Annotated in this window: 72 protein-coding genes, 1 tRNA gene and 3 pseudogenes; 29 read left to right on the forward strand and 47 right to left on the reverse strand. The window is 43.8% G+C overall.

Features of this window, described 5'->3' with window-relative positions; genetic code table 11:
* Positions 1-38: 38 nt before the first annotated feature.
* Positions 39-437: a hypothetical protein gene (locus AACT18_RS01985; protein WP_064625499.1), complete on the forward strand. Its 399-nt coding sequence runs from the start codon at positions 39-41 to the stop codon at positions 435-437.
* 121 nt (positions 438-558) lie between these two features.
* Here the strand turns inward: AACT18_RS01985 and fabV are convergent, their stop codons facing one another.
* From fabV to AACT18_RS02000, 3 genes are all read right to left on the reverse strand, one after another.
* A complete protein-coding gene (gene fabV, locus AACT18_RS01990) occupies positions 559-1,761 on the reverse strand; it encodes an enoyl-ACP reductase FabV (protein ID WP_026028134.1) in 1,203 nt (400 codons plus the stop codon).
* A 177-nt stretch (positions 1,762-1,938) separates the two neighbouring features.
* Positions 1,939-4,221, reverse strand: coding sequence for an acyl-CoA dehydrogenase (locus AACT18_RS01995; RefSeq protein ID WP_094143557.1), 2,283 nt, complete (start codon positions 4,219-4,221; stop codon positions 1,939-1,941).
* 55 nt (positions 4,222-4,276) lie between these two features.
* Positions 4,277-4,903, reverse strand: a complete 627-nt coding sequence (locus tag AACT18_RS02000) for a TetR/AcrR family transcriptional regulator (RefSeq protein WP_010319039.1) — start codon at positions 4,901-4,903, stop codon at positions 4,277-4,279.
* Positions 4,904-5,350: 447 nt separating this feature from the next.
* On the opposite strand from AACT18_RS02000, the gene AACT18_RS02005 reads away from it, so the two are divergent.
* Together AACT18_RS02005 and AACT18_RS02010 are read left to right on the forward strand one after the other, a co-directional pair.
* Complete coding sequence (locus tag AACT18_RS02005) at positions 5,351-6,244, forward strand: pyridoxal-phosphate dependent enzyme (protein ID WP_094124599.1); 894 nt, start codon at positions 5,351-5,353, stop codon at positions 6,242-6,244.
* Positions 6,245-6,272: 28 nt separating this feature from the next.
* Positions 6,273-6,527: a DUF1496 domain-containing protein gene (locus AACT18_RS02010; RefSeq protein ID WP_017045216.1), complete on the forward strand. Its 255-nt coding sequence runs from the start codon at positions 6,273-6,275 to the stop codon at positions 6,525-6,527.
* A gap of 11 nt (positions 6,528-6,538) precedes the next feature.
* On the opposite strand, the gene AACT18_RS02015 is transcribed toward AACT18_RS02010, so the two are convergent.
* The 6 genes from AACT18_RS02015 to AACT18_RS02040 form a co-directional block, all read right to left on the reverse strand.
* Positions 6,539-7,990: an NAD-dependent succinate-semialdehyde dehydrogenase gene (locus tag AACT18_RS02015; protein ID WP_441351394.1), complete on the reverse strand. Its 1,452-nt coding sequence runs from the start codon at positions 7,988-7,990 to the stop codon at positions 6,539-6,541.
* A 151-nt stretch (positions 7,991-8,141) separates the two neighbouring features.
* On the reverse strand, positions 8,142-9,482 hold the full coding sequence (locus AACT18_RS02020; RefSeq protein ID WP_094144263.1) for a GGDEF domain-containing protein: 1,341 nt from the start codon (positions 9,480-9,482) through the stop codon (positions 8,142-8,144).
* Positions 9,479-10,513, reverse strand: coding sequence for an ABC transporter substrate-binding protein (locus tag AACT18_RS02025; protein ID WP_019280927.1), 1,035 nt, complete (start codon positions 10,511-10,513; stop codon positions 9,479-9,481). The genes AACT18_RS02020 and AACT18_RS02025 overlap by 4 nt, the downstream gene beginning before the upstream one ends.
* A gap of 188 nt (positions 10,514-10,701) precedes the next feature.
* Positions 10,702-10,789 (reverse strand) — tRNA-Ser (locus tag AACT18_RS02030).
* Between the two features lie 168 nt (positions 10,790-10,957).
* A complete protein-coding gene (locus AACT18_RS02035; protein WP_017042265.1) occupies positions 10,958-11,407 on the reverse strand; it encodes an L-alanine exporter AlaE in 450 nt (149 codons plus the stop codon).
* Positions 11,408-11,644: 237 nt separating this feature from the next.
* Positions 11,645-14,068: a hybrid sensor histidine kinase/response regulator gene (locus AACT18_RS02040; RefSeq protein WP_202599063.1), complete on the reverse strand. Its 2,424-nt coding sequence runs from the start codon at positions 14,066-14,068 to the stop codon at positions 11,645-11,647.
* 161 nt (positions 14,069-14,229) lie between these two features.
* Here AACT18_RS02040 and AACT18_RS02045 point away from each other — a divergent pair, with 161 nt between their 5' ends.
* Entirely contained in the window at positions 14,230-14,811 is a 582-nt protein-coding gene (locus AACT18_RS02045) for a UPF0149 family protein (RefSeq protein ID WP_017045210.1), read from the forward strand.
* Positions 14,812-14,922: 111 nt separating this feature from the next.
* On the opposite strand, the gene nadA is transcribed toward AACT18_RS02045, so the two are convergent.
* The 16 genes from nadA to cysS form a co-directional block, all read right to left on the reverse strand.
* Entirely contained in the window at positions 14,923-15,984 is a 1,062-nt protein-coding gene (gene nadA / locus AACT18_RS02050) for a quinolinate synthase NadA (RefSeq protein ID WP_094125734.1), read from the reverse strand.
* A gap of 134 nt (positions 15,985-16,118) precedes the next feature.
* Entirely contained in the window at positions 16,119-16,895 is a 777-nt protein-coding gene (gene ybgF, locus AACT18_RS02055) for a tol-pal system protein YbgF (RefSeq protein WP_019280925.1), read from the reverse strand.
* Between the two features lie 15 nt (positions 16,896-16,910).
* Positions 16,911-17,450: a peptidoglycan-associated lipoprotein Pal gene (pal, locus tag AACT18_RS02060; protein ID WP_013856577.1), complete on the reverse strand. Its 540-nt coding sequence runs from the start codon at positions 17,448-17,450 to the stop codon at positions 16,911-16,913.
* Between the two features lie 30 nt (positions 17,451-17,480).
* Positions 17,481-18,818: a Tol-Pal system beta propeller repeat protein TolB gene (gene tolB / locus AACT18_RS02065; RefSeq protein ID WP_088718023.1), complete on the reverse strand. Its 1,338-nt coding sequence runs from the start codon at positions 18,816-18,818 to the stop codon at positions 17,481-17,483.
* A gap of 27 nt (positions 18,819-18,845) precedes the next feature.
* Entirely contained in the window at positions 18,846-19,916 is a 1,071-nt protein-coding gene (gene tolA, locus AACT18_RS02070) for a cell envelope integrity protein TolA (RefSeq protein ID WP_017048055.1), read from the reverse strand.
* A gap of 12 nt (positions 19,917-19,928) precedes the next feature.
* Entirely contained in the window at positions 19,929-20,372 is a 444-nt protein-coding gene (tolR, locus tag AACT18_RS02075; protein ID WP_013856574.1) for a protein TolR, read from the reverse strand.
* Between the two features lie 3 nt (positions 20,373-20,375).
* Positions 20,376-21,059 (reverse strand): protein TolQ, encoded by a 684-nt coding sequence (tolQ, locus tag AACT18_RS02080; protein ID WP_013856573.1) that lies wholly within the window; start codon positions 21,057-21,059, stop codon positions 20,376-20,378.
* A complete protein-coding gene (ybgC, locus tag AACT18_RS02085; protein WP_020977736.1) occupies positions 21,049-21,468 on the reverse strand; it encodes a tol-pal system-associated acyl-CoA thioesterase in 420 nt (139 codons plus the stop codon). Before ybgC ends, tolQ begins: the two co-directional genes overlap by 11 nt.
* A 179-nt stretch (positions 21,469-21,647) precedes the next feature.
* Entirely contained in the window at positions 21,648-21,950 is a 303-nt protein-coding gene (ybgE, locus tag AACT18_RS02090; RefSeq protein WP_013856571.1) for a cyd operon protein YbgE, read from the reverse strand.
* Positions 21,943-22,050, reverse strand: a complete 108-nt coding sequence (cydX, locus tag AACT18_RS02095; protein ID WP_000270284.1) for a cytochrome bd-I oxidase subunit CydX — start codon at positions 22,048-22,050, stop codon at positions 21,943-21,945. Before cydX ends, ybgE begins: the two co-directional genes overlap by 8 nt.
* Before the next feature lie 11 nt (positions 22,051-22,061).
* On the reverse strand, positions 22,062-23,198 hold the full coding sequence (gene cydB, locus AACT18_RS02100; RefSeq protein ID WP_019283297.1) for a cytochrome d ubiquinol oxidase subunit II: 1,137 nt from the start codon (positions 23,196-23,198) through the stop codon (positions 22,062-22,064).
* A gap of 17 nt (positions 23,199-23,215) precedes the next feature.
* The gene (gene cydA, locus AACT18_RS02105; RefSeq protein ID WP_029189795.1) at positions 23,216-24,802 is read right to left on the reverse strand and encodes a cytochrome ubiquinol oxidase subunit I; all 1,587 of its coding nucleotides are present in this window, start codon (positions 24,800-24,802) and stop codon (positions 23,216-23,218) included.
* Positions 24,803-25,274: 472 nt separating this feature from the next.
* Positions 25,275-26,279 (reverse strand): Holliday junction branch migration DNA helicase RuvB, encoded by a 1,005-nt coding sequence (gene ruvB / locus AACT18_RS02110; protein WP_017042275.1) that lies wholly within the window; start codon positions 26,277-26,279, stop codon positions 25,275-25,277.
* Complete coding sequence (gene ruvA, locus AACT18_RS02115; protein WP_094124575.1) at positions 26,276-26,896, reverse strand: Holliday junction branch migration protein RuvA; 621 nt, start codon at positions 26,894-26,896, stop codon at positions 26,276-26,278. The genes ruvB and ruvA overlap by 4 nt, the downstream gene beginning before the upstream one ends.
* Before the next feature lie 100 nt (positions 26,897-26,996).
* Positions 26,997-27,518: a crossover junction endodeoxyribonuclease RuvC gene (ruvC, locus tag AACT18_RS02120; RefSeq protein ID WP_013856565.1), complete on the reverse strand. Its 522-nt coding sequence runs from the start codon at positions 27,516-27,518 to the stop codon at positions 26,997-26,999.
* Positions 27,519-27,599: 81 nt separating this feature from the next.
* Positions 27,600-28,982 (reverse strand): cysteine--tRNA ligase, encoded by a 1,383-nt coding sequence (gene cysS / locus AACT18_RS02125; RefSeq protein ID WP_094124574.1) that lies wholly within the window; start codon positions 28,980-28,982, stop codon positions 27,600-27,602.
* A gap of 179 nt (positions 28,983-29,161) precedes the next feature.
* On the opposite strand from cysS, the gene AACT18_RS02130 reads away from it, so the two are divergent.
* From AACT18_RS02130 to AACT18_RS02145, 4 genes are all read left to right on the forward strand, one after another.
* Positions 29,162-29,656 (forward strand): peptidylprolyl isomerase, encoded by a 495-nt coding sequence (locus AACT18_RS02130; protein WP_010319203.1) that lies wholly within the window; start codon positions 29,162-29,164, stop codon positions 29,654-29,656.
* Positions 29,657-29,692: 36 nt separating this feature from the next.
* Complete coding sequence (lpxH, locus tag AACT18_RS02135) at positions 29,693-30,427, forward strand: UDP-2,3-diacylglucosamine diphosphatase (RefSeq protein WP_094143532.1); 735 nt, start codon at positions 29,693-29,695, stop codon at positions 30,425-30,427.
* A 102-nt stretch (positions 30,428-30,529) separates the two neighbouring features.
* Positions 30,530-31,744: an EAL and HDOD domain-containing protein gene (locus tag AACT18_RS02140; RefSeq protein WP_094143534.1), complete on the forward strand. Its 1,215-nt coding sequence runs from the start codon at positions 30,530-30,532 to the stop codon at positions 31,742-31,744.
* 67 nt (positions 31,745-31,811) lie between these two features.
* Positions 31,812-32,279 carry a YchJ family metal-binding protein gene (locus tag AACT18_RS02145; RefSeq protein ID WP_064625528.1) on the forward strand — a complete coding sequence of 156 codons (468 nt, stop codon included), beginning with the start codon at positions 31,812-31,814 and terminating at the stop codon, positions 32,277-32,279.
* A 62-nt stretch (positions 32,280-32,341) separates the two neighbouring features.
* Here the strand turns inward: AACT18_RS02145 and AACT18_RS02150 are convergent, their stop codons facing one another.
* Positions 32,342-33,331: a porin gene (locus AACT18_RS02150; RefSeq protein WP_094124563.1), complete on the reverse strand. Its 990-nt coding sequence runs from the start codon at positions 33,329-33,331 to the stop codon at positions 32,342-32,344.
* A gap of 513 nt (positions 33,332-33,844) precedes the next feature.
* On the opposite strand from AACT18_RS02150, the gene dinG reads away from it, so the two are divergent.
* The 4 genes from dinG to rsmS are packed head-to-tail and all read left to right on the forward strand — an operon-like array spanning position 33,845 to position 37,470.
* Complete coding sequence (gene dinG, locus AACT18_RS02155) at positions 33,845-35,920, forward strand: ATP-dependent DNA helicase DinG (protein ID WP_094125720.1); 2,076 nt, start codon at positions 33,845-33,847, stop codon at positions 35,918-35,920.
* Positions 35,921-35,973: 53 nt separating this feature from the next.
* Positions 35,974-36,753, forward strand: coding sequence for a sulfite exporter TauE/SafE family protein (locus AACT18_RS02160; protein ID WP_094125719.1), 780 nt, complete (start codon positions 35,974-35,976; stop codon positions 36,751-36,753).
* Positions 36,750-37,298, forward strand: a complete 549-nt coding sequence (gene priC / locus AACT18_RS02165; RefSeq protein ID WP_010319211.1) for a primosomal replication protein PriC — start codon at positions 36,750-36,752, stop codon at positions 37,296-37,298. Before AACT18_RS02160 ends, priC begins: the two co-directional genes overlap by 4 nt.
* 1 nt (position 37,299) lies before the next feature.
* Positions 37,300-37,470 (forward strand): pleiotropic regulatory protein RsmS, encoded by a 171-nt coding sequence (gene rsmS / locus AACT18_RS02170; RefSeq protein WP_013856554.1) that lies wholly within the window; start codon positions 37,300-37,302, stop codon positions 37,468-37,470.
* Positions 37,471-37,503: 33 nt separating this feature from the next.
* Here rsmS and AACT18_RS02175 read toward each other — a convergent pair whose 3' ends face one another.
* Positions 37,504-39,621, reverse strand: coding sequence for a methyl-accepting chemotaxis protein (locus AACT18_RS02175; protein ID WP_088728951.1), 2,118 nt, complete (start codon positions 39,619-39,621; stop codon positions 37,504-37,506).
* A 225-nt stretch (positions 39,622-39,846) separates the two neighbouring features.
* Here AACT18_RS02175 and xthA point away from each other — a divergent pair, with 225 nt between their 5' ends.
* Positions 39,847-40,656 carry an exodeoxyribonuclease III gene (xthA, locus tag AACT18_RS02180; RefSeq protein WP_094124742.1) on the forward strand — a complete coding sequence of 270 codons (810 nt, stop codon included), beginning with the start codon at positions 39,847-39,849 and terminating at the stop codon, positions 40,654-40,656.
* 112 nt (positions 40,657-40,768) lie between these two features.
* Here the strand turns inward: xthA and AACT18_RS02185 are convergent, their stop codons facing one another.
* From AACT18_RS02185 to AACT18_RS02200, 4 genes are all read right to left on the reverse strand, one after another.
* On the reverse strand, positions 40,769-41,446 hold the full coding sequence (locus tag AACT18_RS02185) for an ABC transporter permease (protein ID WP_010319214.1): 678 nt from the start codon (positions 41,444-41,446) through the stop codon (positions 40,769-40,771).
* Between the two features lie 2 nt (positions 41,447-41,448).
* Positions 41,449-42,189, reverse strand: a complete 741-nt coding sequence (locus AACT18_RS02190) for an ABC transporter permease (protein ID WP_094124743.1) — start codon at positions 42,187-42,189, stop codon at positions 41,449-41,451.
* Positions 42,190-42,397: 208 nt separating this feature from the next.
* The gene (locus AACT18_RS02195) at positions 42,398-43,174 is read right to left on the reverse strand and encodes an ABC transporter substrate-binding protein (protein WP_026028918.1); all 777 of its coding nucleotides are present in this window, start codon (positions 43,172-43,174) and stop codon (positions 42,398-42,400) included.
* Between the two features lie 104 nt (positions 43,175-43,278).
* A complete protein-coding gene (locus AACT18_RS02200) occupies positions 43,279-44,049 on the reverse strand; it encodes an ABC transporter ATP-binding protein (protein WP_013856548.1) in 771 nt (256 codons plus the stop codon).
* Between the two features lie 614 nt (positions 44,050-44,663).
* Between AACT18_RS02200 and AACT18_RS02205 the strand changes: the two genes are divergently transcribed.
* The 3 genes from AACT18_RS02205 to AACT18_RS02215 all read left to right on the forward strand — a co-directional run bounded on the left by AACT18_RS02205 (position 44,664) and on the right by AACT18_RS02215 (position 49,938).
* Positions 44,664-46,205, forward strand: coding sequence for a DUF3360 family protein (locus tag AACT18_RS02205; protein ID WP_017042289.1), 1,542 nt, complete (start codon positions 44,664-44,666; stop codon positions 46,203-46,205).
* Positions 46,206-46,473: 268 nt separating this feature from the next.
* The gene (pflB, locus tag AACT18_RS02210; protein WP_013856546.1) at positions 46,474-48,750 is read left to right on the forward strand and encodes a formate C-acetyltransferase; all 2,277 of its coding nucleotides are present in this window, start codon (positions 46,474-46,476) and stop codon (positions 48,748-48,750) included.
* Between the two features lie 201 nt (positions 48,751-48,951).
* Positions 48,952-49,938: a lipid A deacylase LpxR family protein gene (locus AACT18_RS02215; RefSeq protein ID WP_176428340.1), complete on the forward strand. Its 987-nt coding sequence runs from the start codon at positions 48,952-48,954 to the stop codon at positions 49,936-49,938.
* A 17-nt stretch (positions 49,939-49,955) separates the two neighbouring features.
* Here the strand turns inward: AACT18_RS02215 and AACT18_RS02220 are convergent, their stop codons facing one another.
* Entirely contained in the window at positions 49,956-51,833 is a 1,878-nt protein-coding gene (locus tag AACT18_RS02220; RefSeq protein ID WP_013856544.1) for a methyl-accepting chemotaxis protein, read from the reverse strand.
* 201 nt (positions 51,834-52,034) lie between these two features.
* Here AACT18_RS02220 and pflA point away from each other — a divergent pair, with 201 nt between their 5' ends.
* The 5 genes from pflA (at position 52,035) to AACT18_RS02245 (ending at position 58,702) form a co-directional block, all read left to right on the forward strand.
* Positions 52,035-52,775 (forward strand): pyruvate formate lyase 1-activating protein, encoded by a 741-nt coding sequence (pflA, locus tag AACT18_RS02225; protein ID WP_013856543.1) that lies wholly within the window; start codon positions 52,035-52,037, stop codon positions 52,773-52,775.
* Between the two features lie 298 nt (positions 52,776-53,073).
* Positions 53,074-53,574: a YfbU family protein gene (locus tag AACT18_RS02230; RefSeq protein WP_094144283.1), complete on the forward strand. Its 501-nt coding sequence runs from the start codon at positions 53,074-53,076 to the stop codon at positions 53,572-53,574.
* A 288-nt stretch (positions 53,575-53,862) separates the two neighbouring features.
* The gene (locus AACT18_RS02235) at positions 53,863-55,797 is read left to right on the forward strand and encodes a PrkA family serine protein kinase (protein ID WP_013856540.1); all 1,935 of its coding nucleotides are present in this window, start codon (positions 53,863-53,865) and stop codon (positions 55,795-55,797) included.
* 82 nt (positions 55,798-55,879) lie between these two features.
* Positions 55,880-57,151, forward strand: a complete 1,272-nt coding sequence (locus AACT18_RS02240) for a YeaH/YhbH family protein (RefSeq protein ID WP_017042294.1) — start codon at positions 55,880-55,882, stop codon at positions 57,149-57,151.
* A gap of 12 nt (positions 57,152-57,163) precedes the next feature.
* Positions 57,164-58,702, forward strand: a complete 1,539-nt coding sequence (locus AACT18_RS02245; protein ID WP_094125264.1) for a SpoVR family protein — start codon at positions 57,164-57,166, stop codon at positions 58,700-58,702.
* A gap of 88 nt (positions 58,703-58,790) precedes the next feature.
* Here the strand turns inward: AACT18_RS02245 and kdsB are convergent, their stop codons facing one another.
* Genes kdsB through AACT18_RS02270 form a run of 5 tightly spaced genes read right to left on the reverse strand, consistent with a single transcriptional unit; the run spans position 58,791 to position 64,744 of the window.
* The gene (gene kdsB, locus AACT18_RS02250) at positions 58,791-59,549 is read right to left on the reverse strand and encodes a 3-deoxy-manno-octulosonate cytidylyltransferase (protein WP_094125265.1); all 759 of its coding nucleotides are present in this window, start codon (positions 59,547-59,549) and stop codon (positions 58,791-58,793) included.
* On the reverse strand, positions 59,549-59,728 hold the full coding sequence (locus AACT18_RS02255; protein ID WP_013856535.1) for a Trm112 family protein: 180 nt from the start codon (positions 59,726-59,728) through the stop codon (positions 59,549-59,551). Before AACT18_RS02255 ends, kdsB begins: the two co-directional genes overlap by 1 nt.
* Positions 59,709-60,716, reverse strand: a complete 1,008-nt coding sequence (gene lpxK, locus AACT18_RS02260; RefSeq protein ID WP_088732649.1) for a tetraacyldisaccharide 4'-kinase — start codon at positions 60,714-60,716, stop codon at positions 59,709-59,711. The genes AACT18_RS02255 and lpxK overlap by 20 nt, the downstream gene beginning before the upstream one ends.
* A 3-nt stretch (positions 60,717-60,719) precedes the next feature.
* Complete coding sequence (gene msbA / locus AACT18_RS02265) at positions 60,720-62,468, reverse strand: lipid A ABC transporter ATP-binding protein/permease MsbA (RefSeq protein WP_013856533.1); 1,749 nt, start codon at positions 62,466-62,468, stop codon at positions 60,720-60,722.
* 32 nt (positions 62,469-62,500) lie between these two features.
* Positions 62,501-64,744, reverse strand: coding sequence for a DNA internalization-related competence protein ComEC/Rec2 (locus AACT18_RS02270; RefSeq protein WP_094125266.1), 2,244 nt, complete (start codon positions 64,742-64,744; stop codon positions 62,501-62,503).
* Positions 64,745-64,750: 6 nt separating this feature from the next.
* On the opposite strand from AACT18_RS02270, the gene AACT18_RS02275 reads away from it, so the two are divergent.
* Positions 64,751-65,260 carry a DUF2062 domain-containing protein gene (locus AACT18_RS02275; RefSeq protein ID WP_010319231.1) on the forward strand — a complete coding sequence of 170 codons (510 nt, stop codon included), beginning with the start codon at positions 64,751-64,753 and terminating at the stop codon, positions 65,258-65,260.
* Between the two features lie 138 nt (positions 65,261-65,398).
* Here AACT18_RS02275 and lolE read toward each other — a convergent pair whose 3' ends face one another.
* The 3 genes from lolE to lolC are packed head-to-tail and all read right to left on the reverse strand — an operon-like array spanning position 65,399 to position 68,531.
* A complete protein-coding gene (gene lolE / locus AACT18_RS02280) occupies positions 65,399-66,643 on the reverse strand; it encodes a lipoprotein-releasing ABC transporter permease subunit LolE (RefSeq protein WP_013856531.1) in 1,245 nt (414 codons plus the stop codon).
* Positions 66,644-67,330: a lipoprotein-releasing ABC transporter ATP-binding protein LolD gene (gene lolD, locus AACT18_RS02285; RefSeq protein ID WP_013856530.1), complete on the reverse strand. Its 687-nt coding sequence runs from the start codon at positions 67,328-67,330 to the stop codon at positions 66,644-66,646.
* The gene (gene lolC / locus AACT18_RS02290) at positions 67,323-68,531 is read right to left on the reverse strand and encodes a lipoprotein-releasing ABC transporter permease subunit LolC (RefSeq protein ID WP_094125267.1); all 1,209 of its coding nucleotides are present in this window, start codon (positions 68,529-68,531) and stop codon (positions 67,323-67,325) included. Before lolC ends, lolD begins: the two co-directional genes overlap by 8 nt.
* Positions 68,532-68,696: 165 nt before the next feature.
* On the opposite strand from lolC, the gene AACT18_RS02295 reads away from it, so the two are divergent.
* From AACT18_RS02295 to AACT18_RS02315, 5 genes and pseudogenes are all read left to right on the forward strand, one after another.
* Entirely contained in the window at positions 68,697-69,266 is a 570-nt protein-coding gene (locus tag AACT18_RS02295; protein WP_017048079.1) for a hypothetical protein, read from the forward strand.
* Between the two features lie 8 nt (positions 69,267-69,274).
* Positions 69,275-71,803 (forward strand): annotated as a pseudogene (mfd, locus tag AACT18_RS02300) (transcription-repair coupling factor); the annotation flags it as partial.
* A 13-nt stretch (positions 71,804-71,816) separates the two neighbouring features.
* Positions 71,817-72,995: pseudogene (locus tag AACT18_RS02305) on the forward strand (TRCF domain-containing protein); the annotation flags it as partial.
* Positions 72,996-73,023: 28 nt separating this feature from the next.
* Positions 73,024-73,794 carry a peptidoglycan binding protein CsiV gene (locus tag AACT18_RS02310; protein WP_094125269.1) on the forward strand — a complete coding sequence of 257 codons (771 nt, stop codon included), beginning with the start codon at positions 73,024-73,026 and terminating at the stop codon, positions 73,792-73,794.
* 409 nt (positions 73,795-74,203) lie between these two features.
* On the forward strand, positions 74,204-76,273 hold the full coding sequence (locus AACT18_RS02315; protein WP_094124891.1) for a beta-prism lectin domain-containing protein: 2,070 nt from the start codon (positions 74,204-74,206) through the stop codon (positions 76,271-76,273).
* 113 nt (positions 76,274-76,386) lie between these two features.
* Here AACT18_RS02315 and AACT18_RS02320 read toward each other — a convergent pair whose 3' ends face one another.
* The 7 genes from AACT18_RS02320 to hinT all read right to left on the reverse strand — a co-directional run bounded on the left by AACT18_RS02320 (position 76,387) and on the right by hinT (position 82,371).
* Positions 76,387-77,676, reverse strand: coding sequence for an NAD(P)/FAD-dependent oxidoreductase (locus tag AACT18_RS02320; RefSeq protein ID WP_094124892.1), 1,290 nt, complete (start codon positions 77,674-77,676; stop codon positions 76,387-76,389).
* 354 nt (positions 77,677-78,030) lie between these two features.
* Positions 78,031-78,573, reverse strand: a complete 543-nt coding sequence (gene ycfP, locus AACT18_RS02325; protein ID WP_013856523.1) for an alpha/beta hydrolase YcfP — start codon at positions 78,571-78,573, stop codon at positions 78,031-78,033.
* Between the two features lie 100 nt (positions 78,574-78,673).
* Entirely contained in the window at positions 78,674-79,525 is an 852-nt protein-coding gene (locus tag AACT18_RS02330) for a phosphotransferase (RefSeq protein ID WP_038172104.1), read from the reverse strand.
* A gap of 34 nt (positions 79,526-79,559) precedes the next feature.
* A complete protein-coding gene (gene lpoB, locus AACT18_RS02335; protein ID WP_094124893.1) occupies positions 79,560-80,150 on the reverse strand; it encodes a penicillin-binding protein activator LpoB in 591 nt (196 codons plus the stop codon).
* Positions 80,151-80,172: 22 nt separating this feature from the next.
* The gene (locus AACT18_RS02340) at positions 80,173-80,562 is read right to left on the reverse strand and encodes a YcfL family protein (RefSeq protein ID WP_013856520.1); all 390 of its coding nucleotides are present in this window, start codon (positions 80,560-80,562) and stop codon (positions 80,173-80,175) included.
* Entirely contained in the window at positions 80,562-81,953 is a 1,392-nt protein-coding gene (locus AACT18_RS02345; RefSeq protein WP_094124894.1) for a COG3014 family protein, read from the reverse strand. Before AACT18_RS02345 ends, AACT18_RS02340 begins: the two co-directional genes overlap by 1 nt.
* Positions 81,954-82,020: 67 nt before the next feature.
* A complete protein-coding gene (hinT, locus tag AACT18_RS02350; RefSeq protein ID WP_026027183.1) occupies positions 82,021-82,371 on the reverse strand; it encodes a purine nucleoside phosphoramidase in 351 nt (116 codons plus the stop codon).
* Positions 82,372-82,728: 357 nt separating this feature from the next.
* Between hinT and AACT18_RS02355 the strand changes: the two genes are divergently transcribed.
* The gene (locus AACT18_RS02355) at positions 82,729-84,720 is read left to right on the forward strand and encodes a methyl-accepting chemotaxis protein (RefSeq protein ID WP_026027184.1); all 1,992 of its coding nucleotides are present in this window, start codon (positions 82,729-82,731) and stop codon (positions 84,718-84,720) included.
* Positions 84,721-84,896: 176 nt separating this feature from the next.
* Positions 84,897-85,329: pseudogene (locus AACT18_RS02360) on the forward strand (Card1-like endonuclease domain-containing protein); the annotation flags it as partial.

Genomic DNA, 85,329 nt, shown 5'->3' on the forward strand with positions numbered 1-85,329 from the left:
ACTGTATACACATACAGCATGTATGAAAGGACAGTGTTATGCTTCAAGTAAATTTCGCTTCTCAACTATCAGCTCAGTACCCTTTGGCTAATGCCCATCGCTCAGTAAATACGATTGAACAAGCCATGATGTCAAAGCTTGCTAAGCTATCTCAGCACCAACAGCAGTGGATCTTATTCACCTCTGAATGTCCTCGACCACAGTATGAACAGTTTGCTTCTTTCAATATACATTGCGACAGAGTGATCCACATGAAACCCTCTCAAACGTTATCGGAATTAGAGATTGTGATGAAAGCTATCCGCTCCGGAAATGCCAGTGCGATAATCGCGTCAAATACTATTGAGCCTATCAACCAACACCTACTCAAGCAATTAGCGGCCGAGCACCACTGTGATGTGTTTTTTGTTGCAGGGAAACAGCAACCGTTCCATTGATCGAGAAAATGCTGTTGAGGGTGAATAATGCTGTATTACCCTCCATAACGGCAAAGGCCTAGCACTGTGGCTAGACCTTTGAGATTAGAACATCTTATTGTGTCACTGTGACACCAATGGATTAGATATCAATTACATCGAATGCCACTTCAGTATCGACATCGGCTTCGTAATCAACGCCATCAACACCAAAACCGAATAACTTCAAGAATTCTTCTTTGTATTCAACGTAATCCGTCAGCTCTTTTAGGTTTTCAGTAGTGATCTGTGGCCAAAGCTCACGGCAATGCTTTTGAATATCTTCACGCAGTTCCCAGTCATCCAGACGCAGACGATTTTGCTCATCTACTTCCGGCGCGCTACCGTCTTCTTTATAAAGACGTTGGCTAAACATGCGATAGATCTGTTCAATACATCCTTCATGTACACCTTGCTCACGCATTTTCTTAAACACCATTGCGATGTAAAGAGGCATAACAGGAATAGCTGAACTGGCTTGAGTAACAACCGATTTAAGAACGGCCACATTAGCCGTACCACCTAGTACAGAAAGCTGTTCATTCAGTGCCGATGCGGCGCGGTCTAAATCCATCTTCGCTTTACCTAGCGCACCATCCCAATAGATTGGCCAAGTTAGCTCAGTACCTATATAGCTATAAGCCACGGTTTTACACCCTTGGGCCAATACGCCAGCTTCAGCAAGTGCATGGATCCATAGCTCCCAATCTTGACCGCCCATAACCGTTACCGTGTCTGCAATTTCCTGCTCAGTTGCAGGTTCAACACTGGCTTCAATGATGATGTCTTTATTGGTATCAACCGCTGTCGCGGTGTATGTTTGGCCAATCGGTTTCAATGATGAGCGAATCAGTTCGCCAGTTTCAGGTAACTTACGCACTGGTGAAGCAAGCGAGTAAACCACCATATCAATTTGACCTAAGTCTTGTTTGATTAGCTCGATCGCTTTCTGTTTTGCTTGGTGAGAAAATGCATCACCATTTAGGCTTTTAGCATACAAACCCGCCTCGTGAGCAAGCTTGTCAAACGCGGCTGCGTTATAAAAACCGGCGGTGCCTGGTTTTTTATCCGTGCCCGGTTTTTCAAAGAAAACACCGATGGTCGCAGCACCTCCACCAAAAGCGGCGGTAATACGAGACGAAAGGCCGTAGCCACTGGATGAGCCTACAACAAGTACACGTTTCGGTGCATTTTTGATAGGGCCTTGTGCTTTGGTGTAAGCAATTTGTTCTTTTACATTAGCTTCACAACCCACAGGGTGCGTTGTCGTACAGATAAATCCACGAATTTTAGGTTTGATGATCATATTCAACTTCCTTCAAAAATCTCCGCTAGGATAAAAGTTTCGCTCGAAGATCTCACCCTATTTCTTTAAAAACAGGCAGAAATTGCAAGTGGTTGGATCTCTCGTGGCTCAAACAATCAGGGCACCCGACTAGGATGCCCTGATATATGGTCACACTTTTAGTAACGATATTCGCGACTAAGCAACATGATTAAGCTTTGGCTTTCCCGGCTTATTGGTCATCACCTCGCTCAAGTCATGGCTAAAGTGATCAACTTGAATCGCTTTATAACGCAGTTTGTCTGCTGCCAAAATTTGGTCTACTTCAGTTTGAGTCAACACATTTTCACTTAAGGCTTGAGCCAATCGCTCAGTCAGGGCACCTTTACGCGCAATTTTACCCTCTTTGGCTGCGCGGAACAGCTTGCGCTCAAGTGCACTGATACCATACATCGCCAAAAACGCTTTTTCCATCAAGCCAACGCTATCGTCTTCCTCTGGCCCAATGTAACAAAGATGAGTGAGACGATCTCGATGTGCTCCAGGAGTCATTAAGCTTTCCGCCAGTTTGACCGACAGCTCATCGCTAGGTTTGTCATAATGATTGCCCAAAGGGAAGACCAACACCTTAAGTAAGCGCCCAACCACTTTGCTGGGGAAGTTGCTGTACGCCTCTTGCAAAGATTTAGCCGCGTGGTACAAACAATATTGCACCGCGTAGTGCACGTAATCTAAATCAGTTTGTTGGCGGCCTTCATCTTCATACTTTTTCAAGGTCGCTGAAGCCATGTACAGATAACTCAAACCATCACCTAAACGCGCTGAAATCATCTCTTTACGTTTAAGATCGCCACCTAACGTCAACATAGCGAAATCGGCACTCACGGCAAGTGCTCGGCTAATGCGCGTTAACTGTTGGTAATACGCTTTTGTTGGGCCGCTCATCTGCGCTTTGACAAAGCGCGAACCCGTTAATGCAGCACCGAGCGCCCCAAAGGTATTTTTGGTCGCGTGGCTAATGTGCTTAAACAACAGCTTATCGAAATCTTTCGCGCCTTGCTCTGTATCAGGATTAGCCGCCGCTTCCATCTCTTTCAAAACATAAGGATGACAACGAGTGGCACCTTGGCCAAAGATCATCAAATTGCGAGTTAGGATATTGGCCCCTTCAACCGTAATTGCGACCGGGATACCGAGATAATGTGTTCCGAGGTAGTTCATTGGTCCATCTTGAATCGCTCGACCAGAGTGAATATCCATCGAATCATTTAAAATTGTGCGCGCAATTTCTGTCATATGGTATTTGGCAATGGCGGTCACTATACCCGGCTTTTCTTTCAAATCGAGCGAGGTTGTGGTTAAGGTTCGTGTCGCTTCAAGCAAATAAGTTAAGCCACCGATACGACCTAGCGCTTCAGCTACCCCTTCAAATTTACCAATCGACATGCCAAATTGCTTGCGCACATAAGCGTATGCACCTGTCGTACGCGAAGTTAAGTGACCAATCGCCGTACCAAGTGCGGGCAATGAAATACCACGCCCTGCCGACAAACATTCCACCAGCATGCGCCAGCCTTTACCCGCATAGTCAGCACCACCGATGAGCCAATCCATCGGGATGAAAACATCTTGACCACGCGTTGGGCCGTTCATAAACGCAAGGCCGAGTGGATCGTGTCGCTCGCCAATTTCCACGCCTTTGTGATTAGCAGGGATCAGCGCGCAGGTAATGCCGATATCGAGCTTATCGCCTAGAAGTTTTTCAGGATCACTGAGTTTGAAAGCTAGGCCTAGCACAGTTGCAACCGGAGCAAGCGTGATATAACGCTTATTCCAACTGAGTTTAATCCCAAGGACTTCTTTGCCCTCGTGCTTGCCGTAACACACCACGCCTTGATCAGGAATGCCGCCAGCATCGGAGCCTGCTTCTGGCCCGGTCAGCGCAAAACAAGGGATATCCGTACCGTCAGCTAAGCGAGGAAGCCAGTAGTCTTTCTGTTGTTGTGTACCGTAGTGAGAGAGAAGCTCTCCGGGGCCAAGCGAGTTTGGCACCATCACTGTAACAGCGGTACTGATACTGCGCGTCGCAATCCGTGACACTATGGTGGAGTTGGCGAGTGCGGAAAATTCACGACCACCGTAGGCCTTTGAAATAATCAAAGAGAAGAAACGCTCTTTACGCAGAAACCTCCACACTTCCGCTGGCAAGTCGCGATCTTCTTTCACGATTTTATGGTCATCTAACATAGACAGCAGCGTTTCCAATTCATTATCAATGAAAGATTGCTCTTCATCTGACAAGGTTGGTTTTGGGTAATGATGCAGCTTGGTAAAGTCTGGACGACCTGAAAACAGTTCACCATCCCACCAAACGCTGCCCGCTTCCATCGCCTCTTTTTCTGTCTCCGATAACGGAGGCAAAACTTGCTTAAACAGTTTAAAGGCGGGGTCGCTTATCCATTTTCTTCGTAGAGAGCTCATGATCAGATCCTTTTGTTCGCTTGGATTGTTACTTCTTATAATAGATTTAATTGGGTTAATCAGCCGCAACGCCGGCGGCTAAATAAGGAATAAGTAAGTCGACGACGGCTTTAGCATCCACTTGGTTGCCAAAATCACTTTCGGCAATCTCAGCCAATGCTTGGCTCGACGCCATGGTAAAAACACACGTGCCTAGCGTGAAGTGCAAACGCCAGAATAGAGTTTCAGGCGTCAGTTTTGGGTTCGCCTTCATCACTGACTGAGTGAACAGTGACAATACATCGCTGTAGCGTGTGGTGATAAACCAACGTAAATGACCTTGCACATCGGTATAGCCGCGACCAATCAACAACATAAAACGGCTGGTACCATTGGGCCTAACATCATTCAACGCACGTAATGGTGTACGCAATGACTCAAACACTTCCGACATTTGATATTCATCTTGGGAGTTTAACTCCTGTAGTGCTTGTTGAACGGCCGGCATAAATGCTTCTAAATAACGATTTAACACTGCACGCACTAACGTTTTCTTATCACCAAAATGGTAGTTAACCGAGGCTAGATTTACTCCAGCTTTGCTGGTGATAGCTCGTAACGATGTATCGTTGAAGCCATGTTCAGCAAACAATCCCTCTGCAACATCTAGGATTTTTTCTTTGGTACTACTTCTTGGTGCCATTTCAATCACTCGTATCAAACAGGTGTTTGAAATATACTATCGACACAATTGATTAACAAGCAATTAACATCACATTTTTGCGAAATGATCGGAGCTGAAGAGTAAAATAGAAGTAAGCTAATGAAAGATAAATATTTTAAAAATAAATTGAAAAAAATGGCTTTAAGATGGAACTGATTGTGAAATGCTCAGTCTCAATAAGTGTAGTTAGCAGAGCATTAAGAATTTTACAGGCCGTCAAATTTTTCTTCTTACTGTAACTACCGATATGCTGCTTTTTCTTATTAACTCCTATGTTTATTTGTATCCGCCCAGCGCCTTTTGCTCTGGGCTTTTTTTTGCCGCATGAGAGGCAAAGCAGTAACTGACGAGCGATAAAATCGGCCAACACTGCAATTTTTACTCAGGTCAGTATATACTACGGCCCTTTTCTGCTCGAAAATCATCATGAAACTGTCTGATACCCCTATAACGCAACATACTTTTGCCAGTAACCGCTTCTATTTAAAACGTGATGATCAACTTCACAGCCATTTTTCCGGAAATAAAGCGCGTAAGTTCATGGCGTTATTGGATAGCGATCTCCCCGGCATCAGCACTTTAATCAGCTATGGTTCGGCGCAGTCGAATGCTCTCTATTCTCTGGCGGCTCTTGCGCGCATTAAAGGGTGGAAATTTGAGTTTTATGTAGACCACATTCCAACGTGGCTACAACAAAGGCCGATTGGCAACTATCGTGGTGCACTGGATTTAGGAGCGCACATCATCGAAGTTAGCCCCATCAATATAATGCCACCCGAGCAGTATATTGATACGATCCGCCAGCCTGATGCTTCATGCTTAGTCGTACCGGAAGGCGGTCGCTCAAAGATGGCCGAAACGGGCATTAAGCAGTTGGCTCTAGAAATTCTCAACTGGATGAGAATGGAGACAAAAACGCAATTCGTCGTTGCGTTGCCCTCCGGGACAGGAACCACTGCGATCTACCTGCAAAAATATCTAAAACCGCACGGCATTGAGGTTCTGACCTGTGCTTGTGTAGGGGGAAATGACTACCTCATCCAACAATTTGACGAGCTTGAAGAGCGCCAGTACCCTACGATTATATCTACAGAGAAAAAGCATCACTTTGGACGATTGTACGAAGCCGATTATCGGATGTGGCAAAATCTACTTGAGCAGACTCATGTGGAATTTGATCTGTTGTATGACCCTATGATGTGGCAATGTTTGTTACCTTGGATGGAAGCTCATCCAGAAAAAACGGTGATTTATATTCATCAAGGTGGGTTACTGGGCAATGAAAGTATGCTGCCCCGCTATCAGCGGCAATTTGATTAACTACCTCACTATAAATAGGAGATACACCATGCTGAAGTACTGTGTTTGGTTATTATTGATTGCTCCTAGCTTTGGCTACACGAAAGTAATCAATACCGCTTCGTTACCGGTTGTGGTGGCTACAGAAGGTAAAGCTTTACAACGTGTTTGCTATTATAAGGACCAAGCTTATTCTATCGGTGCAGTGATTCAAGTCGGTGAGCTGTATATGATCTGCCAGGAGGCCAATGATTTTGAAACCAATGGCCCCTTAAGATGGGGGTTACTGACTCAACAAAAATAGTGAGAGGAAGGTTAGTTTAAGCCTCCCATTAGGGTGTATTTCACTTCCAAATATTCGTCTAGCCCCTGTTTTGCTCCCTCGCGGCCAAGACCTGACTCTTTGATGCCGCCAAACGGTGCGACTGTAGTTGATATCAAACCTTCGTTAATACCAACAATGCCGACTTCCAGTGCCTCACTCAATCGCCAAGCCCGAGCCAATGACTGCGTATAGCAGTATGCAGCTAATCCAGAATCCGTGTGGTTTGCACGTTCAATCACTTCCTCTTCGTGAGTGAAACGAAACAAAGGTGCAAGTGGGCCAAAGGTTTCTTCTTGAGCCACCAACATCTCTTCTGTCATCTCTGTTAATACGTGAGGCTCAAACAAGCGGCTACCGGCTTGAGGCAGAGTGCCATATTGCACTAGAGCGCCTTGCGCGGTGGCATCCGCAATATGTAATTTGACTTTAGCCACCGCCGCATCATTGATTAAAGGCCCCATTGTTACGCCTGATTCCAACCCATTTCCCACAATCAGCTTGCTGACTTTATCAACCAATTTTTTAACAAATTTATCGTACACGCCCTCTTGCACATAGATTCGATTGGCACAGACACAAGTTTGACCAGCGTTACGAAATTTCGCCACCATCACACCCTCTACGGCGGCATTAATGTCGGCATCCTCAAACACAATAAAAGGGGCATTACCACCCAGCTCGAGCGACAACTTTTTGATGTTGTGCGCGCACTGTGCCATTAATATTTTCCCCACTCCTGTCGAGCCAGTAAATGAGAGTTTGCGTACCACTTTGCTGCTGGTTAATTGCTGCCCGATTGCGATTGCCTCTCCAGTCACCACTTGCAATAAGCCAGCGGGAAGCCCAGCACGATGCGCCAATTCTGCCAAAGCAAGAGCAGTAAAAGGCGTATCTGGTGCTGGTTTGAGTACCACTGCGCACCCAGCCGCAATCGCTGGAGCACATTTACGAGTCACCATAGCCGCAGGGAAATTCCAAGGCGTGATCGCAGCAACCACACCAATAGGTTCTTTCGATACCAGTATTCTTGCATCCGCTTTATGACTCGGAACAAGCTCACCATAAGCTCGTTTTGCCTCTTCGGCATACCATTCGACAAAGCTGGCAGCATAGCTGATCTCGCCTTTCGCTTCCGCTAAAGGTTTGCCTTGCTCGTTGGTTAAAATCAGTGCCAGATCATCGCTGTGTTCAACAATCAATTCATACCAAGATCTAAGCACTCTCGCTTTGTCCGCCGCTGGCTGTTTTTTCCACAGTTTCTGCGCAAGCTCTGCACCCTCAATCGCTTGTTGGACTTGCGCACTATCTAGCTGCGGAACCGTTCCAATCAGAGTGCCGTCATAAGGGTTGTAAACGGTTGAGGTGAGCGAGTTGGATGCACAAACCCATTGACCATTGAGATAACATTGTTGTTTAAAAAGTTGAGGATCACGAAGCTGCATGACGATGCTCCTAGCGATAATATGGGGGGAGAAGCACAGGGTAAAAGGAAACTGAGTCAGGTTCAATTGATAAACGGTATTATTCAGGGATTGCGACTATCTACTCATGAATCAGCCTCGACCCAGCCGCTTCCTATGCAGAAAAATGGCGTTAACTCACCACGTCTTCCACTGTAAAAACTCCCCTTAAGGGATCAATGTTTTGACAATAAGTGTTACCAACCACCTCTTTCGCTTGATACATAGCCTCATCAGCTAATGCCATTAAATGGTGCATACTATTGGTTTGTAAGGGGAAGTAGCTGATACCGACACTAACACCAACGGTTAGGATTTGCCCTTCAAACTCAATGGGCAGCCCTAAGCATTTGATGATTTGCTTGACTTTCTCTGCGACAAAATCGTATTCATCAATCAGATCGAGGCACACTACAAATTCATCGCCTCCAAGCCTTGCCGAAAAATCAGATTGGCGGATACTGGCCTCTAAGCGAATCGCAATTTGCTTTAAAATTTCATCTCCCGCGCAGTGGCCTTGAGTGTCGTTGATGGTTTTGAAATTGTCCAAATCAATGAAAAGCAGCGCTAACTTCACCTTGGTCCTATTGGCTTTAATAATGGCGTTATCCAACAACTTTTCAAACGCTCGCCGATTAAGTAACCCCGTCAACGAATCATGTTCAGATAGAAACTGAAGCTGATCTTTTTGGATTTTTAACTCTGAGGTTTGTCGCTCAACCTCTAATTGCAATTCATCTTTTGTCACGGTTGTCGTTTTAAGTGAGACCTTCATATGGTTAAAAAAGTCAGCCAAAGCTACAAATTCAATATCCAGATTAACTGGTTCAATCTTGCTTTCAAGGTCACCATACGTCAAAGCTAGGATACCTTGTTTAATTGACGCAAACCCTCTTTTGAAACGTTTCAAAATCAACCACGCAATGCCACTCACTAAGATTGAAAAAAATAATATTTTCAGTGCACTCAACATCAAGGTCATTTGTTGACTCTCAATGCTTTTTGCTAAGACTGATTTTTGTAAGTAAAACAACTCTTCAGTCATATTTTGCACAAGCATATTGTAACGTGAATGTAACAGCCCTTTCGCGCTGATTAGAGAGTTGCTTTTTGCTTCAGCATCTTGATGAGTAAGCTTTTTTTCTTGTTGCAGTAAGACGGCAAGGCTAGTATTCATGCGTTGTAAGTTTTCGATATGTTTGCCCATCATCTTATGATTAAGCAGTCTCTTGGAGAGGCTTTGCTGAGCAATATCAACCTGGTCCAAACTTGATACATCAGAATACTGCAGGAAAATCCAAAGTTGGCTACGCAACAAATCCACACTCAATTGGATCTGCATAATATCTTCTAGATCTTTTTTTGTTTGCTCTTGTTCTTTAAGTAAGCCCCACAGAGAAAAAGTGATCAAAAGGATTAGAAATGCCGTGGATGCGAACAATAATGTCAATTTACGTACAATCGAACTGATCATTTTATCGATACCTTAGTACGTAGCACTTCCTCGATCGGCTTGGAAGCAAGCACTGTCCGAAAATCCGGCTTGTCGCCCGTAACCATACCAGCCTCAATCGCCCATCTTGCTTGAAGCTGTAAGTTAGATAAAAGTGCATTACCTAACGACAAACGAAATACATAATCATTCCAAGACCACTCGAGTTGGGGTAACGGAATATTTAAGGCCTGTGCAATCACCTCTCTTGATTGTTCAGGATTGAGGTTAATCCATTCATTAGCCTCTTTTAATGCACGTAATATTGCCACTATCTCGTCATGCGCCTCTTCGACGGTTGCTTTCATCGAAAGTAAATTAAACGACAAATGATAAATACCAGATAGCCCAAGGTTCAATACATCGGATGGTGCAGAGGTTTCAGTTTTATAACCGTAAGGTTCCCAAACAGAAATAGCATCAACTTGTGAGGAGAATAAAGAGTCATTTAGCGCTTCTGGTGGTAAATAGACTTTTTCAACAGCCATCTCTTTCAGGTCACTGGCAATCAACAATGAATCAAAGTAAAACTCACTGGCACTCGCCTTAACGATGCCTACTTTTTTACCTTCCAAATCACTCAGGTTAACAATGCCTAATCGCTCTAACGTGAGCAGCTTTAAATCGTTATCTGACTCAACAAAACTGGTTAATAGTGCAAAATCATTACGCTGGAAAAGCTTAAACATAACCACCGACTCAGAGGCAGTCGCATAGTCTACATTCCCACTAAACAAAGCTTGAGAACAGGCCACACCTCCAGAACAGGGCACTAGTTCGACATTCACCCCTTGTTGTTCAAAAAAACCCAAACTGTCGGCAATAATGAAGGAGGAAGAGAGTGGCGTTTGCGAAACCGCTATTCTTACGGCTTTACGCTCTTCAACACGGCTAGCATCATAAAAATGACCAAGTTGCCTATTAAAAATAGCAATAGTGACTACCAATACAACAATAGCCACTGCAACTTTATGAAAGGTCTGAGCTTTGTGCTTTTTCGTAACCATAGCCAATAAGTGAAATTAGTTTTATATATGACAGTTTAGCTCTGAATTGGGATTATTTTTGAGTGAATGGCTATTTAATAACTTTTAGCAGGGGATGCATTGAGATTGTTTAGATTAAACAGTGAGTTAAGCTTGAGTTGACATGGTATTTTACGCACAAAAAAACCGTAGACGATCGCCTACGGTTTAGAATATGGCGGTGAGCAAGAGATTCGAACTCTCGATACGTTGCCGTATACACACTTTCCAGGCGTGCTCCTTAAGCCACTCGGACAACTCACCAAATTATATTGTGGTTAGCGCATTTGGCTAACGAGGCGCTAATTTAATGATTCTATAGGATTAGGTCAAGCCAAAATAATAAAAAAGCCCACCACTTTGGTTCGTTTGACTACTTATTGACTTATTTGATGAAATTCAATACAAGCCTTTCTTCAGTGAGTGTCACGGTTAGGCGCTACGATGATAGCCCGGGACACGGAACCAACGGCGGCACATATCTAAAAAATAGCCATAGAGAACGCCCATTCCACACGACACAATGGCATTGCTTGATACTGCGGTTATGATCTGCTCTGTAGATGCGCCTACAGCCCATAGAATGGCGGCATAGACAGGAGATTGAAATAGAACGTAAGCAACCAAATCCGAGACATTCTTCATTAAGCCAGTCTCAGACCATTGACGTCCCTGGCGCAGAATAAAGTCACGAAATACGCCATAAGGCCATGCTATTGCGATATTAACTGGGATAGACAGTGTACGTGATGCTAGCGACTGTTCGAAGGTCATTCCAGAGATGAAAATTTCAATGATCATGCCTGATATAAAACAAAAAACAACCATTGCAAATGTGTCCGCCGCAGCATGACGAATACAAAATGGGCCACGAGCTTTCATTACTTCCCTCTACACAATAGATATAACTATTAAATATGCCAATCAGCAATACAGATACCTAGAAAATAACAACAAGCTAGATAATGAGGGAATTAGAACACATATTTTGTAGATTTAGTGACCAATTTTAATTAACTTAGGTAAATTTATAACCAATTTTGAATCGGAAACTAGAATCTAACGCTATTATTTAAATTCCTGTTACAACGCATTCTTACTAAATCTCAAAATGGTTATTTAATTACAAAAATCGGAAAGCAATACCGTTAGCAAATCGACTTGCTGCTGTGTAGGTAACTGGTGTTTTTCTAAGCTTGTTTGGGTGTCGATTAACACTTGATGAATATGAGTGTTTTCAATCTCCGGCAACTGCTGTATCAAACGTTGAATCATGGCTAATGCAAGTTCTATGTTTTGATCTTCCACGGCCATATAAAACGTCACCAATGATTCCTCGGCTGAGCCTATCTTTAGCGGCATAGAGGACTCTGGATGATATTGATACAGTTTTTCGACAAATTGGAAAAGAGCATCATCTAATTCATTGTCATCAATGGGTTTGGTGACAATATAATCAGCGCCGGCCGACAACATTCGCTCACGAGTTTCTTTGAAAACATCAGCAGTACAACCAAAAATGAGCACATTACGTTGCTCCCCAACTAAGATCCGAATCGCAGACACCGCTTCTACGCCATCCATTACGGGCATATGGTTATCCATCAATATCAGGTCATAATTCCCGCCAACAACCGCTTGAATTGCCAATTCACCATTCTCAACACAATCGCATGTAAACCCTTTATTCTTCATAAAGGTTTCGATGATGATAGAGTTGGTCCGGTTATCTTCCACAATGAGAGCTTTCAGTCCTTGGTAATTAAGCTTGCGACGTGGCTTGACTTCAATGGTCCCGGGCGTCGTTGTTTCTATCGCTAGCATAACGTGAAAACTGGTACCAATCCCTAACTCACTGGTTACCGTGACTGTCCCATCCATTAGCTCTACAATTTGTTTTACAATCGCTAAGCCCAACCCCGTTCCACCAAAACGCCTTGTCGTCGATGATTCAGCTTGTTCAAATGGGCGGAATATTTTTTCCTGAGCCTCTTTTGCTATACCTATCCCCGAATCCCGTATCCGAATAGAAAGATACCGTTTATCTTCCATCTGCTGCTCTTTTAGAGTCACTTCGACAAAGCCGTGAGAGGTAAACTTGACCGCATTATTCAGTAAATTAAACAGAATCTGTCTCAATCGTGCTTTATCTGAGTAATACCAGCGATCGTGAACAATATCGCTGTAAATCCTAAACTGCAGTCCTTTTTCATTGCATAAGGTATGGTAAACACTGTTAATACTACCAATCAGTGAATCCAAGGGGAAACGGGTGTTATCAAGTTCTAATCGCCCTTGTTCAATCTTGGAGAAATCGAGAATTTCGTTAAGCAGCACCATCATGTGCTCGCCAGACTCATACAGACTATTAAGGTGTTGCCTCTGTTCTGGGGAAAGCTCTGTTTTCAATAAGATTTGCGCGGTTCCTAAAACACCATTCATTGGAGTTCTGATTTCGTGTGACAGAGTTGCTAAGAAGGCACTTTTGGCTTGAGTGGAAGCTTGAGCTTTCACTTTTTCCGCTTCAAGATAAACGGTTTTTTGGTTAAATGAATCGATAAGCTGGCGGATCTCATCTTGGCTTCGATACGGCATATCGATAATACCGCCTTGTTTAGAATCACTCACTTTTTTGGCTATGATGGTAATCGGTTTGATCACATATTGATTGATCAAGTAATAACCGATCATAACGCAAACTAAAAGGATTGGAATGATACTCCGTTCGACATTCATCACCAGATCAAACACTTCGTCATTCACTAACCGATGGGCATTAATAACATCAACTCGCCATTCAAAATCACCAAAACCGAAATGACTTACGTTAGCTTCTTCACGTATCATAAAATTATGTTCAGTGATCAGGGAGCCCCCCGAATCACTTAAGGATACGCCAAGGTTATAAAGCTCCGCTTGACTGGCAATAAATGTGGCTAACCCCGCCAATGACAGATCGACTGTTGCTACTCCAGCAAATTCACCGTTAACGTAATAGGGCGATGAAGCCGTGATCATCTGAACGTGCGTATAGGCATCAACATAGACTTCTGACCATACCACACTACCGACAGGCTTCTCTTTTACTGCGTTGTACCACTCTTCGTTATCGTAACCATGCGCTTCTTGATTGTTCCAAGAATGCAATTTGTCGACTTGACCGTCAGCGGCTCGATTATAAAATAGGCTACTGTATCGCTGCGATGCATTAATGCTGTAGGGTTTCGGCCATAGCCCACCACTGACGACAACATCATCAAGTATAGTGAACAGCGAAGAGAGTATTCTGTCTTGCTCAGCTTGGTTGGTTGCAGCTTGCCCAAGGCTCACAATGCTTTGGAGCACACCAATAGAACGGTTGAGAGGTTCGCGAATTTGGGCTGATAACACTTCTGCACGAAGATCTAAATTCTGTTTTAATTCAGCTCGTAGTGGCGCTTCGACAACCCAATAAGTAACGGTACCTGTGATCGCAATAAAAAAGCAGAGATAAAAAGAAAGGGCGATAATGCTCTTCTTCTTCAATGAAATAGGTGCTCTCATAAATCCTTTCAATTTTTTCTTTTGTGCAAATTATAGTGAACAATCTTAGCGAGCAATATGTTGATTGTTGTAAAACCTCACTAAAGCCAACAAATTATCAGCAAAATTCGCACATTGTATCGCTTTAACGTTAAAATGGCTGCAAATACACTCGGCAACTGATGGGATCTGCTGTGAATTTACAAGAACTCCTTACCCAACCCGAACTAGAAGATAAATTGCTTAATGAGGCCAAAACTCAAGGTTTTGTCGCATCCATGGCGTCAGCGCCTAACTTGCTCCCGCCAGAGGAATGGCTCCCTTTTCTATGGGGGGGAGAAGAGATCGCGCCATTTAGCGAAGGCAAACAGCTAGAAACCTATTTCCAACTGATCGTTGAAATGTGGAATGACTATCGCCCTGCTTTGCTCGAAAATCAATGGAGCTGGCCTACTGGTTGCTCACTCGATGAACAAGAAATAGTAACTGAACATGTCCGTGATTTTTGTGAAGGTTTTCTTCAAGGTTGGCAACTTACGCGTGATGATTGGGAAACGTTAATGCCTGAAGATAGCCAAGACAATGCGCTACTTGGGGGCGTGCTCCTTTCGCTGAGTATGCTTTATGATCCGGAGACGTCCTTGGCAACACTTTCTCAACAAGGTATGCAAGGACTCGACCAGTTTGAAGAAATCTATCAGGCCATACCAGTGATGTTGTGTGGCTTAACGCAACGCGGCGCTCAGTTGGCACTAGAGCAATAACTTTGTTTTTGAATAGTTTTATTTTCGAATAACGTTAATTTCAAATCAATTTGCTTGCGATAAAAAGGCTCTGAATAAGAGCCTTTTTTCATCCACTACCGCCGAAAGGAATTAGGCATTCCCTTTGACTTGCAAATTTAACTGTTCAGCAAAATCCAACATACGGTTTAATGGGATGAGTGATTTCACTCTCACGGCTTCATCGACGAAAATTTCGTGATCTTTACCGCCTTCCATAAGAGCTGACTCAATCGCTCGAAGACCATTCATCGCCATCCAAGGACAATGCGCGCAGCTTCGGCATGTTGCCCCGGCCCCTGCCGTCGGTGCTTCAATCAATTCTTTCTCAGGGACTAACTGCTGCATCTTAAAAAAGATGCCTTTATCGGTCGCCACAATCATTTTATGTTGAGGTAAGGATTTTGCTGCCTTAATCAACTGGCTTGTAGAGCCTACAGCATCCGCAAGTTCTACCACACTGGCTGGTGATTCTGGATGCACAAGGATGGCTGCATCAGGATACAGTACTTTCATCTTACGCAATGCATCGGCAGAGAACTCGTCGTGTACTACGCATTCACCTTGCCAGAGCAACATCTTTGCGCCCGTTTTTTTCTCGATGTATGAGCCTAAATGGCGATCTGGCCCCCAAATTATGGGTTTATCTTCCGCATCTAAGTGCTCAACAATATCAAGTGCAATGCTCGATGTAACCACCCAATCGGCACGAGCTTTGACCGCCGCCGATGTGTTTGCATACACAACAACGGTATGATCTGGGTGTGCATCACAAAATTCTGTGAATTTATCGGCAGGACACCCCAGATCCAAAGAGCATTCTGCTTTTAAGGTTGGCATTAAAATGCGTTTTTCAGGGGTTAAGATTTTTGCTGATTCGCCCATAAATCGCACACCAGCGATGATCAATGTACTGGCAGGATGGCGATTACCAAACTTGGCCATCTCTAATGAATCACCAACAAAACCGCCGGTTTCTTCAGCGAGAGCTTGAATTTCAGGATCGGTATAGTAATGCGCAATTAATACAGCATCTTTTTCTTTTAAGAGTTGTTTGATACTTGCTGTATAGGCTTGTTTTTGCTCAACCGTTAGTGGAATGGGCTTTGGCGGAAATGGATAAATAGTTTCAATCGTATCTAATATGTGGCTCATTGCTCTTGCTCTACGCAACTTCCAAGAATCCGAGCATTGTACACCGCACCTAACGAAGGATCAAAAGCGATTCATAAAATAGTGCCGTCGAAGAAAGAGGCCACAAGGCCTCTTTTTATTAACTCAAATTGTTATCAATTCAAATTCTCTTTAGCAACCTTGGCAGACGCACTTGTAGGGTATTCATCCACAACTTGCTGATAATACTTATTTGCTTGCGCAGTATTATTATTGCGCTTGGCAATATCACCTAACTTAACCAGCGCATCAGCACGTTTATTGGAGTCACTGTAAGTGAGCACGGCGGCAAAACTTTGCGTCGCTTCTTTATCCTGCTTTTTTGCAAAATAGAGCTGCCCTAACCAGTAATGGGCATTAGACGCAAAATTAGAATCTGGATAATCTTTTTGAAACTGTTGAAACGCTGCAATAGCACCACTGTAATCCCTTTTCTTCAGGATTAAATCAACCGCATTCTGATAGGCAGTTTGTTCATCAACATTGCTGCTAAACGTTCCTGCAATATCAGTGTCCGTTGTCGGCTGTGACGAACTTGCGGTTGTATTCTTCATTTCGCCACGTACGCGATCTAACTCGATAAAGAGTTCACGCTGACGCTGCAACATTTGCTGCATATCGTAGCTATTACGCTCTAACTGGCCACGTAGTTCGCTGATTTCAAGTGCCATATCATCGAGCTGCTGCTGCATTTTGAGTTGAACGCTATTACGGTTTTCAAGCAGACGTTCAAGACGTTGTACATTAGATTCAGATGATGATTGTTGAGCACGAGATGTGCTTGCTGAAGAGCTATTGCTAAGATCGGATACTGGAGCTGGTGCAGCGAGTACTTGACCCGCTGCACTTGCCAGTAACGTAAGCGTTACAATTCGCTTTAAGTTACTGAACATGAGGCGATTCCTCGATTAGTATACGAGAACCGCGCGGCGGTTCTTCGCATACACTTCTTCAGATTGACCAAGAAGAAGTGGCTTCTCTTCGCCATAGCTAACGATCGAGATTTGGTCAGCTTGTACACCTAGCGCTTGTAGATATTTCGCTACAGCTTGTGCACGACGCTCACCTAGCGCGATGTTATATTCAGGCGTACCACGTTCGTCAGCATGGCCTTCAATAGTAACTTTCATTGCTGAATTTTTGCTTAGGTAAGCTGCGTGTGCAGCAAGCATATCTTCGTAATCACCAGCAATTGTCGCGTTATCAAATGCGAAATAAATGGTTTGAGTTTCACGAAGAGCTTGTTCCTTTAGCTCTTGTTCAGAGAGTTGGCCATTCGCATCAATTGGAGAAACTACAGTTGTATCAACGCTGTTTGCTGAACCTGAAGTAGACTGGTTAGTTTGAGTACCAGAAGCGTTTGTCGCTTCATCGCTTGAACTACATGCAGTTACTGCAAGTACTGGTAGCGCAATCAGTAGCCCTTTAAGAACTTTATTAAGTTGCATTTTTTTTCCTTACTTTTTGATACTTACTTGCTATAAAAACGGAGACCACGCAGGAGCCCTAACGCGACCATTTGTTGCCGGTAATCTAGCTTTGAAACGCCCATCTATAGACACCATCGAAAGTACATTCGCTTTGTTATAAATAGAACTGTATATGACCATACCACCATTGGGTGCAATACTTGGAGACTCATCGAGCAAAGTCTTTGTTAGAATTTGCACTGAACCAGTTTCCAAATCTTGTTTCGCCAGATTAAAACCCGAATTACTTCGGTTTACCATGACAAGGAATCGACCATCAGGCGTTATTTGTCCACCTAAATTCTGGCTGCCTTGCCATGTCAGACGATTGGTAGAACCGTCTGATAAATTTACTTGATATATCTGTGGTTTACCACCCCGATCCGAAGTAAATATTAGCGATTTACCATCAGGATGCCAGAACGGTTCTGTATTATTTGATCTGCCACTCGTTATTTGTTTCAGCTTCTTGGTTGCCAAGTCCAGAGTATAAACCTGTAAGCTGCCCGTTTTAGACAACACCAAAGCAAGGGTTTTCCCATCTGGCGAGAACCTCGGTGCCCCATTATGGCGTGGGTACGAGGTCACTTTCTCTCTTTCACCAGTATAAATATTCATGATGAATATTTCCGCTTGGCCGTTTTGGAAGCTCACATACGCCAGTTGCTTACCATCAGGTGACCAAGTCGGTGACATCAAAGGCTGTTTTGAACGAAGTACTAAACGTTCATTGTAACCGTCATAGTCAGCAACCCTTAGCTGGTAAGGATATTGTTCATCGTCGTTGACCACCACGTAGGCAATACGAGTGAGAAACGCACCCTTATCACCCGTGAGTTCTTGATAGACCAAATCTGAAATTCGATGCGCATACTCACGCATTCGGTTTGCTGGTACGGTGGCAACTTTATTGAATAAAACATGATCTTTAGAAAGCACCAACTGTCCATCGTTACTTAATGCTTTGCTTTGGCCTTGTGTCAGTTGACCACGCACTACATCTACCAATTGGTAATTGATGACATAGTTACCTTCTGCATTTTGCGTAATGCTACCTGTGAGCAAAGCATCAACACCAATACTGGTCCAAGCATCAAACTTCACATCGGTTTCATTGTAAGGCGTTTGTGGCATTTTGCTGGTCGCAATCGGGCTGAATTTACCACTACGTTGCAAATCTGACGCGATCACCGCAGAGACATCCTGCGGTAATTTTGTTTTGCCTTCCCACTTAAACGGTACGATAGCAATCGGCCTTGCTGAATTAATGCCGTCGGTGATCACAAGCTCCAATGCGGCGTTGGCGAGCTGTACACTACTTGCGATGACAAGTAAGCATCCTAACATCAATCGCTTTAACACAAGCTTTTCCTTTTAATTTGGTTCTACAGTTAAATTAATGTTTTTCAATTGATTGACTACATCAAGATCATCTTTGGGCAGCGGAAACGTCCCCACCTGCGCCACAGCACGTTTTGTCGCCGCGCATAACCTTGAGTCACCATCAATAATGCTTAGATTACCGACTATTGCTCCAGTTCCCGTTGGAATGAGCCGTAGGTTCACTTTGCACTGTTTACTTTTAAAACTGTCTTCAATCAGCAAATTTTGTTGAATGAGCTGCGTATAGATTGCTCCATACCGCTGAGCTTCGTTCATTACAAATTGGGAACGAGCTGAGCTATTTTGCTCTGCTTCTGTTTCTAACCCAGAAAAAATGTTATTCAGCGCCGCTTCTTGTTCTTTGCGTTCACGCTCCAATCTCTCTAGACGTGCTTTCTCTTTTTTTGCATTTTCGGCCGCTTTCTTCGCCTCTTGTTCTTTGGCTATTCGCTCTTTCTCGGCTCGCTCTGCTGCTTCTCGCTCTTTACGAGCTTTCTCTTTAGCTTGTTCTGCCTCTTTTTCACGGGCAATGCGTTCTTTTTCCGCTTTCGCAATTTCAGCCTCTTTAGCGATGCGCTCCTGTTCTGCTTTTTTTACCGCTTCTTCTTTTATCTTACGTTCCGTTTCCGCTTTTACCGCTCGCTCTTTTTCTTTACGAGCTCGTTCTTCTGCCACTTTACGCTCTTGTTCTTTTTCGGCACGTTGCTTTTCAGCTTCTCTGGCCGCTTTCGCTTCCTGAGCTTGTTGTTCTTTTAGTTGGCGAATATTCTCTTCTTCCGCCTTGCGGTTTTTTTCCAACTGCTCACTTTCGCGGCGTAACTTATCCAGCCGATCCTGCTCTTTTTTGGCAGCAGCTTCACGCTGGTTACGAATTTGCTGGGCTTGTTTTTGTACCAATTGTGGATCAATCACCACAGCTTGAACCATCTGCCCTGCAGGCTCGGGCTTAGTTAGGCTAAAATCCGAACCCCATAACAAAGCAATGATCAACACTATATGCAAAACAGCCGAGATAATGATGGGCTTTTTGTAATCACTTTTTTTGGATTTATGATCTTTCATGAACAGTACAAACTATCCTTTAATTTCGGTTAGCAGACCTACTTTTGAAATGCCCGCACGATTCAATTCATCCAGAACCAGTATCACTTCTGCATAAGGCGTTGCAGCATCACCGCCAACCGCAACCGGTGAATCCGGTTTCAACGACAGCTCTGCTTTGACTCTAATGATGACATCTTGCAGCGAAAGACCCCGCTCGACTTCCTCATTATTTACGCTCAACCCGAGACGACCTTCTTTATCTATTTCCACGATGATAAAACTACTATCACTATCACCTTTCAGCTCAGCCGCTGACTTTGAAGTGGTGGTTTTAGGAAGCTCGACGTCAACGCCTTGAGTGACAAACGGTGATGTCACCATAAAAATAATCAGCAACACGAGCATAACGTCGATATAAGGGACAACGTTAATCTCAGCTGTCAACTTGCGCTTTTTACGCTGGTAACCCACCATCGTCTATTCCCTACCAGCCATCGCTTGGCGGTGAAGAATGCTATGAAATTCTTCAGAAAAGGTGGCGTAATTATGCTCTAATTTGCTGACTTTATTGCTCAACCTGTTGTAAGCCATCACCGCAGGAATAGCCGCAAATAAACCCATGGCGGTCGCAATCAGCGCCTCTGCAATACCAGGAGCCACCATTGCTAACGTCGCTTGCTTCACCGCACCTAACGCAATAAATGAGTGCATTATTCCCCATACCGTACCAAATAATCCAATGTATGGGCTGATAGAACCCACGGTCGCTAGAAATGGCAGACTGGTCTCTAACTCGTCCACTTCCCTTGCGACAGCAACTCGCATCGCACGTCCCGTCCCTTCCATGATGAAATCAGGTGAAGTGGCGTTAGTCTTGCGTAAACGTGCAAATTCGGTAAAGCCAGAGTAAAAAATCTCTTCTGTACCCAAAAGTTCATCTTTACGCTTTTTGACATCTTGATAAATAACGGATAAGTCAGTACCAGACCAAAATTTGTCTTCGAAAGCATCAGCGTTCTTTTCTGCTTGGGAAAGGACTTTACTACGTTTGATGATCATCGCCCACGAAACGATAGACATCCCCAAAAGGATTAGCATCACCATCTTGACCAATAAGCTAGCTTGCAAAAACAGATCGAGAATTGAGATATCAGCAGTCACTATGGGTTAACTCCAAAATTATTGATTGAGGCATCGCTTTTGGCCTCATGTTCTGATTGTCGATGCATGCTACCTTAACTATTGCTTTACACAATACTTTACCTTCAGGATTGACGAGCTCCTGACAGAAGATCAGTGAGGCTTTTTTCAATGCCGAAATCACAGTATTTATCGTCAGCATATCGTCTAAACGTGCAGCTTGTAGAAAATCGATGTCAACGTGCCTGACCACAAAACCAATGTTCTGCTGCAAAAACGTCTGCTGAGACACTCCAACTGCGCGTAACATTTCAGTTCGGGCTCGTTCAAAGAATTTAAGATAGTTTGAGTGATAGACGACACCACCAGCATCCGTATCTTCATAGTAAATCGTTACAGGCCAATGAAAGGCTGAGGCTGTATTTTGCACAAAGGTTCCAACACATATACAGATTTAGGCGGATACTATAACGCAACTCATTGACGTTAGTACAAGCATTGAGTGGACTTTTACAAAACTTGAAACAAAAAATTAGTGCTGTCTCAAAGAGGCAGCACTAATGTGGGTCGTTAATCAACCTTCGACAGGTTATTCATACACAGTAAATATCAAACTAGTCGAATAATCGTTAGGTAAATTAAGATCGATAATGAAATGTAGGGGCTAAACAATAATTGCCAAAACCATTTGCGTGGTCTAAAGCCAACACCAAAAACCATACTTGCACACAGCGCCCATATCATGAGTGGTGAAATAACCGCGTTAAAACCACCAATGCTCTGAGAATACAGCTCGGGATCCCACATAATCATGGCGATATGATAAAAACCAAGCAAGAGCGATAAGACTCTGAGCAGAGTCTTATCAACCAGTTTATGGTACTCAGTGACTTGCATTGCAAGTTTACTCACTGTCTTTGTCCATCATTTCAGAATGCTCTAACCAAAGAGCGTTGATGATGCCAAATGCACAAGCTAAAAGCACGCCTAGAATCCATGCGAAATACCACATATCTATGCTCCTTAGTAAAGTGAGTTTTTGTTTTCTTCAATAAACTTGCTATCAAGACGACCAAACATCTTGTAGTAAGTCCAAGTGGTGTAACCAAGAATGATAGGTACCATTACAAAAGCGACCACTGTCATTAAGTTCAACGTCAATTCACTCGATGTTGAGTCCCACATGGTCAAGCTGTTACTTGGTACTAAGCTTGAAGGCATGATAAATGGGAACATCGCAAAACCAGCGGTGAAAATCACACCCGCATTGGCTAAGCTAGAAGCCAAGAATGCGAGACCACCTTTTTCAAAACGCGACGCCAACACAGCAAGTAGTGGCATGGCAACACCCAAAGCTGGTGCGATCCATAGTAATGGGTAAGCGTTGAAATTAGCCATCCACGCCCCCGCCTCACGTATCACTTCTTTATTGAGTGGGTTTGATGCGGCATGTGTATCAATGACGCTGGTAATCACGTAACCATCGATGTTTTGGATCCAAAACCCTGCAGCGACGAAAGTAATAGCAACCAACAAGCCCATTAGTTGAGCGACGCCACGAGCGCGTGCATGCAGCTCATCGGTGGTTTTCATCTGTAGCCAAGCGGCACCTTGTAAAATAATCATAAACAAGCTGACTAAGCCACAAAGCAGAGCAAATGGGTTCAACAGACCAAAAAATGAACCGTGATACGTTGGCATCATGAAATCACTGAGTTGGAATGGCACGCCTTGTAGTAAGTTGCCAAAGGCAACACCAAAGATGACTGGTGGTACAAAGCCACTAATTGAAATACAGATATCCCAAGTATTACGCCACTTTGGATCTTCAATTTTTGAACGGTAATCCAAACCGATCGGACGAAGCCATAATGCAGCCAATGTAACAATCATAGCCAAATAAAATCCGGAAAATGATGTCGCATAGACTAACGGCCAAGCCGCAAACAGTGCACCACCTGCCGTGATAAGCCAAACTTGGTTACCATCCCAGTGTGGAGCAATAGAGTTGATCATGACACGACGCTCACTGTCATTCTTACCAATGACGGGAACAAGAGCACCAACGCCCATGTCAAAACCATCTGTGATTGCAAAACCAACCAGCAGTACGCCGATCAGCACCCACCAAATTAGTCGCAAGATTTCGTAATCAAACATTATTCTATCTCCCTGCCTTATGCTTCGACTTGACGGCTAACTTTGTCTTCAACAGAGTTTGCGTTTTGCTCAAAGTGATAACGACCAGTTTTCAGGCTGCTAGGCCCTTTACGAGCAAATTTAACCATCAGGTAAACTTCAGCAATCAAGAACACAGTGTACAGTGCAAGAATCGCAAACAATGAGGTCCATAATTCGCCCAGAGTTAGCGCAGAAGCGGCAACATTGGTTGGCAATATTTCACCAACAGCCCATGGTTGACGGCCATATTCAGCAACAAACCAACCTGCTTCAATTGCAATCCACGGTAGAGGAATACTGAACAAGGCGGCTTTAAGTACCCATTGTTTTTGCTCAATTTTCTGACGACAAGTTTGAATAAATGCTGCACCAAAGACAAATAGCATCACAAAACCAACACCGACCATCAGACGGAATGACCAAAATAGTGGCCATACGGTTGGAATTGAATCATCGGCGGCGGCTTGAATTTGCTCTTCCGTTGCATCGCTCACTTTATCGGTATAACGTTTTAGCAATAAGCCGTAGCCCAAATCGCCTTTCACTTCTTCAAAAGCGGCAATGTTTGCTGGCGATTTTTCGCCTGCACGTAATTTCTCTAACAGTTCATAGGCATACATACCGTTACGAATTCGGTCAACGTGTTGATCGCGTAGATCGCGTAACCCTGTGACTTCGGTATCCAGTGAACGTGTAGCGATAATACCCATCACGTACGGAATTTTTACTGCATAATCGGTGTGCATGGCGTCTTGGTTAGGCAAACCAAACAGTGTAAATGCAGCCGGTGCAGGTTCCGTGTGCCACTCGGCTTCAATCGCAGCCAGCTTCACCTTTTGAACTTCACCCACTTCATATCCTGATTCATCACCAAGCACAATCACGGACAAAATAGCGGCCATGCCGAATGATGCAGCGATAGCGAATGAGCGGCGTGCAAACGCAACGTCTCGACCTTTCAGCAAGTAATATGAGCTAATACCAAGAATGAACATCGCGCCAGTGGTGTAACCAGAAGCGACGGTATGCACAAATTTCACTTGAGCAACTGGGTTGAAAACGACTTCAGCAAAGCTGACCATTTCCATACGCATAGTTTCAAAATTGAATTCTGCGCCAACTGGGTTTTGCATCCAACCATTCGCAATCAAGATCCAAAGTGCCGAGAAATTGGACCCCAGAGCAACCAACCAAGTCACGCCCAAATGCTGGCGTTTTGATAGTCTATCCCACCCAAAGAAGAACAAACCGACAAAGGTTGATTCTAAAAAGAAGGCTACAAGTGCTTCAATCGCAAGAGGGGCGCCAAAAATGTCACCTACATAGTGGGAATAGTATGACCAGTTTGTACCGAACTGGAACTCCATAGTGAGGCCAGTGGCCACCCCAAGGGCAAAGTTAATACCAAAAAGCTTACCCCAGAACTTTGTCATGTCCTTATAGATTTGCTTATCAGTCATTACATACAAAGATTCCATGATGGCTAAAAGAAAAGCCATACCTAGAGTCAATGGAACGAACAGGAAGTGATACATCGCTGTCAGTGCAAACTGCAACCGCGATAGATCAACGACGTCAATCATGGTAACTCCTTTGTGCCGGCTGAATGACACTTTTGACATGCTAAACGGGTTAAAATTCCTCAAAATTCATCAGTGATATAACCTCATCAAATGTTGAAAAATATCAGAATTTTGTTGCAAGCATGTACCGTTATGGTTAGTTAATTGTTAAGCATCAGCTAATATAGCTGGGACTAATACTACTTCTAAATGCAGGTTGTTTCAAAAGATTTATGGGAGAAAAAAGCCTTGATTTACATCAATTTTCACGCGGCAAATCTGAACAAAAAAAGAACAAAATGATCCACATCAAAGGAAGAATGAAATTGTTGTGAGTATTTAGTGAAAGGGATAGAAATTAATACAACGAATCACACAGAGAGTTAACAATACACTTCACATCATTAACTCTTTAGTGATAAGGAAATTATCATAAATAAGATGTAGTTCACACTTTGTGCTTACCACCTAAAAATGACGATGAGGTGTAAACTTATTTTTCAATTCCGAAGTGAAGATAGGCGCGATCGGTCGCCATTCGTCCTCTTGGTGTCCGTTGTAAATAACCTTGTTGGATAAGAAAGGGTTCTAACACATCTTCAATGGTATCTTTTTCTTCGCCGATTGCAGCAGCTAGGTTATCGAGACCAACAGGGCCACCGCCAAATTTGTCCATAATCGCTAGTAATAGCTTTCTATCCATATAGTCGAAACCTTGGCTATCAACATCCAACATGTTTAGCGCTTTATCTGCAGTCTCTATACATATGTGCCCGTTGCCTTTCACTTCAGCGTAATCTCGAACTCGGCGCAATAAACGGTTGGCAATCCGAGGCGTTCCCCTTGCTCTCCTAGCCACTTCAAGTGCACCATCCGCTTCCATCGACAATCCTAAACAGTCCGCGCTTCTTTGCACTATGTACTGTAGATCATCAATTTTGTAATACTCAAGGCGCTGTACAATACCAAAGCGATCACGCAAGGGTGAGGTTAACGAGCCAGCGCGAGTTGTTGCCCCAATCAGCGTAAAAGGGGGTAAATCGATTTTAATGGACCGAGCGGCTGGACCTTCGCCAATCATTATATCGAGCTGGTAATCTTCCATTGCGGGATAAAGAATTTCTTCAACCACCGGACTTAAGCGATGAATTTCGTCAATAAAAAGAACGTCGTTCTCTTCAAGGTTAGTCAGTAATGCCGCCAAATCGCCTGCTTTTTCCAATACCGGACCAGAAGTTGTGCGGATATTCACTTCCATCTCATTGGCAACGATATTGGCTAATGTTGTTTTTCCAAGCCCTGGAGGGCCAAAAATCAGGAGATGGTCGAGTGGTTCGCTGCGCATTTGTGCCGCTTTAATGAAGATTTCCATTTGATTGCGTACATGATCTTGGCCACGATAATCCGCTAATTTTTTGGGACGAATCGCGCGATCAATAATATCTTCATCTTTAAAAATAGGGCTATCAGGAGCAATTAAGCGATCAGCTTCAATCATACCATTGCTCTCAAGGCTTCTTTAATCAGCGCTTCACTGGTCATGTCAGCTTTCATTACTTGCGCCACTACTTTAGAAGCTTGTTGAGGCTTATAACCCAAAGAAAGTAACGCACTGATCGCTTCTTCTTCCGCATTGCTCGTGAGCGCTTCCAAGGAATTGTTATCGACTGGCGCAGCGTCAGTAGCGGGAGTGAAGAGGTCACTGGCTCCCCAACCTTTCAGCCTATCTTTCATCTCAACAACCAAACGTTCAGCGGTTTTTTTACCCACGCCAGGAAGCTTAACTAATGTGGAGATATCTTCACGCTCAACGCATGAAACAAATTGACCGGCCGTCATGCCGGACAAAATACCCAAGCCTAATTTTGGCCCGACGCCATTCGCTTTAATCACTTCACGAAATAAAGCTCGCTCTTTTACCGTGTTGAAACCATATAAAAGCTGCGCATCTTCTCGGACCACAAAATGGGTATAAATGACCGCTTCTTCGCCCAATTTAGGGAGTTCATAGAAGCAACTCATTGGCATTTGGACTTCATAACCAATGCCAGCGACTTCAATCAATAGCTCTGGAGGTTGCTTTTCAATCAGAATGCCGCGAAGACGTCCAATCACAGGAAATTCCTTAGAGAAATGAGGTTATTTGACTCGGATGATAATAAATAACTGGATGTATAGCCAGTAGAAAAATACCACCTCGCTCGAGAGCGGTTTTTCAGCGATATCGGCCTTTTTTAGCACTACTTGCCCGCCCAGCTAACGCAATCAAGGTTTTATTGGTATTCGCATGACAAATTGCCACACCCAGAGCATCAGCGGCATCCGCTTGTGGCTTAGCCGATAATTTGAGCATTTGCTGGACCATATGTTGCACCTGCGCTTTATCAGCACTACCCGTGCCAACTACAGATTGTTTAACCAGTCGAGCGGCATATTCATAGACTGGAAGATCCGCATTCACCGCCGCCACAATAGCACTGCCCCTTGCTTGCCCGAGTTTGAGTGCTGAGTCCGCATTCTTTGCCATAAATACTTGCTCGATGGCAAAAACATCAGGCTGAAACTGTGTGATGATTTCCGTCACGCCAGCGTAAATTTGCTTGAGCCGCCCAGGTAACTCTTTTTCGGATGTACGAATACATCCACTACCAAGATAGTACAAATATCGTCCATGCTGCCTGATCACACCATAACCTGTGATTCGCGAGCCGGGATCTATACCTAAAATAATTGACATGAAAACCTTAATCGTGGACGAAAAACAAAATGGGCTTAACCAATAAAGTTCAAGCCCATCATCGACAAGTTAACTGCCTGATTATTTACGACGCCAAGTAGTCCCACTTGGGCCATCTTCTAAAATGATGCCGAGTTCGTTCAACTTATCGCGTGCCACGTCAGCATTAGCCCAATCTTTTGCTGCACGTGAGTCATTACGCAGTTTGATCAAAGCTTCAATTTCAGCCACTTGTTCGTCGCCATTAGCGTCCCCTTTAAGAAACGCTTCTGGATCTTGATGCAAAATGCCAATCACATCGGCAAGCTCACGCATAAGTGCGCCAAGAGCGCTGGCTTGCTGAAGATTTTCTGTCTTCAGCTTGTTGATATCACGTGCCATATCAAACAAGACGGAATAAGCCTCTGGCGTATTAAAGTCATCATTCATCGCTATCGAAAAGCGACTGACATACTCTTCACCGCCCGCAACTGCTACGGTTAAATCCAACCCTCTCAACGCAGTGTATAGACGCTCTAGCGAGGCACGCGCTTGTTTTAGGTTATCTTCGCTGTAATTTAATTGGCTGCGATAATGGCCCGACATCAAGAAATAGCGCACCGTTTCCGCATCATAGTGAGCAAGTACATCGCGGATTGTGAAAAAATTCCCTAATGATTTAGACATTTTTTCTCTATCCACCATCACCATGCCACTGTGCATCCATGTGTTCACATAGGGAGTGTCATGTGCGCAGCATGATTGAGCAATTTCATTTTCATGGTGAGGAAACTGCAAATCAGAGCCTCCACCATGAATATCAAAGTGGTTACCCAAAATCGCTGAATTCATCGCCGAACATTCGATGTGCCAGCCTGGGCGTCCTTCTCCCCATGGGGAGTCCCAAGTGGGCTCTCCCGGCTTCGACATTTTCCACAACACAAAATCAAGTGGGCTACGCTTAGCAAGATCAACATCAACACGAGCGCCCGCTTGAAGCTGATCGAGATCTTGTTTGGATAACTTGCCGTATTCGTCAAATTTGCTGACTTCAAACATCACATCACCATTAGAAGCAACGTAAGCAAAACCGCGTTCAATCAGTCGTTGCACCAAGCCTATGATTTCTTGGATATAAGCGGTTGCACGAGGCTCGACATCTGGACGTTTCATATTCAATGCATCGAAATCTGCATGCATGTCTGCGATTAAGCGCTCGGTTAGCGAATCGCAAGATTCACCATTTTCGGCAGCACGTTTAATGATTTTGTCATCAATATCAGTGATGTTACGCACAAATGTAAGGTCATAGCCTAAGTAGCGCAAGTAGCGAGAAATCACATCAAAAGAAACGAAGGTGCGACCATGGCCAATATGACAGAGATCATAAATGGTGACTCCACAGACATACATACCCACTTTGTTGGCATGAATTGGTTTGAATTCTTCTTTTTGTCTAGTGATTGAGTTATATATTTTCAGCATGATCTCTATCTAATAACTGTTTGAACTAAAATGGCTTCACAGTATAACAACTCTAGCCTAGCTTGGTCATCCTTATTCTCTCGCAATAATACGGCCCCTAAAGACATTTGTTGATTTGAATGTGTCCAAAGTTCAGTTAAAATCCGGGCCTCAACGAAAAATAGATAAAGGTAACTATCATGATCATCCTTCACACGAATTTTGGTGATATTAAAATTCAACTTAATGAAGAAAAAGCACCAGAAACAAGCGCAAACTTTCTACAGTACTGCCGTGACGGTTTTTACGATAACACTCTGTTCCACCGCGTTATCGATGGATTCATGATTCAAGGCGGCGGCATGACCTCTGGCCTAAAAGAAAAAACAACTCGCGCAACGATTAAAAACGAAGCCAACAATGGCCTAAGCAATAAGATCGGTACTCTTGCCATGGCGCGCACTATGGATCCACACTCTGCAAGTTCTCAGTTTTTCATCAACGTGAACAACAACACATTCCTAGATTTTCGTTCAGAAAGCCGAGATGGCTGGGGCTACTGCGTGTTCGCTGAAGTGATCGAAGGTATGGATATTGTGAACAAAATAAAAGCCGTGAGCACAGGCTCTATGGGCATGCATCAAGATGTTCCACTAGAAGAAGTGTTCATTTCTGGCACAACCATCGAAGAGTAACGGTAAAAGGAGCGCTATGCGCTCCTTATTTTTATTATGCATACACTATTTATTTCTGATTTACACCTAAGCCCTTCTCGACCAGATATCACCGAGTGTTTTATCCGTTTCATGCGCGAAGAAGCCATTCATGCCGATGCACTGTACGTGCTTGGCGATCTTTTCGAATTTTGGATAGGTGACGATGATAATTCACCTTTCGCCAACCAAATAAAATCGGAATTTAAGCAACTGACTCGCAAAGGGGTTGCTTGCTATTTTACTCAAGGAAACCGCGACTTCTTACTTGGCAAACGATTTGCGAAAGAAACCGGAATCACTCTTCTCCAAGAAGAGCAAGTAATTAACCTTTACGGAAAAAAAGCCGTGGTGTTGCATGGCGACACACTCTGTATTGACGATATAAAGTATCAAGCCTATCGAAAGAAGGTTCACCAGCCTTGGTTACAATGGGTATTTAATCGGCTGCCATTTTTTGTAAAGGTTCGTATTGTGGGTAAAGTACAGTCGGGCATCCATAATGATAAACAAATGAAATCTATGGATATTATGGATGTTACACAAAGTGAAGTGGATAGAGTTCTGACCCAGTATGGGGTCGATTTAATGATCCATGGCCATACTCATCGACCAGAGATTCATCACAGAAATCAACTTCATGGCACCGCAACGCGAATTGTTTTGGGTGACTGGTACACCCAAGGCTCAGTCTTAGTCTATGCTAATGATGGTTACGAACTGCAAACTCGACCTTTTAGTTCTAAAAACTGACGCCAAGTCGCACTCTGGTACTATTGGTTTAAGCGGTCGAATCAAAAGTTAAGCTATAATAAGTATAATCAATAATATCAATAATTAGATAAGAGTCTTGCCTTGAAATACTCCTATATCGCCAGACAGCCCATACTCGATCGTGACCGAAAAACCATCGGCTACGAGCTGCTATTTCGAGATGGCCCTAAGAACACCTTTCCAGATATAGACCCAGACTTAGCAACGAGCCGGTTACTCTCCGATCATTTTTTATCCACTCATTACAATACGCTGGGTAAGCATTTAGGGTTTGTCAATTTTCCTTATCAAAGCTTGGTTAACCTCGTGCCTACGCTTTTTCCTGCGCAAAATTTGGTCGTTGAGGTATTGGAAGATTGCGAACCAACTTTAGAGTTATTAGAAGCCGTCAAAAAGATGGCAAAGCTTGGTTACCGAATTGCGCTTGATGACTTTGTACCCAGTTCAGGCTGGCTCGTCTTCTTCCCCTATGTGTCAATTATCAAATTTGACATCCGTGTTGTCTCCCTTGAAAAAGCCGCTCGCTTTATTCAAAAACTTGGCGCAACGAAAATTGAGTTCCTTGCTGAGAAAGTAGAAACCTATGAAGAGTTTAAACAAGCTAAAAAGGCGGGCTTTACCTATTTTCAAGGCTACTTTTTTAGCAAACCCGAGATGTTACAGCGTAAAGCGTTAGAGCCTGCATTTCTTACTGTGGTGCAACTGTTCAAAGAAATAGCCAAAGCTAACCTCGATTACAAAGCCATTGAGGAGCTTGTCGCCACCGACCTGACCTTATCTTATAAACTGTTAACCTTTGTTAACTCATCCGCGACAGTCAGTTCAAAGATCCACTCATTTAAACAAGCGCTGATCTATCTCGGCGAACAACGATTGAGAAAGTTTATCTCCTTGGTTGCTATTGCTTCGACGCAAGAATCTAAACCGGATTACTTGTATGGCTTATCTATTCAAAGGGCAAGATATTGCGAGCTGATCGGTGTGAAAGCAAAAATGAACGTCGAACCCGGTTCGGCCTTCCTGACAGGAATGTTTTCGCTACTCGATAGCCTACTCGATCAACCTTTAGAATGTATCATGGAAGAGATGCCTATCGACGAATACGTTAAACTTGCACTAATAGAGGGGAAAGGAGAATTAGGTCTGGTACTTGAATTAACTCGAGCTTATGAACAGGCTGACTGGCAAAAGGTTGAGAAAATTGCTCATGCATTAAGTATCGAAGAACCCGTGGTGAAAGAATGTTACAACGAAGCTGTGAAATGGACAGCCGATTTACTGGGTGTCCACTCCTGAGTAGACATCGAGTTTAGATATCCTTAAACTTCCCCGTATTATCTGCATGGGCAATTTGAGAGGATTTATGAGCCAATGCTATTGTGGTAGCCATTTAGATTACCAACACTGTTGTGAACCAATCCACAGTGATTCAGCTTTAGCCATCTATCCAGAACAACTGATGAGAGCCCGCTATAGTGCCCATGTTCTGGGTTTGGTTGATTTCGTCATCAATACCTATCATCCGAGTTGCAATGCACCACAGCAACGTGACGCGATTGAAGAATCAATCAACAGTCAATGGTGTGGGCTAGACGTCATCTCCGCAAGTATCCGCAACAACGAAAATGAAGGCTTCGTTCATTTCAAAGCCTATTACACACAGAATCAACAGCAATTTTGTCTGCAAGAACGTTCACGATTTATACGAGAAAATGGTATCTGGTTCTACGTTGACGGTGAATTTCCACAGGAGAACACACCAACGAAGCTAGGACGAAATGACCCATGTCATTGCGGTAGCGGCAAGAAATTTAAGAAGTGTTGTGGGTAGGGCAATAAAAAGCCCTTCTATATTAAAGAAGGGCTCAGAACTAGAGTTACAAATCAATTAGGTTAGAAGTACCAGTAAGCGGCAGCAAATACCCAAGTCTCTTCTTGATCTTTACCAGCATCACCATTTTCGATGTCTTGCTTGATATCTACTTGCACGTCAACACCGTTTAGATTATAAAACGCAGCTACGTTCGCATATGAACTATCGTAATCTGCTGCACCTTTTGCTTCGTCAGTAGTAGCAGAGTAACCAAGAGCCAATGTTAAATCATCCGATACAGAGTAAGCTGTAGATACATAAAAACCAGTAGATTTCTTCTCCGATGCATCTTTTCCGGTCAAGTCTTTCTTATCACCATCATTGATCCACGCGTTTGCACCAAGTTGGAATGCACCAAACTTCGCATTACCTGACAACGATACTACGTCATACTTAGCTTCATCACGTGTCTCGTAGCCAGCGTAAACGTTAACTGTTTCAGATTTGAAGCCAAGAAAGCCGTTAATACCGCTGTCAGCTGCATCACGATCATCGCTTGTGTCAAAGTAAGAAATACCATATGCAATGCTTGATGCTTGTCCACGGAATTGGAAAACATTAAATCCATCTGATGCATCGCCAGCACTGTTACCAAACTCAACGGTTAGATCACCCGCACCATCGACAGTATCGAGTGCAGTATCATTTTCCCAACCCCACGATGCAATACCGTAGCCAGTATCAATACCGACCCAAGCTTTGTCGATGTCCGTTGCTGGCCCGCTTTGAATCGCGCCTTCATAAGGGCTTACTTTTGATTCATCTGTATCAAAATTCATTTCTAAATCAGCTTCGAGATAGCCCACTACATAACCGTTTTTGTATGCTACTTTAACGGTTGCTGCTGTTGCCCAATCATCATAAACAGATTCTGTGAATGTGTCATAGTAAGCGCCTAAACCTAATTGACCACTCACTTTAAACTGGTCGCTGTTAATTGCCGTTGGAGCCTCAGCAAACGCTTGAGAAGATATAGATACTACTGCTAGTGCTAATAGAGTCTTTTTCATAATTAATCCACTGCCTTTTCTTATGTATGGGAATTCCTTATCCGGTTCCCTTTGTTTTTGCTGGCAACTTCCAAATTTAAACTCGGTTCGTTGCCGCCATTAAATCTCAAGGATTAGATTGCAAAAGATTATCCTGCATGTCAAATATCCTAAAAAATAAACAAAAATAAAGGTAAAAATAATTAAAAACATATAGTTACATGATGTTTTCATAAAATTACGGGCGACTTCCAAGCAAAAACATCACTCAATCTAAAAACTAACAATCATGAAACATAAGAATTAAACACCAATAAAATTTATTTTTGAAAGATAAAATAGATATTGAGGTCATCATTTAACCGAATAGGCAGTTTTATATTTTCCACAATGAGAATTAAACATAAGTTCCTGAAGGTTCAGTTTTTTTTTGTGAACAAGATCTAGATTTGATCTAAAAGCATACGATTTCGTGAACTGCGTATCCTTTAGTGAACTGTGCTAGACTCGGCACTCTGCTATTTAGGTCTGTATATGCTTACAACAAAAATCCAAAAATCCATTCGGGATAGTTATCAAAACCTGCAATTTCAGCTCGAAAACTTCATTCCTCGTCGAGGACAAAACTATCTTGTTGCTGAGATTGCAAAAACATTGTGTGGTTCATATCACAAATCCAACCGAATATTGATTGCTGAAGCGGGTACAGGAATAGGGAAATCACTCTCCTATTTAATGGCAGCGGTTCCTGTTGCAGTGTTGAATAATAGAAAGGTTGTTGTTTCGACAGCCACAGTGGCACTTCAAGAACAGCTGATCAGCAAAGATTTGCCTTTATTTAGACGCATCACTGATCGTCAATTCTCTTTTATCCTTGCCAAAGGACGTCAACGATACTGTTGCACCGAAAAACTCGCGGCTGCCTGTGGGGTAGATGGATCACAAATTGCTCTGTTCGAATCAAAGCCACAAAAAAAAGACGTTGAATTATTCATCACCATGTATGAAAAACTGGCTCAAGGAAAATGGAACGGTGATCGCGACTCGTGGCCAAAAGCGATTAAAGATGAGTTATGGCAACTGATTGTTAGTGATAAGCATAGTTGTAATGGTAGCTTTGCTGGCCACAGAGATTGTCCTTTTCAAAAGGCGCGTTCGGAACTGGATAAAGCCGATGTCATTATTGCCAACCACAGCCTGGTCATGGCGGATGCTGACCTTGGCGGTGGTGTCATTCTGCCTGAGCCCGAAAACACCATCTACATTTTTGATGAAGCACACCACTTACCTCATGTAGCACGAGATCACGCTTCAGCGTCCGCAAGCTTGAAAGGCGCAGCTAGTTGGTTGGAAAAACTCAATCAATCCGTAACCAAGTTTTCAAGCTTAGCCGAAGAAAAACGAGTGGCACGTTTTCGTAACGAACTGCAAGAGACACTGCAACAACTTATCCTAAGCTTGAGCCAACTGACAAAGCAGTTTGTACCCGAACAATTTGAAGAAAAGCGATACCGTTTTGAGCATGGAGAACTGCCACAATGGCTTGAAGAAGAGTCTAAAACCCTGAAGCGGCTCTCTCAAAAAGCCAATCAATCCGTCGCTAAAATTGCGGACTTGATTGCTGAACGAGTTAAGGAAGGCGAACTCGCCGCTCGGTTGGCAGAACCAGCACTGACTGAATTAGGCTTTTATATTCAGCGTTTAGAGAACCTTGCCCAAGTATGGTTGCTGATGGCGGAGCCCAAGCGAGAAAAAGGAGCCCCTTTGGCACGTTGGCTTGAAATTCACCCTGAACGTGAAGGTGATTTCATTGTTAACGTTTCACCGCTAGAAATTGGTTGGCAACTTGATCAACAGATCTGGAGCCGCTGCATAGGCGCAATCTTAGTCTCCGCGACGATGCGAGCTCTTAACTCGTTCAGCTACTTTTGCTCGCAAGCAGGGATCAGTGAAAAGGCAGAAGATGGAACACGTTTCCTAGCACTCGCTTCACCGTTTGATTATCAAAATCAGGCCGAGTTACTCATTCCAGCAATGCGTTTTGAACCGCAAGCGAAAGAGTATACTGATTATCTGGTAGAGCGGCTCGCTGAGTTTATTCAGCCAAACAAAGCTAATTTAGTGCTATTTGCTTCTTACTGGCAAATGCGCGAAGTGGCTGAAAAAATATCAACAGATTTTGTTAAACGAGGCTGGGCGCTGCAAGTCCAAGGTGAAATATCACGCACAGAAATTCTAAATAAACATAAAATGCTAGTGCAGTGTGGTAAAACGAGCGTAATGTTTGGCACCAGTAGCTTTTCGGAAGGGCTAGACTTACCAGGAGAACTTTTGGAGAATCTGGTGATCACAAAAATTCCGTTTGCCGTACCAACCTCTCCAGTTGAGCAAGCTCACGCCGAATACATAGAGAAGCGAGGTGGAAACTCTTTTATTCAAATAACCGTTCCTGAAGCCAGCAAAAAGCTGATCCAAGCCGTCGGGAGATTGCTGCGCAAAGAGCGTGATTCTGGTAGAGTCGTGATTCTCGATCGCAGAATCGTTTCAAAACGCTACGGAAAATCATTATTGGACTCGCTTCCTCCATTTAAAAGAACAATAGAATATTAGCTAGGGCTTAACACTACGCCCTTTCATCTCATTACTCAGGGCCGATTTTATTCATGGAATTTGTTGAGCCAACCACTTTGATTGTGTTGGCGCTTGTTGCTTTTATTGCTGGCTTTATCGATGCAGTCGCTGGCGGCGGTGGCATGCTTACTGTACCCGCGTTATTATCAATCGGTCTTCCGCCGCACATCGCACTAGGAACGAATAAGCTAGCGGCAACATTTGCCTCATCAACTGCCGCATTAACCTACTATCAGAAGAAGTTGTTTCAACCAAGTTGCTGGGTCAGAGCTTTCATTACCACCTTAATTGGCGCAACCATAGGTACTTTTGCTGTCGATGCGATCAGCACCGATTGGCTACAAAAAGTGCTGCCGCTCATTATTCTAGCTGCCGCTATCTATACGATATGGCATAAAACACCACATGCACACCAGAATGTCAGCCCGCCTCCCTGCCCTGTACTTCACAAAAAGCAGTATGCGCAAGGCTTGATACTTGGATTTTATGACGGGCTGGCAGGGCCGGGGACTGGCGCATTTTGGACAGTCAGTTCGATGGCGTTATACCGACTCAACATTTTATTGGCCTCTGGCCTTGCTAAAGCGATGAATTTTACCAGTAATGTAACGTCATTGGTTACCTTTGCCATTTTGGGGCATATTGACTGGGTGCTGGGACTGACTATGGGAGTTTGTTTGATGGCTGGAGCTTTTGTTGGCGCACATTCAGCGATTCGTTTCGGCGCTAAATTTATTCGTCCGGTGTTTGTGAGTGTGGTCAGTGTGCTTGCAATCAAGCTGACTTATGATGCGTGGTTTGCAGGCTTATGAACCATTTTTCTCAATTGAAGTCCTTAATTGAAGAGTTAAAACAACAAGCCGCCAGTGTTGACCGAACTCGTGGTGAACACCATCAGGCTCTGTTTGATGAGCGCCTGTTCCACTGTAAAGCGCACTTATTAATCCCTTGTGTTATGGAAGCAAAAGCGACCTTTGACTCCATCGTGCGCGAACAAGAGAGCCAACGGCTAACCAGTCAACGAGCTCAATATCTAACCGATCGACTGCTTGCACAAATTGCGGCAATCCAACGCGAAATATCGACAGTATCGATCAGAAAAAGTGAGCCCAAGCATCGCAGCTATTATCGCAAACCGATCAATGCGTTATATCAAGAGCTGGCCCAGCACCAAGAATGGGAGCGGAGGCTGATGGATATGGTGAGAGAAAAAGAACTCGGACTTAAGCAAACTTCTGCTGTTAGTCAGCAGCAAGCACAAAAAGCGTTATTGACCGTAGAGCAGCGGCTCAAGCGTTGCCAAGAAGCCAAAGCCAAAATTGAGAAACAAATTACGTTCAGGGAGAAAAACCAATAACATGAATGATCCTACTGTACCGCTAGACGGCGCGTCTGAAGAGATAAAGCTCGCTGTCGATCTCATCTACTTATTAGAAACCAATCAGATTGAACCACACACCGCACTTGAAGCGCTGAAAATCGTACAGCAGGATTTATTGCGTAAACTGGATGATACAGCGAGAGAGTAAGAAGCAAACATCTACTTCTTACTCTTTCAGCCGTTAGACTTTAAATTGTCCAACCAACTGTTGCTGCTTAGCCGAGAGTTGACTTATCTGAGCACCAACCGATTCTGATTCACCGACCAGTGTCAATATCTGCGCGCTAAGATCACGAATATTGGATAGGTTGAGGTTGACTTCACCAGAGACGGCTTGCTGTTCTTGGGCCGCTTTTACAATCTGGCTATTCATATCGTTAATTGCTGAGATGGATTCAAACACTATTTCTAATTCAGCAACGGCCTTTTGAACTTGCATCGCAGTTCCATTTGCTAACGCGTTTCCTTGCTGGATCACCTCAACTACGCCCTCAGTACCTTGTTGGACTTTTTCTATCACTTTGCGTATTTCACCCACAGAGTTCTGAGTCCGCTGGGCCAAATTACGTACCTCATCGGCGACAACAGCAAACCCTCGCCCTTGATCTCCGGCCCGAGCCGCTTCTATAGCCGCATTTAATGCGAGCAAATTGGTTTGCTGTGAAATTCCCTCAATGACCGTTAAAATTTCGGTAATATTGATATTGTTTTGAGCCAACTCTTCAACAACAGGCACCGCATCACTCATTCGCACCACCAGCTTATGCATCTCAGCTTCAGAGGCACGGATGACATCCTGCCCAGTCAGTGCGGAGTGATTAGCTTGCGAAGCGGCTTGCACCGCAGCCTCGGCATTTTGCACAACGAGACTTGCTGTTTGTGTCATTTCTTCAGAGGCAGTCGCCACCATATCCATCTCTTTAAATTGAGACTCACTACGGCTACGCGTTTGTACGGCAGACTGCCGTGCCTGTTCAGTCGTTTGAGCTACTTGGTTCGCACTTTCTACGATCTGCTGAATAATAGCCTGTAATTTGTCTAAAAACTGGTTAAAGCCGCGTGCCAAATCACCGATTTCATCATGACTACTGATGACAAGCCGCTGAGTTAAATCCCCTTCGCCAGAAGCAATATCTTGTAACCGCTCCACGACCGCTCGAATAGGTTTCACAATTTGGGTTGCAGCTAACGCAATGATTGCGAGCCCTAAAAAGACTAGCAATGCGCCGACTAATAGCTCCGCTCTAACGCCATTCTCTACCTGTTGAGTAATGATCTGATCCAGTTGATTGGCATCAGCTAGCACACTCGATGTCGGCATTTCAAAAACCACGCCCCAAGTCTGGTTCGCCACCTGAATAGGAGCAAAGACAGACAACCACTGCCGATCTGAATTCCATTGAGAATGGACTTTACCCTCGGCTAGAAGATTGGCGATCTCCTTTGTAGTCAAGACTGAATCAGCCAGTGGCGCGCCTAAGGTTAATTCACGCTCATCAGTTGCAATAAGCGTGTTATTTAAGCTGACAATAAAGACCTTACCACTACCGCCAAATAGACTTTGATCTGAACTCAGTGCAATCGCTACCAGTGGGCTAAGTTTTAAATCGATGCCAAAAAAGCCAATCGCAACGCCATCAATCAAAATGGGGACAGAGAGAGAAGAAGTAAGAAACGTTTCATTGTCTTGAATCACGATTTTAGGCGATGAGATACATGCACTAGCGGTTGTTAACGGGCAGGCGAAACGCTCACTGTTTCCTTCATCCTTCAATGCCACTTCGCTTAATACATTTGCCACCACATTTTCACCATTGGAGGACGTTATCCAGTATGCAGCGAATCGACCTATTTCATTTGAGCCTACATAGTCAGCATTCTGGTAGTTGTCATCCTCGCTATCGAGCAAATTTGGCTTAAAGACGAGATAAGCCCCCTGAACATTGGGATAATTGACTACCGTCTTGCGAACCATTTCATCTAAAGATGTCCTTAACGCTTCGCTTTCACCAAAATTTTCTTCGGTATTTGATTTGAAAAACAAGGCCGTATCAGCAAGCATTTGAGCCCGATACATGGCTTCACTGAGATATTCAGATACTTCGGTGGCATTGAGCAGCGCCCGAGTTTCTAATAACTGCTGCGATTTATTGATCACAGAATCTGAACTTTGTTGTTTTATTGCTTGTTGGTTATTCACTGCGTTATAAACAGAAAAACCAATGAGAGACAATGACGTAATTAACAGGCAAAGGCCGGCTAAAAGGGTTATTTTCCATTGAACCGAAAGTGTTCGCATACTACATCCTTATGCTGCGCTAATAGGGTTTTCAGACGAAATGGTGACGACTTTAATTAGAGCATATTGACTTGAGAGATCAATCGTAAGTTTACATAAATGTTAATAAAAATATCCTTTCTGACTATTCAAAAAATTTACGTATTAGAATTGATTCGCTTTTCGTCTTGTCCTTGCGCCTTGAAATGGTAACATCTTGCGCACAACTCATCTTAAGGATCCCTTATGAAAGTCATCAGTTTTAACATCAACGGTTTGAGAGCTCGCATTCATCAACTGCAAGCGATTATTGATAAGCATCAACCTGATGTCATTGGACTTCAAGAAATCAAAGTACACGATGACGCTTTTCCTCTTGAGGATGTTGAAGCCATGGGCTACCACGTCTATTTCCATGGTCAAAAAGCGCATTATGGCGTCGCCATGTTGTGCAAGAAGGAACCCATTTCAGTACAGAAAGGCTTTCCTAGCGATAATGAAGATCATCAAAAACGCATGATTATGGCCACTTTTGAAGATGACAACGGCCAAAAAACAACCATACTCAACGGCTATTTTCCTCAAGGAGAGAATATTTCCCATGAAACAAAATACCCCTATAAGCGTCAGTTTTATAAAGATCTAATGGGTTACTTAACGACACATCATTCCCCTGACGAACAAATAATTGTAATGGGAGACATTAACATCAGCCCTATCGACTTGGATATTGGGATTGGTGAAGCCAATAGAAAACGCTGGTTGCAAACGGGAAAATGCTCTTTCCAACCTGAAGAGCGCGAATGGTTACAAACTTTAATGGACTGGGGTTTTGTTGACACATTCCGTCAGTTAAATCCGGATGTAAATGATCAATTTTCGTGGTTTGATTATCGCTCACGTGGCTTTGATGATAACCGCGGGCTACGAATCGACGTCATTTTAGCGACCCCGAACCTAGCAAAAAAATGCCAAGAAGTCGGCATCGACTATGAACTTCGAGGAATAGAAAAACCTTCTGATCACGCGCCAATTTGGTCCAGTTTTTCTTTGTAGGAACAGAAAGTAACGTGCCAATAAGAAGCGCGCATTCAGCGCGCTTCTTATTTTAATCTATGCCTGGATTATATAAACAAACTCGGTACAACAAATTGCTACTTGCAGCCCTTCAGCTCAATGGGCGCAAATAAGCTAAGAAGCGTTTTTCAGCCTGTTTGAAGCAGAACAAAATAATGAAGGTCAAGCCCATATAGAACAAACCTGCGGTTAAAAATGACTCGAATGGAGCATAATAACGAGAGTTCACTAAACGCGCAGCTCCCGTTAAATCCATAATGGTCACAATACCAGCAACCGCAGAGCCGTGGAGCATGAAGATAACTTCATTACTATAAGCGGGCAGTGCACGCCTTAACGCACTCGGTAGAATAATTCGCCGATACGTTTTCCAAGTGCTCATTCCGTATGCCTTCGCCGCTTCCACTTCGCCTTTCGGCAATCCATTGATCGCGCCGCGAATAATTTCAGCCGTGTAGGCGGACGTATTGAGAACAAAAGCAACCAACGCGCAAAACCAAGCGTTTTCCCACAAGGTATCTTTCACCGGGAAAAATTGATCCATTCCATAGTAGATGAGATAAAGCTGGACCAATAACGGTGTACCACGAAAAAAGTAGGTATAAGCCCATGCTGGAGTACGAATAAAATAGTTGTGGCTATTTCTAGCAATCGCTAAGGGGATGGCAAGGCTCAAACCGATAATTAACGACAACCCCACCAGCCAAACCGTTGTCCACAGCCCACTAAAATAAATTGGTAGGCTTTGAGTAATAAGGGAAAAATCCATATTTACCTCGTGTGAATGCTGAACTTGCGCTCAACCAATTTGAGAAGACCAGTTGATACACTGGTAAAGAAAAGGAAGATCACTGCAACAGCCATATAAAAGGTGAATGGCATTTTTGTCGAACCTGCCGCGAGTGAGCTGACTCTGACCATATCTTCTAATCCAATAATGGAAACAAGTGCCGTCGTTTTGAGCAATACTAACCAGTTGTTACCAAATCCTGGTAACGCATGACGGACCATTTGAGGAAGCAAAATGCGTCTAAATGCTAACGTGGAACTCATACCATACGCTTTCGCCGCTTCCATCTCCCCTTTATCAACCGCCATAATAGCGCCACGAAAGGTTTCAGCCATATAGGCACCGAAAATGAAACCTATGGTTAGCACCCCTGCAATGAAAGGGCTAACATCAATATAATCGGGGAGATAAGCGGTCCATTCATGGCTCGGGTCACTTGCCATAAACCAATTGTTTAGCCATTCGTTGATTGAATAAAGGCTATTATTCAACAAAATTTGACCGCCAAAGAAAATAAGCATCATTAACACAAGGTCTGGAATACCGCGAATGATGGTCGTGTAAAGAGTGGCAATGGCTCTTGCCCAACGGTAAGGCGCAAGCTTGGCTAGCGCACCTAGCATGCCAAGTAACATGGCAAGTAATAAAGAGAGCACGGCAACTTCAATGGTCAGTACCGCTCCCTTCAAAATTGAGGCTTCATATCCGTGTAGGTCCAACATAATTCATCCCTAGTCCCTGGAGAATTTAACGGCTGGGTACTTCTGGAACTAGGATCCAGCCGTTAAGAATCAATGGATTCCCATCATAATTGAGAAGGTGGAGTCAACTGAGCTAACCAGTCCTAATGACAGAGTGATCGATAAACATATTCATATGCTCGGCCCACTCTCACCTTCTAATTATATGGGTAAGATATGATGTTACAGCTTATTCACCGTATACATCGTAATTAAAGTATTTGGTCGCAATTTCTTGGTAAATCCCTTGTTGACGAAGAGATTTAATCGCCATATCAAGTTTTTGAGTGAGATCTTTGTCTTGTTTACGAACCGCAATACCAAAACCATCGCCAAACCATTTCGGATCGGTTAATGATGGGCCGACGAACTCATACGCTTCGCCGCCCGCTTTGTTAAGCACACCCTCTTCCAAGGCAGAGGCATCACCCAATACTGCCGCAATACGACCATTGGCTAGGTCAAGATAGGCTTCATCAAATGAACCATAACGGACAATTTCAACTGCATCGCCATAATTATCAGTAAGATACTTATCGTGCGTTGTTGCACGTTGTACACCAATTTTCACCCCTTTTAGACCTTCTTTAGAAAAATCCAACGCGGCTCCCTTCTTGGCGATAAATTTATTGGGAATTAATGCGTACTTACCAGTGAAATCGACTTTTTTCTTGCGCTCGTCGGTAATCGACATGGCTGCAATAATCGCGTCATATTTACGTGCAAGCAGTGATGGGATAATGCCATCCCAGTCTTGTGGAACGATTTTACATTCCACTTTCATCTCCTTGCACAACGCATTGGCCATATCAACATCAAAGCCTTTGAGAGATCCATCAGCCTCTGTCCAGCTAAAAGGAGGATAAGCCCCTTCTATACCAAAACGAACCGTCTTCCATTCTTTCGCTTGGGCCATACCAGTCATTGCACTAGCAGCAACGGCTGCAACTAATAACCACTTTTTCATTTCCATACTCCTGTGATTGAGGTCTTACTTATTTATCATGCTATGTTTATGTTGGTTTTGCTTAATATTTATGTCGTGACGAATACCACAACATAATGAACACATTAATAAATAGAGGATATAAATTGTTTTAACCGTTCAGATTTAGGCTGGGTGAACAGGATGGCTGGATCTCCTTGCTCTTCCACTAAACCTTGGTGCAAGAACATCACATGGTTTGAAACATCGCGAGCAAAGGCCATTTCATGAGTCACTACCAGCATAGTACGGCCTTCTTCTGCCAAGTCTCTCATAACACCCAACACTTCACCCACCAATTCAGGATCAAGTGCAGAAGTGGGCTCATCAAACAGCATGACTTCTGGCTCCACGGCTAACGCTCTAGCAATCGCCGCACGTTGTTGTTGCCCACCAGAAAGGTGACCAGGATAATAGTCTTTACGTTCATACAGGCCGACTTTTTTTAGCAGCACCTCAGCACTCTCGATGGCTCGTGCTTTCGGTACTCCTAACACATGAATTGGTGCTTCAATAACGTTTTCTAACACCGTCATGTGCGACCAAAGGTTAAATCCCTGAAATACCATAGCAAGGCGTGAGCGAATTCGTTGCACCTGCTTTTCACTCACAGGTGAAGCTTCACCTTGCCGATTTTTTTTCATTTGAATGAGTTCACCATTGACCCAAATATCACCAGAGGTTGGTGTTTCAAGTAAATTGATGCATCTAAGAAAGGTACTTTTTCCCGAGCCAGAAGAACCAATAATGGAGATCACATCACCCTTACGAGCTTCTAGTGAGATTCCTTTTAGTACTTCGTTTTGACCAAAGGTTTTGTGCAGCTCTTTAATATTCAGCGCCGGTACATCAGTCATGCGCTTAACTCCCTGTATTTGCTACTGCAGAGTATTCCAACTCCCATTTTTGATACAAACTAGCATTCACACCGAAAACATGCAACAAATTATTAACCTAGAAAATAAGGATATTTAGTTATTTTATCTGATTAAAAATTCACATTTTAGCCAATACTTCTCCATATGGCGCATATAAATGGCACATCAAGCAATTAACAGTTAACTCATTTCATTAACATTTACTTAAAAATAGACAACCTATTCATGTATAAAGTACACCTAGATTCATAGGATATTTAAGGTCATTAATATCATTGAAACTCTTTTACAAACATCACAATGTGAAAACTTATTTCAAGCAAGTAACGCCTCAACCCCCCGTTTTCATTAGGCTGCTGTAGTTTTCTTTCACATTTATTCTTAAAGTGATCAAGATCAATCACCCTAAAGGATAAGCAAGCTAAACTCGCGAGCAAAGATAAGGTTGTATAAATAACCACACTCTCTTTTTTAGTTGTTGTTATGCAAGCACATATGGGATGTGCTACATATTCAATTAAAAACATTACCGCTTCTTCGCGGATTACTAGGATTCAGTACGAATTACTAACTTTTAAAAATATGAGGAATCTATGCCAGACGTAGTCAACAATGAGCGCTCAGAAATCGAGACGAAAAGCTATAAAGAGCTGCATCGTCCAGCATCTGAGTTTGCAAGCCGTTCAGATTACCTAGACCACGAACTGCAAATCATGAAGCCCCGTCGCTTTGGTTTGAACTTACCTGGTCGTGACTTCCGTTTTGAACTTGAAGATTTTGTACCAGCCATCGCGGGCACAATCGGCATCATCGCCATGTACTCAGCGGTAATGATGTCTTGGGCTGATGGCCTAACCCAAGCATGGGATCACATTCATCTAGGTAAAGACTTCGCGATTGAAGTTGCACGTGTAGAGATGTTATTTCCTGCCCTCTTCTTCTGTGTTATTGCCTCTGGTTTCTTAAACCCAAAAGCCAACTTAGCTGGCAACCATGGCCCAATGATCCCTCTTATCGGCTCAATCGCATTAGCCGGTGCACACCCTTTGGCATTGGCAATTTTGCTTGGCGTTTTTGGTCTTCTCTTAAGTTACTTTAAAGGAGGCTCGAAACTGGTCAATCTAACCTCCGAGGGAACCGCAGGCGGGTTGCTTATCTTCCTCGGCTTTACCGGAACAATGAGCCAAATTGGTTCTATCCAAACTTGGGCTACCAGTTTGCAATCGGCCGATGTCGCCGCAGGCAGCTTAGGTTACGTTGGCCTAGTGGTTTTAGGTGTCAATATTGTGCTGTATGCATTTCTTGCAAAAATCAACATGCGTTGGTTAGCAATTCCTGTCTGTGCAATGACAGGGCTTGCTATTGCGCTTTTATTCGGTACTGGCTTTGATCTTCAATTTGAAACTCAAATGGGCTTACCTAACCTTAATCCTGTTTACTGGTGGGGCTCAACCACTGAAGGTTGGATGCTTGGTTTGCCAACAGTAGAACACTTTATCGCCTCATTGCCCTTTGCTATTTTGGCCGTTGCGATGTGGTCACCAGATTTCCTTGGTCACCGAATTTTCCAAGAATTGAACTATCCAAAGAGAACTGAAAAAGTACTGATGGATGTTGATGACACAATGACCATGTGTTCAATTCGTCAAATGGTAGGTACAGCACTTGGTGGTGGTAATATCACATCGTCATGGGGAACGTATATGATCCCAGCGGCGATTGCTAAACGCCCAATTCCTGGTGGTGCCATCATATTAGGTTTATTGGTCATGACTATTGCTATCCTTGGCTTCCCTATGGACGTAGCGGTTTGGCCGCCAGTGATGCGTATTGCTCTATTAGTAGGGGTATTTCTTCCTTTACTAGAAGCGGGTATGCAAATGGTAAGAAACACAAAAGATTCACAAGCAGCGGGCATCTGTATCTTTGGTAGCGCTGTGGTGAACCCTGTTCTAGCGTGGGCATTGACCATGCTACTCGATAACAATGGCCTAATTGGCGACAAAGAACGTGCATCAAAGCTGTCTTTTATCGACAAAATCATCATTCCAGGTGGTGTGCTGATCATCTGTTTAATTGCTATGCTTGCGGTTGGTATGCTTGAAAACCAATACGGTTTAAAAGCTTGGCTATAATGAGCTTGGACTAATACGAATTTGGGTAGTGCTCGCACTACCCAAACTTTATTTGAAAAATTTAACTTTTATTGATTTAGTTTAAGGTTTGCAAAAAAATTTTAGTCTAATCTTGCATTCAAGGCTTAAAAGCACAATATCTATATTCAGATAATTGAATAGTGTGAATATAGATATTGTATTAATAGAGTGTACTGCTCCTTTCGAGGATAACTGGCTCAACGGTGAAGACGGTACGTGTTTTTTCTACTAAAAAGGTAGGTATGTCATGGCAGAGCAATTTGCTAAAGCTTGGGAAAGTTTTGTTGCAGGTGAGTGGCAAAACGAAGTTAACGTTCGTGATTTTATTCAAAAGAACTATACGCCGTATGAAGGTGACGAATCTTTCCTAGTTTCTGAAGGTACTGAAGCGACAAACAAGCTTTGGGCTAAAGTAATGGAAGGTATCAAACAGGAAAACGCGACTAAGGCCCCTGTCGATTTCGATACTGACGTTATTTCTACCATCACTGCTCACGATGCAGGCTACATCGAAAAAGATCTTGAAACTATCGTGGGTCTACAAACTGAGAAACCACTTAAGCGCGCTATCATCCCTAACGGTGGTGTGCGTATGGTTGAAGGTTCTTGCAAAGCATACGGTAGAACTCTTGACCCTATGATTTCAAAAATCTACTCAGAATACCGTAAAACTCACAACGCTGGCGTTTTCGATATCTACACTCCTGATATCCTAGCGTGTCGTAAGTCTGGTGTTCTGACGGGCCTTCCTGATGCTTATGGTCGTGGCCGTATCATTGGTGACTACCGTCGCGTAGCACTTTACGGTATTGATTTCCTAATGAAGGATAAGCTGGCTCAATTCACTTCTCTACAAGAGCGTTTTGAGAACGGCGAAGATCTAACGGCAACGATGCAACTTCGTGAAGAAATTGCAGAGCAACACCGCGCACTTGGCCAAATGAAAAAAATGGCTGAAAAATACGGTTTTGACATCTCTCGCCCAGCAGAAACTGCACAAGAAGCTATCCAGTGGACTTACTTCGGCTATCTAGCTGCTGTTAAATCACAAAACGGTGCGGCAATGTCGCTAGGTCGTACTTCGACTTTCCTAGATATCTTCATCCAACGTGATCTAGAAGCGGGTAAAATCACTGAAGTACAAGCTCAAGAAATGATCGACCACTTCGTAATGAAGCTGCGTATGGTTCGTTTCCTACGTACTCCTGAATACGATGAACTATTCTCTGGCGACCCAATTTGGGCAACAGAATCAATGGGTGGTATGGGTCTTGACGGTCGTACACTCGTTACGCGTTCTAACTTCCGTTTCCTAAACAGCCTATACACTATGGGTCCTTCTCCAGAGCCAAACATCACTGTACTTTGGTCTGAGCAGCTACCTGACGGCTTTAAACGTTTCTGTGCAAAAGTATCTATCGATACTTCATCTATCCAGTACGAAAACGACGATTTAATGCGTCCAGACATGAACTCTGACGACTATGCTATCGCATGTTGTGTATCGCCAATGGTTGTAGGTAAACAAATGCAGTTCTTCGGAGCGCGTGCAAACCTTGCTAAAACCATGCTTTACACCATCAACGGTGGTATTGATGAGAAGTTGAAAATCCAAGTTGGTCCTAAAATGGACAAGATCGCAGGTGAGTATCTTGACTATGACGAACTGTGGGCAAAAATGGACCACTTCATGGATTGGTTGGCGAAGCAATATGTGACCGCACTAAACAGCATTCACTACATGCACGACAAATACAGCTATGAAGCCGCGCTAATGGCACTGCATGATCGTGACGTTAAACGTACGATGGCATGTGGTATTGCTGGCCTGTCTGTTGCTGCTGACTCTCTATCTGCAATCAAATACGCAAAAGTTAAGCCAATTCGTGACGAAGATGGCCTAGCGATCGATTTCGAAATCGAAGGTGATTATCCTAAATTTGGTAACAATGACGCCCGCGTTGATGACATCGCATGCCAACTTGTTTCTACGTTTATGGGCAAAATCCGTAAACTTAAGATGTACCGTGATGCAATTCCAACTCAGTCTATCCTGACTATCACTTCAAACGTGGTATATGGTAAGAAAACAGGTAACACACCTGATGGTCGCCGTGCTGGTATGCCTTTCGCACCGGGTGCAAACCCAATGCATGGCCGTGACGAAAAAGGTGCAGTAGCATCATTGACTTCAGTAGCGAAACTACCGTTTGCTGATGCACAAGATGGTATTTCTTATACTTTCTCTATCGTTCCAAATGCGTTAGGCAAAGAAGAAGCAAGTCAACGTGCAAACCTTGCTGGCCTGATGGATGGTTACTTTCACCATGAAGCAGGCATTGAGGGTGGCCAACACCTAAACGTGAACGTGCTTAATCGCGAAACTTTAGAAGATGCGGTTAAACACCCTGAGAAATACCCTCAGCTAACCATTCGTGTATCTGGCTATGCTGTGCGTTTTAACTCACTGACTGCTGAACAACAAGCTGACGTTATTGCACGTACTTTCACTGAATCTCTATAATTTCAGTTAAATTACTAGCAAAATAGTTAAGCCCTGCTCGATGAGTGGGGCTTTTTTTATACTCAGAAATCAAAAATGCGCAATGCATCGACCACAAATGTTACGCTTACCACATTTATTTTGATTCAATTGCCTATTTATCAACTGAATAGCGCATCTTTCCTATATGATTAGGGCTTGTCTATACTCTGCAGTGTTCGTATGAAGCTATTTCACATTCTTCCATTGACGTTACTCAGTGCTTCTGCGCTGGCCTCTCAACACGCAACGGTTGCTTTTAACCTCGATAACGATGGCGTATTTGGCGTAGATCGCGACTACACCAATGGTTTATTTTTAAACTACACCTCAGGGGCGATTGCTCCATATTGGTGGGCTAAACCACTCAGCCTTTCGGTTTGGGGAGCGGCCCCATTGGACAAATGGGAAATCAGCATTGGCCACAAAATGTGGACTCCTTCGGAGATTTCTCTTACCAAACCAGAGCCGAACGAACGACCTTACGCTGGGTATTTACACACCGAGCTTAACTATATTAGTTTGCATCCCCAACAAGCCACGCGGGCAAATTTAACCATTGGAACCACCGGAGATGCTGCGCTTTCTGAGAAAGCGCAAAAGTTAGTGCACAGCATCACTAAATCTGACGAACCCAATGGCTGGGCCTACCAAGTAGAGGAAAAAATCGTCGGCAGCGTGGGTTATCTGTCTCACTTTAATCTGGCACGATACCGCAGCTATGCAGGAACTGACGTTGAGCTTTCCAACGTTTCAGAGGTCAATGTAGGTAACTTTCGCAGTGATCTCTCCACAGGTTTTATGATGCGTTGGGGGACCGATCTTGCGGGTAACTTTGGCAGTGCTCAAATCAGTGCAGAAAACCCTTTCTCGGCAGGGATGATTGGTGCCTCGGATACTGGATGGTTTCTATTCGGAGGTGTAGAAGGACGCTATCGCTTCAATGACATTACCATCGAAGGAGATAGGCCTTTAAACGGATTGGATCACCCATCTGAATATTACCAAGTTAACTTGGAAAATCTTCAGGCGACCGCCGTAGTTGGTGCGGCTTGGTATATTCAACAAGTCGGTGCGAGTTTAACGTTCACCGCAAACACACCTGAGTATAAGGAAGACAAAAACTCCATTCACGGTGTCGGTAATATTTCTCTTTTTGCTTTTTTCTAACGTTTAGCAAACTGAAATTATATGGTGAAACTTTGGCAGTCTACACTTAGGCTGCTAGAGCGTTTATCCACAATCTGGCTGGTTGCTCTTAACTGTTCATTGTTCTCTTCCAAGGCTTTCATGGCTCGAGATATTTGTATCATATTATCTGCCATTGAATGGCTAGTGGTCGCCAAATCTCGGATCGATGCAAAAATGGCTTCTGTTTTATTCGCCGCTTCATCTGCTTTTTTGATAATTTGCGCGATAGCCTGTATTGCCTCATTACCTTTCTCTTGCCCACTCTGCATAGACTGCTCAGATTGCGCAATATAAGTGATTACTTCCGCACTTTCCTTTTGCATAGTATCAATAGTGCCGGAAATTTCGGCCACGGCATTGACCGTTCTTACTGCTAAACTTCGAACTTCATCAGCGACAACAGCAAAGCCACGACCTTGCTCTCCCGCTCTCGCCGCTTCAATTGCGGCATTGAGTGCCAATAAGTTAGTCTGCTCGGCAATACCATTAATGATGTCCATCACCGAGTCTACTTTTGCAGAAGCTTGTTCAAGTTGATGAATGTGGCCTGCGGCCGAGCTTAGGATTTTACCAACCTCAACCAGTGACGTAATAGCAACGGAAATCACTTTTCCTCCCTCTTCTGCGCTTTGCATAGAAGATTTGCTGAGTTCCGCAACGAACTCCAATGAATTAGAGACTTCTTGGGTCGTCACGCTGACCTCTTCTGTGGCCGATGCCAATAATTGCGTTTGTCCCAAAACGTCAGATTGATTTGTCACCAAAGTGTCTAATCCAACATTCAGTGACGCGGCATCACCAGACAAGGCTTCACTGCTTTTCTGCACACCACTCACCAATTTCCCTAAATTTTCACAGCTTTGGTTAATGGCCAATGCCAGTTGATTGAATTCGTCCTTTTCGTTATTCGTCATCGGCATACGGCGTGACAAATCGCCACGCGAGATATTGTTCAACACGTGAATTGTTTGCGACAAAGAACGAGAAAGAGAAAAACTAAAGGTAAGGAAAATAGCAATAGTCAATATGGCAAGTAACGCACAGGCTGCCAATACAGACCACTGTGTTTGCGATGCGGTCGTTTTTGCGGCCAACTGATATTGTTCACTCAACGCGGAAAGCTTGGTTGAAATATCTTGAATCACCGACTTAACTTGCGCCTCTGTATCGCCTCTTTGTTTCTCCATCACTTGCAATTGCTGCGACAGTTCACTCACACGTAAAAAAGCCTGTTTAAATTGTTGTATCTCTTTTTCATACAGATCCAACATCGAATAAGAATCAGACATATTGACGAAACTGGCCATAGCACGATTAAACAGTTTTAAGTTTTGCTCCGTGGGTTCTAATAAATAATTTTGCTGCGCCTTAACCATGGCTTGAAAATCCGAGTTGATTGTAACCATCCCCGTCTCATCTATCTTTTTCTCTATCGTGGTGGCCAACGTTTTCAGCTCGCCCAGTTTACCTTCGTTAACGTTGAAACCCACTTCTGATTTCACTTGCAACCAAGGACGCAAAAATTGGTCAAATTGTTTGGCCGCCTTGAGCAACACTTCCCCTTCTTGAGCAAAATTGGTCTTTTGCAGGAAAGCAACATTAGCATTCACCTCTTCCATCAACTGATCCAATTTATTCAAAATCGAGTTGACCTGATTGCCTTGCATGTTGTTTAGCTCTGATGCAAGCGACAACAAATTTGCTTGAGTAGTAAATATCGCCACAGAACCGGATGCCACTTCGCCACTGGAGCGATACTGTTCATCCATTCCCATCAAGCTCTTTGCGGTATAAATCCCTAAACCTAAAAAACCAACACAAAGGATAACTAAAAATAGACTGATTTTTTGCTTTTGAGAAAACTGTACATCCATGAACTATTCCTTATTTAAACCCTATCGCATTCAACGAGTTCTTATTTCTATACAGTGTAGTCAATGTGCAGAATTTCATGACATTCATTTTAAGCCACAACATATGGTTTAGGATATGCGGCGGCAATTGCACATTAACCCTACTTAATCCCTACTATTTGTAATAAAATAACAGGCAAATAACCTATTCGAGATGAACTGATGTCAACAACTGGTCGTATTCATTCTTTTGAGTCTTGTGGCACGGTAGATGGCCCTGGAATTCGCTTCATTGTTTTTATGCAAGGCTGCCTAATGCGTTGTATGTATTGTCATAATCGTGACACATGGGACACCCATGAAGGCAAGGAAGTGACTGTTGAAGAAATCATTACCGAAGCAAAATCTTATCGCCATTTTATGAAAGCCTCTGGCGGCGGAATTACCTGTTCAGGCGGTGAAGCTATGCTTCAACCTGAATTTGTTCGTGATTTATTCCGCGCAGCGCAAGCTGAGGGCATTCACACCTGCTTAGATACCAACGGTTATATTCGCAAACACACAGACGTGATTGATGAAGTACTCGATGCCACTGATTTAGTGATGTTAGACATCAAACACATGAAAGATGAGATCCACCATGATTTTATTGGTGTGTCGAATAAGCGAACCTTAGATTTCGCGCGCTACTTACACACCATAGGTAAAAAAACGTGGATCCGTTATGTGATTGTTCCTGGCTACACTGATGACGAAGAAGCGGCTCATATGCTTGGTGATTTTATTAAAGATATGGATAACATCGAAAAAGTAGAGCTGCTGCCTTATCACAAATTGGGCGCTCATAAATGGGAAGCAATGGGGCTAGAATACCCATTAGAAGGTGTGAATCCGCCGTCAAAAGAGACCATGGACAAAATCGTTGGGATCTTAGCTCAGTATCACTCAAACATAAAATATTGATTGCTTGATTTAATAACTATAAAAATGCCAGCATAATGCTGGCATTTTTATAGAGAGGCTAGCCATGCAGCTGGAACAACTTGCGGTGCTATTGCTGCTGATTGGGTCAACTACGCGATTTTAAATACTCATTTTGGACAAAGATTATATCTATAACCACTTACACAAAAAGTAACAAGAATTGCACACATTTTATGCTTTCCATATTAAATCCGTGTTGAGATCATGTTTCATTGTCGATAATTGCTGTTAACCTTATGCCATCAAATAGAACATAAAATTTAGTGAGGCTACCTTCATGGAAATGACCAACGCTCAACGACTGATTCTATCTAATCAGTATTTTTTGATGTCACAGATGGATCCCAACAACGCCAAAAAATACAAGCGGTTACAAACCATTGTAGAACGTGGTTATGAACTGCAAATGCGAGAACTCAGCAAAGAATTTGGCTGCTTGACCGAAGCGGAGTGCCGCGAAGTGATCGACATCATGGAGATGTATCACGCAATGCAAGAATCACACAAAATGCTCTCCGATGCAGAAAGCAAAAATGTGGATCAGCGCCGCCTGCACTTTTTAGGGTTTGATATCGCTAAAGAGTCACAACGCGTTCATTACGTGCGTTTCTTGGTTGAGTCTGAAGGGCTTTACCCACAATTTGATAAAGCCGATCACCACTTCAACAGCCAAATGCCAATGTCAGATAAATATCGTCGCATGTTAACGGCTTGGCGTAATTGTCCTCGCCAATACCATTTGTCAACCGCAGAATTTACACAAATTTTTAATGCCTAAATTTTAATACCTAGCAAGGTAGGCTGACGAAAGATGAAAAGACGCAGACACTGCGTCTTTTTTACATTCCCCCTCGCAGTTATTAACTCCAACACCAACTTATCCCTCGAACTCTTGATATTCACACACTAAATAGTTCAACCTGATCGACGTTATTACTGTCACGAAATTTAAATAAACACATAATTGTTAAGCAAAATTGTCAAACTCGGACTAGTCTTAAATTGTTATTAATTTGTGTTTTTAAGCGGTGTTGTCAGTTAGACAGTTTTCAGAGGGGAATTCACTATGAGTATTTTTGACCACTTTCAGGCACGCTATGAAGCCGCCAAGGATGAAGAGCTATCACTGCAAGAGTTTTTAGCTCTGTGTAAAGAAGATAAAAGTGCTTATGCCAATGCAGCAGAGCGGCTGTTAATGGCGATTGGTGAGCCTGAGCTGATAGACACAGCAAAACACCCCCGATTGAGTCGCATTTTCTCTAACCGGGTGATTTCTCGTTATAAAACTTTTGAGGATTTCTATGGCATGGAAGAAGCCATAGAACAGATTGTTTCCTACCTCAAACACGCTGCCCAAGGTTTAGAAGAAAGAAAACAAATTCTCTATCTACTCGGTCCAGTTGGTGGCGGTAAATCTTCACTGGCGGAGAAACTCAAAGCTTTAATGCAACAAATGCCTATTTATGTTTTGTCTGCAAATGGCGTTCGTAGCCCAGTCAATGACCACCCATTTTGTCTGTTTGATGTGGTTGAAGATGGCGAAATCCTCAAGCAGGAATATGGGATAGAAAAACGCTATTTACGCTCAATTACATCACCTTGGGCGGCCAAACGCTTACACGAGTTTGGTGGCGATATTTCCAAATTCAAAGTCGTCAAAGTACGACCTTCAATTCTCGATCAAATTGCCGTCGCAAAAACAGAACCCGGTGATGAAAACAACCAAGACATTTCGTCACTGGTTGGGAAAGTGGATATTCGAAAACTCGAGCATTTCTCGCAAGATGATCCCGATGCATATAGCTATTCCGGTGCACTCTGTAAAGCCAACCAAGGGTTAATGGAGTTTGTTGAGATGTTCAAAGCGCCAATTAAGGTGCTTCACCCACTCTTAACCGCCACGCAAGAAGGAAACTTCAACGGGACAGAAGGGTTATCCGCCCTACCCTTTGATGGCATGATTTTAGCGCACTCAAACGAATCAGAGTGGCAGACATTCCGTAACAACAAAAACAACGAAGCGTTTTTGGACCGGGTTTATATCGTTAAAGTCCCTTACTGTTTACGCGTCTCGGAAGAAGTGAAAATTTACCAAAAACTGCTTGAACACAGTGAACTATCCAAAGCGCCATGCTCACCAAGCACACTAGAATTACTTGGTCAATTTAGTATCCTCTCGCGCCTAAAAGTGCCGGAAAACTCGTCACTCTTCTCCAAAATGCGCGTCTACGATGGTGAAACGCTAAAAGATACCGATCCAAAAGCAAAAAGCTATCAAGAGTATCGTGACTACGCAGGTGTTGACGAAGGGATGTCCGGTTTATCGACTCGCTTTGCCTTTAAAATACTGTCGCGCGTATTCAACTTTGACCAAACGGAAGTTGCGGCTAACCCCGTTCATCTGTTCTATGTCATCGAACAGCAAGTTGAACGCGAGCAGTTCCCTCAAGAAATCGCTGAACGATATATGGAGTTTTTAAAAGGCTACTTAGTGCCTCGTTATGTCGAGTTCATTGGTAAAGAGATTCAAACGGCTTATTTGGAATCTTATTCTGAATATGGTCAAAATATTTTTGACCGCTACGTTACTTATGCTGATTTCTGGATCCAAGACCAAGAGTATCGTGATCCTGAAACTGGCCAACTTTTCGATCGTTCATCGCTCAATAACGAGTTAGAAAAAATCGAGAAAACAGCAGGCATTAGTAACCCGAAAGATTTCCGAAATGAAATCGTCAATTTTGTACTGCGTGCGAAAGCGCACAACAATGGACAAAATCCGGTTTGGACCAGTTACGAAAAACTGCGTACCGTCATTGAGAAAAAAATGTTCTCAAATACCGAAGAGCTACTTCCTGTTATCTCTTTTAATGCCAAAACCTCATCGGATGATCAGAAAAAACACGACGATTTTGTCGCTCGTATGATGGAGAAAGGTTATACAGAAAAACAAGTAAGGCTGTTGTCTGAGTGGTATTTACGCGTCCGTAAATCTTCTTAACTTCAAGCAAACCAAAACCTGTACATGCGTTAGCCATACCAACAATGGCTAACGTAAAGGTGACGTTTTCAAGGGGATACTCATGGCGCAATTTATCGATAGAAGATTGAACGGTAAAAACAAAAGCGCGGTCAATAGACAACGCTTTTTACGCCGTCATAAAGAGCAGATCAAAGAATCTGTTGCAGACGCAGTGAATCGTCGCTCCATCACCAACACCGAGTCTGGCGAAGATGTGTCGATCCCAAATCACGACATCAAAGAACCCGTGTTTCATCAAGGAAAAGGCGGCCTAAAAGAACGAGTTCACCCGGGTAATGACCAGTTTATTACTGGTGATAAAATTGAGAGACCTAAAGGTGGCGGACAAGGCAATGGTTCAGGACAAGGTGATGCGAGTGCTGATGGCGAAGGCCAAGATGAATTTATTTTCCAAATCTCTAAAGATGAATATCTTGATCTACTGTTTGAAGATCTGGAATTGCCTAATCTAGAAAAAAATCAAATCAATAAGATTACAGAATGGAAAACTCATCGCGCGGGTTTCAAAACGGCAGGTGTACCGTCGAACATCGCTGTAGTTCGCTCTTTGCAACAATCACTAGCTCGCCGCACCGCAATGACAGCGGGAAAACGTCGTTTGATGGGGGAATTAGAAGAAGAGTTACTGCGCATTCAAAATAGAGAGCCCGCTCAAGTATTAGAAGAGAAGCGACTTAAGCAAGAAATCGAAGCGTTGCGTAAAAAAATTGAAAGTGTGCCGTTTATTGATACGTTTGACCTACGTTTCAAAAACTTTGAAAAACGCCCCATTCCATCGAGCCAAGCTGTTATGTTCTGCTTAATGGATGTGTCGGGTTCAATGGATCAAGCGACTAAAGATATTGCCAAACGTTTTTACGTGTTGCTGTATCTATTTTTAACTCGCACTTATGAAAATGTCGAAGTTGTGTTTATTCGTCACCATACGCAAGCCAAAGAGGTGGATGAGCACGAGTTCTTCTACTCTCAAGAGACCGGCGGCACGATTGTTTCTAGCGCACTGAAATTAATGCATGAAATCATTGAACAACGCTACCCTCTCGGCGAATGGAATATCTACGCAGCTCAAGCATCCGATGGTGATAACTGGGCTGATGATTCGCCTCGTTGTAAAGAACTCCTCACCAATAAGCTTCTGCCATATTGCCAGTATTACGCTTATATTGAAATCACTCGTCGCTCACACCAAACCTTGTGGCACGAGTACGAAAAATTACAACCCTCATTTGGCAATTTTGCGATTAAAAACATTCGCACCGTGGATGACATATTCCCTGTATTTAGGGAGCTATTCCAAAAGGAAACAGCTTAGGGAGGCATACTAATGACAACAAAAGCGAAAGGTACTTCAAAACGCAAGAGCAAATTGTTACCAGACGGACCTGACTGGACGTTTGAGCTTTTGGAGAAATACCATACTGAAATACGCCGGGTAGCTGAGTTTTATCGTCTCGATACTTACCCCAATCAAATTGAAGTTATTACCTCCGAGCAGATGATGGATGCCTACTCCAGCATTGGCATGCCGATTAATTACAGCCACTGGTCATTTGGCAAAAAATTTATTCAAACGGAACAAGGTTACAAACATGGCCAAATGGGGCTCGCGTATGAGATCGTTATTAACTCAGACCCATGCATTGCCTATTTGATGGAAGAAAATACCGTCACCATGCAAGCCTTAGTGATGGCGCACGCTTGCTATGGACACAACTCGTTTTTCAAAGGCAACTACCTTTTCCAAACTTGGACGGATGCGAGCTCTATCATTGACTATCTCTTGTTTGCCAAAAACTACATTTCAGAATGCGAAGAAAAATATGGCGTACCCGAAGTCGAATCACTCCTCGACTCATGCCACGCGTTAATGAATTATGGTGTTGACCGCTATAAACGACCTGAAAAAATATCGATAGCAGAAGAAAAAGCACGTCAAGAAGAGCGCGAAGCTTATCTACAATCACAAGTTAATGAACTGTGGCGCACCGTACCCAAAGCAAAAACCAAAGAAGAAGATCTTAAAGTTCGTTTTCCAAGTGAGCCACAAGAAAACATTCTTTATTTCATTGAGAAACATGCGCCACTGCTTGAACCATGGCAGCGAGAAATTGTGCGCATTGTGAGGAAAATAAGCCAATATTTTTACCCACAAAAACAGACACAAGTGATGAATGAAGGCTGGGCCACATTCTGGCATTACACTATCTTAAATCATCTTTATGACGAAGGCTTTGTCTCTGATAAATTCATTCTTGAATTTCTACACAGCCACACCAGTGTCGTCGCACAACCTTCTTACAACAGCCCCTATTTTAGTGGCATCAATCCATATGCGCTTGGCTTTGCTATGTTCAGAGATATTAAACGTATTTGTGAAGAACCAACCGATGAAGATAGGGAATGGTTTCCTGAGCTTGCTGGAACAGAATGGTTAGATGCGGTTCATTTTGCTATGCACAACTTCAAGGACGAGAGCTTTATTAGCCAGTATCTCTCACCTAAAGTAATGCGCGATTTCAAGCTGTTTGCCATTCTGGATGACGATCGCAAGAATTTTATTGAAGTGAGTGCCATTCACGATGATATTGGCTATCACGCCATCCGTGAAAAGCTTGCAGCACAGTATAATCTCAGTAATTTAGAACCAAATATTCAAGTCTATAGCGTGGATGTACGTGGTGATCGTTCCCTGACGCTTCAACACGTTCCACACGATAGAATTCCTTTAGATCAAAGCTATCATGAGGTACTAAAACACCTTTACCGCTTATGGGGGTTTGATGTCATTTTGGAAGAACTAAAAGAGAGTGGACGACGTGAAATTCTAGCCGCCTGCCCACAACTCCGTGAAACTCGGATTTAGCAATCAGAGGCCAATACAAAGAGGAAAAGGAGCTAAATAGCTCCTTTTCCTTAGTTTTTCCTTCGAACTGGGCGTAAGTTCAAACAGTTTAAGCGTTATGTGAACTAACGAGAGCACGAACCAATTCAAGATCCTCTGGTGTATCAACCCCTGCAGGCGGTGCTTCTTTAGCAACGGCAACGTGAATTTTTTCACCATACCACAGTACTCGAAGCTGCTCTAAACACTCAATTTTCTCAAGTAAACTGGGTTGCCAGTTGATATAAGTATTGATGAAACCAGCCCGATAAGCGTAAATACCAATATGACGTAGCAATGGCTGAATCACCGTTTGACCACCAGTTGCAAAATTGTCTCTATCCCAAGGAATTGTCGCACGGCTGAAATACAGCGCGTAACCCTCTTGATCTGTTACCACTTTAACCGCGTTAGGGTTAAACACTTCAGCTTGATCAGTAATTTCAACCGCTAAAGTCGCCATTGGCGCGCTACTGTTGGCTAAATTGTTAGCGACCTGCTTGATGATGCTCGGTGGAATGAGTGGCTCATCACCTTGTACGTTAACAATAATGTGGTGATCGGCAATGCCCATTAATTTCACCACTTCGGCTAAACGCTCAGTACCGGACTCGTGATGTGATGATGTCATACAAACATTGCCACCAAACGCATGGACAGCCGCTTCAACACGAGCATCATCAGTAGCAATAACGACCTGCTCAGCTCCCGATTGTAACGCTTGCTCATAAACCCACTGAATCATGGGTTTACCGCCGATATCAGCCAAAGGTTTGCCAGGTAAGCGAGTTGACTGATAACGAGCAGGGATAATAACGGTGAAAGCCATTATCGTCCCTCATCCATCGTCATGCTACGCGCTTCTGGCTCAAGCAACACAGGAATCCCTTCTTTTATTGGGTAGGCCAAACGATCTAACTTACAAATAAGCTCTTGATTTTCTTTATCATAAGTCAACTTACTTTTACATACAGGGCAAGCTACAATTTCAAGCAGACGGTGATCCATATGATTCCATTACCTCTTTTATTTTGTCCAAAATACGCCTTTCATCTGGCGAACTAAATTGCGCAGAAACGGGAAGATACCACCAGTTTTCTTGTGCAAAGGCCGCACATTTCACTGCGTCTTTTTCTGTCATGATGACGTTTGCTCCATGTTGCGCAAGCGCCTCTAATTCTGAATATTGATACTCTCGGTGATCAGCAAAACCTTGGGTCAATACTGTCTTTGCACCTAAAGCTTCTAATGTATTAAAAAAGCGCGTGGGATAACCAATGCCAGCAAAAGCCACTAATGCAGGTAACTGGCTCACTGGCGCTTGCTGACCTGTCACTAAGTTAACGGCTAAGCTAGGTGAAAGGTGCATAGCCAATTCGCCATATTGAGCTTGACCGCCATTAGTCACAATAAAATCAACTTCCGCTAACCGAGAGAGTGGCTCTCTTAACGGACCTAAAGGCATGAACTGCTCATTACCGAAGCGACGAACGCCGTCCACGACTGCAAATTCGAGATCACGCTCCAATGCATAGTGCTGAAGGCCATCGTCAGTGATGATCACATCAACACCCAACGGAAGCAGGGCTTGCACTGCTTGTGAGCGCTTTGGTGCAACAGCAACCGGAGCCCCCGTGCGCTGGTGAATCAATTTAGGTTCGTCACCGCAGTGAGCGGTTGGCGTATCACTTTGCAGCACTAATGGATAAACCGGAGCCTTACCACCATACCCACGCGAAACAACTCCTGGTTTGAAGCCTTGTTCTTGTAAAGCTTCCACTAACCATACAACCAACGGTGTTTTACCATTACCACCCGCAGTAATATTACCCACCACCACCACAGGAACGGGAGCCTTATAGCGCTCTTTTTTGTTCGCTTGGAATGCTCGCTTACGTGCTTGACTGACCAACAGAAACAAGACACTCAGTGGCCACAACAGTGGCCACAACAAAAAACACGCTGGGTGATGTCCGAACCAGATTTTTTCAATCACTGATTAGTCACCAAATTGAATTCGATGTAGTTGGGCATACGCCCCATCCTGTGCAATTAACTGAGCATGATGACCACGTTCGATAATTTCACCCTCATCGACCACTAGAATTTCATCGGCTTCTTCAATCGTCGACAAGCGGTGCGCAATGACCAATACCGTTTTATTCTTTTGTAGCTCTTCAAGTGCTGATTGAATCGCTCTCTCAGATTCTGTATCCAACGCAGAAGTCGCCTCATCTAGGATAAGTACGGGTGCATCACGTAATAACGCTCGTGCAATCGCTACTCGTTGACGTTGACCACCCGATAAACTGGCTCCATTCTCACCAATCATGGTATCCAAGCCATCAGGCATGTTATTGATAAACTCCATGGCATGAGCAAGCCTAGCCGCGTGCTCAATTTGCTCACGCGTATACTCATTTTCTGCCGCGTAAGCAATATTATTGGCAATGGTATCGTTGAAGAGGTGAACATTTTGCGAAACCAGCGCAAAGTGGGTGCGCAAGTTCTTCAGTTTATAATCGCGAATATCATGATCATCTAGATAGATAGCACCTGAATCGACATCGTAAAAACGAGTCAAGAGGCTCGCGATAGTACTTTTCCCTGAGCCGGAACGCCCAACAAGCGCGACTGTTTTACCTTGAGGGATCTCAAAGCTCACATGAGACAGCGCTGGTTTTTCTTTACCTTGATAAGTAAAGGTCACATCCTGAACTCTAACGTCACCACGTACTTTTTCGGCTTCAAACTGGCCAGTGTCGCGCTCGGTTTCTAAATCAATCAGCTCAAATAATGTTTGGCTGGCCGCCATACCACGTTGGAAATCGGAGGTAACACTCGTTAACGCTTTCAGTGGTCGCATCAAGCCAAACATTGCCGAGAACACCACCGTAAAAGTACCTGGTGTTAATTCGGCACGAATAGAATCAACGCTGGCTAAAAACAGCACAGTGACAAGTGCTAAAGAAGCAATCATTTGAATAATAGGGTCAGCAGTGGACTGCGCCGCAACCAGCTTCATTGTTTGTTGACGCATTTGATTGCTGACATGGTCAAAACGTTTACGCTCTACGTCTTGTCCACCATAGCTCAGTACGACTTTGTGCCCTTTTAGCATCTGCTCTGCTGAAGAGGTCACATCACCCATGGTGGTCTGCATCCCTTTTGAGATCTTGCGAAAACGTTTAGAGACAATACCAATCCCCATCGCAACCACTGGCGCAACCACGATTAATACCAAAGATAACTGCCAGCTATTCCAAAACATCAAGGTCAATAGGCCGATGATACTCGCACCTTCGCGAACAATGCTGACCAATGCACGACTGGTCGCCCCAGCCACTTGCTCTGAATCATAGGTGATACGTGATAACAGGCCACCTGTTGATTCTCTATCAAAAAAACTGACAGGCATGTGCATGAATTGATTGAAGATTTTTCGACGCATCAACATCACGACATTGCCAGAAACCCAGCTCAAGCAGTACGAGGAGACAAAGCCACTTAAACCACGCAGCGCCATCATCCCTAAAATAATAAAAGGCAGCACTCGCAAGAAATCGGATTCCGCATTACCAAATCCTTCATCTAGAAGAGGCTTAAGTAACGACACCATATAGGTGTCAGAGACCGCATTAATAATCAATGCGACAACCGCAACTGCTAGGCCAGATTTATATAGGCGGATATAGGTCCACAGGCGTTTGAAGGTTTGCCAAGTGGTTTCGTCAGTATTGAGTGACATAGAAATGCTTTGTTTTTAAGAAAATATTGCGCTCATTCTACCTCGTTACGGAGCATCTGCCTATACCAAGCCTGAGAGCGAGAGATACGCAAGCTGCTAACTTGATAATTCTGCATGCCAAAAATAACGCTAATTTGCCCTGCTTCACCCGTATCCAACCAGTTTGCTCCATGTTGCTGGTAGCGTTGAACAACCTGTGCGGAAGGTAATTGCCAGCGTCCGCCTTTGGCGAGCGAGGCAATAGCGACCTCAGGATTCACCTTACGAATCAAAGCAACAGTAGAAGATGTCCTACTACCGTGGTGTGGTACAAGCAGGATATGACTTTGTAAGGATTGCTCTGTTCGCGCAAGTAACCACTCACTCATAGCATCCACATCCCCGGGTAAAAGCACTGAAAAACCGGTATTTTGGTCAAAGATTCGAATCACGCAAGAGTGAGGATTGTAAGCCCGCGCTACAGTTTTTGGTGGCCAGATAACATCAAAAGAGAGTTGTTGCCACTGCCATTGTTCGCCAGCAATACAAGGTTGGTAACCCGCTATCGTTTGACTAGCACGTTTCCATTTGGGCTGCCAAACACGCTCAACTTCCGCTCTTCCACCTGCATGGTCGTTATCCAAGTGACTCAAAATCAACCCGTCTAATTGCGTAGCTCCCCGTTTGTTTAACACGGGGGCAACTGTTGCTTGGATGTGATCACCACCTTGCCAACTTGCACCAGTATCATAAAGCACGTAGCGTCCTTCTTTTTCGATCAACACCGCTAACCCATGCCCAACATCTAACACATCAATCCGCCAACCTGTTTTTATCGGAATGGTGAGCCAAGAAACCATCACAATGAGGCTGTAAACCGCAAGTGCAAAACGCGAGATCAACGGTGAAAACACAAACAGCAACAGAGCACTGCTCAACAGAGCCAAAACAGCCCCAGAAATAGGAAACCAACTGAGGCTTGAATAATGTATTGACCAATCAACTGGAATGAGCAATTTGGCCACCCAATGCCACACCATAGGTGCGCCATCAAAAGTCAAAAACGTACAGACTAAAGCCACAAAGATCGCCGGAACCACCACAAAACTGAACCAAGGAATAAACACTAAGTTATAGAGCGCCGCACTGGTACTGACCCCACCGAAAAAATAAGCGGTTACCGGAAGCATACACAGCACTAACCCAATCTGCATCGTCAATAAACGCCATAAAAAAAATCGATTAGTTTGAGGTAGAGAAAGTTGGTAGAACACCACTGAGACAGCAATAAAGGACATCCAAAAGCTACTGGATAACGCAGCAAAAGGATCGATGAGCAGCACCGCCGATAACGTCATAAGCAGTCGCTGCAACGTATTGATACGGACATTGAGGACAATCATCGCCACATTAAGCAAACACATGATCAGTGCGCGTTGAGTGGGCAAGGTAAAGCCAGCCAACCAAGCATAGCCTAGTGCGCACAAGCTTCCTACGACGAATGGCGACCACCCCATGCGATGATGCAAACGCATCAATACGAGCCCAAGGCTATAACCAAAACCAAACGCGATGCCAATGTGCAGACCAGAAATGGCAACCAAATGAATCAGCCCACTGTCTCGTAATGCTTGCCACTGTGCCGTTGAAATATCACTGCGCTCACCAAACGTAAGCGCCATTAAAATACCAAGATTGGGATCATCAGCGAGCCAGGTTTTGATCTTCTGGTACCATTGTGCTCGCCATTCTGGTAATGATTCAATGCGATAAGACTGTCCATTATTAACCGTTGCACGAGCCACAATACCTTGGCTCAAAGAGTACGCCTCTGCATCAAACCCGGTCTCATTTAACCGACCAAAGATAGGTTTTACTGTGATGGAGAATTCAGCCACGTCACCATACTTCAACGGTAAAGGAGCAATTAATCGCACCTTGGGCCGCAAAAAAATGCCTAAGGTTTGACCATTGATTGATCGAATCGAAATTGTTCCTTCATAACCATGAGTAATTTGTCTAAAAAAGCTGTTAACCTGTCCGTTTATGGTAATATCCGAACCTGTCTGAAAAATAGTGTTGGACTGCTCACGTAATAAGTTCCCGCTGATCACAATGACCATTAAAGCCATTGTTACTCCTGAGAGAAAGCGCAGTTTTCTATAAACGACAGAGAGTATAAGAATGGCGAATAGAGGCATAATCCATTTCCAATCTGGCATCCAAGGCCAATAAGAAGCAGAAATGGCGGTTAGCGAAAACGAAGCTAGGGTCCAGTAATTAGATAAGAGAGTCATGTCACGATGCCAAGAAAGTTCATCAAACGTTTTATGCCTAACCATGAAGTGATTAAGCGTCAGAAGGCATTAAAAATTTTTGGCAATGTGCTGTACAACCCCAATTTATGGTGTTTGAACCGCCGCTCAGCAGCGGGCGCCTTCGCCGTAGGTTTGTTCATGGCTTTTGTTCCACTTCCGAGTCAAATGATCATGTCCGCTGGCCTTGCCATTATGTGCGGCGTCAATTTACCGCTCTCTGTAGCCTTGGTCTGGATTAGCAACCCCATCACCATGCCAGTGCTGTTCTACTTCGCCTACAAGCTTGGCGCATGGGTAATGCAAACACCACCACAACCATTTCACTTTGAACTCTCTTGGCATTTTATCATGCAACAAATGAGTACCATTGGTCCGCCATTCCTTTTAGGTTGCATGATGTGCGGAGTGATATCCGCCATAATCGGCTACTTCGGCATTCACGGTTTATGGCGCTATTCTGTCGTAAGAAGCTGGCAAAAGCGCCAAGCGAGATAAAAGCTTCAAGAGATTGAGACTGGCTATACAACTGAGCATGTAAAACGATGTCGCATGATGTTGAAAAAGGACCAAGTGGTCCTTTTTGTTTGCTAAAAATAGCTCAATGCTGATGAACGAAAAGAATCCGAGTTGAGATTATTTAGCGCTAAGCACAGACGCCGGATTCAGTTGACTGGCCCGAGAGGCCGGATACCAAGTAGCTAATAGGCTCAACACAATCGCCGTGGAAGAGACAAGCACCACATCCGATAGGTTCACTTGTGATGGCAAAAAGTCGACAAAATAGATATCACCAGACAAAAACTGATGGCCGACTAACCGTTCTAATCCTTTGATTAACGCTGTTAAATTCCACGCAATCAGCACACCTAACACGCCACCTATCACACTGCCTAATACACCAGAGAAAACACCCTGCCAGACAAAAATTCGTTTCACTAATCCATCGGTCGCGCCCATAGTGCGCAAAATGGCGATTTCAGCCGCACGATCTTTTACCGCCATCATAAGTGTTGAAACGATGTTGAAGCTCGCCACACCAATCACCAGCACCATCACCAAATACATAATGGTTCTGACCAGCTGAATATCACGGTACAAAAAGCCAAATTTTTGCTGCCAACTGCGTAGATAGACGTATTGATCAAGCGTATTGCCGACCTCTCTTACAATTTGAGTTGCATTTAATACCTCTGAGACCTTGATAGCAACGCCCGTCACTCGCTCTCCTAATTTGGCGTAAGCTTGTGCATCTGCCAATGGCACTAACGCAAGGCTGTGGTCAATTTGGCCATTGAGTTCCAAAAGCCCTGAGACCTTGACGCGCACGCGCTTTGGCGCTTGAACTTTAGCGCTCTCATTCGCAGAGGGGATCATCAAAGTGACATAGTCACCGACTGCCGCGCCCAATTTATCCGCCACTCCTTTGCCTAAAATGACCTGTTGCTGACCTGCGACAAAACCTTGCCATGCATCGGAAGAGACAAATTGAGATAAACGCGACACGGCGCGCTCCATTTGCGGATCAATTCCACGCACCTCAATCGCTTTCAGTTGCGCGCCTTTCTCCGCTAATGCCGTCAATTTTACATAAGGAGCGGCCGCTTCCACTTTTGGATGCTGCACGGCTTGCTTGACTAATGACGACCAGTTCGCGATGGGTTGTTGAACTCCTTCAAACTCTCCGTGTGCAATGACAGATAACACGCGGTTCTGCAGCTCTCTCTCAAAACCATTCATCGCCGACAAACCCACGATGATCACCGCAACGCCCACAGCGATACCGATAATGGAAGAGAGCGAGATAAACGACACCATTTTATTACGCTGCTTTGCCAGGCTAAAACGCCGACCAATCACTAAAGAGAGCGAGGTGAACATCTACGGTGCCTCCACATTAATCAGCAAACCATCTTGCATGTGCATCTGTCTGTCCATTTTTTCAGCAAGTTCGCTATCATGCGTTACCACTAAAAATGCCGTGCCAAACTCTTGATTCATTTGACGCATCAAATCATAAATCGCCAGCGCCGTTTTGTGATCAAGGTTGCCCGTAGGCTCATCGGCTAACACCAAATCGGGTTGATTAACAAGCGCTCGCGCAATCGCTACCCGCTGCCGCTCTCCACCAGAGAGCTCAGAGGGTCGATGAGATAAACGATGTCCCAACCCCACTTTTTCTAACAATGCTTGCGCGGCCTGTTTAGCACGCGATGCTTTTTGGCCACCAATAAGCAACGGCATGGCAACATTCTCAAGAGCGGTGAAATCGGCTAATAAATGGTGGAACTGGTACACAAAACCCAAATGTTGATTGCGAATGTTCGCTTGTTTATTGGAGCTTAAGCTCGATAAATCCTGACCTAAAAACGACACTGAACCTTCGGTTGCCTCATCCAGTGCACCCAGAATGTGCAATAACGTACTTTTCCCAGATCCAGAAGTCCCAATAATTGAGACTAACTCCCCCGCTTGAATGCCAAAACTGACGCCTTTTAGCACTTGAGTCCGTAGCTCCCCTTCTTGGTAGGTTTTGCATACGTTATGGCATTGTAAAAGGTTATTCATATCTTAAAGCCTCGGCAGGTTTTACGGATGACGCGCGGTAGGAAGGAAACAGTGTCGCGAATAAGCTGAGCGTGATGGCCGCTATCACCACCAACATAATTTGCATGGGGTTAATCACTACGGGCAGCGTTCCCCCCACAGAGAACAGCGCAACCCCCATGCTTTCTAATAATCCATTGAGGTTATTGGCAAGCAATACGCCTAACACACCACCGACAAGCGCACCAATCACTCCACTACTCGCGCCTTGAACCATAAAAATGGCCAGTACTTGTTGATCTGTCATGCCTTGCGTTTTCAAAATCGCGACCTCAGCTTGTTTTTCCATCACCACCATGATCAACGCGGAAATGATATTGAAAGCCGCCACGCCCACAATCAACCCAAGCATCAAACCCATCATATTTTTTTCCATGCGAACAGCTTGGAACAACTCGCCACGCTGATCTCGCCAGTCACTCCATTGCCATCCCTTAGGCAAAGGTGCGCTAGCTAGGTCTGCGACCACAAAAGGATCATCAAAAAAGAGCCGCCATCCCGACACAGTATTTGATGGTAAACGGAGCAATCGCGCTGCATCTTTGATGTGCGTCAGCATCAGCTGTCCATCCACATCAGACCCCGTATTGAAGATGCCTGCGACTGTAAAATTACGCTGCGCAGGAATACGACCTAAGGGGGTAAATTGGCTAGCTGAAGTGACCATCAAACGCACTTTATCGCCAATTGTCACGTTGAGCGCCCGCGCCAGTGAATGGCCAAGGAAGAGTTGATATTCGCCCGGCTTGAGCGCACTCACTTGACCCGCAATCAAGTGCGCCGCAATCGGATCATTTTGATTAGGTTCAATTCCCACCAACAAGCCTGCGGCCAGTTGCGATGAGCTTTGAACAACCGCTTCACTGCGTACAATCGGTTCAGCCGCTCTGGCGCTAGAGAGCTGGCTAATGAATTGAGGCACATCTTGCGTGAGCAAAGTGCGATCGCCATTTTGCGAAACTACAGCCTGAGGCAACACACCTAAAATTCTATTTTTGAGCTGGGATTCAAAACCATTCATGACCGAAAGCACCGTCACCAGTGACATCACGCCAATGGTTATCCCCGCCGTAGACATATAAGAGACAAATCGACTGAATCTATCACCGGATCGCCCACGTAAATAACGCAAGCCGATGAACGCCGAAATAGGATGAAACATAAGAAAAACCGCCTAAAAGTGATGCTCAGTACTGTAACGAGAAACGGTGGAAGGTTGTAGCTTTAATTTGCCAAAAATCGGTTAAATAGACTCGATAACAAGGACATACCTTGATTAGTTCGCCGGTATGACGATAATCAACAAAGCGATGAGAAGGATGCCTTTATGACCGAGCAAGAATTTTTTACGGTTCACTATGGACTGACAACCAATATTGAACTTTTAGACAGCACATTTATGCTACCTTCCCAATCAATATTTGAAGCGGAGATTCCTGCCCCATTTATTGTGGCCAGTGAGTTTAGCCAGTTGGATGCACTCACCGAAAGTGCACGACTAGAACTGAAAAATAGTGATTTCAAGCACGTCGTTCAGTTACTTGATACTCAAAATTCGAAATTGAATTTGTTGCTGACCTTTATGTTATCACAGCAAGATGAGCCACATTCACGCTTCATCACCAGCACATTTGGTGCCAGTCGCTTCTCACTTCGTTATCCAAACGCACTAGAAATTGGTACCCAAGCCCGCTGTAAACTGTTTTTGGACCACCCTGCAGCCGCTATTTATTGCTATAGTTCGGTGATTGATTGCCAAGCGGACGAGCAACACTATCTCATCACGATGAAATACGATTTACTGCGAGATACTGACCAAGATCTCTTGATTAAAGCCGCACTGTACCAGCAGCAAAAATTGCTGCGTCAACGCTCTTTAGACCGAAATAAACCATAAGCGTTCTCATGACTACACACTCTTTACTGACTCTGATTAAACCTGCTGGCGCGGGCGACAAAAAACACATTGGTAACCTACGTGGTGCAAGCCTTGCGTTGGCAATTGCAGAGCTGGCCAACCAGCATAATAGCCACACTTTACTGGCTGTACCTGATCCTCAAACCGCCTTAAAGCTGCAGCACGAAATTGAGCAGTTTAGTAACGCCGAAGTGGCGCTGTTTCCTGATTGGGAAACTTTGCCTTATGATAGTTTTTCGCCTCATCAAGAGATCATTTCTGATCGCATCGCGCGCCTATATCAATTACCGAGCTTGAAAACAGGCATTACCATTGTGCCAGTGAGCACCATATTGCAGCGTCAGACGCCGCGAGAATTTCTGCTACAGCATACCCTGCTGGTTAAAACTGGCGATCAGTTTTCCTTAGATAAACTGCGTCTTCAGCTGGAAAAATCGGGCTATCGTCATGTTGATCAAGTGTTTGGCCCTGGCGAGTACGCCAGCCGAGGTTCGATTCTTGATTTATTTCCAATGGGCAGCAGCGATCCTTATCGCATTGATTTTTTTGATGATGAAATCGACACCATACGCACCTTCGATCCTGAGAATCAACGCTCAATTGAAGAGATCAGTGAGATACGCTTGCTACCTGCTCATGAATTTCCCACCACAGAAAGTGCAATTGAAGATTTTCGCACCCGCTGGCGTCAACGATTTGAAGCGCGTCGTGAACCAGAATCTGTCTATATGCAAGTCTCAAAGGGGATTTGGCCAGCCGGTATTGAATACTGGCAACCACTATTTTTTGAACACACCGAAACTTTGTTCGATTATATCGCGCCAGAAAGCCAACTAATTGTCGTAGGAAATATCGAAACAGCGATTGACCAGTTTTTAACCGACGTCGAATATCGTTACCAGCAGCGTAAAGTTGACCCTCTTCGCCCGTTGCTGCCACCTCATGAATTGTGGCTTAAAAAAGATGAGCTTTTCAGTCTTTTCAAAAACGTGGCTCAGATCCAACTCAGTGTGGAACCGATTTCAGAAAAGCAAGGGCGGATCAATTTAGCGGTCAGTGCATTACCCGACTTGGCGGTCATGCATCAAAATAAAGAGCCTTTAGCCGCCATCCGGCAATTTAGTGAAAGTTTCACTGGGAAAATCATTTTTTCCGTCGAATCAGAAGGCCGTCGCGAAGCATTACTAGAGCTATTGCAACGCGTAAAACTGCGCCCTATCGAAAAAGAAACCTTCCAGCAAGCGTGCCAAGCAAAAGAAAAACAATGTCTCGTATTAGGGGCATCTGAGCACGGCTTTATTGATAACAATGCCAACTTAGCGTTCATCTGCGAAAGTGATTTACTCGGTGACCGTGTCATTCTTCGCCGTAAGAAAGATCGTAAAGTCACCAATAGTGACGCTGTCATTCGTAACTTAGCTGAACTCAAACCAGGGCAACCCGTTGTTCATATTGATCATGGTATCGGCCGTTATCTCGGGTTACAGACGCTTGAAGCGGGTGGCATGATGACCGAATACGTCACCCTTGAGTATCAAAACGAAGCCAAACTTTATGTCCCTGTCGCTTCATTGAATCTCATTAGTCGTTACTCTGGCGGCGCGGAAGAAAGCGCACCATTGCATAAGCTCGGGGGTGAAGCATGGACCAAAGCACGACGAAAAGCGGCCGAAAAAGTCCGTGATGTCGCTGCTGAGCTGCTGGATGTTTACGCCAAGCGAGAGCTCAAACCAGGCTATAAGTTCGCTCTGGATCGTGGTCAATACGCGACCTTTAAAGCGGGTTTTCCATTTGAAGAAACCGATGATCAAAATACAGCTATCAACGCCGTGCTATCGGACATGTGTCAGAAAAAAGCGATGGACCGATTAGTGTGTGGTGACGTTGGATTTGGCAAAACAGAAGTCGCCATGCGCGCCGCCTTTGTTTGCACCGACAACAATAAACAAGTGGCCGTATTAGTGCCGACAACCTTACTCGCACAGCAGCATTTTGAGAACTTTCGAGACCGATTCGCTAACCTGCCGATCCGTGTCGAAGTTTTATCACGCTTCAAATCAGCAAAAGAGCAAAAGCAGATTCTACAAGATGTCGCCGACGGCAAAGTCGACATTTTGGTTGGCACGCATAAACTGCTTTCCAGCGAGCTAAAATTTAGCGATCTTGGTCTTTTGATCGTTGATGAAGAACACCGTTTTGGCGTTCGCCAAAAAGAAAAAGTGAAAGCGATGCGTGCTGATGTGGATATTCTCACGCTAACGGCAACGCCGATTCCGCGCACGTTAAACATGGCGATGAGCGGAATGCGCGATCTATCGATTATCGCCACACCACCCGCACGACGATTAGCCATCAAAACCTTTGTACGCCAGCATGATGACAATACGATTCGAGAGGCCGTATTACGTGAAATCATGCGCGGTGGACAGGTTTATTTTCTACATAACCAAGTAGAAACTATCGACAAAGTGGCCGCCGATTTAGAAAAGCTGGTCCCTGAAGCTCGAATTACCGTCGCCCATGGACAANATTCCGCGCACGTTAAACATGGCGATGAGCGGAATGCGCGATCTATCGATTATCGCCACACCACCCGCACGACGATTAGCCATCAAAACCTTTGTACGCCAGCATGATGACAATACGATTCGAGAGGCCGTATTACGTGAAATCATGCGCGGTGGACAGGTTTATTTTCTACATAACCAAGTAGAAACTATCGACAAAGTGGCCGCCGATTTAGAAAAGCTGGTCCCTGAAGCTCGAATTACCGTCGCCCATGGACAAATGCGTGAACGTGAGCTGGAAAAAGTGATGAACGACTTTTATCACCAACGCTTCAACGTATTGGTCTGCACCACCATCATCGAGACAGGGATTGATGTCCCGACGGCGAACACCATCATTATGGACCGCGCAGACAACCTTGGCCTAGCACAGCTACACCAACTTCGTGGCCGAGTAGGACGTTCTCACCATCAAGCTTATGCTTACTTACTCACTCCACATCCTAAAGCCATCACTAAAGATGCCGTGAAACGTTTAGAAGCGATTGCATCTCTTGAAGATCTTGGAGCCGGTTTTACTCTAGCAACGCACGATTTAGAAATCCGTGGAGCGGGTGAATTATTGGGCGATGAACAGAGCGGTCAGATCCAATCAATTGGTTTTACTCTCTATATGGAGATGCTAGAGCAAGCGGTTGAAGCATTAAAAAATGGCAGAGAACCTTCTCTTGACGATTTGCTTCGTGAACAAACCGAAGTGGAAATGCGTTTGCCAGCGCTATTACCCGATGATTACATTCCTGATGTAAATACTCGCATCTCCATGTATAAACAGATAGCGAGTGTCGCTAGCCGAGATGAGCTCGCCGAGCTCAAAGTCGAGTTGATTGATCGCTTTGGTAAGTTACCTGATGCTGCAAATAACTTACTCGGCGTTGCTGAAGTCAAAATTGATGCTGCACGTATAAAAGTGAAGAAAATCGAAGCACATGAAAAAGGCGGCTACATTGAGTTCTATCCAGATGCTGACATTAACCCCGTCTTTTTGGTTAGACTTCTGCAATCACAACCGAAAAAATTTGCAATGGAAGGGCCAACTAAGTTTAAGTTTGCTGTACCATTAGCCGATAGACGTGAACGAATTCAATTTGTGTCGAGTATGCTCAGCGAATTCCAACAAAACCTGATGCCTAGAGCATAAATTACGCACAAAAAATGATGGAGCCATAATGAAAAAACTGATCCCACTCCTACTTTTGCTTATTTCGATGCCAAGTCTGGCACAACGGCAATTTGACATAGAAGTGATCATTTTTAAGCGTGCAATTGATGCAGAGAAGGTCAGTGAGTCGTGGCCTAACTCATTGCCTGAGATCAATATTCAACGCGCGGGTAGTTTTAGTGACTTAAACTATCGCCAAGAAAAAGGCGTGAAAATGCTGCCTTTTTCCGACTACCAACTTAACGACCAAGCACAAAAACTGAAAAACCACGCCGGCTTTGAAGTGCTATTGCATACGGCTTGGCGTCAAGGCGATCAAGGCAGAACTTCCGCACCGATTTTCCATATTCAGGCGGGTAAAGATTACTCCGCTAAATTCAATACTGACGGCAGTGAAAAAGTAGCCGTACTAGAAGAATCGCCAGTAAACGGAGTGCTAGAACAAAGCATCGCGAGTCCCCTTTACGAACTCGACGGTAAATTGCAAATCTATGTGCAGCACTATCTTTATGCTGAAACCACGCTCGACCTTAAAGCCCCGAGTGTGCGAGAAATCGTGCTCCAAAGTAAATCATTGGAGTTAGACATTACACCTGAAGAGCAAAATGCCGAGGTTCAACTTGGAAACCTAGAAGCTATCTCCCCAACAGTGGAAAAGGAAGAGTTTTTAAAGAGCTATCGGATGGACCAAAAACGCCGTATGCGCAGCAACGAAACCCACTATCTAGACCATCCATTAATGGGAATGATCATTCAAGTTCGCCGCGTTGCAGAATAAAGCCTAACAAAGCGCCCTGCCTGGGCGTTTTTTCTTTTATTCATCTCTCATACAGTTTAGCTCACTGATTTAATATCCTTACCGGTTAGAGCTATTCTGTTGTTAACTATTCTTATTAAAACCAATAACACAACCCTCCTACAGACCGTTCCAATGGTTTGGGTACGTGATCTTCTAAAAGTTAAACTGACAATGTATTTCATTAGTGAGTGTTTCATTTTTAAGACCTCTCATTTATGAGAGCCATGTAGGATTGAATCCCTCTTATTAAGTCTTGATAATCTCCCCATCTCGTGTTGTGCCATGTTCGACTCATTTACCGTAATACCTATCGTTGAAGTAGAGCACAGGTTAACAACATCAATTTAAATCGGAATTTACACAAACATACTGAGAGAGATGTTACCTAATGACTTCTAAATTTTCGTTATGTGCGGTCGGGCTACTGTCAATAGGCAGTATCACAGCAAGTAACATTGCAATCGCATCAAGCCCTAGTGAGATAAACACCCAATTAAAATGGTCTTGGCAAGGCAGTTCATTTAAACCTGAGTCTAACCAAGTTATGGCGGCACCTATCGTTGCTCAGTTAAATGATGATAATGGTGATGGAAAAATCGACGAGAATGATATCGCTGATATTATCGTTATTACTTTTGAAGGTAATAAATATACGCAAGGTGGATTAGTTAGGGCACTAAGTGGTATCGATGGTTCTGAGCTTTGGTCGTACGATAATGGTGGCATTATAGCCGATGCTCGCTACTCTCCTGCTGTTGCAGATCTTGATGGTAATGGTGTAGTTGAAATTGTGACAACGAGCACAATCAGCCCTTACATCAATATATTAGATAATGAAGGTCAGATAAAAAAACAAATCCTGAAGAGTGCTTCTGGATGGCGCTCGGTTGGCGCAATTTCACTATCTGATTTAAACAATGATGGTTCAATTGATATTCTCTCTGCCGATGGTGTTTATAATTACGATACTGGTTTGCTATTTAGTTTAGAGTGGGCTCCATCACCGATCAGTTTTGATGCGGATGGCGATGGTATCCAAGAAGTATTTTCAAACGGCGCTCTTTATAAAAGCGATGGCTCATTTACTTGGCAATATCAAGCGAATGATACGGTTTGGTTTTCTTCCGTTGCCAACTTAGATAGCGACAATAAACCAGAAATTGTGGTATCAGTTCCGGCCTCGAAAGGCTCTGCACAAAATAGTAGCTTTGCTGTATTAGAGCATGACGGCTCAGTAAAATGGGAGGTTAATAACCTTGAAAACCCAGGCGGTGGTGTACAAGCTATCTCTAATTTCCTTGGTAATGCAGCAACTAACTCTACCAATGAAATAGCTAAGTCCCCTGTTTATGGATATACCCATTTACATCACAGCCATCCAGTTAAAATAGCAGATGACAACCAACTTAAAATCCGCTCAGGAGATCTGATTGACGCTATTGGATCAACAGCAAGTAATATGGTGGGTGGTCAAGGCGGTTCACTGCATACTATTGATGCAAGCAAAGTCCGCTCTGTCGATGTAACCTACGGCAAATATAAAACGTGGTGGACATATGGCGTACTCGAGATGGAATTCACTCTCAATGATGGTTCGAAAATAACGTTAGGTTCAAAAGACTCAGCCTTTAAATACCCAGCATTAGAGTGGCGAACCAAAGAAGTTCCATACCTTGGATTGGAGTGGAGAACAAAACAAGTTTCTTACTGGTTCTTTGGCTGGCATACCAAAACAGTTTCTTACCTAGCTCCTGTTTGGAAAACTAAAACGATTCCTTATGCTGTTCCCGTCATGAAGAGCAAAGCAACCACTGAACGATACACAGTCCCAAGCAATACCCAATTGGTAGGCTTAAATGTTTGGAGCAAACCAAAACCTATCTTTACCTTCAAAAAACACGTTAATGCAGTTCAGTTTGTTGTTGGGGAAAGCATTAATGATAGTTACCTGAACACTGGTATTGTCTATGCAGGTTATCATGCTGTTGATATGTATAATGCACAAGGTAGCAAAGTTTGGTCTGTAGCAAATGATGACTATAACAGCGGTAAAATTGGTGTCTCGGCTTACGATTTCACTGGTGATGGCATTGATGAAGTTATCGTACAAGATCTTCTGAGAGTCCGTATTCTTGATGGGCGCACGGGAGCAGTATTAGCAACGATTGCTAACTCGTCGAACACCTTGTGGGAATATCCTGTTGTGGCGGATCTCGAAGGCAACAACAATGCATCGCTTATTGTGGTCGCAAATGATTATGCAAAAGAAAGCGCAATCAACCACGGCGTCTACGTTTATGAATCAGCCGATGCTGATAAACCATGGGAAAATGCAACGAGAATTTGGAACCAACATTCGTTCCATTTCTCAAACATTAACCAAGATGGCTCAGTACCAACCAATGCTCAGCATAGTTGGCTAACACATAACACTTATCGCTCAAGTACCATTAAATAACTTGAATTTGATATAACCACCACTATCGCCCAAGGCGGTGGTGGTGGGATGACAAAAAAAGCCTCGCCTTTTAACAAAGGCGAGGCTTTTTTATAGCCAGTACGCTGGGAATATTAGTGAAGCTTTAAGTTTGGACGCAACACACGATTAATACGGCCAACTAACATCATCAACCCTGTTTTGAACATACCGTGCAGCGCCATTTGGTGCATGCGATACAAAGAAATGTACACGACTCGCGCAATACGACCTTCAACCATCATCGAGCCTTTGGTTAAATTACCCATTAAGCTACCAACGGTAGAAAAACGACTTAATGAAACCAACGAACCGTGATCTTTATAAACATACGGTTTGAGCTCACGCCCGTTAAGCTTAGCAACAATATTCTTGAACGCTTGGCTTGCCATTTGGTGCGCTGCTTGTGCACGAGGTGGCACAAATGAACCATCGGCTTGTGTACATTGTGCTAAATCACCGATCACAAAAATATCGTCATCTCTTGTGGTTTGTAAGGTGTTTTTTACCACTAACTGATTAATGCGGTTTGTTTCCAAACCAGCAATCTCTTTCATAAAATCCGGTGCTTTGATGCCAGCAGCCCACACCATGATCTGAGCGGGAATCTTTTCGCCATCTTTAGTTATTAGGCCATCCTTATCTGCTCGCGTGACCATAGTCGCAGTACGAACGTTGACACCTAATTTCGTTAATTCGCTATGCGCAGCACTAGAAATGCGAGGTGGAAGAGCGGGTAGAATACGCTCACCCGCTTCCACAAGGTTGACATTCAGTTTGCTTGAATCAAGATCGCCAAAACCATAAGTCCGCAGCTCTTTTACTGCATTATGTAGCTCTGCAGATAATTCAACACCCGTTGCACCTGCGCCAACAATCGCAATATCAACTGTACCGTTACCATTTTTCGCATGAAGTTTTAGAAACTCATTGTTCATTTCAGTACGAAAACGATTTGCCTGTTCAGGGCTATCAAGGAAGATACAATGCTCACGAACTCCTGGAGTATTGAAGTCGTTAGACGTTGAACCGATTGCCAGCACCAAAATGTCATATTCAAGCTCACGACTTGGCATTAACAATTCACCATGCTCATCTTGCAATTCACTAAGAACAATCACTTTGCGTTCACGATCGATGTCAGCAAGACTACCCATTTGGAAATCAAAACGATGATTTTTTGCGTGAGCGCGATAGCTTAGCGCATCCACTCCTTCATCTAATGAACCCGTTGCCACTTCATGCAATAACGGTTTCCATAAGTGGCTTGCTTTACGATCCACTAATGTGATTTCTGCGCGATTTTTACGGCCAAGAGTGCGACCAAGTTTAGTCGCGAGCTCTAAACCACCCGCGCCACCACCGACTACGATAATTCGTGTCACAACAATAATCCTCAAAAAGAAATAAACATGATTCAGCGTGAAATCTCACACTGAAGGAATTCTCAGTAATGCGCTTGCTTCAGATAAATCTTGTTCAGCAAATGAAGCTATCTTCGCAGCACGTTTCATTAGGATAAATGCATGTAACTACACACAAATTAGGCAAATTTAAGACTTGCTCTCAATTTTTTTTGATATTTATCAAAATATTTATAGTTTAATCATTATATAGAGCAAAACTCATGGTGCAACCAAAGAATTCCCCTATTTCACTACGAGATATAGAGGTGTTGGGCAATAAAAAAACGACTCACAATTGTGAGTCGTTCAGTCGAAACTATGATGCACGGATGCTTAATTTGATTCTTTAAATGCCTTCATCGCTTGCAAATGCTGTGAGATTTTCTTGAACTTATGGTTCTGGGTTTCATCCCAAATGATATCGTAGTAGTTTTCGAGCTCTGCTGCTGTTTTGCTGTTGTCATGAATTTCATCTTCTTTAGATAAAATCACTAAACAGCGTCCTTTATTTTTTACCCTGTATTGCTCAACACACTTAGTCGCAATATCTTCATACTCTTCAGGGCGATCGATGCGTCCAGTCATGTTTGTTTCCGGATGCAAGTTAGGATTAAACACCACTTGCTTAATTCCGCATAAGAATCCAATCCGCTCAGACCAGAAGCCGCCGAGGCCTACACCACAAATAATCGGATGTGGGTCATCAGACAACTCAATCACTTTATGCACTTCTTTTAGAAGATGCTGCATATCGTGTTTGGGATGCTGTGTACTGTAGTTAATAAAACGGACATCGCTGTCAATAAATTGCAATTGCAGTACTTTTTCATGGTTTCCTGGGCTTGTTGAATCAAAACCGTGCAGATAAATAATCATAATAACTCCCCACTCCTTGAGGTTTTTAATCTACCACGAAGATTGTGGTTTCAAAGACTTTAACCTTAATTTACTGCAACAAAACGACGAAACAGTGATCCTAGCTACATAATGTGCGTTTTAGATGTTCGGCTTGTTGGCGATAATAGTCATCACCCCATAATTGATGTGCTAACAAATACCATAACATGGCCATCATTGTTGCTCTTGGATGCCAAGCCACCACTCCTTCGACCCAATCATCGACCCCCACAATCTCACGCAATTGACAATAACGGTAGACCGCCTCTAATGGTTTTTCTTCTGCAACATCAATGCTTAAAGCCAGGTCGAGTCGGGGGTCGGCAATTGAGGCGTATTCCCAATCAATCACGCGGTTACCTTCATCGGTTTTAACCATATTGTAGCCAGCTAAATCAAAGTGACACAAAGTCTGACCAACATCAGCAAGGTTAGGTGCGGTGCGCCAACGTTGATATAAAGCCGACAAGTCCTCACTTTTATACTCAGCTTTGAGCTGTAGCCAATAATGATCAACCCGAGCGATAAAACTGAAAGGGGCAACTGGGATGCGTGCTGTACTGAGATTATGGATCTTTATCTGTGTTTTTAATAGAGAATCGAAAGGTAAACCACCAGTAAGGGATTGGCCATCAATCCATTCAACCAATAATCCTTGATCATTAATGGAAAGTGGCTTGGGGCCTAAGTGAGAAGATTCGATAGCAGAGAGAATTTGATATTCTTGAAAACGCGAAATGGAAAAGGCTTGAGTGATCGGCGTATTAGGCCGCCAAACAAAGCTGCGTTCCTCCGTGACAATTTTCCAACATCGGTTTGTTAACCCCCCTGTCAGCGTTTGTGCGTAATCAGGGGGAGCAGAGAAGAATCCTTCTAGCGACGTTAAGGTACGATCAAGCTGACAAGCTTCACGCCAAGACATTCTCGCCATAAGGACCTCTTCTCTCAATTACTCAATTTTGTGATTAAAAACCGAGTAAACTTTTTGACTGCTGTTTACGAATTTCGGTTTCATCTGCCCATTCAATAAGGCCGCTTTGAAGATCCATTAAACGCATCGTCATTTTGTAATATACATCTTTATCACTGCTTGCGTTTTTCACAATACTCGACAAGTTGCCATACAGCATATATTGTGCGCCAACCATTTTGCCAAACTGAACGGCGGTACTTTGGTTGACCAACTCATCATTATTTTGGAAATTGAGCTGTTCGCGCACGGCTTCAACACGATCCATGTCGACGAAGCGGAACTTACCTGAATTCAACATCTTAGTACTGATGGTGTCAGTGATAGATTCAGTATCAATGTGCTCACTGGTTTTATTTTTGATTCGCTCAACAAACACGATAGGACGAGAATCACGGGTAATCGCTGCTACCGAACCTGACATCATCATGCTATCAACCATTTCCCCCGCGATTTTTTGTAAATCTGTTGAACCAAAATCAACTGTCGTCGTTTCAACGGATTGTGCATCTCCGTAGCTGACTTTATTTGAACAGCCGCCCAAAATGACAGCGAGCCCTAGCAATGCGATAATACTTTTGTTCATATTGGTTCCTTACTTTCCCAATTTAATTATTTGACCCACGGATCTGTACGCGAAACTGTTTTCCATTTGGATTGACAGAAATCTCCGACAACGACACCGTCTCCATCCCACTGATGATCTTTTGTTTCCAAGGACTTTGTCTGTTATTGACTTCAAGCCCATCATCGTCATACCAAGAAAAACGGTACTCGATAATTTGGTCACCTTGGTAATGACTCACTAAACGCACAAGTCCCCTCGTATGACCATCCACTTGGTTAGTTGCAATGTCTTCAACAACCAAGCGATTACCTAATACATTGTCGCCAAATAGCACTTTTTGCGAAGCGCCATCAACTCTTAATCCTGCGGTATTTTCAGCACATCCAATCAATGAGAATGTGACTAACAGTCCCAATATCCACTTTTTCATTACAATCTTCCTAGTTGTTTATGCCAGATGGTTGAATGACGTCCCTGACGAGAAACCCACACCAAAGTGGTGCCTTTTTCCGGTACAGAAAACTGATATTCTTGCTCTCCCACCTTTATTCGTTGCTCGCCTGCATTGACTTGCAGACTGGCCGTTTGCACCAGCCCTGGCAGCGTTAGCCAACTGCGCGTATCGGGCTGCTCTGTCAGCAGATTCCAAACGTTGAAGACTAAATTACCAACATTGTCATCTTTGGCCGCTTCTTTGCGCAATTGATCTTTCGCCAGTACTCTCAACACTTGCCTTATTACTATAGAGGGCATTTTCTCAGACAAGTTTCGCCTTGCCATTAAATTCACATCCGTCAGAAAATGAGAAGTGAGTACTTTGTCATTCATCTTCAGTGATGAAAATGATTCATCGGGTGTATTCGGATAATAAGGTAAGGCAAGAGAATACAATGCACCATTTCCTCTGCTGTCATACAAGGGTAAAGATTGACGCCAGCTATCTAAGGCTTTCACCACACTCTGCTCTTCTATTATAAGCACACGACCTTGAGAAGCAGTCAGTGAATGAGATTTCCCGTAGCGTTTCTCTAATTGGATTAGGTCTTCTCTCATCCCTAATCGTTTCGCAACGCGTAATGTTCCCTCTATAACCTCAATATTATCGGGAGTGACTGCCAAAGCGCGTCGATAGTCGACATAGGCACTGTTAACATCACCAGAGGCTTCATAAAGCAAAGCAGAAAGGTAAAAAAGGTAACCATTCTGCACCGCCTGCAAAGCTTTTCCTGCATCAGGGTAGTTTGCTAGTACGCTGCCTAAGTTTGGTGTCACACCTTGTGATTTTAGCTCTTTTTGCGCCTTTTCAAGTTCCGCATCTCTAGCCTGCCTTGCTTGCTCTTGTACCTGATTCGCTCGCCGAACTTCAACCAGAGCTCCATCCAAATCATTCTGTTGTAAATAATTCAAACCGAGATAAAGATGTAAAAAACCGAGTTCATAATCCGCAGGAACGTATTCCATCAAGTTATCATTCACAGCCAACGCACCGACACTTGTCGCCGTATCACTTAGTGAAATCAATGCCTTATCTTGTTGAATTTTAACCGCAGAATCACTCAATTCGAAACTACGCTTACTGTCTACATAATTCTGGTTAAGAAAATGGACTCGCCCTTTTTCCAGATTGTCTAGAATGTCACCCGCGACAAATTCCGCAAGTTCATTCTCCGCATCTTGATACTGCCCAGATTTAACTGACTGATAGACAGCGCCATTTTGAGCGCTGTAATGACTAAACAAGTTCCCCGCAGAAAAATTAGCACAGGCATTGAGAAAAAAAGGCGATAAAAAAACCGTAATATGTCGCACGTAACGCTTCACTCAATACTCCATATTTAACTCTAATCGTATCAATCGAGCGCCCAATAGTGGCTGGGCGACCCATGCATTAGCTCATCAAAAGCGGACCCAACGGGCGACCGCCAACCAAGTGCATATGAATGTGGTAAACCTCTTGACCACCATGAGCGTTACAATTCACTATCAAGCGATAGCCATCTTGTGCAATACCTTCTTGTTGAGCGATTTTTTTTGCCACTGTAAACATACGTCCCATAGCCGCTTCATGCTCAGGTTCAACATCGTTGGTCGTCGGAATAAACGCATTGGGAATGATAAGAATATGGCTAGGCGCTCTAGGGTTAATGTCCCGAAAGGCGGTCACTAAATCATCTTGATAGAGGATATCTGCAGGAATTTCTTTACGGATAATTTTGCTAAAAATGGTTTCTTCAGCCATGAAATACTCCACTAATAAATAGGATTACGCAGTCACATCAAAGTACATTAGATCGAGATAAGTGGTTCAAGGCTAATACCTAAGTGGGTCACGACAACATATCGACAACCGATAGAACCGACACTAATTTGACCTTAATGCTACTGAATATAATAGGTGTGTAGTTGGATTTGAGTATGCGTGAACCCTGTCAAAAGCTCAATAAAAAACACCGTACGCGTAGCATAAATGACAGAACACTAATATAAAAAATGCGTTTTGCCAGGCCCGTCATAAAATGTACGTCTCACATTCAATACAATACTCATTATTTTGTTATTTTTTAAAACAAAACACTATTTTTCTAGGGAGAGGATTATGAAGGGTTCAGTGATTAGGCGAATGTACGCTGGTTTCACACTGATCATCATCATGTTTGCAGTAACGACCGCCATTATGATGGGAGGAATGAATCAAATTCATTCTAATTTCGAAAGTGTATCAACCACCGCCTTACCGCTCGTTTCTTTGTCAAACAAAACAAGTGTTCAACTGCTTTCTGCCGATAAATCTTTTAAGGACTTTTTGACGACACAAAACCAAGATCGCATGAATGTGATGCGTTCAGAATTTGCTAAAGCAAAACAAGATTTTGCTGACGTGCTAAACCAGCTCCAACAAGCAAGTGCAATGAACCCCTCTCTTGAAGAGCGGATAAGCCAACTTAAACAGATGGAACTCCGCTACTTTTCAGAAGCAGAACAAGCCATGAATAATTATCAGGCGATGTTTGAGGCGCAAGCTCAAGTGCAAAAATCAACTCGTGAATTTCAAAGACTTCATGCCGATTTAAGCACCGGAATGAAAGATTTTGTCGATGGGCAAAATAGTATTTCAGTTAAAGTCATGGCGAAAAGTTATTTCATTAAATTGAAAGATGCGGAATTAATCACTTCAGACGCTTTGGCCAGTTCGGATGTCGCCTTTGTTGACAAGGCCGTCACCATGAATAAAAAAGCGGTCACGCACCTCAACTACGCTTACCGAGGCTTATCGACCCAATTACCTGAACTGAAAAAAACCTTTGACGATCTTGTCCAAAAATTCTCTCAAGATATTGGGCAAAAGGGTGGTGTGCTTGATCAACACAATAGTTACTTACTAGCGAAAACAGCCCTTTATGAAAACATTGCGAATTTGGCTATCGAGGTCGATAAAGCAATGACGATTTTAGACTCTTTTAACGATACTGCGACCGACGGTTTAAATGCCTCTCTGCGAGAAGCCGGGGAAGTCTATAAGCAAGGAGTTATTAAAGCGATCGTGATTGGTATTGCGGTTGTGCTAGTGGCTACGGGTATTGGTTACCACATTGCGCAAAGTGTTCGTGAGCCGTTAAATCGTATACTCAAAACGCTAGAAGGGCTGACAAAAGGAGATATGACACAACGCATTGAAATTCGTTACAACAACGAGTTTAGTCGCTTAAGTGGCCACATCAATTCGCTAGCAGATAATTTGCACCATATTTTGGTGCAGTTGAATGATGCTTCTGAAAATTTAACCAACACAGCTAACCACAACCAAACCACCTCTTCAAAAGCACAGTCACAACTCAGCACCCAACGTGAGCAAACCGCGAGCGTGGCAACCGCAATGACGGAAATGGCTCATTCAGTACAAGAAGTAGCGCAAAGTGCTCAAAGTTCGCTAGAGATGGTGCAGAAAGTTGAATCGGCTTCTGAATCGGGCCGTAAAATTATGAGTGACAATATCACTACTATTAATCAATTGGAGACTCGCTTAAATCAATCGGTTGATGCTGTCGGTGAACTGCAAAAAATGAGCAGCCAAATTGGTTCTATCTTGGATGTGATTCGTAACATTGCAGAACAAACCAACTTATTGGCGCTCAATGCCGCGATTGAAGCTGCTCGTGCTGGAGAGCAAGGGCGCGGGTTTGCAGTCGTAGCTGACGAAGTTCGTGTTTTGGCAAAACGCACAACGGATTCGACGTCTGAAATTGAAAGTATGATCAGCAACTTGCAATCCAGCTCATCTTCTGCCAGTACTGTTATTGAAAGCTGCATGACTGATATGGAACTTTCTGTCGAGCAAGCATCAACGGCGAATAGCGCAATGGAAGAGATCCAAGCGTTAATTCTAGAAATCAGTCAGATGAGTACTCATATTACACAGGCGGCCGCCGAGCAAAGTGAAACAACCGGTGACATTGCACGCAGTATCGAGGATATTAATTTAATCGCAGATGGTAGCTATCAAGCCATGTCTCAAATTGCACAGGCAAGCGCCAACCTAACTCAGCTTGCTAATCAGCAGAATGAATTAGTCCATCGTTTTACATTATGAGTGACCGTTAACAAACTCAACCCCATTTGTAAGTTACATGTAAATTATGTCTCAAGGGCGGCTTTTAATCTAAAGTCGCCCTTGTTTTTTTGATGCCACATCGTTATATGATAACTATCGGCTTGCGCATTATTATCTACCTCCTACTCTTTGCAAGCCAAACATGAGGATGATCTATGGCTGTTCATGTTGGCATTATCGACCAAGACCCTATTCGCTTGGTTACTCCCCTGCTTGATAATCGAACGGTAAGTTCGCACATTGTCTTCATCGGTGATCAAGACCAAAAATCAATGTATTTACGTTTACACTCGGTATTGAGTCAGCGCGACATCACTTCTGAGTTTTTTGAAATCCCATCGGGTTCCAATACCTCAGCAATCAAACAAGCTATCCAGTTTTTAGCGGAAGATTTGAAAGCCAGATACGACGAAGTCAAGCTGAACGCAAGTTGTGGTTTGAGACATCGTTTATTATCCGTTTATGAGGTGTTCCGTAGCTATCAATGGCCTATTTTTGTCGTCGAACCGAACAGTGATCAGCTGTGTTGGCTTTATCCCGATGGTCAAAATAATACCCAAGTGCAAGACCACATTACCATTTCAGATT

Source organism: Vibrio sp. V04_P4A5T148, assembly GCF_963875605.1.
Classification (GTDB): domain Bacteria; phylum Pseudomonadota; class Gammaproteobacteria; order Enterobacterales; family Vibrionaceae; genus Vibrio; species Vibrio anguillarum.

Coding starts and splice junctions, on each gene's coding strand:
- AACT18_RS01985 (WP_064625499.1), top strand. CDS start 39: ATGCTTCAAGTAAATTTCGCTTCTCAACTATCAGCTCAGTACCCTTTG.
- fabV (WP_026028134.1), bottom strand. CDS start 1,761: ATGATCATCAAACCTAAAATTCGTGGATTTATCTGTACGACAACGCAC.
- AACT18_RS01995 (WP_094143557.1), bottom strand. CDS start 4,221: ATGAGCTCTCTACGAAGAAAATGGATAAGCGACCCCGCCTTTAAACTG.
- AACT18_RS02000 (WP_010319039.1), bottom strand. CDS start 4,903: ATGGCACCAAGAAGTAGTACCAAAGAAAAAATCCTAGATGTTGCAGAG.
- AACT18_RS02005 (WP_094124599.1), top strand. CDS start 5,351: ATGAAACTGTCTGATACCCCTATAACGCAACATACTTTTGCCAGTAAC.
- AACT18_RS02010 (WP_017045216.1), top strand. CDS start 6,273: ATGCTGAAGTACTGTGTTTGGTTATTATTGATTGCTCCTAGCTTTGGC.
- AACT18_RS02015 (WP_441351394.1), bottom strand. CDS start 7,990: ATGCAGCTTCGTGATCCTCAACTTTTTAAACAACAATGTTATCTCAAT.
- AACT18_RS02020 (WP_094144263.1), bottom strand. CDS start 9,482: ATGATCAGTTCGATTGTACGTAAATTGACATTATTGTTCGCATCCACG.
- AACT18_RS02035 (WP_017042265.1), bottom strand. CDS start 11,407: ATGAAAGCTCGTGGCCCATTTTGTATTCGTCATGCTGCGGCGGACACA.
- AACT18_RS02040 (WP_202599063.1), bottom strand. CDS start 14,068: ATGAGAGCACCTATTTCATTGAAGAAGAAGAGCATTATCGCCCTTTCT.
- AACT18_RS02045 (WP_017045210.1), top strand. CDS start 14,230: ATGGGATCTGCTGTGAATTTACAAGAACTCCTTACCCAACCCGAACTA.
- nadA (WP_094125734.1), bottom strand. CDS start 15,984: ATGAGCCACATATTAGATACGATTGAAACTATTTATCCATTTCCGCCA.
- ybgF (WP_019280925.1), bottom strand. CDS start 16,895: ATGTTCAGTAACTTAAAGCGAATTGTAACGCTTACGTTACTGGCAAGT.
- pal (WP_013856577.1), bottom strand. CDS start 17,450: ATGCAACTTAATAAAGTTCTTAAAGGGCTACTGATTGCGCTACCAGTA.
- tolB (WP_088718023.1), bottom strand. CDS start 18,818: ATGTTAGGATGCTTACTTGTCATCGCAAGTAGTGTACAGCTCGCCAAC.
- tolA (WP_017048055.1), bottom strand. CDS start 19,916: ATGAAAGATCATAAATCCAAAAAAAGTGATTACAAAAAGCCCATCATT.
- tolR (WP_013856574.1), bottom strand. CDS start 20,372: ATGGTGGGTTACCAGCGTAAAAAGCGCAAGTTGACAGCTGAGATTAAC.
- cydX (WP_000270284.1), bottom strand. CDS start 22,050: ATGTGGTATTTCGCATGGATTCTAGGCGTGCTTTTAGCTTGTGCATTT.
- cydB (WP_019283297.1), bottom strand. CDS start 23,198: ATGTTTGATTACGAAATCTTGCGACTAATTTGGTGGGTGCTGATCGGC.
- cydA (WP_029189795.1), bottom strand. CDS start 24,802: ATGATTGACGTCGTTGATCTATCGCGGTTGCAGTTTGCACTGACAGCG.
- ruvB (WP_017042275.1), bottom strand. CDS start 26,279: ATGATTGAAGCTGATCGCTTAATTGCTCCTGATAGCCCTATTTTTAAA.
- ruvC (WP_013856565.1), bottom strand. CDS start 27,518: ATGTCAATTATTTTAGGTATAGATCCCGGCTCGCGAATCACAGGTTAT.
- cysS (WP_094124574.1), bottom strand. CDS start 28,982: ATGCTGAAAATATATAACTCAATCACTAGACAAAAAGAAGAATTCAAA.
- AACT18_RS02130 (WP_010319203.1), top strand. CDS start 29,162: ATGATCATCCTTCACACGAATTTTGGTGATATTAAAATTCAACTTAAT.
- lpxH (WP_094143532.1), top strand. CDS start 29,693: ATGCATACACTATTTATTTCTGATTTACACCTAAGCCCTTCTCGACCA.
- AACT18_RS02145 (WP_064625528.1), top strand. CDS start 31,812: ATGAGCCAATGCTATTGTGGTAGCCATTTAGATTACCAACACTGTTGT.
- AACT18_RS02150 (WP_094124563.1), bottom strand. CDS start 33,331: ATGAAAAAGACTCTATTAGCACTAGCAGTAGTATCTATATCTTCTCAA.
- dinG (WP_094125720.1), top strand. CDS start 33,845: ATGCTTACAACAAAAATCCAAAAATCCATTCGGGATAGTTATCAAAAC.
- AACT18_RS02160 (WP_094125719.1), top strand. CDS start 35,974: ATGGAATTTGTTGAGCCAACCACTTTGATTGTGTTGGCGCTTGTTGCT.
- priC (WP_010319211.1), top strand. CDS start 36,750: ATGAACCATTTTTCTCAATTGAAGTCCTTAATTGAAGAGTTAAAACAA.
- rsmS (WP_013856554.1), top strand. CDS start 37,300: ATGAATGATCCTACTGTACCGCTAGACGGCGCGTCTGAAGAGATAAAG.
- AACT18_RS02175 (WP_088728951.1), bottom strand. CDS start 39,621: ATGCGAACACTTTCGGTTCAATGGAAAATAACCCTTTTAGCCGGCCTT.
- xthA (WP_094124742.1), top strand. CDS start 39,847: ATGAAAGTCATCAGTTTTAACATCAACGGTTTGAGAGCTCGCATTCAT.
- AACT18_RS02185 (WP_010319214.1), bottom strand. CDS start 41,446: ATGGATTTTTCCCTTATTACTCAAAGCCTACCAATTTATTTTAGTGGG.
- AACT18_RS02190 (WP_094124743.1), bottom strand. CDS start 42,189: ATGTTGGACCTACACGGATATGAAGCCTCAATTTTGAAGGGAGCGGTA.
- AACT18_RS02195 (WP_026028918.1), bottom strand. CDS start 43,174: ATGAAAAAGTGGTTATTAGTTGCAGCCGTTGCTGCTAGTGCAATGACT.
- AACT18_RS02200 (WP_013856548.1), bottom strand. CDS start 44,049: ATGACTGATGTACCGGCGCTGAATATTAAAGAGCTGCACAAAACCTTT.
- AACT18_RS02205 (WP_017042289.1), top strand. CDS start 44,664: ATGCCAGACGTAGTCAACAATGAGCGCTCAGAAATCGAGACGAAAAGC.
- pflB (WP_013856546.1), top strand. CDS start 46,474: ATGGCAGAGCAATTTGCTAAAGCTTGGGAAAGTTTTGTTGCAGGTGAG.
- AACT18_RS02215 (WP_176428340.1), top strand. CDS start 48,952: ATGAAGCTATTTCACATTCTTCCATTGACGTTACTCAGTGCTTCTGCG.
- AACT18_RS02220 (WP_013856544.1), bottom strand. CDS start 51,833: ATGGATGTACAGTTTTCTCAAAAGCAAAAAATCAGTCTATTTTTAGTT.
- pflA (WP_013856543.1), top strand. CDS start 52,035: ATGTCAACAACTGGTCGTATTCATTCTTTTGAGTCTTGTGGCACGGTA.
- AACT18_RS02230 (WP_094144283.1), top strand. CDS start 53,074: ATGGAAATGACCAACGCTCAACGACTGATTCTATCTAATCAGTATTTT.
- AACT18_RS02235 (WP_013856540.1), top strand. CDS start 53,863: ATGAGTATTTTTGACCACTTTCAGGCACGCTATGAAGCCGCCAAGGAT.
- AACT18_RS02240 (WP_017042294.1), top strand. CDS start 55,880: ATGGCGCAATTTATCGATAGAAGATTGAACGGTAAAAACAAAAGCGCG.
- AACT18_RS02245 (WP_094125264.1), top strand. CDS start 57,164: ATGACAACAAAAGCGAAAGGTACTTCAAAACGCAAGAGCAAATTGTTA.
- kdsB (WP_094125265.1), bottom strand. CDS start 59,549: ATGGCTTTCACCGTTATTATCCCTGCTCGTTATCAGTCAACTCGCTTA.
- AACT18_RS02255 (WP_013856535.1), bottom strand. CDS start 59,728: ATGGATCACCGTCTGCTTGAAATTGTAGCTTGCCCTGTATGTAAAAGT.
- msbA (WP_013856533.1), bottom strand. CDS start 62,468: ATGTCACTCAATACTGACGAAACCACTTGGCAAACCTTCAAACGCCTG.
- AACT18_RS02270 (WP_094125266.1), bottom strand. CDS start 64,744: ATGACTCTCTTATCTAATTACTGGACCCTAGCTTCGTTTTCGCTAACC.
- AACT18_RS02275 (WP_010319231.1), top strand. CDS start 64,751: ATGCCAAGAAAGTTCATCAAACGTTTTATGCCTAACCATGAAGTGATT.
- lolE (WP_013856531.1), bottom strand. CDS start 66,643: ATGTTCACCTCGCTCTCTTTAGTGATTGGTCGGCGTTTTAGCCTGGCA.
- lolD (WP_013856530.1), bottom strand. CDS start 67,330: ATGAATAACCTTTTACAATGCCATAACGTATGCAAAACCTACCAAGAA.
- lolC (WP_094125267.1), bottom strand. CDS start 68,531: ATGTTTCATCCTATTTCGGCGTTCATCGGCTTGCGTTATTTACGTGGG.
- AACT18_RS02295 (WP_017048079.1), top strand. CDS start 68,697: ATGACCGAGCAAGAATTTTTTACGGTTCACTATGGACTGACAACCAAT.
- AACT18_RS02310 (WP_094125269.1), top strand. CDS start 73,024: ATGAAAAAACTGATCCCACTCCTACTTTTGCTTATTTCGATGCCAAGT.
- AACT18_RS02315 (WP_094124891.1), top strand. CDS start 74,204: ATGACTTCTAAATTTTCGTTATGTGCGGTCGGGCTACTGTCAATAGGC.
- ycfP (WP_013856523.1), bottom strand. CDS start 78,573: ATGATTATTTATCTGCACGGTTTTGATTCAACAAGCCCAGGAAACCAT.
- AACT18_RS02330 (WP_038172104.1), bottom strand. CDS start 79,525: ATGGCGAGAATGTCTTGGCGTGAAGCTTGTCAGCTTGATCGTACCTTA.
- lpoB (WP_094124893.1), bottom strand. CDS start 80,150: ATGAACAAAAGTATTATCGCATTGCTAGGGCTCGCTGTCATTTTGGGC.
- AACT18_RS02340 (WP_013856520.1), bottom strand. CDS start 80,562: ATGAAAAAGTGGATATTGGGACTGTTAGTCACATTCTCATTGATTGGA.
- hinT (WP_026027183.1), bottom strand. CDS start 82,371: ATGGCTGAAGAAACCATTTTTAGCAAAATTATCCGTAAAGAAATTCCT.
- AACT18_RS02355 (WP_026027184.1), top strand. CDS start 82,729: ATGAAGGGTTCAGTGATTAGGCGAATGTACGCTGGTTTCACACTGATC.